We start from the raw sequence: 115,343 nt of genomic DNA, 5'->3' as shown, positions 1-115,343 counted from the left end.
TATACAGAAGACGGATAGAGAGTATGCCCTGCAGCTGATGCGCATGAATAAATATATTGATGTGATCATTCCGCGGGGCGGGGCAGGACTGATCCAGACAGTGGTTGAAAATTCCACCGTTCCAGTGATTGAGACCGGTACAGGGGTCTGTCATGCCTATGTTGATCTCGATGCTGATTATGAAAAGGCAGTATCGGTGGTCTTTAACGCCAAAACGCAGAAACCCGGCGTTTGCAATGCACTGGAAACCTTACTCGTTCATGAGGCGGTAGCGGAAGAGTACCTGCCAATGATCGGAAGAAAATTTAAAGCGTACGGCGTTGAAATCCGCGGCTGTGAAAGAGTCAGAAAGATTTTGGATTATGCTGTTCCGGCAACGGAAAAAGATTGGTCGACGGAGTACCTTGATCTGATCATCAGCGTTAAGGTTGTCAACAGTATCGATGAAGCATTGGACCATATTTATACGTATAGCACGAAGCATTCTGAGACAATCATTACTGAAAACTACACCGCCTCTCAGCGCTTTTTAAATGAAATTGATGCGGCTGCGGTTTATGTCAATGCTTCAACACGTTTTACCGATGGCGGAAGGTTTGGTTTTGGCGCTGAAATTGGTATTAGCACGCAAAAGCTGCATGCCCGCGGTCCGATGGCTTTGCCGGAACTGACGACGATTAAATATATTGTTTATGGGAACGGCCATATTGTCGAATAGCTGCCTTTAGACTTCATTATCTTGGGCCTGTCTGCATGCCACAATTCCGCTTTCGGCCTTTGTGTCATCCATGACGCAAAAGGCCGCGCTTCGCACTCCATGCTCCGCTTGACGCTGGATTTGTGGCACGCAGACCAAATTTAGGGGAATATATAGATACTCTAAGTTCTGGTATGAATGCTTATAGATTTCTCCGTGTATCTTTGTGTTGCGGTCAAATCTGGCGAGTGCTATAATTCTTCAAGAGATATTCTATATTCATTCTGGTGAATATTTAGGATTTTGAAGTAAATATTGAGGTTGTTTTTGATATATTTGGGTTATCGCTGCATACTTTTTAATGTACCGGAACGGCTTTGAGATATTTCTTTTTACCCGTTTTGATGATCCGTGCGTGAAGGTATGGGACCTTGAATGATTCCATTGGAGGGTTAGCACAGTTTGTGTTATACCATAGATAAGTTTCTATATAGGGGGCGATATTTTTTATTCCTTAGTTTGTGAACGTTAGTACTTGGAACAAATTTGTATGGATATATTAAAAGTTATACGTATTTTTTGATATATCTAGACCGCCAAAGGCTCGACGCCAACTAAGTTTTCTTTAAAATGTAGGGAGGGATTCTTTTTTTTGGACACTGGTTGTGATTTGAACACAAATAAGTACCTAAGGAGGTAAACAATGAGCAACAAAGTAAAAAATTGTCAATGTTGCTGTAGTGAAGAAACTGACCAACAAAAATTGGACATGATTGCTGAAGTGATCGAAAAATACAAGAATAGAGAAGGAAGTCTGATTCAAGTACTTCATATGGCTCAGAATATTTATGGATATTTGCCTCTGGAAATCCAGAGATTTATTGCAGAAAGCATGAACATGCCTCTGTCGGAGGTATCGGGCGTTGTTACTTTTTACTCTTTCTTTTCGACCCAGCCCAGAGGAAAGCACATTATCCGTGTTTGCCTTGGAACGGCTTGCTATGTCAGGGGTGGCAAGAAAATTATTGACCGTCTGGAACAGATTCTCGATATAGAAATTGGCGGAACAACGAAAGACAGGCTCTTCACTTTTGAGGTAGCCCGTTGTATCGGTGCCTGTGGACTGGCTCCAGCGATGATGATCGACGATGTTGTGTATAAGCAGGTTAACCCGGATAAGCTTGATAGTATCCTGAACAAATATAGAAATTAAGGTAGGGCTGGAGGTGAAATAAAGCGCATGAAAATCAATCGTGTTGCTGATTTGGATCAAATTAAAAAGGAATACAGTGAACAACTGTCCAAGTATAATTATCAAATCCTTGTATGCGGAGGCGCAGGTTGTGTATCCTCCAACTGCGGTGAAGTATCCGCTGCGCTTGTGAAATATCTGGAAGAATACGAGCTTCAGGATAAGGTTGCAGTTAGTGAGACAGGCTGTATGGGGACTTGTGCTGTCGGTCCTGTCCTTCTTATTCTACCTGATGAAACTTTTTATACGGATGTTAATCCCGAAAAAATGGCCGAGATCGTAAAATCCCACATTATCAACGGTACGGTGCTGGAAAAGTATACATTTTACGATCAAACGCTTGGCAAACACGTTCCCAATATTAAGGATATCGATTTTTTCAAAGACCAGGTCAAAATAGCGCTCAGAAACTGCGGTCAGATCGAATACGCTTCGATTGACGCTTATATTGCCAAAGACGGCTATTATTCGATTGCCAAAGCCGTGAACAGCATGAAGCAGCAGGATGTTGTCGATGAAGTTAAAAAGTCCGGCATCAGGGGCCGCGGCGGTGCCGGGTTCCCGACAGGTATCAAATGGGAAGCTGGAATGAAATCAACGAGCGATCAGAAATTCATGGTCTGCAATGCTGACGAAGGAGACCCTGGTGCGTTCATGGACAGAAGCGTCATCGAAGGTGACCCGCACAGTGTCATTGAAGGGATGATGCTCGGTGGTTATGCGATTGGTGCAAGCATGGGCTATGTCTATATCCGGGCGGAGTATCCGATTGCTGTTGAACGTCTAGGTGCCGCGATTGAAGAAGCCCGCCAGTGCGGCCTGCTCGGAACGAAACTGTTTGGTTCAGATTTCGAGTTTAACCTGGAAATCCGTATTGGCGCAGGCGCTTTTGTCTGCGGTGAAGAAACATCTCTGATGGCTTCGATCGAAGGCAAACGCGGAGAACCCAAACAAAAACCGCCGTTCCCGTTTGAACGCGGCTTGTTTGGTAAACCGACCATTATCAACAACGTAGAAACCCTTGCCTGCATTCCTCCGATCATTCTGAAGGGTTCGGACTGGTATGCGCAGTTTGGCACCGAAAAGAGCAAAGGCACCAAGGTCTTCGCGCTGGCCGGAGATATCGTCAATACCGGTATCGTCGAAGTCCCGATGGGCATGAGCCTCGGCAATATTCTGTTTAATATCGGCGGAGGCATTCCCGGAGGCAAAAACTTTAAGGCTGCCCAGGCCGGCGGCCCTTCCGGCGGCTGTATCACAAAAGAATATCTGAATACGCCGATGGATTATGAAAATATCAGCAAAATCGGTGCCATTATGGGATCCGGCGGACTGGTCGTGATGAATGAGGATACCTGTATGGTCGATACCGCCAGGTACTTCATGGATTTCATCCAGGATGAGTCCTGCGGAAAATGCGTTCCGTGCCGTGTCGGAACCAAGAGAATGCTCGAGATCCTGGAACGCATTACCAAGGGAGAAGGCCAGGAAGGCGATATCGAGCTTCTTGAAGAGCTCGGCGCTCAGATCAAAGAAACCGCCATGTGCGGCTTGGGCCAGACGGCTCCAAATCCAGTTTTGAGCACCATCCGGTATTTCCGTGACGAATACGAAGAGCATATCAAGAACAAATACTGCCGTGCCGGCGTATGTTCGGACCTGTTCCTTTCGCCGTGTGAGAATGCCTGCCCGGCAAGCGTCAATGTACCCGGATATATGGGTTTGATCTCGGCAGGAAGATATATCGATGCTTACAACCTTATCAGACAGGAAAATCCGTTTCCGGCTATTTGCGGAAGAATTTGCACGCACCCGTGCGAAAGCAAATGCCGCAGGGCGCAGCTGGACGAAGCGATCTCGATTTCCGATCTGAAACGGTTCGTGGCGGATTATGCGTTCAAGCATGAAGAAGAATCCACGAAAGACATTGTCTTCCCGAAAAACGGCAAGAGCGTCGGCATTATTGGCGCAGGTCCTTCAGGCTTGACTTGCGGCTATTACCTGGCAAGACTCGGCTATGAGGTCGATATTTATGAAGCAGCGCCTGTGGCCGGAGGCCTACTTGCATTTGGTATTCCGGAATACAGGCTGCCCAAAGACGTGCTCAAGCATGAAATCAAACTGATTGAGCAAGTCGGCGTCAAGATCCATCTGAATACCGAAGTAGGCAATGACGTCAGTTTCGCCGGGCTGCGCAAAAAACATCATTCCATTTATATTGCAACAGGAACCCAGCTGTCCAACAAGATCAATATCCCGGGCGAAGACCTCGAGGGGGTTGTTCACGGCTTGAATTTCCTGCGCAATGTGAACCTCGGACAGGATGTCAAGATCGGTGAAACCGTGGCAATTATCGGCGGCGGCAATACTGCGATTGATGCAGCCAGAACGGCTTTAAGGTTAGGCGCTAAGAAAGTCAATGTTTTGTATAGAAGAACGATTCAAGATATGCCTGCTGATGCCAGAGAAATCTGCGATATGATTGAAGAAGGCATTGAGATACTTCCGCTGGTTGCCCCGACCCGTTTTATTGGCAAAGACAAAATCGAAGCAATTGAATGCGTCAGAATGAAGGTGAGCGGCTTTGATTCTGCCGGCAGAAGAAAACCAAAAATTGAAGAAGAGTCCAATTTCACCCTGAAGGTCGATATGGTCATCCCGGCGGTCAGCCAGTCTTCGGATCTGCCGTTTGTCGGAATGGATGATGTTGAATTAACAGAGTGGGGAACTTTTATTACGGATAAAGACACCTTGATGACCACGATGGATGGCGTATTTGCCGGCGGTGACGTTGCCAGAGGCTCCGATGTCGCGATCACGGCCATTGCTGACGGTAAGAAGGCGGCATCTTCCATTGACCTCTACCTGGGCGGCAAAGGCGTACTAAACAAAGGCGAAGCAATTGCAATTCCTGCACCGGCCGATCAGGACGAACTTGTCGAGCATGCCAGATTTCCAATGGAAGTTCTTGATCCGGAAAAGAGAAAAGACTGCTTCTGCGAAGTGGTTCAAGGGTATCACAAGCTCAATGCAATTGCAGAATCTATGCGCTGTTTACGCTGTGACAGGAGGTAAGTAAGTGGTATGGTAAATTTTAAAATTAACAACAAAAGTGTTTCCGTTCCAGAGGGCGCGACCATCCTGGAAGCCGCGAAACAGAACAATATTCATATTCCCAACTTATGCTATTTGGAAGGCGTTCATAAGTTTGGTTCCTGCAGACTGTGCGTTGTTGAAGTCGAAGGCGCTAAGAGCCTTCAGCCTTCCTGTATGGTTACGGTCAGAGAAGGAATGGTTGTCAAAACCAATACCGAAAAAGTCCGTAAGGCCCGGAAAGTCCTATATGAACTGATTCTGTCGGACCATCCGAAAGACTGCCTGAACTGCGAACGCAATCAAAGCTGCGAGCTGCAGGAAATGGGTAATATGCTTGGCGTCGGCGAAGCCCGTTTCGAAGGAAAACGTTCAGCCGGCTGCATCGACAAATCCCCTTCCATTACCCGCGATATGTCTAAATGCATTCTTTGCCGCAGATGTATCACCGTCTGCAACGAAATTCAGCAAGTCGGTATTTTGAATGCACAAAACCGTGGATTTAAGACGGTCGTCGGTCCTGCTATGGATCTGCCGATTAATTCCGTAAACTGTGCTTACTGTGGACAATGTACGGTGGTCTGCCCGGTAGGTGCACTGAAGGAAACCGATGCGATCCAGGATGTCTGGCAGGCGATCAATAATCCCAATAAACGCGTGGTTGTTCAGGTTGCCCCGGCTATTCGGGCTGCAATCGGCGAAGAGTTCGGGCTGGAACCCGGGACACTCGTTACCGGCAAACTGGCTTCTGCTTTGAGAGAACTTGGCTTCGACGATGTGTTCGACACGAACTTCACTGCTGACCTGACCATTATGGAAGAAGGCACTGAATTCCTGACCAGGGTCAAAAATGCGCTGACCGGCGGCCAAGCTACCCTGCCGATGATTACAAGCTGCAGCCCGGGCTGGATCAAATATGTAGAGCATGCCTATCCGGAAGAACTTGACCATCTCTCGACCTGCAAATCCCCGCATACCATGCTCGGAGCGCTGGTGAAGTCCTATTATGCCGATAAGATCAAGGTTGATCCGAAGGATATGTATGTCGTATCGATCATGCCCTGTACGGCCAAAAAGTTCGAAATTTCCAGACCGGAAATGCAGAACAATGGCGTACCAAATGTTGATGCCGTACTGACGACCAGAGAACTTGCCAAGATGATTAAGGAAGCCGGCATTGATTTTGTAAACCTCGAAGACAGTAAATTTGACAATCCGCTCGGTCTTTCCTCCGGTGCTGCCGATATTTTCGGTGTTACCGGCGGTGTTATGGAAGCTGCCTTGCGTACGGTTTACGAAGTGGTTACTGGACGGGAACTGCCGTTTGACAAGCTCCATGTTACTCCGATCGTTGGCTTGGAACAGATTAAGACGGCGGATGTGATCATCGAGAATCCTGTTGAAGCTTATAGGTTCCTCGACGGAGTTACGGTAAAAGTTGCTGTAACCAGTGGTCTGGCAGGAGCGAAGATCCTTCTGGACCAAATTGCCAAAGGTGAATCCCCGTACCACTTTATCGAAGTGATGGGATGCCCCGGCGGCTGCATCAGCGGCGGCGGCCAGCCCAGACCGACCACACCGGAGATCCGTCAGAAACGTCTCCAGGCTATTTATAAGGAAGATGAAGGCAAGCAGCTTAGGAAATCTCATGAGAATGAGGATGTCATGAAACTGTATGCCGAGTTTCTGAAAGAACCCAATGGCCATAAATCGCATGAACTGCTGCACACGCATTATACACAGCGCGGCAAGTTTAACGAATATCTCTGCAAGTAGGGTACAATCAAGAAAGAGCCTAATGCGTAGAATGCTTAGGCTCTTTCTTTTTCTTTCCGAATGTTGTAGTATTAATTCCCAAGGAAACAGTGCAGCTTTAATTCGAGCTAAGGGTAGGTACATCACTTGATGCAAATCAATCAGGAAAAAACGGAAAAAAAGTCTGACCGGCATGGAAATCCACATAATCGGATAAAGCTTGTGAATATACTCAGAGGGGCGGTTTTCCCATTAGCCGTGATTACAGTTTGGGAATTAGCGGCACGCAGCAGTCTGGTTAATACCTACATCTTACCTCCGCCAAGTGAGATATTGAAGACATTTCTGCATATGCTTGCAACCGGGGTTTGGGAAGAACATCTGCTGGCAAGTTTGCGGAGATTGGGGTACGGGTTCTTTTTGACGGTTGTTTTTGCAGTTCCGATGGGTATTCTGGTAGGTAAAGCCAGAGGGTTCAGGCATTGGGTGAATCCTACACTGCATTTTTTGCAGCAGATTCCGCCAATCGCTTGGATCCCGATTTTTATGCTTCTGCTCGGGATTGATGAAGCTTCCAAAGTAGCCGTCATTGTGTATGCCTCATTTTTTCCGGTTTTCCTGAATACAGTGCAGGGTGTCACCAGTGTAGATCCGAAGCTGATTGAAGTTGGCCATGCCTATATGCTTTCTCCGTGGGAAATGGTCAAAAAGGTATATATTCCTTCGGCGGCTATGTCAATTTTTGTGGGTCTGAGGCTGGGGTTAAGCAATTGCTGGCGGGCATTGGTTGGAGCTGAACTGCTAGGCGCATCCTCAGGGATAGGCTATCTGATTATTGAAGGCAGGCAATTAGCCCAGTCCGATAAGATATTTGTCGCGATGTTTACCATCGGAGCTGCCGGGATGCTTATCGACTTTTTCCTCAGAAAGATTGAAAATAAACTGATGCCATGGAAAAAGATGTATCAAGCAGGTGAGCGCAAATGAATAAGGGTTTAGTCGAAGTCCGTGATGTCGGTAAGGTTTTCCACAGCAACTGGGGAAGTATTGAAGCCCTGAAAGAAGTCAATTTCCGGTGCAACCAATCAGAATTTGTCAGTATTGTCGGAGCCAGTGGGTGCGGCAAAACTACGCTGCTCCGGATTATTGCCGGCTTAGAACCGCCGAGTAATGGAGAAGTACTGATTGATGGAGAAAACATTGACGGTCCCGGTTATGGGCGTGCGGTCGTATTTCAGGAACCACGGCTCTTTCCGTGGCTGACCGTTGAAAAAAATACCGCGCTGGGTATCCAAGGAGTAGAGAAACAAGACGAAGTTAAGAAAATTGTGGCCAGCTCGCTTCAGTTAGTAGGGTTAACACAGTTCAGCAAAGCGTATCCTTACGAACTGTCCGGAGGAATGGCCCAAAGGGTCTCTTTGGCGCGAGCGCTTACTTTTAAACCGAAAGTATTCTTGATGGATGAGCCGTTTTCGGCCCTTGATGCCCAGACCAGGGCCAGAATGCAGGAAGAAATCATTGATCTTTGGCAGAAAACCGGAAAAACGGTTATCCTTGTCACCCATGATATTGAAGAAGCACTGACCGTCAGTCAGAAAATCATGATTATGTCGCCGTCTCCCGGTACGATCAAAGAGGTCTTGGAAGTACCTTTTGCTTATCCAAGAAATCCTGATGGGTTAGAATTTATCAACATGAGGAAAACTATACTAGAGGCCATTCGCTAAGCGAATCAAATGTTTTCGATAAGTATACGAGGAGGATTATTCATGAAGAAGCATCTTAAACTTTCTATCACTGTATTATTGTCATTATTGCTACTGATCCCGGTGACAGGCTGTCAGCCGAATATAGCCAAACAGCAGGAAAATCCGAAAGTTATTAACATATCGTATTCGACGAAGCCGTTGAACGCTCCGGCAATTGTAGCACTGGAGAAAAAGATGTTTGAAGACGAATTTGCGAAGGATGAAATCCAGGTGAAGTGGTACGAATTGGAAGGACCGGCAACCACCGAAGCCCTTGCTGCCAAATCGATTGATTTTGCCACATCACTGAATTATGTTTCGGCCATCATCTCGAATGCGAACGGCAACGATATTAAGATTCTTTCGAGCTATTCCAAGTTTCCGAAGGGGATTGGCCTGGTTGCAGCCAAAGGTGGCGGAATTGCATCCGTAGCGGATCTGAAGGGAAAAAAGGTCGCATTGCAGCAGGGGACGATGCTGCATGAAATGCTGATCAAAGCGCTAGCCGAGGCAGGGTTATCTGCGAATGATGTTCAAATAATTAACATGGCCTCAACCGACGCCTATAACGCGCTGCTGCAAAAACAAGTAGATGCTGCAGTCATTCCCGATCCGCTGCTGACCAAAGGGATTGCTTCCCAAAAAATCACCCTGATCCGGAATGCTGAAGGCCTTATCCTGGGTCAGGCTGTAATCGCCGCGCGAACAGAGTTTATTCAGAAGTACCCTGAAACAACAAAGCGTTTTCTGGAAATCCATCAGCAGATATTGGACTGGATACAGACAAATCAGGGTGAAGCTTTGCGAATGACGGCTGACGCCAATGGAATGGAGCTTAAAGCGGTAACTGCTTTATATCCGAAATTTGATTTTACAATGCCGATTGACAGTCAGGACATTGAAAAACTTAAAGAATCGGCTGAATTTCTGAAAGCGAATGGTTTTATCAAGTCCGATGTTGATTCCGACGAGCTGATCAATCATCTTGTCGATACCGGATATCTTCCCAAATAACCATGAGAGAAAAATTGAAAAATAAGGATGATATTCCAAACAGAAGAGTGGTAAAGACGTGATAAGAGCTGTAAAAATTCTGATCAACGGCATTGTTCAGGGTGTCGGCTTCAGGCCGTTTATTTTTAAACTTGCTCGTGAGCTGGACATTAAAGGCTGGGTAAACAATTTCAGCGGCGGAGTCGAAATTCAGGCTGAAGGGGAACGGGTGGAAGAATTTATTTGCAGAATCAGAACAGACCAGCCGGCTTTGGCTGCGATCGTCTCGCTGGAGATAACAGAGATCCCGGTTCAGCATTACCGGGAGTTCACGATCACAGAAAGCAGGGAGTCCGAAGATAAGGATGTTTTGATCTCCCCGGATGTTGCAGTATGCAGGGACTGCCTGCAGGAAATGTTTCACAGTAAGGACCGGCGCTATCTCTATCCGTTTATCAATTGTACCAATTGCGGTCCGCGCTATACAATCATCAAGGATCGGCCTTATGACCGCGAGAAAACGACCATGGCGGGTTTTCAGATGTGCCCGGAATGCCATCAGGAATATATGGATCCGCTGGATAGGCGGTTTCATGCTCAGCCGACTGCTTGTGCGGTCTGCGGGCCTGCCCTTCAACTGCTGGATCATACGGGCAATGAAGTCAGCGGCCATGGAATAGGGTTCGACTTACTGCAGGAAGGCGCTATTTTAGCTGTAAAAGGGCTGGGCGGCTTTCATCTTGTCTGTGATGCCTGCAATCATGAGGCGGTCAGCAGACTGCGCCGGGTCAAAGAGCGCGGCGCAAAACCATTTGCTGTCATGGCCAGGAATATTGAAACCGCCCTCCAAGAGGTGACCATGACGGAGCTCGAAAAATCGACGCTGGCCGGCCCCTCTGCACCGATTGTCCTGCTGCCGCGCAAGAAGAATGGGAATAGCCGGATTTCTCCGCAAACAGCGCCCGGACTCCAAACACTCGGTATCATGCTGCCGTACGCACCGGTTCATCATCTGCTCTTTCAGGGGACCTATGATTATCTGGTGATGACCAGCGCCAACCTGAGTGGCCAGCCTTTAATATACGACAATCAGGAAGCGTTGGCAGGACTAAGCGGGATTGCGGATTATTTTCTTCTAAACAACAGAGATATTTATCATCCGTGTGATGACTCAGTTATGCAGATGATCGGGGATCAAATGACCTTTATCCGTAGGGCCAGGGGCTATGTACCGCTGCCGCTGTTTTTAAAACAGGAGATCAAAACACCGATTGTCGGTCTTGGCGGAGAAATGAAAAATGCTTTCTGCCTCGCTTCCGGAAAGATGGCTTTCGTGAGCCAATATATTGGAGATATGCATGGATATGAAAATTTGGAACGTTTTGAACAGGAGTTTTACTCCTTTCAGAAGGTAACAAACATTATTCCGCAAAAAACTGCTTATGATATGCATCCGGAATATTCGACGACCCGGATTGCCCGGTCGATGGATTGCCCGAAATTTCGGGTTCAGCACCATCATGCCCATCTCGCCAGCGTGATGGCTGAACATGGGATGGATGATCCGATGCTCGGCCTGATTTGCGACGGAACAGGTTATGGCGAGGACGGCAGGATTTGGGGCTTTGAGTATCTTTTCGGAAATCAGGAAGGCTATGAACGCAAAGCGCACCTTGAATACCTGCCCTTGCCCGGCGGCGATGCCGGAGCCAAATATCCGCTCAGGATTGCCTATGCTTACCTGAAGAAACTTATGACGCAAGAAGAATGGCAGCGGACGGAACCGCTCTGGGCCAAATTATCTTCTCAGGAAAAGAATATCCTGGATGGCCAGCTTCGAAGCGGATTTCAGCTGTTTGAAACATCCAGCGCAGGACGCCTTTTTGACGCGGTTAGCGGTATACTGGGAGTTTGTACAGAAGTGACATACGAGGGGCAGGCAGCAATCGAACTGGAGAGTGCGGCCGAGAAATGGCTGGAAGACGGAAATACAGGCATTCAAAAAGAGCTGAACGAATTCCCAATAATAAGGCTGCAGGCTTCAATGCGGGTCAAGGCGTTGGCGGCTCTCTTGGATCAACATGGAATATCCGGTCAGACAAGTGCAGAAGAACGCCTAAAACTTATTGAAAAATATAACGAAATTGCCGACAGGACTGATGGCAGTCTTTGTCCGGACTTATATCCCGCTTTATATCCAGCCTGTCTGGAGATTTCAGGTGAACCGCAGTCCAGTGTCCTTCACGTAAAAGTGGGGAGCCTCTTAAAAGATATTGCCAACGATGTGCTGCTTCAGAAAAACCCCGGGGAAGCTGCGCTTAGATTTCACTATTCTTTAGCGTGTCAGATGCTCGAAACGGCTATGCTTATTGGTCTTAAAAATAAAAAACTGCCGATTGCAGGCGGTGTTTTCCAGAATAAGCTGTTGACCGAGATTCTATTGTTTTTAGCGGGAGAGATCGGGGTAGAAATCCTTTGCCCGCAGAAGCTCCCGTCCGGGGACGGCGGTCTTGCTTTCGGTCAGGTGCTGATTGCAAATGCCGCGATTGAGGAGAAGCCAGTTCTATTAGGCTGATTTAAAGCAAAAACAGGGCTGTTGCACAACAATTTAAGTAATTTGTTGTGCAACAGCTCTATTTTTTCATAAACTACGGGGAAAAAAGTGACGCCATGAATCAAAAATGTTAAAGACGTTTGACAAGTATTCGCAAAAAAGGCCCAATTCTGTTAAGGAATTAACAATTCTTGATTAATTACCGATGCCAGTATAATATTAATGACATTGCAGGTTAGAATATTCAGAAAATTTAAAAACTTGCAAAAAGTAAAATTGCTGTTTAAAAAAAGTAAAGGAGGAAAAAAATGGATTTATCAAGACGTAATTTCCTGAAACTATCAGGAGCTTCCTTGGCTTCGCTGGCGCTTGGCCTTGGTTTTGATCCCGACCTCGCTCAGGCTCAGGGATATGCACTTAAAATTGAAGGTACAAAAAAAATTCCGAGCATTTGCCATTTTTGTTCCGGAGGGTGCGGCTTGCTTCTCTATATCAAAGATGAAAAGCTGGTGTATTTAGCCGGGGATCCCGATCATCCAACCAATAACGGGGCACTTTGTTCTAAGGCAGCCAGCTTAAGAGAAGTTGCCTATTCTGAGGCTCGGATCACGAAACCGATGTATCGTGCTCCGGGGGCAAATGAATGGCAGGAAATATCCTGGGACGAGGCTATCGACAAAGTAGCCAAAAAAGTCAAAGATGTCAGGGAGAAAACCTGGAAGGCTGATGCCGATGTCATTAACGCAGCTACAGGGAAGACCGAGAAACTCGCTGTCAACAGGACTGAGGGGATTGCTGTTCTAGGATCGGCTGAAATCGACAATGAAGAATCCTACTTAGTTAAAAAACTATCAATGCTTTTAGGCACGCCCTATAACGAACATCAGGCCCGGATATGACACGCGCCCACGGTGGCAAGTTTGTCACCTTCATTTGGCCGTGGCGCCATGACCAATTCCTGGCCGGATCTGATGAATGCTGAACTGTTCCTAATTGCAGGTTCAAATTGTGCCGAAAACCATCCCGTTGCTATGCGGTGGATCAATAAGGCCAAGGAGCGCGGTGCAAAAGTAATTGTGGTTGATCCTCGTTTTACACGGACAGCTTCGCAGGCAGATATATTTGCTCAGATTCGCCCGGGTACAGATATTGCCTATCTGGGGGCAATCATCAATTATATATTGGAAAATGAGCTCTATGATCACGATTATGTCCTTAATTACACAAATGCTCTATACAAAATAAGCAAGGATTTTCAATTCAAGGATGGACTATTTTCCGGATTTGACCCCGAAAAGAAAAAATACAAAACCGATAGTTGGGGTTATCAATTAGACGAATCGAACAAACCGGTTAAAGCTCTGGTCCTTACTGATCCTGACAGCGTCTTCAGCAAATTGAAAGAGCATTATTCCCGTTATGATATGAAGACTGCCGAAAATATTACAGGGATACCTGCATCAAAAATTAAGGAGATTGCCGATGCTTTCTGCAGTGCCAAACCGGCATCCATCCTTTATGCATTGGGGATGACCCATCACACAACGGGTGTGCAAGGTATCCGGTGTTACGGCATTATCCAGCTGTTGATGGGCAATATCGGCAAAGCGGGAGGCGGTATCAACGCTTTGCGCGGCGAGCCGAATGTCCAGGGTTCCACGGATATGGCCAATCTCTATAATAATCTGCCAGGTTATCTTCCGGCCCCCTCCCATTCCGACAAGACACTCAAAGATTATTTGGTACGAAACGGCTCCAACCGGGAAAAACATCTCGTATCGTTATTGAAGGCCTGGTTCGGGGATAAAGCGACTAAGGAAAACGACTATTGTTTCAATTATCTGCCAAAGTATGATTCCAATGTTAATTCAAGTTTGGTTCGAATTTGGGATGCGGTGAATAAAGGCCAATTCAAGATGATGCTGAATATTGGCTCCAATTCATTGGTATCCGTACCAAACCTCGAAGTGGTCCGCCAGGCTTTGCCCAAACTAGAGATGTTGGTTGTCTCCGATCTATTTGAAATCGAGACTGCCCAGTTCTGGCGGGAGCCCGGTGTTGATCCGTCTAAAATTATGACGGAAGTAATCTTTTTACCGGCTGCCTTTGTCTATGAAAAAGACGGGACGCTGACGAACTCCGGCCGCTGGGTTCAGTGGAAGGATGCAGCACTCAAGCCCCTGGGCGAATGTAAACCGGATTTGGATATGCTCGATCTTTTGTATAAGCGGGTGAAAAGCTTATATGAAGGCAGTACGGATCCCAAAGACAGACCGATCCTCGATGCACGCTGGGATTACGGCCATGAGCCGAAAGCGCTTAAGGTGTTGCAGGAATTAAACGGCTATGATGAAACAAGCGGTCAGTTATTGCCGACATTAGCCGATTATCTGAAAGCACCGGTCGGGTCAGTATCTACCGGATGCTGGATTTATGCCGGTGTTACCGGGAAAGGCAATTTAGCTGCACGCCGTGGAAATGCAGATCCTTCCGGACTCGGATTGTTCCGCGAATGGAGCTTTGCTTGGCCGGGAAATATCCGTATTTTATACAATCGTGCATCATGTGATGCTCAGGGACAGCCTGTGGACCCCAAACGTAAATTAATTTGGTGGGATGCGGCCAAAAGTGTTTGGGCCGGCAATGACGGTGCTGACGTAGTCGACAAGACGAAAGGGCCTGACACTCCGGAAGGAAAGCTGGCTTTCCGTATGAATCCGGAAGGAGTAGGGCGTTTGTTTGCAGGCAAATATACAAGCGGGATACCAACAACGCCTTCAGCAGACGGCAAACCGGCCGGCGGCGTGGCTGTAGGCGGGATTTGCAATGATGGGCCGCTGCCGGAGTTTTACGAGCCGGTGGAAAGCCCTGCGGAAAATATCTTCCATCCGAATGTATCAAGCAATCCCATTGTGGCAATGCCCAAAACATTGCCCGAAGTTCAGAAGGTTGGTAACCGTAAAGACTATCCTTATGTGCTGACAACCTATGGTGTTACCGAACACTTCTGTGCCGGCGGTATCACCCGCAACATTCCGATGCTGAACGAATTGATGCCGGAACCTTTCGCAGAAATCAGCAAAAACCTTGCAGCGAAAATTGGCGTACAAGATGGTGACCGCGTTGAAATATCCTCGGCACGCGGCAAGGTTGAGATCCGTTGTCTTGTCACAGACCGCATTCAGTCGTATCAGGTACATGGACAGCCGACCGAAACGATCGGTGTACCTTGGAGTTGGGGTTTTGCATCTTTAAGTCCTGGATCAAGCATCAATGAAGTAACAATCGGCGTAATTGACCCGACAGCAGGAACACCCGAATATAAATGTTGTCTGGTCAATATAAGGAGGGCTTAGAGATGGCAAAAAAAATGATTTTGGTGGACGGATCCAAATGTACCGGCTGCAAAGCCTGTTCAGCAGCCTGCAAGGAATGGAATGATCTTCCGACTGAAAAAACCTCTCTCGTCAAAAGTTATCAAAGTATGGCCGATTTTACACCGAACACCTATACGTATGTAACATTTGAGGAAAAGTATGAAAATAATAACATGCACTGGCTGATGCGCAAGGCGCAGTGTTTCCACTGCGATGATCCCTCCTGCCTGAAAGCGTGTTCCTCAAGTGCCATATCCAAAACAGATTCCGGGTTTGTCGTTATTGATCAAGATAAATGTATTGGATGCGGGTACTGTGCCCAGTTTTGTCCGTTTAATGTGCCTAAGGTTGATAAAACCACAGAAAAGGCTAACAAATGCACCGGCTGCGTAGGCAGAGTGGAAAACGGCCTTGAGCCTGCCTGCGTAAAAATCTGCCAACCAGGAGCACTGTCATTCGGTAATTACGATACCATGATGGGGATTGCCCAAGCACGGTTGGCCGAAGTAAAAAAGAAGTTCCCCAACGCTAATCTTTATGGTCAGAATGGGCAAGCAGGTACAACTTATCGCTATATTTTGCTCGATACGCCTGCTGCCTATGGGCTGCCTGAAAATCCGTCAACTGATTTAACACTTTATCTATGGAAAGATATTATCCGGCCTATCGGCAAAATCGCGATAGGCGGTGCTGCTGCGGCAGTCGTTGTGGGAGTGGCGATTAATGCGCTAAAAGGAAACTACAAAAATGATTCTCATCAAGATCAGCATCCGATAAAGAGAGAGGAGGAGATGTAATGAGTGAAAAAAAATCAGGCTCGCGTCAAGTTCCCGGCAAAGTACTCCGTTTTACCAAAGGGGAAAGATTGAGCCATTGGGTTCATGCTGTAAGCTTTTTTGTTCTCCTCCTCACAGGGTGGGGCATACTATCCGAATTCAGTCGGCCGGTACTCATGATTTTTGGGGGAGTTGACGTTTCCCGCATCCTTCACAGGATTTTTGCCGTGATTTTTGTTGTGGTCGTTGTAGCGATGTTCTTTATCAAGGATCCAAAATATCACTGGGAATGGCTGCGTTCTGCTTTCCGATTTACGAAAGCGGATATCGCGCATATCATGGCTTTTCCCAAAGAATTTTTTGGAGGACACGGCAACTACCCGGCTCAGGGCAAGTTTAACGGCGGAGAAAAAATCAACTCTTTGATTACCATCCTGGGTTCCGTATTCATCACGTTGAGCGGATTTATCATGTGGGCCCCTAATGTTTTTCCTGATCAATTGGTCCGGATAGCTTATCCCATTCACGATATGTCGATGTTTATGATGGTTGCAGCATTGATGGGACATCTCTATTTATCTTTGCTTCATCCTGAATCAAGAGCTGCTCTGCCGGGCATGTTAAAGGGATACGTCTCGGAAAAATTTGCGAAGGCGCATCACGCTGCCTGGTATGAAGAGGTCAAGAACCAAGAAAAATAGTCGAAAGCCGGAACCGGTACGGTAAAATCATTTTGACACTGTCTTAACCTTTAGGAGGGATGTACTTGGGTACTGAAAAGATCGATGGAGGACAAGCAACAAGTTTGTCTGCTGTCAAAGAGAACTATTCAAAACTGAGAGCAGAAATAACTGCCTGGCAAAAAGAAAACAACCTGAAGGATTTGAAATTACCGCCGAGATCCGGGCAGTATCCCTTATTCACTGTCGATGATCTGCCAGAAAACGCCGTCATTGATTTATGGGACAGGTTAAACATTGTTGCCGAAGAAAAGATAGACCGCTCCAAACTTGCCGTTCTCCAAAATGAGTTCAGCGCAGGTCGTATTCAAGGAAACGAATCTCTTTTCAGCCGCCTGAGCTTAGCAGTAGCCGGGGTAGCCCAATCGGTATATCAGCAGCTGCAGGTCTCTGCAAGTGTGGAGGATCAGCCAATGTGCCCATGTCCGGTTTGTGGTGAAGACAATCTTATGACAACATTGGATGCGTTGAATGGAAAACGCTTTATACATTGTCTTGTCTGCGGAAATGAGAGGCCAATAAAAATATCGGGCTGCATACACTGTGGCAGTGAAAGTTCATTTCAACAAACGTATCTCAATTCTGCCGAGTTTCCTGGCGTGGAGGTTGTTGTCTGTTTAGATTGCGGCCAATATTTTAAAGAAATTAATTTGCGCGAACGGAGAGTCGAGGATTTAGATTGGGAAAATATACGTACACTGCCCCTAAATTACGCAGCTGAACAATGGATTTTAAAGAACAGACCGATAATGAGCTTAAACTGAATAGCCGATACAGATAAGAGGAAGACAGGGTGTCAGTAAGACACCCTGTCTTCCTTTTATCCACCTAGTGCATTCTGCGCTAGATATAGCTGCAAATGTGAAATATCAACTTCTGACAGGTTAATAAAAATAGAAATATAAATGTATTTAAAAATGTATTATCTGATACGTAAAAAAAATCAAAGCAGCTATTATAATCAACCTGGAGAGGCGAACCGTTTTTTTATGAATTTTTAAAGAATTATCAATTAGAAAGGATGAGTGAAACAATTACAATGTCGAGATCTAATGATGGGAGCAAATGGGCAGACCCTGGCGCAATAGGAAATTTGACGAACGGGTTGCTCATATTGGTACAAGCTTTTTTGATGCTAGGGCTAGCGGTCCCTCTAACGACGATTTTCTTAATTCCCTGGATTTTTATGGGGACAGTCGTGTTGGTCATCGTTGTTGTTATTCAGTTGAAAATAGGGGATTTAGTGGGGGCAACAGCGAACAGTATATTGGGTATAATCGTTTTGGGACATTTCCTTGTAAGAGGAATGATTGACCTGATGTTTTTCCTTAACGGATTTGTATATTCCACAGAAATGATCAGTGGGAGTAATCATATTGAAGGAATAGGCTTTATATGCACGGGTATTATACTTTTATTTGTAGGGTATCTAGGTGGATTTAAGAGCAAATTAATGGCCTTCTTCATCTGGTTAGCTGCCGTAGGATTCATTCTGAGTTCGATATCCTGTTTTGCCTCTATGCCATATCTTGGGATCATAGGTTCTTGTTTATTATTGCTTGTTGCGTTGTGGCTAATCTATTCAGGCATAGCCATTTTGCTGAATGATATGATGCAGAAACAAGTGCTTCCTCTGGGGAAGCCGTTGTTCACTCCTAATGATTTTTAATTACATTTTCATGGTTTCAGACTAAACGATTTTGATACAGCTCCACTACCTGCTATTTTTGCCTCTATTTCTACTTCTACGTCAGCTTGCTGGAAAATATCCCTCCAGTTCGGGGCAATCTCCTGCCAGTAAGAAGGGTCGTAACGATGTATTTTCTGCATAAGGCCGAAATAGTCCGCATCATATTTTTTGGCGCAGGCAATTGATTTTAACGGATATTCGCGGATTTTATCGGAAATGATTCTTTCTAGTGGTTTGATTTGATCTGGGGTAATGTCATATCCATCAGTTTCAGCAACGAATCCTACCGTTTGAATTTTGATCTTAAAGGAAGGTTTACCATCGATTATTTTAAAGTTAATCTTATTTTTAGAGCCCGATATATAATAAGATAAAGATTTATTATCTTTTTTAAACGGAACCACAATATGAACATTCTTTAGCTTTCTGGAAATTAGCAGGTACCCCAAGGATTCTTCTTTATCCAGCCAACCCACAAGTTTAGCTTCACGAAAAACGCCAAAACCCTGAACAATGACAGAATCAGGAACAGTTTCTCCTTCCATTGAAGAGACCGGTTCTATCTCAGGTAGTAACGCGTCCCGATCGGGACTGAGCAGCCATTCTGAAAACTCATTCATTGTAACGCCGCAGGCCACGCCTTTGTCGATGGCTATTTTCTCCGACTGATTTTTAACCTGTTGGGTGAGGGTGGTAGTTCCTGAAGGTTCCAGCTGTATAATCTGTGAAGCTAACCCTTTGGTTGCCAGCACAAAAACAGCCGGACGCGAATCAGGGTTGCTCATTGTAATTTCAATTTGAGGCAGGATTTTTTCCTGAGCACTACGTGCCCCAAAAACATAAACATAAGTATGTCCATAAAAAGGTGTCTTTGGCAATCGCACCATTAGTTTACTTATTAAATCGTTCAATGATGTACTTGAAGCGCTGATCAAGTAGTCGGAAGAAGCGCCCTCTTTTTTTTGGTTGTCTTCCATACTGGATGGGCGCATCATTCTGGACCAAATTTGATATTGGTCAACCCCATTTATATTGATATAGTCTCCAGCAAACATTGTAACGACCGCAAGCTCCTCTACTTCCTTTTTACACCCCGACATAAGAATAGTCGTCAAGAGGAGGAGCAATAGGGCAACGTGCGTAAATTTACGTTTCATCTGATTAATTTCCTCTTTTTTTTCTTATTACTGCAACAGTGAGAAGGAACAAAGGTAGTGCTATTTCAAAAAATAGTGCGAAAGGCGGCCAGTACTTTCTAAAAATGTCCTGTAACTGAATGGTATTGCTACTCACAAAAGTTGCAGCGGTTACTTGTAACGGGGCTAAATAACAGACGACGGGGTAATAAGACTTCAAACCGAAAATTTGTGCGGTTATGAGACAGGTCAAATAGTATAACAAAGTTGTTTTAATCATGATGATGGTGAGCCAAAAAAAGAAAATAAAACCTTCAATCCGTTGGACATAGTTCCCGTATTCTATTGATTTAACAAAATTCCAAAAAGGAAAGAGCAAATGACCGGAAAGATTTGGACCCACTACCGTAATCATAATTAGGGTACATAAGGTTATAAAACCCATAGACGCCAGAATCGCCCAAAGACTTTTGCTCCAGACCTCCTGGGGTTTGTTTACAATGGGCAGCAGCATAATAAGTACGACGATCTCTCCGAAAAGGGAGGCAGGAACTGCCGAATCCGATATAAGGGGCTGGATTCCTTTTTCCCAAAGAGGCAGCACTCTTTCGTAGTCTGCTTTGAACAGCGCCAGGCCAAATAAACATACGAAGCTGATAATAAAAAGGGGCAACACAAATTGGTTGGCCCGGACGATGACCTCAATTCCTTTATAGGCTCCAAACCCCGCTACTGCTACAATAACAATGATAAGGAGCAGTATCGAACTTCCGAATGATAGACTGTAACTCAGGAACTCTGAAAATTCCCTGATTGTAAGGGTATTGTTTATAAAAAAAAACAGGACATAGGCAAGGCAGAAAACCTTACCCATTACTTTTCCAAGAACAATTTCGCTGTATTTAGATAAAGTAGTCCGTGAAAAACGCTGCCCTAATTTTAAAACGATCAGCAGCGAGATTACGCCTGCCAGGCAGGAGAATGAGGTAACAAGCCAAGCTGATTGCCCGGTCCTCTGCACAATGATCCCTGGGACGAAGAGAATAGAGGTAGCAGTAATCAGCGTAAACAGCAGCATACCAGTTTGTGTACCGGAGATTTTTTCTTTATCTATGGCTCATTCACCCCTTATCCGGTTTAGTAGGGCCTCGCTTGGAGGCTTGGCGTATGGGATCTTCTGCACCGGTAAGGCGTGGTCTGGCAGACATAGCCCACCAGGGGGCACGGAAAAAAGTATCTTTCAAATCAGACACGCTTAAGGGCGCAATCGGCCATAAATAAGGCACGCCGAAGGAACGCAGACCACAGAGATGATATAAAATAACCATCAGACCCGAGACTATTCCGAATATGCCCAATATACTGGACAAAATGATTAGGACGAAGCGCAAAATTCTAATGCTGGTGCCTATAGAATAATCCGGAAAAACAAAAGAAGCGATTGCTGTTATACTGACGACAATAACCGTAATAGGGCTGACAATGCCGGCAGTAACCGCGGCTTGGCCAATGACCAGACCGCCTACGGTACTTATCGCCTGACCTACGGTCTTTGGTAATCGGACACCGGCCTCGCGTAACAATTCAAAGGTGAGCTCCATTAAGATAATTTCAATTGAAATGGGAAATGGCAAATCACTACGTGCTCCGGCAACTGAGGTGAGAAAGGTCAAAGGAATCAACTCGGCGTTATTGGAAAAGATAGCGACAGTAATGGCAGGAGCTAATAATGCAATATTGATCGCAATAAAACGGCCGATTCTGATTAAAGTGGCGAAAAGACTGTTATTATAATAATCTTCAGATGCTTGCAAAAGAGAAACAATTGTACAGGGAACGATTAATACCGATGGGGTATTATTCACAATAATAGCGATTCTTCCTTCGCATAAAGATGCCGCCGTTCGGTCTGGACGTTCAGTATTTTGGACAAGTGGGAAAAGTGTAAAGGATTCATCGGCGATTAACTCTTCTATATAACCGCTGTCTAAAATACTGTCAATGTCAATTTTGTTTAGGCGTACCTTTACTTCCTCGACAATTTTATCATTTGCAATTCCTTGAATATAACAGATTCCTACTTTGGTCTGAGTAAGTTCCCCAAGGGTTATGGATTGATATTTCAGGCGGTTGGAAGAGATCCGTCTTCGCAATAAGCTAACATTTGTGGACAGGTTTTCAACAAAACTGTCTCTCGGGCCCCTTATGCTCTGTTCCGTGGAGGGCTCATTGACGGCTCTTTGTTCGAACCCTTGGACTGCGGTAGCAATCGCTGTGGAATAACCGTCGATCACTAAAATAAGGTGACCGCTAAGCAAAAAGTTACTGAGTTGTTGAATATCTGAAACGAGCTGAGTCTGGTGATTAGGCAACAGCCTTTGAAGAATGATTTCAGGCAGATTAGCTTCGGCTGTTGATATTTCGAGTGTCCGAAAAAAGTTTTCCTGCATTAATGATTTTAGTATTGATTCGTTAACCATAACCGGATCGCAGAGACTTTCGGCGTAAATGATAAAAGCTCTTGTTGGAGTTGGAAGATCAAGCAAGAATTCCTTGCTTACAATGTCTTCACAAAGATGGAAAAACGCTTGCAATATTTTTAGATTTATATCCATTTCAGAAGTTAACTTTTTTGTTTCTTGAGAATCATTTTGAGGCATCTTAAATGTTTTCTGGGGCGATTTGCTAAGTATCTTAGTTAACAGTTCCTTAATCATTTTTTATTAGATCCTAGTCCTGATTTTTATTTAGTTTATCCTTGGCAGTGCAATTTATACTTAACAGGTTTGTCTATGCCCTTCGGATCAATCTTCTGACTTTTTCTCCACGATGATCTCTTCTCCACAATATCGGCTGCTGTTCGGCAGGTTTGTTTTTTCGCATTTCGGACAATCTTCAACCCTAAAGACTATAAATTTTCCATCTATCTTATCCAATAACCCCTCACTTATTAGATTTTTCAGAATCTGTGTAACTCTTACCCTCGTCGAGCCGACAATGTCGGCAATAAACTGGTGGGTAAGGTTTTTTTCAATTAAATAGCCATTTCCTGTTTTTATACCATATTTTTTGGCTAAATTCACCAAAAGAAAATATACCCTGTCTTCGACTTCTTCAAAGGTCTGACCAGCCAGGTAAAAAGACAATCCTTGCAGCTTCAAAATTAAGGATCGCAGCATACAGTCCAAAATACTGGGATCCTCATATCCGGCTTTTGCAAGCACGTCATGTTCACATATGGCAATTTCAACGGGTGTAAGGCAGGTTATAGTCAAAGCATAATAAATGCCATCTACGAGTACGTCATCTATAAATGCCCTTGCTTCTCGAATAGCAATCGTTCGCTTGCGTCCGCTGGCACTTGTTATACTAATTTCTACCGTTCCGGATAAAAGTAGGGAAAGTTTATTATCCAGCCCTTCCCGGTAGATAATATCTCCTTTTGCATATTTTGCGACTTTTGATAGCATTAATAATTTTTGCACCATTTCATCGGCAATCATATTTCCAGTCCAAGGAGACCATTCTTCCCACTGTCCCATATATATAACCACCTATTGTTTAACAAAATCGTAAATGAACGATATTAGTTTCGGTTAGTATAAATTTGACACACCTCAATTATACCTTATGTCATTATTATTATGCATACGTATTCGAATATAAATAACGCATGTCGTTTAGAAATACGGAATGACATGCGTTATTGTTGTTTACAGTATAGTATTCTTTAGAATATTGCCAGTGATAAGTAACAAATGAATGTCAGGAAGATAATGAACGTTGTTCAGACTTATTAAGGGAGTTCTCCCTGAGCTTGAGAATCAGAATTAAGGGAATTAAAGCCAACAGCATGACACTTACGACACTAAATGCAACGGAGAAAACACCGTGACTGGCATCAAGAACTGTTCCGAATAAGATAGCACCGAAAGAGCCACCGACATCAAACGAAATAATCAATAAACCCATTCCGATACTGAGGTTTTTCTCACTGACCATTTCAGGCATAGCAGAGTAACAAATGGGAGCAACAACTGTGAATCCTAAACCAAGCAGTGTGGCCCAAATGAAGAACGTGTTCATGAAGTGGAAGCCGATCGCACAATAGGAAGCTGCCATAAGAACAGCACCAAAGATCAGGATCGGACGCTTGTAATTTTTCAGACCTTTATCCAAGGCGGCTCCGAAGAACGGGGAAAGTACAAGCGGTATAATCATAATCAGGCTTGCAAACAGACCGATCTGTGCCGGCGGGGTGCCGTTCATGCCGAAATATGTCGGACCAAAGTTTACATAAGCGGAAACCGACAAAGTAAAGACAGCGTAGATGGCGGCAAGGAGCCACATGTTGATACTTTTGGGAGTGCCTTTAAGGCTGTGCGATGCTGCCGAAACTTCGGCATTTGCTTTAGGAAGGCGCAGGAAAAGAAGACAAAGTAAGAAGACGGCGATTTCCAGACATGCAATCATAAACATCGTATTGCGCCAGCCCACTGCAGCTCCGACACGGCCAAAAACGTTTAAACCAAAAATCATTCCGAGTGGTTGTGCTGCCGTAAACAGGGACATAGCCATGCCCATATTTTTTTCATCGAAGTAACCTGTAACAAAGAGGGGCGTGACAATAATCAATGTCGTGCTACCTAAACCGGCAATAATCCGGCCAATAACAATTGTCCAGAAATCAGTGGCAGTTCCGGTAAGTGCAACCCCGGCGCCAATTAACAAAAGTGCAATTAATACAAGTGTTTTGCGGTTAAACTTATTTGCCAGCAAGGAAATAAAATACGCAAATACAATTCCGCAAAGCGTAGCAGCGGACATCGCAAATCCGACCTGGGTATTGTTCATTGGAATATCTTTCAAAATTAATCCAACGTTGGGAGCAATACTAATTTGGGAAGAGTTGAAAGCAATCATGGTTAAGCACATCAGCAACAGTACAACCCATTTGTAAATTTGGTTGGATTCAGACATCAGAATACCTCCTGTTTTTTATTCTTGAAAATGAAAACAACGAAATTAGTTTCACCTCCTTTTTCATTTTCGATTATAAGATGGGAGGACAAAATGAGATTGTATTATGTGATACCATTTGAGAAATGTTTTGTATCTGATAATACAATTTTTTTTCTGTACGACGCAACAATTTATTTTTGATAGGAAACAACACAAAAGGATGTATCAAGTAATACAAAAAAAAATCAAGGTGTTATCTTATAATCTTAGCTGAAAAGGATTAATTATTATTTTATTAGGAGGGTAAAAAGTGTCATTCAGAAAAGTATCGGCAAACAAACAGATACAGTTCTCAACTACGTTATTGGGCCTCGAAAAACTTTTAAATTTTTCTGCAAAAAGATATCCCAGTTTTGCTGTACACCTCAAAAAGAAAAACTTTACTTTGCAAATTAAAATTAGGGATAACTCTCAGGGCAGGTTTTTTACCTTTAAAAATGGACGCGTATCATCAAAGAATGGGGTTCATCCCGGGGCTGATGTTACCATGGCTTTTGAAGATGCGGCGCTGGCATGCCATCTCATGAAATTTAACAGGAGCCAACTGGATTTTATCTCTGCCGGAAAGGACTTTTCCTTAACTGTTAACGGTCCGGACGAATTGTGTGTATATGTCGCAAATATGCTGACTGCAATCACCAATATGTCGACGATCTTTGGTGGCAATTTCGGAACGGACATGGGTAATGGTGTTAAAAGGTACACCACAGGGTCAAACGGCGGCCCGATGTTTGTTTATGTCAAGGACGGGAAAATTTTAAGGACAACACCGATCGACCTTGATAGCGAAGATCCGGAACCGTTTACAATTAACGCCAGAGGACGGAAATTTACGCCGCCAAGAAGAGTTACCTGTACGTCTCACGGGTTGACGTGGAAATCCATGGTTTATTCGCCGGACCGTCTTCTGTATCCGATGAAGCGGGTGGATTTTGATCCGAAAGGCAACAGAAACACACAAAACCGTGGGATATCGGGGTATGAAAGAATCAGCTGGGATGAAGCCCTGGATATTGTAAGTAGTGAAATTGCGCGGGTCAAGAAGACTCATGGCCCGGGATCACTCTTTTTTGCAGGGAGTTCCCACCACACTTGGGGTAATATCGGTTACCACTTAAGCGCTTCGGATCGGTTTATCAACACGCTCGGTTTTTCACGCATTTGTATGAATCCGGACAGCTGGGAGGGTTTTTACTGGGGAGGAATGCACCACTGGGGAAATACTGCCAAACTCGGTTCTCCGGACCAGTATTCCACGGTTGAAGACCAGCTGAAGAATTCTGAGATGCTGGTCATGTGGTCCAGTGACCCGGAGTCAACCTCAGGGGCCTATGGGACCTACGAAGGCGCTATCCGCCGTGAATGGCTGAAGAGCCTGGACATTAAGATTGTTCATATCGATCCCTTCTACAACCATACGGCTGCCTGGATGGGCGGAAAATGGTTCTCACCGAGACCGGGGACAGACACGGCAATGGCGCTGGCAATCGCTTATGTCTGGATTACGCAGGATCTTTATGATAAATTCTTTGTTGAAAACCGCACCAAAGGTTTTGCGCTTTGGCGCGATTATATCCTCGGTAAGGAAGACGGCATACCGAAAACCCCGGAATGGCAGGAAAAAGAAACTGGCATTCCCGCAAAGGATGTCCGGGCTTTGGCTGAGGAATGGGGAAGCAAAAAGACTTATATGTCTCCCGGCGGCATGGCCGGTGTGGGTAGCGCCTGCCGCGGAGCAAACGGAGGGGAATGGGCCAGATCCATGCTTTGCCTGATGGCGATGCAGGGTTTTGGCAAGCCCGGCGTAAACTTTGGCGCTATGCAGTTCGGGACACCGCTGAACCATCGCTTCTTCTTCCCGGGTTATGCTGAAGGCGGTTTTTCCGGTGACTATAACTTTACCGGTTCACCCGTTAACCTGTACCAGCGTATGCCGTCAACACCAAGCGTCAGCTCGATTACGCAGTTTGTTCCCCGCTTAAGAATACCAGAAGCTTTTCTTGAAGGACATGCAATGGGTTATCCGATGAACCCTTACTCACTTGAGGGACAGTTCTTCCCTGCGCCTTATCCGTCTCCCGGACATTCGCAGGTTAAGCTCTACTATAAATACGGCGGCGCTTACATGAGCACCCAACCGGAGTCCAACCGGTACGCGCTGGCTTACCAGACCGACAACATTGAGTTTGTCGTTAACCAGTCCATTTGGAATGAAGGCGAAGTAAGGTTTGCCGATATCATTCTGCCGGTCTGCACGAACTTTGAGCGTTGGGATATTGGTGAATTTGCGCACAGCGGCGGTATTATTGATAAGACGTTCCTGCAGTGTAATCACCGGACGTTCTTTGTTCAGCATAAATGTATTGAACCACTGGGTGAATCAAGATCGGATTTCCAGATCTATACGGATATCTGCTGCAGACTCGGAGTCGGTGTCCCGTACAGTGAAGGCAACACTGAGTTTGACTGGGTCAAGAGGATGTTTGACGCGACCGATTTGCCCAAGGTGATATCTTGGCGTAAATTCCTTACCAAAGGATATTATATCCTTCCGCCGATTTATGATGAAAAGGATCGTGACCCTGTCGCTTACAATTGGTTCTATGAAGGACGCCTGAAGGATGCCCCGGAACTGACGCCGCTGCCTTCAGAGTATAAAGAGGAATACCGGAGAGGACTGCAGACCCAAAGCGGCCTGTTCGAATTCGAATGCTCAAGCCTTAAGCGTTTTGATCCGAACGATCCCGAGAGACCGGTAATCAATAAGTATGTTCCGTCCTGGGAAGGCAGAAGCAGCGAACTGTATCAAAAATATCCGTTGCAGCTGATCTCGCCGCATCCGCGCTACAGTCACCATACCATGAGCGACGGCAAAGGAACGGTTATTAACGAGATATCTAACCACAGAATTTCCATCAACGGCTATCATTACTGGCCGGTCCGGATTAACCCTGAAGATGCGGAAAAACGCGGTATCAAACATCATGATTTGGTTGAAGTCTACAATGGCCGCGGTTCGGTTATCTGTGCCGCAGTGGTTACGCAGCGTCTGAATCCGGGCACGGTGCATGCCTATGAATCTGCCGCTAAGTACGATCCAACCGGGCTCCCCGGAAAATCACCCGACAGAGGTGGACTCATAAATATCCTTACGCCTTCCAGAACCCAAATCCGACAGTCGCACTCGATGGCCGCCAATTCTTGTCTTGTCGAAATTAGATTATGGAAGGGAGATCAGTCAAAATGAAGAAGTGGCATTTTGTAATTGATATTGAAAAATGTCTTGCGTGTTTTAACTGTCTTGTCGTCTGCAAAGATGAATTTGATGACAATACATTCCCGGGTTATTCGGTTCCCCAGCCCCGGTTCGGGCAAAAATGGATCGACGCGGTTCCGAAAGAGAGAGGGCAGTACCCAAATATTGATGTGGCTTATCTGCCAAAAGTTTGTATGCATTGCGCTAATGCGCCATGTGTTAAAGCCTCGGGAGGGGCGATTCAAAAGAGACAGGACGGTATTGTTCTCATTGACCCGGTGAAGGCGAAGGGCAAAAAAGATTTGGTTAAATCCTGTCCTTACGGCCTGATCTCTTGGAACGAAGAAGCCAATGTCGCTCAAAAATGCACGTTTTGTGCACATCTGATTGATCAAGGGTGGACAAAAACCCGTTGTTCTCAGGCTTGCCCGCTTGAAGCGATCAAAGTTGTTTATATGGAAGATGCGGAATTTGAAGAAATGGTTAAGGCAGAGAAGCTTGAAGCTTATAAGCCTGAGCTGAAAACGAAACCAGGCGGCCTGTACAAAAACTTGTACCGCTATACAAAGTGCTTTATCAGCGGAAGCGTAGCGTATACTCGCGACGGTATTGAAAGATGCGCCGAAGGATGTAAAGTCATCCTGTTTAAGGACAAGCAAAAGATTGCCGAACAAACGACGGATAACTTTGGAGACTTTAAGTTCGACAAACTTGATGAAAAGAGTGGAAAATACCAATTAGAATTTTATTTGGATGGTTATAATAAAATAGTCAAAGAGGTCGATCTTGCGACGAGTCTCAACATGGGAGAAATCCATTTCTAAAACTAAAGATGCCAGGTAATCAAACATTGCCTGGCATCTTCATTCTAAATTTCTATGAAAGGTTGTGATAATATGGCTCAGTGGGAAGAATGGTCTCCATGGACGGGAAATATGATTGACGATGAAATGGTACAGAAGCTGCTAAAGCTATCCAAAGTAGAAAAATATGAAAAAGGGGAGGTCATCTATTGGGAAGGATTGGACGATAGACTCTTCCTGCTGTTGTCCGGCAAGGTGGAAGTCGGTATCACAAGTGCCGGAGGACGCAAGCGTACGATTGCGATTCGTGAAGCACGCACTTTTATTGATGATGTACTCGTTGACGGACTCTATTATGCCGTGACAATTACGTGTCTTACGCCTGTTGATATCGCGGTATTTGAACAGCATGTACTGACAAAAGCCGGTTATGAGGATCCCCGCATTTTAGATTGTATGTTAAGGTCAGTCATTCTAAAGCTGCAAGGATTATCTTTTTACTTGGCGGGACAGACATTTGAAGATACGGAAGACAGAATATATTTTCTTCTAATTAATCTGGCCAAAAAATACGGCGTAAAAAGTGAAACCGCTTATTATCTTGAAAAACAGCTCACGCACCAATTTATCGCGGATATTATAGGATCGACAAGAGTGCGGGTAACACAGAGTATAAAGAGTTTAAAAAATAAAGGTTTAGTGTCAAAAAAGAATGGCAGATTTGTCCTTTTTATTGACGATAATCATAAAGTTATGCAGTAGTCTTTTCGTGCAATAAGACCGTTCGGACAAAAATTTGAACGGCTTTGTTTTTTTGAGGACATATACAGATAGTGCAAAATATTTGGCCATGCATGGTAAATAAATAGTAATGTATTATGTGATACATGGTATTTTACGAATAAAAAATTAAAATTCAAATATAGAATCGTGATATTAGCAAGATTGACAGAGGAGAAGAGTATGGGATTTAAAAATTTAAGCATTAAAAGCAAACTACTCAGCGTATTGTTGTTTGTGTCTGTTGTGTTTATCACACTGCTTTGTTTCGCTTATTATGTTTTAATCGGCAACGGGCAAGTGGCAGCCGGAATAACGAATACTGCCGAGAAAATCAAGTATGTCATGATTACTTGCGCGCTGGCATTCTCTATTACAACATTGATGATTGGGCTCCTGGTACATACGTTAATTCTCAAACCTGTGATTCGCTTGCAAGAAGGCCTTGCGGCCGCAGCCCAAAAAGGGGAAGCCTTGTCATCTGATTTTTTGGGAGAAGATGAGGTTGGGCAGCTCGCTTGTATTAACAATAAGCTTTTAGCAGATGCTCAGGAAAACCGTGGTGCGGTTTTACTTAGTGTTGAAGAAATATCGAAGTTGGCGAAGCAACTGGATATAGGCTCGGAGCAAACGGCCTCTGCATCAAATCAGATCGTCAGTTCCATTACCAGTATTGCAAGCGGGGTCGATAAACAGCTCGAATCTACGGTTGAATTATCGGCCTTTATGAAGCAAATGTCGGACGGTATGGAGCTAATCACCAGAAATACAAATGAAGTGGTCAGTCAGTCTTCCCAAGCGGTAGAAAAAGCTAAAGAAGGTCAGGACACGGTTGGGAAATCGGTCAGTCAGATGAACAGTATAGATCAATCGGTCATGAGTTTTGCCGCGATTATCAGGCAACTCGGAGAAAGGTCAAAAGAAATCGAACACTTTGTGAACAATATCTCGGGAATTGCCGATCAAACGAATATGTTGGCTTTAAATGCAGCGATTGAAGCGGCGCGTGCAGGGGCACAAGGGAAAGGGTTTGCTGTGGTCGCGGAAGAGGTCCGGATATTGGCGGACCAATCCCAAGAAGCTGCAAAACAAATTACATCTATTGTCAATGCAATACAAACAGATTCGCACATTGCTTCTTCGGCGATAGATGTTGTGAATGAGGAAGTGAAGCATGGCATTGAAACCGTCAGTAACAGTGGTGAAGCGTTTACCAAAATTGTGGAAATGATTAATCAGGTTTTTGTTCAGATTAATGAAGTATCTTCTATCTTGCAGCAGGCCCTCAGCGGCAACCGGTTGATTTTTGATTCTGTTGCTCGGATTGAAAACGCCAGCAGGAACACTTCAGAGGAAATCCAAACGGTTTCCGCAGCGACTCAGGAACAGTTGGCATTTATGGAAGAATTATTTTCATCGAGTAAAAGACTCTCCAAACTTGCGCATGATTTACTTGAATCCATGCAAGTCTAAAATTTATATTAAAGATTTATAATTTGTTATCAAAATTCGTTATCAAAATTTGAAAGCCTCAATGAAAGTTGGATGTGCAGAAGTTCGTCTGTGTTTTTCAGATCTGTTCGTCCAATTTCTTTTATTCTTTCCAGTCTGTATATCATTGTTGAACGGTGTATAAATAATTTTTTTACAGTCTGAACGGCATTTAGGTTGTTCTTGATGTAGGATTGCAGTGTTTTAAACAATTCCGTACCATTCTCCTGGTCATATTTTTCTAAGCGGGACAAAATGGGCGAATATAATAATCTTGTAGGAAGTTCATCTTTATTTAATATATAGGTAAACAGAATTTATGTATCCAGATGGTAGGATTGTATTCCATTCCGATCTCAAACGCTATCTCCGCTTCACGGAAAGATTCTTTCAAATTATTCAGACCGATAAAATAATTACTAAAACCGGCTCTGAAATTTCCTTCCCGAATAAAATAATTGATTCTGGTAAAAGAGTACGGGGACAAGCTTGTTTTCATCGCCGGCTTTGATACAAACGGTATTCCGGGTGCACCGGATACACCGATGGTTCCGGAAAAGAGTCTAATTCGATAACTGAAGAATTTGAAAGCGCTTTCAAATTCTTCAAATTCAGATATTTTGCCGCATGGAAGAGTTATAACGAAAGGCTTGAGATTAATCCTTGATTTTTTTTTGCCTGAGTTCCCGCTACATGGTAAAATATATAGGCTATAATGTATCAGGGAGGAATCATTGTGTCAGGTCATTCCAAATGGGCGAATATTAAACATAAAAAAGCTAAAACCGATGCCATCAAAGGCCGGATTTTCACAAAATTAGCCAGAGAGATTATGGTGGCCGCGCGGGCAGGCGGCGCAGACCCGAACGGAAACTTCAGGTTGAAAATTGCGATTGATAATGCCAAGGCGGCCAACCTGCCGAATGACAATATTCAGCGCGCGATCCAGAAAGGCGCCGGAGCAGGAGAAGGCGCCAATTATGAAGAACTGCGTTACGAAGGCTATGGCCCCGGCGGCGTTGCGATCATGGTAGAGCTGATGACGGACAACAGGAACCGGACGGCGTCGGAGATGCGTCACCTTTTTTCGAAAAATGGCGGCAACCTCGGCGAAACCGGCAGTGTCAGCTGGATGTTCACGGAAAAAGGACAGCTTGATGTACCGAAAGAAGATTTGAAGATGGATGAAGATGAAATCATGCTCCTGGCACTTGAGGCAGGTGCTGAGGATGTCGCATCCGAAGATGAAAGCTATGAAATTTTCACTGATCCGGCCGATATGCAGGAAGTCAGGCAAGTGCTGCTGGACAGTATGATACCGATTGAAAATGCGGCCATCAATCTGATTCCAGTCAATCGCGTCGAGATTGCCGATATCGAACAAGCGAAAAAAATCATTAAGTTAATCGATTCGCTGGAGAACCATGATGACGTTCAGAAAGTCTATACAAACTTTGATCTTGCCGAATCACTGGAAGATGCTGATCTCTAAACCGTATCTGCCGCCTGGATAGAACGAATTTAAAATTGAACATGGTACAGGTATAGGACGATAGGTACGATAAGCTTGACAAGGTACTGGAATAACGGAATGAGGATCACAGAAGGAGCAAGAAGATGTTGATTCTTGGCATTGACCCGGGAACTGCCATCATGGGGTACGGACTGATCGAAAAAAACGGCCAAAAGCTTTCTCCAGTCACTTATTCCTGCTGGCGGACACCACCTGATTTGCCGATGCCGGACAGACTCAGGATACTCTATGAATCTCTGGAGGATTTTCTAAGAGAATATTCACCTGATGTGATGGCTGTGGAAGAATTGTTTTTTAACCGCAACACCACGACGGCGATTACAGTTGGGCAGGCCAGGGGAGTCGTTTTATTGGGCGCAGCCCGCCGGAATATTGAAGTATTCGAATATACGCCCTTGCAGGTCAAACAGGCTGTGGTCGGGTACGGTAAAGCGGATAAAAAGCAGATACAGTATATGGTCAAGGCGATCCTGTCGCTGCAGGAAACACCAAAGCCTGATGACACAGCTGATGCGCTGGCCATCGCCATATGTCATGCGCACAGCATAGGACGTCGGATAAATGGAGGAATGCTCAAATGATCGGAATGCTGCGGGGGAATGTGTGGATGGCCGAAGCGGACCGCCTGGTACTGGATGTCGGCGGTGTAGGCTATTTGCTCCATGTTCCGGTAAGTTCGATGGCAAAGATCAGGCAGGGGGAAGAAACAGTCCTGCATACCCATTTAATCATGCGGGAAGATGATTTGTCTTTGTACGGCTTTTTGACCCGGGATGAAAAAGAGCTGTTTCTGCAGCTGCTCAACGTAACCGGGATTGGTCCAAAGGCAGCACTGAGTATTTTGTCGGCTTTTTCTGTCAGTAAGATCAAGACGGCGATTGTCTGTGAGGACGTTTCTCAATTAACCGAAGTCCCCGGAATCGGCGGCAAAACTGCAAAAAGAATCATCCTGGAACTGAAAGAAAAGATTAAGGATGTTGATATCAAAGCCGGAACAGAAGATCTAGGCTCCTTTATCCCGGCCAACGACACCCTGGAGACGCTGCTGGCCTTGGGCTTTTCCCGCTATGAAGCGCGTGATGCCCTGACTAGGGCGGAAAAGAGAGGACTGTCTTCCATGGAGGATCAGCTCAAAGAAGCACTTCGCTTATTGGCAGGACCGCCAGAACATATGTGATACCCTTTGATATACTCGCACATGATTCTCAAATTACTTACACAAATTATTGCTTATCTCTATATCTAAAACCATTATCAGGGCAAGTCTGTGGGCCACAATACCGCTTTTCGGCCGTTGTGCCATCCATGGCACGCCGCTCTTTGCCGTCCATGGCACCGCGGCATTAGGCCATCCGTGGCCGTCAAAAGGCCGCGCTCCGCATCGTGCTCCGCTTACAGCGGAACTGTGGCCCCCGGACTAATCTTAGGTTTTCAAGTAAGTTGGCATGTTGGAAAGTCAGAATGAAGCTCATTCCTGTTGTAAAATGACATTTGACTACGACAACGATTCAGAAGCATAAACTTTGAAATTAAGCTTTTACTAGCTCCAGACTAAGTCTCCGTAATGGAAGACCGGCGTCAAGCGGAGCATGGATTGCGTAGCGCGGCTTTTTTGACGGCCACGGATGGCCTAATGTCGCGATGCCATGGATGGCAAGGAGCGACTCGTCATGGATGGCGCAATAGCCGAAAGCGGTCTTCCATTACGGAGACTTTACCCGAGCAATTTAAAAAACATTTTAAAAAACATTGATTTAAAGGAGGAAAAAACTTGGAAAGAGTCATCACTTCCCTGGAGCGTCCTGAAGACCGGGAATTCGAAGCTTTAAGACCGGGCAGGCTGATGGAATATATCGGACAGGCAAGTATCAAAGAAAACTTAAGCGTCTTTATCCAGGCGGCCCAGAACAGGGGAGAGGCTCTCGACCATGTCCTTCTTTATGGTCCGCCGGGACTTGGCAAGACCACGCTGGCCAATATTATTGCGGCTGAGATGGGAGTTAATATCCGGACGACTTCCGGACCCGCGATTGAAAGACCGGGAGATTTGGCGGCACTTTTGACTTCGCTCGAACCGCGCGATGTGCTGTTCATTGATGAGATTCATCGTCTAAGCAGGACAGCAGAAGAAGTCCTGTATTCAGCGATGGAAGATAATTGTCTGGATATCGTCATTGGCAAAGGGCCGAGTGCCCGTTCCATCAGGCTGTCCCTGTCTCCGTTTACGCTGATTGGCGCGACGACCAGAGCCGGACAGCTCACGTCTCCTTTAAGGGACAGATTCGGGGTCATCAGCCGTCTGGAATTTTATACGACAGAGGAACTGCTGCAGATCGTCGCCAGGGCTTCCCGGATCCTGAAAGTGGATCTGTCGCCGGACGGAGCGGAGGAGATTGCCAAGCGTTCCAGAGGGACACCGCGGGTCGCTAACAGGCTGCTCAAAAGGGTAAGGGACTATGCGCAGTTCTGGGGAAGCAGGATTGTTGACTCTCAGACGGCAGCCAAAGCAATGGATAAGCTCGAAGTTGATCCGATGGGCCTGGACAGTCTGGACCAGAAAATTTTGCTGGCCATTATCCGGAATTTTGACGGAGGACCGGTTGGTCTGGAAACGCTGGCAGCTACTGTAGGTGAAGAGGCCGAGACCCTGGAAGATGTTGTGGAACCATTTTTGCTGCAGAGAGGTTTTCTGCAGCGGACACCAAGAGGTAGAATGGTAACGAACCAGGTCTACAACTATTTTGGAATGGATCTTCCGGCGAATGTACAGACGGGACTTTTTTGCGAATCAGAAAGTAAATAGCTTTCTGATTCATTTAAGGGCAACTAAGGCTTTCGCCAGCGTCAAAGGCTTGGAGTAAGTCAAGCTTTCTATAGGAAAATAATTGAATATACTGAACGATAGTTGGGCAATCTGTTTAACAGCCGGATAGTGAAGGAGTCGATCAAATGTTTTTCCATGGCTGCGGTGTTAAACAGAGCGCTTTTTTGTCTAAAGCTTTTTGCCTATTATTTGTTGTAATGCTTTTTTTGATTACCCTGACACCGAATGCAGCGCTTGCAAGGGAGGTAACTGTGAAGCTTGTCTGGCAGTTTCCTGAAACCAGCTGGTTGGAAATTGAAGTCAGACAGGGCAGTTATACCCTCGACTATAATGATTTCAGCGTCAGCCTAACAGCCGGGGACCGTTGTCAGATCGGCCAGAGCAGTATGGCAAATTTCCTGGCTGTCGGTGATCGGTTCGTGATTCTGGAGAAAAATAAAATTAAGCTTACCTCCAAGAATCAGGGCATTTTTCGGATCAGAGAACCCGAAAAGGATTGGATCAGCTACCGCGGAAATCTTTCTATTGTGAAAGAAAACGGTTGCTGGAAACTGTATAATTCACTTGAGCAGGAAGACTACTTGAAAGGAGTCGTTCCGATAGAGATGAGCAATGCCTGGGCCGCAAAAGGTTTCGAAGCCCTGAAAGCGCAGGCGGTCGCCGCAAGGACATATTTGCTGAAAAATATAAACGATGGTGTTATCACGGATTCACCCGATATCCATCAGGCTTACCTCGGCAAATCTGTGGAAGGGGCAGCCAGCCAGGCGGTGACTGCAACGACGGGAGAGGTTCTGGCTGATCAGGATACCGGCAGACCCATTTCAATTTTCTACTCTTCGCATAACGGCGGTTATATGGAGGCCCCTCAGAATGTCTGGCAAAATCAGGACGCTCATTATACGTCTACTCCGGATCCATTTTCCAACGGCATTGGGGGTTATACCGACCACTGGAGGTTTGTGATTGCCGCGGATGTTCTTGGAAAAGCTTTTGATCTGGCCCCTGTAAGACAGGTGAAACTGGCGAAATATGTATCGGGCCGCGTATACCGTGTCGTGCTTCAAGATTGGTTAGGCAACGAAAAAACGGTATCCGGCGGGGATTTTGTCCGCAAATTTTATCCTGAAGGATCTCTATCAAGTGATTCTTTCCTTGGAAGACTATTTAAGGTAGAATATATCATGCCTGTACTTCAGAAAAATACCCCGGAGATTTGTTTGACTGGGAATCCTTCGGCAGGGACCTCCGCGGAAAAAGGCACTGGTCCACTGCTCTCCAGGATCAAAAGCTCCAATGACGGTATAGCAGAAAAACCTGGAATATACGGTGTATTTGTTTTCAATGGCAGGGGCTGGGGGCACGGCGTCGGGATGTCCCAATGGGGTGCCTATGATATGGCAATGCAAGGCTATTCTTATCAGGATATCCTAAACTATTACTATAAAAATATTGATTTGGTGAAAATGGAGTAGCAGAGAATGAGGTTGGAGGATTTTGAATACGACTTGCCGGAAAGACTGATTGCTCAAACACCGGCAGAACCGCGGGATTCATCAAGGCTGATGCTGGTGGATAAAGCCAAAGGTGAAATATTTCATTACTTATTCCAGGATATTGTGCAATTCTTTAATGCGGGAGACGTGCTTGTCTTGAACAAGACTAGGGTGATTCCGGCCAGATTAATTGGGGAAAAAGAAGGTACCGGAGCAAAAATTGAGGTGCTCCTGCTAAAGAGAATAGACAGGGATCGCTGGGAAGTCCTGGTTAGACCCGGCAAAAGGCTAAAACCGGGTCAAAACGTTATTTTCGGGGGAGGACTTTTGTACGGGGAACTGATCGAAATTCTTGACGATGGAAACAGGATCATCCGTTTTACGTATTCAGGCCTGTTTGAGGAAGTCCTGGACAGTCTCGGCGAGATGCCTTTACCTCCGTATATCACAGCAAAATTAAACGATAAAGAGCGGTATCAGACTGTTTATGCCAAAGAAAATGGTTCGGCTGCGGCGCCTACGGCAGGCCTGCATTTTACGGAAGAGCTGCTGCACAGGATTAGGGACAACGGAGTAGAGGTTCTTGAAGTCCTGTTGCATGTCGGTCTGGGAACGTTTCGGCCGGTAAAGACGGAAGAAATCACCGAACACCAAATGCACACGGAATATTTCAGCATTGATTCTGAGACTGCCGCCAGAATCTCTCTGGCCAAAAAAGAAGGCCGCAGGGTGATTGCGGTTGGGACAACCGTGGTCCGGACATTGGAATCCGCTGCAGGACTTTGTCAGGATGCTTCCAGGAATGTGCTGTCCGAGACCGAAGGCTGGACGGATATTTTTATCTACCCCGGATATCAATTCAAAATTGTCGATGCCTTAATCACAAATTTCCACTTTCCGCGCTCGACACTGCTGATGCTGGTCAGTGCATTTGCAGGTCGGGAATTGATTCTGAAAGCGTATCAGACTGCAGTCCGTGAGGAATATCGTTTTTTCAGTTTCGGGGACGCTATGTTTTTAGTTTAACATGGGGAGAATACACGCATTCTAGTTCTCGTTAATACATGGAGAATGCCATGTTTCAGGGTTAATTTAACAAATAGAGAGGAAGAAATGTTTTGGCGGCCGTTAAACTGGAAATACTAAAGAAAGACACCCGTACCAAGGCCCGTCTGGGAAGACTTCATACCCCTCATGGCATGATAGAGACGCCTGTGTTTATGCCTGTAGGAACTCAGGCTACCGTAAAATCGGTTAGCCCAGAAGAACTGAAGATGCTCGGAGCCGACATAATTTTAAGCAATACCTATCATCTGTTTTTGCGTCCGGGTCACGAACTGATTAAACACGCAGGCGGCCTGCATAGATTTATGAACTGGGATGGCGCGATTTTGACCGACAGCGGAGGGTTCCAGGTTTTCAGTCTCGGGGATTTACGGAAAATCACCGAAGAGGGCGTGGAATTTCGTTCTCATCTTGATGGCTCCAAACAGTTCTTAAGTCCGGAGAAAGCGACGGAAATTCAAATTGCTCTTGGTTCGGATATTGTGATGGCTTTTGATGAGTGCACGCCTTACCCGGCAACCCGGGAGTACACGGAAAAATCCGCTGAACGGACCTTCCGCTGGCTGCAGCGCTGCAAAAACACGCTGACTTCCACCGATCGTCAGGCCCTTTTTGGCATTGTCCAGGGAGGAATGTATGAGGATCTCCGCAAACAAAGCGCTCAGGAAATTACCGGACTTGATCTGCCTGGGTATGCACTGGGGGGCTTGAGTGTCGGGGAACCTAAAGAACTGATGTACGAAGTGCTGGATTATACCGTTCCGCTGCTACCCGAAGCCAAACCAAGATATCTGATGGGTGTGGGCTCACCTGATGACTTAATCGAGGGCGTCATGCATGGCATTGATATGTTTGACTGTGTACTGCCGACGCGTATTGCCCGAAATGGGACAGCAATGACGAGGTTTGGTAAGGTTGTGGTCCGTAATGCCACCTATGCTGACGATTTTACGCCGATTGATTCGACCTGCAGCTGTTATACCTGTCGGAATTATTCCCGGGCGTATATCCGGCACCTGATCAAAGCGGATGAGATTTTCGGACACAGGCTGATGACGATCCATAACCTGCACTTTCTGACTCATTTAATGGAAGGAATCCGTCAGGCGATTGCCGAAGATCGGCTTCCGGAATACCGGAAACAATTTTTTGCGGACTACGGTTATGAAAAATAATCTAAATACATGCTGAATTTACGGAATAAAGATGATATAATCAGGTATAGTATGCATATTTAGGTAATTTACAATTTAAGGGGGATTCTTTACTTATGGATCAAAGTACGACAACGATGATGTATTTTGCAGTATTTGTTATTATGATTATCTTTATGTTTGTTTTGCCGAGCAGAAAGCAGAAACAAGAGCGGCAGAGACTGATGGAGTCCATTAAAATCAAGGCTAAAGTCATAACGATTGGCGGAATATTAGGTACCATTACCAAAATAAAAGAAGATACGGTTGTCATCAAGATTGCCAGCAATGTTGAAATTGAAATACTTAAGTCTGCGATCAAAAGTGCCGAGGGCGGCAAAGAAACGCCTGTCAAGACTCATAAGAAAAATAAGCCTGAACCCGAAGAAGAGGCTGAAGAAACCGAAGAAATCGATGAAGATAACGATACCAAGGTTAAAGACGATAAATAAGCTGCGTTAAAAAACAGTTTCGTTTACGGAAATTTGATTCCAAATATAAGCAAGTGCCGAAACACTTGCTTATTGCTTTGAAATTGACACCTCAAATGCAAAAAGGATATAATAATGCTTGTATGGGAGAGTCCCTTTATTCTATTAGGAGGAAAAAGGATGAAACGGGGAAATACTTTAAAACTTGCAATAGCCGTAATTCTAGTTGCTGTTGTGGTATTCTTTTCGATCCAGCCGCTGACAGATTCTAAAAGCGGGATTCCGCTGGGACTTGATTTACGCGGTGGCGTTCATCTGGTTTTACAGGCGGAGATGGGTAAAGACGGTGCAGAGATTACCAACGACGATATGGATAAAGCGCGGGCTGTCATTGAAGAACGTGTCAACGGGCTCGGAGTAGCCGAACCTTATATTCAGACGAACTATGACAAAAAGAGAATTATTGTTGAGCTGGCCGGAGTCGCTGATCCCGATGAGGCTGTTAAAGTCCTGCAAACAACCGCTAAGCTGACTTTCCGGGATCCCCAGGGAAATATCCTGATGGACGGTTCCCTATTGAAGGATGCTAAGGCAGCAGTCGATACCTCGAACGGCGGCACGGATTATGTTGTGCAAATATCATTTGCTTCTGAGGGTACCACGAAGTTTGCTGATATTACAACGAAATATCTTAATCAGAAAATTGGTATCTATCTGGATGAGCGAAAGATCCAGGATCCGGTAGTTTCTGTGCCGATTGTAGACGGACAAGGCCAGATCCAAGGCTATTCCTCCCTGGAAGAAGCAGCTCAGTATGCCGTCATGTTCCGTTCCGGTGCGTTGCCAGTCAGTATGAGCATTGTTGAAAAAAACCAGGTAGGCGCACTTTTGGGTGCTGATTCCCTGAATAAGAGCCTAAATGCGTGCGTCATTGCACTGATCTTTATTTTCTTATTCATGCTGCTGCTCTATCGTTTACCAGGGCTGGTCGCTGATTTTTCTCTTGTGGTCTTTTCAGTGATTGTACTCTGGGTTTTATACGGGATTGGGACGGTTCTTACCTTGCCAGGCATTGCAGGGTTTGTCTTATCCATTGGAATGGCCGTCGATTTGAATATTATTGTCTACGAAAGAATCAAGGAAGAACTAAAGCTTGGCAAATCGCTGCGGGCTGCCGTGGATGCCGGATTCAGCCGGGCCTTCATTACGGTGTTTGACTCTAATATTACGACCATTTTTGCTGCTCTGGCATTATTCCTGCTCGGTTCTGCTTCGATCAAAGGTTTTGCAATTACGCTGATTGTCGGTATCGTTGCGAGCCTGTTTACGGCTATTACGTTTACCCGCTGGATTATGCGCTGGATTGTTGGAATCAACCCGCGGATGAGCAAATGGCTGTTTGGCGTAAAGGAGGTAAAATAAGTGGCTGACAAGTATAAAGACAAAAAAACACCTAAAAATGCGGCCCCGGTCGTTACCCCTGCCGCCAGCGAAGCCAGTTACGATGATGTCAAACATGAACATAGACTGTATTTTAATATTGTAAAAAAACGCTATATCTGGTTTGTCTTATCTTTGATTCTTCTGATTCCTGGTATTACTTCGCTTTGTACGCAGGGACTGAATCTCAGCATCGACTATAAAGGCGGTTCGATGTTCAATATTCAGTTTAACGAAAAAGTAACCCAGGCGGATATCAACCAGGCCGTGGATTCTGTTGGGCTGACCGGTAGCGTACAGCTGACAAATGGTGACATTTCGGCTATCGTCAGAACGGAAGCTTTGGATCAGACCAAGAGGGACGAGCTTCTGGCGGCAATTCAGAAACAGGCTGGAACGTTCGATATAAAAAATGTTGAAGAACAGCTTGTTCAGCCTGCTATCGGCAACGAACTGAAATCGGGAGCGATGAAGTCGCTGGCGGTTGCGTCTGTTTTGATTCTGATTTATGTTTCGTTCCGTTTCCGTTTTGTGTATGCTGCTTCGAGCGTCATTGCGCTTCTGCATGATATACTTATTACTTTGGGCTTGTTCTCAATATTCCAGTGGGAAATTGATGCAGCGTTCATCGCGGCAATTCTCACCATCTTTGGTTATTCGATTAATGATACCGTCGTCATCTATGACCGTATCAGAGAGAATGAAAGACGCATGAAAAAGAAAGACAGCTTCGAGGATATGGTGGACAAATCTGTCTGGCAGACGATGGGCCGTTCCGTAAAGACTGTCTGCACCGTGCTGATTGCTCTGCTCGCAATATTCTTCCTGGGCGGAGAATCGACCAGAACCTTCTCCCTGGCAATGATTATCGGCGTATTTTTCGGGGCCTATTCATCCATTTGCATTGCCAGCCAGCTTGTCGTTGAGATTAAAAAGAGAACCAGCGAAGACAATAAAAAAGATAATCCGGCTGAAAGCTAAATTCATGCTATCATTCAAGGATCCCGGATTTTCCGGGGTCCTTTTTGACATTCATGGAGAAGTTAATGCTGCCGGAGCAGTGCCAAGGACAGCAAAGAGAAGCGTTATTGCTGATATAATTCATACATAATTACATAATACTAGTCTCCATAATGTATAGACAGCGTAAGCGGAGCATGGATTGCGCAGCGCGGCTATTTGCGCCACGGAGGGTGCAACTTGCCGAAAGCGGCTATACATTATGGAGACCAGCCCAAGTAATATATGACACTTAGAAAGGGCGAGAATTAATGAAGCTAACAGTTCTAGGCTGCTGGGGAGCATATCCCGAAGCAGGAGAGGCAACATCCGGGTATCTTTTACAGACAGGCAGGCATACAGTCCTGTTGGACTGCGGCAGCGGGGTATTGGCAAATTTATGGAAGCATGTTTCCCACGAGCAGATCGACGCGGTTTTTATTTCCCATTTTCACCATGACCATACGGCAGATCTCGGATGCCTTCTATATGCGAGCAAATTTGCGTTTGCGTTTAAGAAAAGAACACAGCCGCTTCCTGTTTATGCGAGTAATCAGCCGGGATGCTTTAAGGAATTGACCTTTGGTGAATATAGCAGCGGTATCGAAATAAAGTCGGATACGGTTCTCGATCTTGACGGTTTGAAAGTTTCCTTTGCTCCAACCGTCCATGATGCCTATAACCTGGCAATGAAGCTTGAATATGCCGGTAAAGTCCTGATCTATACCGGTGATCTTGGGCCTGCATCTGATTTAAGCCAGTTTGAAGGCGGAGCAGATCTATTGATTACTGAATCAAGCCTATATGCCCATGAAACCGGCTTATTCCAGGGGCATCTGACCTCTACCGAAGCTGCGGCCCTGGCCAGACGTATCGACGCAAAAGCACTTCTTCTGACCCATTTCCCGCATATTGGTGAAACAGCAAAGTTGGCAGATGAAGCTTCCCAGTATTATGCCGGCAAAATCTATTTGGCAAAAACCAATCTTACAGTAGAATTCTAATTGGAGACAGTGTGCGTCTTTCATTTAAGTTAATAAACAACAAGTAAGTTAATAAACAACATGAACAATGAATAGACTGAACTGATATAGTTCGTGCATTTATTTGCGTTCTGTACTATAATACAGACAAGAGAGAGGAGAGATAGCAGAATGAAAATGACCGGAGCACAAGCAATCATCGAATGTCTTAAAAAGGAAGATGTACAAGTCGTTTTTGGCTATCCCGGCGGATCGGTCTTAACTTTGTATGATGCGCTGTATATGTCCGAATTTCCTCATGTTCTGCCAAGACATGAACAGGGCGCAATCCATGCTGCCGACGGTTACGCCAGGGCAACAGGCAAGGTCGGCGTGTGTATGGCGACTTCCGGCCCTGGGGCCACGAATCTTATCACTGGAATTGCCACAGCCTATATGGATTCTGTTCCGCTGGTGCTGATTACCGGTCAGGTTGCCGTACCTTTTTTAGGGCGGGATTCCTTTCAAGAAGCGGATATACGCGGGATTACAACCCCGATTACCAAACATAATTACCTGGTTAGGGATGTCAGGGATTTGCCGAAGACCGTGAAAGAAGCTTTTCATATTGCACGTACGGGCCGTCCGGGTCCTGTTTTAATTGATATTCCGAAAAATATCTTTGCTGAAGAAATAGATTTTGCGTATCCCGCAGAGGTTAATTTAAGAGGTTATACCCCGATCTCCGAGGGAGATAGCCGGACGATGGATGCCGTATTTGACGAGCTTAAATTTGCCCAAAAGCCTTTGTTTTTTGTTGGGGGCGGCCTGAATCTGTCGGATACTTCTGAGATCATGCGAAAAATAGTAGCCTATACCGGGGTACCAACAGTCTCGAGCCTGATGGGGCTGGGCTGTATCTTGAGCAATGATCCTCGCTTTTTTGGCATGATCGGGATGCACGGCACATATGCCGGAAATATGTCCACCACCGAGACGGACCTGCTGATTGGAATCGGCGTGCGTTTCGATGACCGGGTCACAGGACGGTTAGATCAGTTTGCTTCTAACGCTAAAATTGTGCATTTTGATATTGATCCGGCTGAAATCAATAAAAATGTCCGGGCAAATATCCGGGTGATTGGCGATCTGCGTTGGACACTCGAGAAGTTCTATCAAAAACTGCAGGAAAAACCTGCTCAAGAATGGCAAGATCAGTTTAAGCCGTGGCTAGAAAAGCTGTCTGGCTGGAAAAAAGAAAAGCCGCTCATGTATAAAAAAGATACGGATGAAATATTGCCACAGCCTGTCATTGAAAAGATCTGTGAAATCACAGAAGGTAACGCTGTTATTGTTACGGACGTAGGCCAAAATCAAATGTGGACCGCCCAGTTCTACGGTTTTAAACACCCAAGGTCACTGTTGACTTCCGGAGGACTTGGAACGATGGGTTACGGCCTTCCGGCTTCCATGGGAGCCCAGGTCGGGAAGCCAAATAAGAAGGTCATTTGCATATGCGGCGACGGAGGCTTCATGATGAATTGCCAGGAGCTGATGACGATTGCTGACTTAAATTTGTCTGTCAAAGTCATGATCTTAAATAACCGGTCTTTGGGAATGGTTGCCCAATGGCAGCGGGAATTCTACAACAGCCATTATGCACATTCCTGTATGAGAACGAAAGCAGATTTCGTCCAGATCGCCAAGGCGATGGGCGTTCCTGCCGTCCGTCTTGATAAGAAAGAAGAAATTGAAGCTGTACTGAAAAAAGCAATCTTCTCGGAAGGCCCGTTCCTGGTAGATATCCGTATTCCTGAAGAAGAGGATGTTTTGCCGATGGTTCCGACCGGGGCCGGTTTAAACCAAATGATATTGGGGGGCTGAAAATGAAACATACCTTAGTCGTATTGGTGGAAAATAAACCGGGTGTTTTGACCCATGTTTCCGGGTTGATCAGTCGGAGGAATTTTAATATCGAAAGCATTAACGCCGGCTATACCGAGGAAGCCGACATGTCCAGAATCACCATTGAGGTTGATGCTGATGATGAATATGAATTGGAACAGGTTGTTAATCAGCTCTCCAAGCTAATTGATGTAATCAAAATCATTGATCTTACAGGAAAGGACAGGGTACACAGAGACCTGGCCTTAATCAAGGTGAAGGCTTCACCGGAAAACAGGGCAGAAATTATAAACCTCGCCGAAATTTTCCGGGCCCATATTGTCGATGTCAATAAAGAGACCATGATCATCGAGCTGACCGGTGAAGATGTCAAAATTGATGCGATTTGCGAACTGCTGGATGACTACGGAATCATTGAAATTGTCAGAACCGGCAAGATAGCGATCTGCCGGGGACCCAAGGCTGCCAAAGATGTCTAACATAATATTTGAGTGTAACTGTGGGTCCCGGATGCCCCGCAGTTCCTGTTATATTCGTAATAAATAAGGCCCCAGTGATGAAGGGATAAGCGTATGAATGTCGAAAATTTATTAAGACTAAGTCAAAATTGATTCGTTACTTTGGAATAGAACTTTCCAGCAAGGAGGTATACGGATGAATGCTTTTACCCGGTCGATTGTCCAGGTTATTCGTGGGTCAGCGAAGGCCTTTCAAACTTTTCCAGCTGCAATTGCCTGTGCTTTCGGTTTTGCCGTCGTAACGATGATTAGGATTCAGCTTGACTGGCCGCAACAAGAACCTTATAACTTTCTGTTCAACTGTCTGCATTGGGCTTTTGCAATGGGTGCGGTATTCAGTCTGACCGCAATTACTGCTGCCCAAAGCCGGATTAATCAGAAAAAAGCTTTCTTGGGTGCCAATCTGCTTGGTGTCGTGGCCGCAGCTGTAACCTTCCTGGCACTTTACCTGTTTGGAGGAACGATCCCGGATGAATCTCGCTATGCTATAGTTACAACTTTGGCTGGCGCCCGTGTGAGTATGGCGATGCTGGTCAGTTTTCTGGTCTTTATCATCCTGGCCGGATATCCCAAAGACCAATCTGATTTCTCCAGGTCCTTATTAATGACGCAAAAGGCCTTCTTTATTGCTATCATTTACGGAGCAGTGATTATGGGCGGGGTTTCTGGGGTTGCAGGTGCTGTCCAGGCCTTGCTGTATCACGGCATGAGCAGCAAGGTTTATATGGTTATTGGGACCCTGACCGGCTTTTTAGTCTTTACAATCTTTGTGGGCTATTTTCCCGATTTCCGCAAAGGAGAAGTTGACGAACACCGTGAAGTTGCCCAGAAACAGCCGCGGTTTATTGAAATCCTGTTTGGCAGCATCATGATTCCGATTATCCTGGCGTTGACCGCAGTTCTGCTTCTTTGGGCGGGCAAAACGATGATGAGCGGCATAGGTACATCGTCTTTCGTACAGCTTTCCGGCATTGCCTCAGCCTATACCATCGGCGGGATTTGGCTCCATATGATGGTCACGAATTACGAATCTGCACTGGCAAAATTTTATCGCCGAATTTATCCGGTTGCCGCCCTGGTAATTCTGGCCTTCGAAGCCTGGGCAGTCGTAATCCAGCTGGGCAAGTCAGGACTTAAAACGATTGAATATTCCTTCATACTGATCTGGATTGTGGCCTTAGCAGCGGCTGTCCTGCTGATGATACGAAAGGCAAGATCACATGCTGTAATCGCTGTCCTGACTTGTGTACTTGCGGTATTCTCCGTATTGCCAGTCGTTGGCTATCAGGCACTGCCGGTCACTGCGCAGGTAAACCGACTGGAAAAGATATTGGTCAACCAGGGAATACTGCAGGATAACCAGCTGACTCCCTCAGCTGTCCAACCGGAACGTGCTGTACGCGAATCCATTACCGATGCAGTCGACTATCTCGCCAATGCCAGTGATGCGAAGCTGCCGTCCTGGTTCGATAAGCGTCTTGCCCAGAGCGATGTCTTCAAAGACAAACTAGGTTTTGATAAAACCTGGCCGGAACCTGAGGATATGCCGGGAAAAGACAAGTATATCGCTACATCCCTGATGTTGCCGCCTGAGCCTGTTGACATCAGCGGTTATCGCTGGGCCTTAAATATGCAGATGGAATATGTAAAACAGATGGAAAATGCAAATGGGAAGGAATATATCACGATTGACGGTGACAAAGGCACCTATAGCATCTATTGGACGTACCCTGCCAATAACAATATCCCGTCTTTGAAGATTCTTCAAGATGGCCGTGTGATTCTTGAACAGGATATGAACGGTTATATCGACCAGATTTCTGCGAAGTTCCCGCCGGGTAAGGCCGAAACCTATCAGGCAGCTTTGGGTGATATGTGCGTGAAGCTGGAAACACCGGAAGTGAGCGTACTGCTGGTCTTCAGCAATATTGATATTAGCATGGACCCCCGCGAAGATAGGATCAATTATTGGCTTAACCTCGACCAGCTGTATCTGAAAGAGAATTAAGGCTGTACAATATATAATTTAAGAACATTGTATTATTACTAATGTAGTTCGTGCCAAAGATGATTGGCAGGGACTATTTTCTTTTAGCAACGATCTATAAAATTTGGCCGCAAAGTATAATTATTCCAGTGCGAACGGGGCAATACTATACAGGATTAAATATTAATGATAAGCAGGGTGACGGATTGTTGTTTTGGAATCTGCTGGGCTTGGAATTAATCCTGGTTTGTGCGGCGGGTATAACGCTTCTTGGTAACTACTCCGGTCTCGTCATTGCGGGCCTAATTATATCTGCAGTCAATTTTGCGGTGAATGAACAGGGCAGTATTCTGTTCTGGGAAATTATCATTCTTGCCTATATGTGTTTTGGACTCATTGTGACTTATCTGCTGAATCAGAAAACACACAATTTTCGCGTCCTGAAAGTAGTTGGCGGAAGTGTTTCTTCGCTGTTCCTGTTTGGAATGCTGCTGCCGTTTATACCGGTAATTTTGATTTGGATTGCTATTATAGGCATCCCGCTCGTTTTCAACTATCGGAGTATTTCCAGAGCGATTGTGTTTCAAGCAATTTTTAAGTTTATTTTTTGCACAGGTTGGCTTATTATAGGAAATATACTATATTAATGATACGAATTAATGATACAAAGGAGGGAAAAGTATGGTCATTTTGTTAGTTTCAATTATTATTGCGCTCATTGTGGTGATTTTTGCGGTTCAAAATGCAGCAGTTGTTCCAATCCATTTCTTATTCTGGACAGCAGATTTGCCGCTGGTTCTCGTTATTTTCTGTTCGGTCTTCGCAGGTGCCCTGCTAATGTTCTGCCTTGCACTCCGCCGGGAATTAAAGTCCAGGAAAGAAACGAAAGTCAATAAAAAATTTACCAGCAAAAGAACTGCAGTTTCGGATGCTGATCCGATCGATATACCGCAGAGGGATAGTCAGAACAAAGATAATCAGACTGTTGCCAAAGAAAATACTGTCGGCGCTTCTGAAAATCAGAAATAGGGACTGATTAATGGAAAACAACTTGTGGATTTTATCACACAAAACGTATTTGGGTGAAGCATTTTTGAAAAAAGCGGGACTCTCCCGCAGTACCTTGAGTATTCTTCATAATCGCGGTTATTCTTCGAGAGACAGTGTTTTGGAATTTTTGAAGCCATCGCTTCTGGACCTGCATTCTCCGTTCTTGTTTAAAGATATGGAGGTCATCATGCAAAGGCTTGCCGAGGCCAGGGCGGATCAGGAAAAGATTTTGATCTACGGGGATTACGATGCCGATGGTGTAACCGGAACAGCCTTACTGTATAAGGGACTGACCAGTCTTGGGTATCAGGTCGTTGTCCATATCCCGAGCCGGGAAGAAGGTTACGGCCTGCATTCGGAAACGATCGAAAAAGCAAGCCACAACAATATCTCGCTGATTATCACTGTTGACTGCGGAATCTCGGCTGTCCAGGAGGTAGCCTTTGCTAAAACCTGCGGTATCGACATCATTGTTACGGACCACCATGAACCGCAGGACGAACTGCCTTGCGCAGTTGGAATATTAAATTCCAAAATAGCAGATTCAGGTTATCCGTTTCCGCATTTGGCTGGTGTCGGGGTAGCCTTTAAACTCCTGCAAGCCCTATACGCCCGTTTAGGTTATTCTGAGGCGGCATTTGGGGCGGAGAACGATTATCTTGATTTGGTCGCGCTTGGAACGATTGCGGATATTGTCCCACTCGTCGGGGAAAACAGAATCCTCGTCAAAAATGGGCTGACTGTGATGGAAAATACCAGGCACTCCGGGATCAGGGCGCTGCTGGAGGAATGCGGCCTTCTTGGCAAGAAGCTTAAGGCAGGTCAGATTTCGTTTATTGTTGCTCCGAGAATCAATGCCGCCGGGAGGATGGATACGGCGAGGCTGGCACTGAACTTACTGCTTGAAGAGACCTATGATGATGCGTTGGAGATGGCCAGGGAACTTAGCAAGGAAAATAATCAGAGACAGCTTACTGAAAAGGAGCTGCTTTGTGATGCTGAACGTATATTAGCTGAAGGCCCAATACCCAATGTCATTGTCTTGTCCTCACCGAACTGGCATCACGGGGTGATTGGCATTGTCGCTTCGCGACTCGTGGAGCGCTACAAGCGGCCGGTCTTCCTTATTGCCGAGGAAGGGGATACTGGGAAAGGCTCAGCCAGAGGAATCTCGGACTATCATGTTCTCGACGAATTAAAAAAACAGGCGAATACTTTAAGCAAATTTGGCGGTCATAAACAAGCGGCCGGATTTACGCTTCCTGTAGACCAGATCCCGCAGCTCCGGGAAGGACTTAATAATAGTTTTCTTGAACTTGGGATCATCTTTAAGGAACGTTTTCAGATCGATTCTATGATATCGTGGGATGAACTGAATGCTCAGTTATTGGAAGAGCTGGAACAGATGGCTCCGTTTGGGGCAGGAAATCCAGCACCTGTCTTAAGAACGGATGGCCTTGCCGTCCAAAACGTTTCTGTTGTCGGTAAAGGCCGGGAACATTTGAAAATGACGCTCGCAGCAGCAAAGCTTAAACGGGAAGCTATGGCGTTTAAAAAGGGACAAGAATTTGATCTGGTCAAAAACATCGATATGATCGATATTATTTATAATCTTGAGCTGAACAGCTACGGTAATGTCGAAACCATCCAGGCCGTCGTCAAGGATTTTCGTCCTTCCGGTGTCGGAGCCGAGCAGGAAATCGCCTGTACGGCTGAGGGATATTCCGAACCGGAGCCAGCCATTAGCGGGAGCCTGTCGGATTTCGAGACTGCCGCCTTCAAAGAAAAGACTTCGGCACCGCGTCTTTCCAGAAAGATGCTGGCGGATTTCTATCGAAACCTTAAGCACATAACGGATGAACGCGGTTTTATTTGGTGGGGACCGTCTGCGGAAAAACCTGGAATGCAGCTCAGCATCATGAAAATATTCGAGGAACTTGGCATCATCAGCTGGTATGGCGGAACAGGCCCGTATTTATTTAAATTAAACAATATCGAGAAAACCTACTTGCAGACTTCTTTGCGTTTCAGAGTCTGGAGCGAATAGGAACCCAGAGGTGGCTTAATGAATTTTCAACAACTGAAGGAAACATTGATTTCCAATAATGCGCAATACAACCTGGAGAAAATTGAAGAGGCCTATGAATATGCGGAACTTGCCCATCGCGGCCAACTCCGCAATTCCGGCGAAAAGTATATCTATCATCCGCTGGAAGTCGCTTCGATTCTTGCGGAATTGGAGATGGACGATTCGACGATCATTGCTGCGCTGCTGCATGATGTTGCTGAAGATACGAACAGGACACTTGAAGATATCCGTAAGAATTTTGGCGATGAAGTTGCGGGGCTCGTCGATGGGGTAACCAAGCTCGGCAAAATTTCGTACAAGAGCAAGGTTGAAGTCCAGGTTGAGAACTTAAGGAAAATGTTTCTGGCGATGGCCAAGGATATTCGGGTTATTTTAATCAAGCTGGCCGACCGCCTGCACAATATGCGGACCCTGAAATATCAGTCTGAATCTAAACAAAAGGAAATTGCGCAGGAGACGATCGAGATCTACGCGCCCTTAGCCAATAGGCTCGGGATATTCCGGATCAAGTGGGAGCTGGAAGATCTCGCTTTTCGCTATTTGCATTCGCAGGAATATTACGATTTAGTTGAAGGTATTTCTTTAAAGAGAAAAGAAAGACAGGAACAGATCGATGAGGTGATCGAACAGCTTAAAGTCAGGCTCGATGAAGTCGGAATTGAAGCCGATATTGCCGGCCGTCCGAAGCATTTCTTTAGTATCTATAAAAAGATGCTCGATCAGAACAAAGATCTGAGTGAAATATTTGATTTGACGGCAGTCCGGGTCATTGTCAAAACCGTCAATGACTGTTACGGAGCACTGGGGGTTATTCACACCCTATGGAAGCCTATTCCCGGAAGGTTTAAAGATTATATTGCGATGCCGAAACCGAATATGTACCAGTCCCTGCATACCACATTAATCGGAAACCACGGGGACCCGTTTGAAATCCAGATCCGAACCTGGGAGATGCACCGGACGGCTGAATACGGGATTGCTGCCCACTGGAAATACAAAGAAGGCAAAAAAATTGAGAGTAATTTTGAACAGAAACTATCCTGGATCCGCCAGCTCCTGGAAGTACAGCATGACTCCAAGGACGATGCCGGCGAATTTATGGAATCGCTGAAAATAGACTTGTTTGCGGATACTGTATTTGTGTTTACGCCTAAAGGTGATGTCGTTGAATTGCCGGCCGATTCCTGTCCGATCGATTTTGCGTACCGGGTTCATACGGATGTCGGCCATAGCTGTATCGGTGCCAAAATCAACGGAAGGATTGTTCCACTTGACACCAAATTGAAAAACGGGGATATTGTCGAGATTCTGACAACCAGGACGCCCACCGGCCCAAGCAGGGACTGGGTCTGTCTCGTAAAGACCTCTCAGGCTAAAAACAGGATCCGTCAATGGTTTAAGAAAGAAAAAAGAGAAGAGAATATTATCAGAGGACGTGAAGGCCTCGAGCGTGAAGCTAGGAAACTTGGTCTTGAACCGTCAATAGCCTTAAAATTAGAAAACATGATCAAATTAGCCAAGAGCTTCAGCTTCAACAACATTGATGATTTATATGCAGCAATGGGTGATGGCGCGATTACTTTTAAAAAAGCCCTGGGTCGTTTAAAGGAAGAAATTCTGAAAGAAGAGTTGAAAACACCGCTTTTTCCGATTCAGACAGAACACAAGCACCCGGTGAAGCATTCTCAGGGAGTATCGGTCAAAGGGGTAAACAATATCCTGATCCGGTTTTCCCGGTGCTGCAACCCGCTTCCCGGAGATCCGATCATCGGCTATATAACGAGAGGCCGCGGTGTATCAATTCACAGGGCAGACTGCTCAGAGCTCATCGGACTTACGGCAGAAGAGCAGGAGCGGATCGTTGAGGTTGAATGGGAAGCCGCTGTCGAGTCAATTTATCCTGTAGATATCGAGGCTATCGGTCTGGACCGCGTGGGTTTGGTCAGCGACATTATGAACGTAATCACCGAAACACGGACCCACATGCTCGGAATGAGTGCCCGGGTAGGCAAAGACCGCGTCTCGCATATCCGTCTGAGAATCGAAGTGAAAAGCCTCGACCATTTAAATTATGTTCTTAACAAGTTCCGTAAAGTCAAAGATATTACCGTAGTCGAGAGAATTCAGGGCGGAGGAAACACTTGATGCGGGGTGTTGTTCAGAGGGTTAAAAGCGCAGCTGTACGGGTTGAGAATCAGACTGTAGGCCAGATTGGGGCAGGACTCATGGTTTTAATCGGGATCGGACAGGAAGACGACACGGATGATGTCAAGTGGCTTGCTGATAAAATACTAAATTTAAGAGTATTTGAAGACGATCAGGCCAAAATGAATCTGTCGGTAGCCGATATCGGCGGAGAACTACTGCTCGTGTCCCAGTTTACTTTGTTAGGTGACTGCCGGAAGGGCAGGAGGCCTAGCTTTTCTGAGGCAGCTCCTCCGGAAACAGCCAAAGCAATGTTTGAAAGCCTGACAGAATATCTTCAAAAAACTGGAATTAAGGTTGAAACGGGCCTTTTTCAGGCCGACATGGACGTCGAACTGGTTAACAACGGACCAGTTACGCTGTTGCTGGACAGCAAGAAACAGTTTTAAACTAGCTGATTGATTCGTAAACACGGTATCAAATTAGCTTTGCTCGGGTTAGTCAGTATATTGATGGAAGTATATATTATATAGAGGTGGCGATATCACGTGATTGAAAGAATTGTGACGCCTGTCTTGGGTGTGAACTGCTACGTACTGGCTTGCGACCAGACTAAAAAGGCTGTAATCATCGACCCAGGATCGGGAAGTATGATAATCAAGGATTTGCTGAAAAGGCATAACCTGAAGGTCGAGCGGATCATCTTGACGCACGGACATTATGACCATATCGGGGCAGCTGAAGAATTGAGGAAAACCCTGCATGCTGACGTCGCCATCCACAGGGAGGATGCAGGGATGTTGACGGATCCCCAGAAAAACCTTTCCAGAATGTTCAGCAGGGACTACGTGATGTCTCCAGCTGAAATACTGTTGGAAGACGATCAGGAATTCTTTATTGGTAAAGTCCAAATGAAAGTTATCCATACGCCGGGGCATACACCGGGCGGCATCTGTCTGCTGTCGGATGGTGTGCTATTCAGCGGGGACACGCTCTTTGACTGTTCAATCGGCAGAGCGGATCTTCCCGGGGGGGACTTTCATAAACTTCTTAACAGTATCAATGATAAGCTAATGGTTTTGGACGATCAAATCCTGGTTTATCCCGGACATGAATCCTTTACATCCATTGGCCGGGAAAGGGCTAGAAATCCATATATTAGCGGAGACCTGGCCTGATGGAGGAAAGTATTCTCATTTACAGTTCCACAATTGATCCTAAAATGTTAACCAGCTGCTCACAAATCATAGCAGCTTTTTTTCCAGGTAAAAAGCTTAGAACAGGCAAAAACTATATGGCAGGCGAGTTATTGTCCGACGTACTGCCGAATGACATGCAATCAGCAGCCGTTCGATCTGATGCTGGAATTATACAGTCTGCCGTTGATCATAAACGGTCTGATGCTGAAGCTTTTTGCATCGTTATAGATTCCAGCGATACTTCCCTGGGAAAGGCTTTTGAAATCTGCCTGACAGACAGAACGACTGGAGAAAAGTATACGAGGACAGTACATTCGGGATCAGCGAATGATTTCAACGGACTGCAGCTTCCCGGAAAAGAACCGCTGCCTCAGATCATTTTAAAAAGAGGTTTATGTCTGTTTTTATCCGAATATACCGGGAGCACGCTTCCCTGGGGAATCCTGACCGGTATACGGCCCGGAAAAATCATTGGTAAGATGACCGATCTCGGATATGACGAAGAACAAAAGAATAAAGTCCTGCGAGAACTTTACCTTGTTGACCAGGAAAAGGTGAGCCTGCTTCACCAGATCGAACAGGTTCAGCAGCCTTTCCGTCAAACGATGAAAGAAGCCGAGCATTTTGCCGGCGTTTATCTTGCGATACCCTTTTGTCCGTCCCGCTGTTTCTACTGCTCATTTCCGTCCAATTCCCTGGCTGGGAAGCAGAGCGGACAGCTTTGCCGCTATCTGAAAGCTCTGAAGAAGGAAGTCAAACTAACCGGGAAAATGATGCAGGGGCTGGGTATGAAGGCCGATAGCCTTTATATCGGTGGTGGGACACCGACGGTACTAAGCGCCGCCGACCTGCAAATGCTGCTGGAAACCATCCGTGACGAGATTCCACAGGCTGAGCGGTGTGAATATTCTGTTGAGGCCGGTAGACCGGATACGATTGACCATACTAAACTGACAGTCATGAAGAATTTTGGGGTGAGCCGAATAAGCGTTAACCCTCAGACCATGCAGGAGGCAACGCTGCCCGTGATTGGACGCAGGCATACGGCCGCCGATATCCGGGAGTGTTTTCTTCTAGCCAGAGAAGTTTCCGACTGGGTGATCAATATGGATTTGATCCTTGGACTGCCGGGTGAAGGATCCGAGGAAGTCCTGGACAGTGTGGAAAAAGTACTGGCTTTGCAACCGGATAACATTACCGTCCATGCCCTGGCGCTGAAACGAGGTTCTGCAGCCTGGGAGAACCATTCGGCTTCAAACCGCGAAGATTCTAAAGATTGGCAGGATATTCAGCGCGAAGTCCACCGCAGGATTCAAAAGCACGGATATATTCCGTATTATCTGTACCGACAAAAGTATATTGCCGGTAACCTTGAGAATATTGGCTATGCCCTTCGGGGTAAAGAATGCCGCTATAATATTGCGATGATTGAAGAGCAGCAAAACATCATTGGTCTTGGTGCAGGCAGCGTCAGCAAAATACGGAAGAGGGGTTCCGGCCACGAGAATATGTATCATCCGCTGGACCTGCAGTGTTATGAGGACCAACTGATGCAGGTCCACCAAAAAATAAAGCAATCATTGACAGATTTTTTGCCTGTTTTATGAAAAAATACAGGAATCCTGATGAGACTGAAGGATAATTGTGTTATAATAGATAAGCTTATTTTTTAGATTGGACACGCCGGATGATCTGGTGATCTACCGTTGTGCAGGAGGAAATGATCATGTCGATTCAACGGCCGAAAGGTACACAGGATATCATTCCGGGTACCATAGAAAAGTGGCAGTTTCTCGAAGAACAAATCCGGAAGATTTGTTCCGAGTATGGATATAAAGAAATCAGAACACCGGTCTTTGAGGCGACCGAACTTTTTCAGCGCGGCGTCGGAGAGACAACGGATATTGTCAATAAAGAAATGTATACCTTTATGGATAAAGGGCAGAGATCCATCACACTGCGTCCGGAAGGGACGGCTTCCGTCTGCAGGGCGTATACCGAGAACAAGCTTTATGCGCTGCAGCAGCCAGTCAAAATGTATTACCTCGGCCCGATGTTCCGCTATGAGAAGTCCCAGGCCGGACGCTTCCGGCAATTCCACCAGTTCGGAGCAGAGGTGCTCGGTGGAGAGGATCCACTTGTCGATGCTGAAATCATCTGTCTGATCTGGGATTTTTTTGGCAGGATCGGCCTTAAGGGACTCGTTGTTGAGATCAATTCCGTGGGTTGTCCGACGTGCCGGGCTGAGCACAGGATTAGGCTGCAGGAATTCCTGCAGGAACGCAAAGATGATCTTTGTCCGGATTGCCAGAACCGCTTTATCAAAAATCCAATGCGAATTTTAGACTGTAAGAACAGTTCCTGTCAAAAGCTGACGGAGAATGCGCCGACGACCCTGGATACACTCTGCGTAGACTGTGCGGACCATTTCGCGAAGATTCAGGAATATTTAAAAATCGCTGGGGTTGCGTACCGGATTAATCCCAGAATGGTTCGCGGGCTGGATTATTATCAAAAAACAGCCTTTGAAGTCACGGCTGAAGGTATCGGCGCCCAGAATGCGATTTGCGGTGGCGGGCGTTATGACGGTCTTGTCCAGGAAATCGGCGGGCCGGCCACACCGGGAATTGGTTTTGCCATGGGACTGGAACGTATCCTGAGTGTCATGGAAAAGCAGAATGTTGAAATGATGCCTGAGGTTGAAGCGCCGGTCGTGATTGCAGCTCTGGGTGAGGCGGCCAGACAGGAAGGGTTCAGGCTTTTAGGTGATCTGCGGCAGGCTGGGCTGCCGGCAGTTATGGACCTTCTGGGAAAAGGACTTAAAGGTCAGCTTAAATATGCAGACCGGGAACAGGCCCGCTATGTATTAATACTGGGTGACGATGAGCTGTCCCGAAAAATGGTGATTGTCCGCGATATGCGGCTGGGAGATCAACAGGAAATCCCGATGGATCAAATCAAAGCTTTTTTGTTGAAGCATACGAAATGTGAAATGTAGGAGGATATCAATGTTAGCAGAAAGAATCGGAGCGGGTACGCTGAACAGGAAAAACGCAGGCGAAAAAGTAAAGTTGTTGGGTTGGGTTCAAACCAGAAGGGACCATGGAGGCGTCATTTTTGTTGATTTGCGCGACAGGTCTGGCATTGTCCAGATTGTCTTCAACCCGGATATGCCTGCAAACGCTTTTAATCAGGCTGAAAAGCTCCGCTCGGAGTATGTGATAAAGGCCGAAGGTCTCGTTCGGGTGAGACCTGAAGGTTCAGAAAATCCGAATATGGTTACCGGAGAAATTGAAGTTGTGATCGAAAACCTCGAAATACTCAATAAAGCGAAAACTCCGCCTTTCTACATCCAGGACAATGTGGATGTCGATGAAAGTGTCAGGCTGAAACACCGCTATCTTGACCTCCGCCGAACCGAAATGCAGAACATCTTTAAGATCAGACACAAGGTCATGAAAATCATGCGTGATTTTCTGGACATTGAGGGGTTCCTGGAAATTGAAACGCCGATTCTGGCTAAGTCGACACCAGAAGGGGCCAGAGACTATCTTGTTCCAAGCCGTGTGAATCAGGGAACATTTTATGGTCTACCCCAATCGCCGCAGATCTTTAAACAGCTGTTGATGGTCGCCGGTATGGAAAAATATTATCAGATTGCTCGCTGCTTCCGTGATGAAGATTTGCGCGCGGACCGCCAGCCGGAATTTACCCAGCTCGACTTGGAGATGTCCTTTATTGAGATTGAAGACCTTCTGCCGATGATGGAGAATCTGATTGCCAAGATCTTCAGGGAGATTAAAGGTATTGATATCCCGCTCCCCATTCCGCGGCTGACCTATCAGGAGGCGATGGAACGCTATGGTTCGGACAAACCGGATACCCGCTTTGCCATGGAATTGATCGATGTGGCTCCGGTCGTTAAAGATTCCGGATTTAAAGTATTTGCCGACGTTATCGCGAAGGGCGGCAGGGTTAAAGGGATCTGCGCCAAAGGATGTGCCGGCATGCCGCGAAGAGAAATTGACGCGCTCACTAAGTTTGTCAGCATTTACGGAGCCAAAGGACTTGCCTACATCGTGATGGATCCCGAAGGAATGAAATCACCGATTCTGAAGTTCTTCACCGAAAAGGAAATTAACGCACTGCTGGCTGCGATGGGAGCAGAAACCGGAGACATCCTATTCTTCGTTGCCGATAAGGAATCCGTCGTTCATAATGCGCTTGGGAACTTAAGACTAGAGCTGGCCAAACGGATGGAGCTTATCCGGGAAGATAGGATTAACTGTCTTTGGGTTACGGAATTCCCGCTCATGGAATATGATGAGGAAGAAAAACGCTATGTGGCGATTCACCATATGTTTACCAGTCCGATGAATGAAGATATTCCTCTCCTGGATTCTGATCCGCTGAAGGTAAGAGCAAAGGCTTATGACATGGTCCTGAACGGAATGGAACTTGGCGGAGGAAGCATCCGGATTCACCAAAGGGATGTTCAGGAAAAGATCTTTGACCTGATTGGTTTGAGCAGTGAAGAGGCCAAAGAAAAATTTGGCTATCTGCTTGAGGCGTTCGAATATGGCACACCACCCCATGGGGGAATTGCGTTTGGGCTAGATAGACTTACGATGATTCTTTCCGGACGGGACAATATCCGCGATGTCATCGCATTCCCGAAGACCCAGAGTGCTTCATGCCTGTTGACCCAGACGCCTTCACCGGTTGTGGACAGCCAACTCAAAGAGCTTCATATTAAATTGGACCTAAAAGCAAAACAGACTTCTAATTAGTCTTTTAATTATTTATCAATAATTCCCCATCAATTCAATTTAATTTAATTCATCTTATCTCATTAATAGAACTTTCGATAAGGGCTTTGCTGGTTTATTATTCATAAAAACAGGCATAATATATTTCATACCCGGCAAAGCCTATGCAATATCTTTGAATATCCTGAAATGTCCAGAAATATTCTGCAAAGCCTCTTGACAGAATAGCCAGACGGATCATATAATAACCTTAGAAAATACCCGGGTAGGGTATAGGGGTAAGGGGTAAGATGGAACCAAAGAAAAAAAAGGAACCGAGAAACGATATCATGATCCGATTGAAACGGATTGAGGGACAGGTCAAGGGGTTGCAGCGTATGCTTGATGAAGAAAAATGCTGTTCTGATGTTTTGGTTCAGGTTGCCGCAGTCAAGGCAGCAATCAATAAGGTTGGCATTATGATTTTTGAAGAGCACTCCAGAACCTGCTTGAAAGATGCGCTCGAAACGGAAAATGATAAAGCCCTGGATGATCTGATTGTTTTGTTGAACCGGTTTGTCCATTAATCTTTTGGACAAACAAAAGTCTTTTTCTATGGTGACGTTAAGAACGGAGGGATTTAAGATGGCAGGTGTTAATGTCAAAACATTTACTGCTGAGAATTGGCAGAGTGATGTACTCAGTTCAAGCCAGCTGGTATTGGTCGATTTTTGGGCTGCCTGGTGCGGACCTTGCAGAATGATAGCTCCTGTAGTGGAAGAACTGGCAGATGAATATGCAGGTAAAGTAACCATCGGCAAATTAAATGTCGATGAGCAGGGGGAAATCGCCCAGAAATACGGCGTAATGAGTATTCCGACACTGCTGCTGATTAAAAACGGTAAAATTGCTGATACGATCGTCGGTTTCAGAGGAAAATCGGATCTTGTAAAGGCTATTGAAGCGAAATTGTAATTAGAAAGATATACGGCCAGGCCTATCCCAAACTCGCCACCGGTGGCGAATTTGGGATAGGCCTTTTATGTAAGACATAAAGGAATCCTCGCGTTAAGACATGTCAACGGTTTCAGGCCACGGATGGCCACTGTCGCGGTGCCGGATGGCAAGGTGCGATGACTTATTGTAAAGCCCAGAGGTTTTGACATGTTAGCGAGGGTCTTGTTTGCGAGATGGTGAGTTGTTAAATATTCCACTGGATTGTTTGACAACTCATGTGTGAGCGGCGCATTCTGCGCTGTACGAGGCTACAACACCCAGAAAAAAGATATGACGCCCCTGATAATTGAAGCGCCTCATTGAGTTAAACTTAATTTTTAGCATAGCACCGAATGATTTCACCAACGTAAACACGGTGATAATCATTCTGCTTATAGTTACTTTCAATTGCCGGATCAAGAAAATGGCTCGGGTCCAAATCCTGATAATAGAGTTTTTTACATTCCATAACCAGTCTAGCTTCCTTAAAATAGACGGATCCAAACGGGCTTTCAACGGGTGTAATCCCTGTAGCGGCTGTTTTGTCCACATCTCTTCCGGAATTTGCTCCGCAGAAAGATAAAGCCTTTCGATAGTTTTCTTCAAAAAAAGAAAGCGTGAAAGTATCATTTTCTTCCATAAACTGATAAGTATAACGCGAAGGACGGACAAAACAAAAGCATACTTTTTTATTCCACAGTACCCCGAATCCGCCCCAGCTGGCCGTCATCATATTATACTTTTCCATATTTCCCGCCGTAATCAGCATCCAGTCCTTTCCGACCAGATTAAAGGGGTTATCCGTTAACTGCTCAGGTTTCACTAGCTTAAATTCATTATTCATCACAATATCTCCTATTGATATTTATTTTTGTCTTATTATCCAAATAAGACGTTGGTAACCTACAATTAAGACATTCAATATTCTACTACATAAATGAACGGGATATTACATAACAAACGTGCTTTAAGCGAGATCAGTCTGTGTGCCACAGTTCCGCTGCGAGCGGAGCACGATGCGAAGCGCGGACTTTTTAAGGATTGAGCCATCCATGGCACGCGGGTATTGTGGCATGCAGACTTCCCCCGTATTATTCAAAATTCCTTAATGCATCCAACCGTTTATTCCTAAAATAAAGCCCTGTATCAACTGCGATCAGGCAAAAATTCAGGATATATAGTATAATGACATAATCGAACGAATAAATCATCTTGTGCAGGATGCCGGATAAATAGCCGATAAGCAATACAACCAGGAAAAAAAGGCTTTTTCCTTTCGCAGTTCTGGCTTTGTAGGACGAGTAGATCGAAAAAGGCCAGGCAGAACCAAAACATAACAGCATAATCGTTTCAAAGATACTCAACACAATCATTCCTTTAATTCTATTATGATAATTTTTGTTATCATTATTACAGCAGATTTTTCTGCGAGGGAGTCTCTAATGATCATAAACAATATCCAGAGTATTGGCAAGATTTCTTCTTCAATAGATTTTACACAATTGAAAACCGGCCAGCTTCTTCCAGTGGAAATTATCAGTAGAAATGGAAATCAGGAAGGACTCATCTCCATTGCCGGGCAAAAAATTAAAGCCCAGCTGGAACCGCAGTTTATGGAAGGTGAAAGATTTCTGGCGGTCGTCAAAGAGGTCAATACGGAAGGCGTTGTTTTGAGCCGGGTTAGCCAGAGTACCGGCCAGCTGAGCAGTTTGTCTGCGGAGCAGCTGTCTTCAATGATCAGCAAAGGATTTGGTCTTTCAGCCGAAGAAGCGGACTTTCTAGTCAACAACATGGTCAATCAGAACACGGCAACAGGCAGCAAGAGTGCTCCACCTGAAATATTATACCAGGCTGCTGATAAGCTATGGATGATTTTGAGGGAAGGAAAAAACCAGAGTAAACTATTGAGCAAGATAGCTTCCAGGACAGCGCCGCAGGAGACAAATACCGGCGCAGGACAGGCATCCAGCCAGGTAGCCGGACAGGCGCTTCGATTAACCCTGGAGCAGATCACAACGATTCTAAACAGGGGGATCAACCTGACCCCTGAGATCTCTGTGGTTCTGGCAAAATATCTGAATCAGCAAAACAGCAGTGTTCTTAAAACGATGCTATCGGATCAGAATTCTGCAAACCAGAGCTCAACAAATCAAAGTTCAACGAGTCAAAGTTCAATAGACCAGAAATCCCCACTCAACACGCTTGCAGACCAGCTTTGGAAAATCATCCCGAAGTGGGAGGACACCAACGGTGAGCAGTTTGAAAACATCCTGCATTATTTCAAAAGCCTCGGGCTCGAGCACGAGAATCAGCTGCTGCTCAAATTAAAGAATAACGCCGGTTGGGAAGCAGAACAAACTGAAAATGTAAAAACAATGCTCTTAAACGCGCTGGCAGAAGATTCTGTCTCTCCAGAAAAAAGCGCACTGAAGAGTTTTCTGGATGAGATTAGCGGACAGCAAATCTGGATCCAGACCGGGAATAAAGAAAATACCGCCTATTTGCTTATGCATATCCCGCTGCAGAATAACAATGAGCTATATAATTGTTCGCTTGCAGTGGAGAGTTCTCGTAAAGGCCATAAAATGGATATTGAACACTGCCATCTCGCGCTGCAGGTCGAGACGGAACACCTTGACCTGCTCGGAGCCGACCTTACGCTTTACGACAACAAACTCCATATCTGCCTCTTAAACGATCATCCCGAGGAGCTGAATTCGCTGATTGAAGATCTCTATGATCAAATCAAGCAGAACTTCGCGGATATTGGCTTATCTTTAGAAAAGCTATCGTTAAAGACCTACGATGAATTTCCCCAGTTTGTGCATTTTCTAACTGGAAAAAACTTTTCAGGGGTGGATATCAAAGGATGAAAAGGGAAAGTCCAAATAATAAAAAAAATATTAAAAAAGCCGCTGCCCTGGCCTATGATCATGTTGGTGCTCCGAGGATTGTCGCCAAAGGGGAAGGGCATATGGCCAAAAAAATAATTGAATTGGCCGAAGAGCAGGGCATTCCGGTCCAAAATGACGACACCCTTGTAGAAGCCTTAATGCAGGTAGAGCTGTCCAAAGAAATACCGCCCGAACTCTATCAGGCGGTTGCCGAAGTACTAGCTTTTATTTATCGCTTGGATAAAATGAAGGGGACGAAGAAGGATACGCCTTAAACTGATTTTGGCTTAGTCCTCTTATTTAAATTCTTTTGGGCAAATATTTCGGCTACTCGTTCATTGCTGCCCAGGACGAGTCCATGCAAACGCCACTCGCGGAAAGTATGCCAGAATTTTTCTTCAGAGATACTGACCGTATACTCTTCGGATTCCTCGTCATGCGGCCAAAAAACATCAATCCAGAGCTTCCCTTTATTCGTCAAAAATAAAATATAATGATGCAGTTCCGTATTAGCTGAGGCGAGATCCCTGATCAAGATGTGAGAGCGGCCGCCGGGGAAATCCGTTTGCAAATAGATTGGCTTCATCCTTTTCCTCCTGTAATTCGTATGATTTGATTGATTTGGCACTATACAGTTTTCTTCATGATCTTCTCAGTATTTAGTTTATTAGGAATGTTACGATTTATGGTTAAGTAAATTATTTTTTTTGAAGGGAGCTCGGCTGATTGAATCAGGCTTGTGTCATCCTATCTCTAATACGTCCTGGTACTCCCTCAGAACGTGGGTACCTGGTGGCTCTGCGCTTGGGAAAAGGGGCACTCCCCAAATATCTGATGTTTTCGTTCCAGGGCGAAGGTGAAGACCCAAGCAGGATGGAGCGGTATAAAAAAAGTCTTGAAGATTTTACCCATGATACCCTTATATTTGTTTATGAGCAGAAGAAAATCCTGCCTGATTTAATAAAATATTTTGATATTAATCTAAACCAGAACGTGATTGAGGTTCAGGAACTTGCCGCAGTTTTTTTCCCAATAGTCAGCCAGCAAAGTTTAGAGGAGATAACCGATAAACTTAAGATAAAGAAACACCGCAGGTTTTTTTCACCGGTCCAAAAAGAGGTTCGACTGACCCGAGACCTGCTTCTGCAGTGCTGGAAAAAAGGATTGAAGACGGATCTGGGTTTCTTGAGCAAGTTGGAAGAATATACAAAAGGTCTTTCCTGTCAGCCTGTGCTAACCCAATTAAAAAAGGAAATCGTACGGACGTATCCGGACAGGCCCATCCGTATTGCACCCTATCAGGGAGAGTCGGTACAAAATCTTTTTAGCCCCGGTCCGGACGATTTCGCTGAAATTCCTGATTCGCCGGCTTGGGCTGTGGAGTGTTTCGGTCAGGACGGCTTACTCGCCAGCATGATTCCAGGGTTTGAAAACAGAGAGATTCAAACCGTGATGGCCGCTGAGATCCTAAAAGGGTTTACCGAAGCGACAGATGTTGTGATTGAAGCTGGTACAGGAACAGGGAAAACGCTTGCCTATCTGATTCCGGCACTCTGGTGGTCCAAAAGGCATCAGCAGAAGGTGATTGTTGCAACCCACACCATCACTTTGCAGGAGCAGCTCTTCAGCAAAGACCTTCCGCTGTTGCAGAGATTCCTGCCTTTTCCATTTAAAACAGCGCTGCTTAAGGGTAAGAGCAATTATTTGTGTCTGAAATGCCTATATCAGGAATCGCTGTTTACTGATTATCTAACCCAGGATGAACAACTCCGGCAGGCCGCATTTTTTTCTTGGGCTTCTGAAACGAAAACTGGGGATTTTGGAGAACTGCCGAATAATCAAAGTTTCGTTCCAATTTACCGAAAATTTGCTGCGGATAATCCGGCCTGTCAACCCGGAGAGTGTTCTTTTACTTCGCGTTGTTACCTTTATAACGCCAGGAAGAGAGCAGAGGCTGCTGATGTTCTTGTGATTAATCACTCCTTGCTTCTTGCCGACATCAAAACGAATCATAAGATTTTACCGGAATATAGTAATCTTATCATCGATGAGGCGCATAATATTTACCAGACTGCGCTCAAACAACTTGGATTTGAGATTTGCCTAGAACAGATGATCAGGTTGACGGATAGTATCTATGGCGGGAAAGGAAATCTATTCGCTTATCTGAAAAAGAATTATATTGTTTGGGCAGAGGTCTTTCCTGCCTTCAACTGGACCTATTTCAAAAGCAATCTTGAAGAGATTCCGGATCGCTGCGGGGCGGCTGCGGATCAGGCCCGGGAACTTTTCAGCATGCTGCAAAGCGTTCTTGGCCGGCAGTTCAGTCTTCGCTTAGATCCTGAAAAGGTCAGCGAAGATATCTTACAGATGATCCTGTTGGCCTCGGAAAATCTGATCATCAGGTTTAAAGGCTTAGTGGAGGTGCTGGATCGAATTAATTCCTTTTTGGCTCTTGAAAGTGAACAGCTGGAAGAAACCAGATATGAGATTAGCAGAATAAAAAATGAACTTGCCCTAATCGTTGACGGATTAGGTAAAATCATCAGCAAAAGTGAAGTGGATCGCGTAACCTATCTCGAGAAAAGCAATACAGTCTATTTAAAAAACACGCTAATCAATGTAGCTCCGCTTTTAAATAAAAAAATATTCAGTAAGAATAATTGTACGGTTTTAACTTCTGCCACCTTAAGTGTCGGTGAGGATTTTACGTATTTGACCAGGGATATCGGCGTAGAGGACTATATCAGCCTGAAGCTGGATTCACCGTTTGATTATGAAAAACAAATGGTTTTCTGTGTTGTCAATAACTTATCTGTAAATCTACCTGAGGATAGCCTTGCAGAAAAGACAGCTTCATTTATTGGGAAAATTGCCGAAGAGCTGGAGGGAGGTACACTGGTATTATTTACTTCCCACCGATATTTGCAGCGGGTATACCACTTGTTAGAGAATGAAGAATGCTGCCGGCACCTGAATGTGCTGGCCCAGGGGATTGACGGCACCAGGGAAGAACTTTTACAGAAGTTTATGCAGAACAGCAGTAGTGTCCTGCTTGGAACGAATAGCTTTTGGGAAGGCATCGATCTTCCCGGGGACATGCTGCGTTGTGTAATCATGGTCAGACTTCCGTTTTGGCCGCCGGATACGCCTATTCTGGAAGCAAAGGCCCGCCTATTGGAAAGTCAGGGATTTGATCCGTTTTATGCGTTAAATTTGCCTGAAGCAATTATTCGCTTCAAGCAGGGTTTTGGACGTTTAATCCGAACGAGAGAGGATAAAGGCGTTGTGATTGTTTTAGATGACCGGATTATCAAAAAAAGGTATGGTCGATATTTTCTGCAGGCGCTGCCGATTACTTCTTTTTATCAGGGAAGTTCGGAGCATGTCCTCCAAAAGATTTATCGGTCCAGATACCCCAAAACGGGCAAATGAAAGGGGTAAGGCCCTTAATATTCAAGAACTGATTTCACCCCTCATCTAACCTGTGCATATAGTAAGGCACAGGTTATTTTTTTGAGGAGGAATGGAAATGGTTCAGCCGGTAGATTGGTCCAATGTTGGCGTTAGGATCGTCCAGGGATTTTATACGACTATTGATGCTGTACGGCAGCTCGATACACAGGAAGCTGCACTCGTCATGAAGCTGTTGGGAAAATCCTGTACGAAGATGATGAAAGACGGTGTCGGACATCAATTTGGGATTGCCATGATTGAAACAAGTGAAAAATTAGCGCTCACAGATAAACTGACCTTTGAAGATGTTTTAAAAATGCTGACGGCAATCGTAGGAAAACTTTATTTCACGGCAAAAACTGCGGAGGAAATCGAACTAGTCAAACAGCTTGAAGATGCTGTTAAAAATTACCATGTTGTATAAAATCAAGCTGCTGCATAAATTATTCTCAAGATAGCAGTGCTGGAAGGAGGAATAATTCCATGAAAATGTACTACATCAAACTGCCTCAGTCCGTACTTAATCTTCTGAAAAAAATCTTCAATAAATAATTGCCCTGGTGTCATGAATTTCCAATTTCCCTCCTATATTATAGTAAAAGGTCTAGGAGGGAAATTATGTTATTGAACCGGCATTTTTTCATACTTGTCTGCAGTATTTTTTTTATTGGCATCATAGTCTGGTGGCAGAATCCGGATACTGCAGTTTCTGCAATGGCCAATGGGCAAAGTTATGCAAATCCAAATGCAGTGATTGAAGAATATTGGGAAAAGCTTGATTACAGGCAATTTGATCTTGCTTCGGCCCTGGCATCCGGACAGGCCGAAGCTACAAATAGCATACTGCAGCAGATGTTTCGGGATAATCCATTTTTAAGTGTTCAAAATGTGGAGATTCAAAACACTTCTGCGCAAAATAGTTATTTTGTCGAAATTACGACGGGGTCATCCATTGATCAAAGAAAAGTACTGGCTTACCAGATTACAGTGGAGCAACAGGACAATGGTCTGAAAATCGTAGAGATGAGTCTCAAATAGAAAATCTGCATAGCTTTAGTCATCTCGGGAACAATACAATCGACGATTGACAAAAATAGTTTGGGGTGAACTTCATGATTGCCTATGTAGAAAAAGAAGCCTGTATCGGATGCGGAGCATGTCCTGCAATCTGCCCGGACATATTTGAAATGGATGATGACGGATTGGCTGTAACGCGTCAGGAACAGGTTCCGGAGACGCTTGAAGAATCAGCGCAGGAAGCAGCCGACGGTTGTCCGACGGAAGCAATTATCATCAGCTGATACATACAGATACAGTAACTCGTCAGAACAAGACAAAACTTTGATATTTACACAGAAATTCTCTTGAAGTTCGGGACAATATGTAGGACAAAAAATAAATTGGCTTATTTTAACGAAAAAAAAATAACCCTTAAACAGCGTTTCCTACAGATGGGACAAGGGCTTTACAATGAATGCCAAAATTAGAAAGTGTTCCTTATTTTTTAAGAATTCGACATCTCCGCTGATTTATAATGATACTACCGGAAAAAGGAACCGGGAAAAATATGATAAAGCGGGGAAATGTAGAGATGTCAAAAAAGGTAAAGATTATTGTAGCCGAGGATAATCGAAATCTATGTCAGATCCTTCAGGATTATATTTCAAAGGATGATAGCTTTGAGCTCGCTGGCGTAGCCTACAATGGACTTGAAGCTTGGGATTTGATTCAAAAGCATGACCCGGATCTCGTCATTATGGATCTTGTGATGCCCAATCTCGATGGTTTGGAAGTCCTGGAAAGAATCAATGCCAGAACATCTGTCAGGAAACCCAAAGTCATATTATTAACGGCCTTCGGGCATGAAACATTGACGCATCAGGCCATGGTCATGGGAGTTGATTATTTTATCCTGAAACCATTTGACCTAGAAATTTTGGGGAAACGCATCAGGACGCTGACGCAGGACCTTGAAGTAACGAATCCCCCGATGCTTCAGACGTGTTCTTCGGTGGCGTCAGTCGGAAGAGGGGTCAATATCAACGTAGAAGTAACGACAATGATGCACCAGCTGGGCATTCCGGCTCATGTCAAAGGATATCAGTACATCAGAGATGCAATACTCATGGTAATCGAAGATGTTTCTTTACTCGGGGCTGTAACCAAAGAACTGTACCCGGCAATTGCTAAGAAATACAATACTGCTCCCAGCAGGGTGGAAAGAGGTATCAGACATGCTATTGAGCTAGCCTGGGAACGCGGACATATGGAAACACTGAAGAGGATCTTCGGATATTCGATGAACATAGAACGTCAGAAGCCTACCAATTCTGAATTTATTGCACTGCTCGCCGATAAGCTTCGGGTGATGAGTAAGGTTGGATAAATGAACGAACAGTTAGTGTATAAAGATGTCTCAGAGAGGAGGCATCTTTTTATTTGCGCTAAAATCGATTACAATAAATCCTGAAGGAGTTGAAGATCATGCAGGCAAAGGGAAAGTTCATTGTGCTCGAAGGCATCGATGGATCAGGTAAAGGAACGCAGATTGAGCGTCTTAAGGTATATCTTGAAACCGTGTGCGGAGTAAAAACCATTCTGACCAGAGAACCAAGCCAGGGTCCGCTCGGAACAACGATCCGTCAGGTACTTTCAGGCCGGATCAATGGTGTGGGTGACAACTGTCTGGCGTTGCTGTTTGCTGCCGACCGGCTTGATCATAACAACAATCTGGTCATTCCTGCTCTGGAGCAGGGAAATTATGTGATCTGTGACAGATATCTATGGTCTTCGTTTGCGTATCAGGGGATGAAAAATGATGAGTCCTGGATTGGGGAAATTAATCAATATGCGGTGAAACCAGACCTTACACTATTTATAAAAGTAAGCCCGGAAACATCGCTCAAGAGAATAGCGGCAGGAAGATTCCAGACTGAAATATTTGAAAACAGCGAGACGCTGCGGCACGTTGCAGATAATTACCAAAAGCTGTACAAACAGTGGCAAAAAAATGGGGAACCGGTTGTGGAAATCAATGGGGAAAAGGAGCCGGAGCTGGTTCAGAAAGACATCATTGCGGCTTTCCAATTATATTTCCCGGAGTAAGTGTTATTAATTTTTGAAAAGGACACAAAATATAAGGAATGCCAGTCTGTTTGAGGCTGGCATATTAAATGTATATAGAATACTGAAAAATGAATTTTACGTTGCGTGTTAATGAACGATTTTTGCAATTTTGGGAAGCCAGTTTCTTTGGAGCATCAGCTGCTCCAACTGGTAAGCCCAATCAAATCCAATGTTTAGTTCCTTGCGGAGACGATTCCCAATTTCCAGGTGATAGCTTTGATTGATGGCTGTCAATAAGGCCATTTGGCTGGAAGCGCTCATTTCCAGCAGCAGCAGCGCAATTTCCATATCACTGAAGTGTAAGCGGTCTGGTATGTCCTGGTATTCTTCCAGGGACCGTTCGGGAAACTGTATGGTTGGCAGCGTGACATCCTCGGATTGTAAAAAATCCTCACTCATTTTGACAGTTCTTTCTACCAATGCATCCAGTGCATCTTTAAGCAGTATTCTGAGTTCAGGATCTTTAGCATGATTATACAGAATAGTAATAACTGAGGCTTGAAAACGCCCCATCAAAACAATCTGATACTGCAAACCTGCCTCAATATAATTAGCAGGTTCGTGATCCATCATATTTTGAACAATGGAATGGCTCTTGGCGGTCGCTTTTTCCAGAATATTCATCGTTAAATCCTCCTTTTTATATAGTAGGTTTAACGATTTATCTGTTTTTATGCTTGAAAACAATAAATGCCGGGAAAAGTATATGATACTAAACAAACACTGCAACACTTGCAATGTTTGTTTTCTAATGGTGCGCCCGGCAGGATTTGAACCTGCGACCTCCGGCCTCGGAAACCGTCACTCTATCCCCTGAGCTACGAGCGCAATAAAACCGCTACATTACTTTACTAAATAGAATTCTTTTTGTCAAGAATAATGTTAAAGAAAGCTTGGTACAAATTGTCGGAGAGAGCTTGGATGACTAGCTTAATTTGAGGTAAAACATGAACCTAAAAAAAATACCATGGCATTTTTTCAAAAGATTTTTTGGAATCATTATAGGTACAGTGATTGTAGCTGTCAGCATTAATACATTGATCCTGCCTAACCAAATTGCTGACGGCGGAGTAACCGGAATCGCGATTCTGTTGCATTACCTGTTTCAATGGAATATTAGTATTCTGGTGGCACTTCTGAATATTCCATTATTCATTCTCGGTTACAAGTCAGTCGGCAGACAATTGTTTTATTGGAGTATACTTGGTGTGGGGACATTATCTGCTGCGCTGAAGTTTACAGATGTTTTGTCTCCGATAACAACAGATACGCTGTTGGCCTCTATTTTCGGGGGCGTCGTATCCGGTATCGGAATGGGCATCATCTTTCGCTGTCGCGGTTCATTAGGCGGTACCGATATCCTGGCGATCGTGTTGAATAAAAGAATCCAATTTAGTGTCGGACAGATCATCTTAATTCTCGACGCGGTTGTCTTTATCGGAGCTGCACTGATCTTTAGCCCGGAAATGGCCATGTATGCGATGATTTATATGTTTATCGCTACCAAAGTGATAGATCTCGTCCAGGTTGGGTTGGATTATTCCAAAAGTGTTATGGTCGTCACAGAAAAGCCGGACAAGATTGCTGAGGATATTATCCATCTCGTCGGCAGAGGCGTAACGTATCTTCAAGCTGAAGGGGCTTATTCGCGCTTTCAAAAGAGAGTGGTCTACAGTATCGTAAATAGAGCACAGTTGACCCAGGTCAAAGAAATCGTCCACAAATATGACCCGGATGCTTTTGTGGCCATCGGCGATGTTTCCGAAGTCGTTGGCGAAGGGTTCCAAAGTTGGAAAGGGCATTAATAGATCGATTCGTACATCCCGTTTTCGAATAAAGGTAGATATTAGTTTACTCGGGTTAGTCTCCATAATGGATGGCCGCTTTCGGCTGTTGTGCCATCCGTGGCACGTCGCTCCTTGCCATCCATGGCATCGCGACATTAGGCCATCCGTGGCCGTCAAAAAGTCGCGCTGCGCAATCCATGCTCCGCTTGGCGCCGGCCATCCATTACGGAGACCTAGTCTGGAGTCATGGAAGTGTCTTTTGGAGCTAGCATCAATTTCGGATCGTTATTCTAGTAAAACGTTCTTAAAATAGCCCGCTCAAATAATGGGCTACATTATTGCACGCAGACTAGCCCTGGCATAATAGCCTTTTAATATAAAGGGGGTTATGTCGACAGAATTAGTGAGTAAATTGAGAACGCGATACAAGTGCTCATTACAGGCTCGAACCAGGCGGCCAGCTCTCCTGGGCATTGCTAAGCAGCTTGCCGACCGTCACAATTTCATAGTTCTTCTCTTTGAGCATTTTCAAAACAGTGGGGAGTGCCTCGGGCGTATCCGGCGCGGAATCAGAAGCGTGGAAGAGGATAATGTCGCCGGGGGAGGCTCCTTTATTTTTGGAGCGTCCGTTCATCACATAATTGATGATTGCGTCGGCTCCGGGCCTTTTCCAGTCCAGGGAGTCTACACTCCATTGGATGACTTTGTAGCCTCTCTTGTTTGCAACCGAGATGACCTGGTTGTCATAAGCCCCGTTCGGAGCGCGCAGCAGAGTAATTTTTTGGCCGCTTAAACGTTCCAGGACTTCTTTGGAAGTATCGAGCTCTTTCATGAGAATATCAGCTGTCATGGTGTTTAAATCAACATGACGCCGCCCGTGGGAGCCAATTTCGTGGCCGTCTGCGGCAATTTGCTTGACTAACTCTGATTTTATTTCAGCCCATGGAGATGAAAGAAAGAAAGTGGCCTTGATATTTTCTTTTTTTAGGATATCCAAAATCGGCTGCACATTTTCTTCGCCCCAGCTGATATCAAAAGTAAGCGCAACCTGCTTCGTTTCGGTCTTGACGGAGTAAATCGGCTTTAAATTTCCGGTAATAACGGATATAGCTTGCTCTTTGTTTACGGCCAAAACCGCAATTAGCATCAGCATCACGATCCCCACCGCCAACTTTTTCCTGTTCACCACAAAGACGTTCATTGTTTATCCCCCCTTAGAACCATGCTTATTCCGGGGGGGCGTAAATCATGATAAATATAAAAATGGAAGCGTCGATAAAGATGCCTCCATTCAGCATTTAAAGTTCAGATAGCCAATATTGTCCGCCATGCATCGCGGTGGTATTACTTGGGCCAGCGGACCCCAAAAATGATTTCCAACAGATCAATCTTAAAAATGATTCTGAGGAGAAGGTGCAATACCAATAAAGAAATAAAAATGACTACAGCAACCTTGATGATCCAAAAGCCGATACTCAAGATGATGGCGAGCAGCGGTTTTAAAATCAGGTAGGCTAGATAAATGCAGAGTATAAAAATCAGAATTTTAGCTATGATCCATAGAATATTTTGTGAAGATGGGTCTTTGGTGCTCATTACAATCCCTCCTGCAGGATAATTTACTTCATTGTTTTCAATGATAAGAGCAAAAACATTCATTGCACTGGTTTGCTCCGTTAGATTTAGTATAGCATATTATAGACCAAATGAAGTTGCTCGAACTCATATATTATGAAGAAAATTCAGATATTGTAAAGAAAATTCGTATATTATAAAGAAAATTCGGGAGGGATACCATGGATACCACACTGGAAATATGGAGGAAGTATCTTGAGAATGGAATCAAATGCTTGGGTGACGGAAAAACTGAAGAAGCTGAAAAAAATCTGCAGATAAGCCTTCTTAAGGCTGAAGCGCTGGAACTGCCGATAATCGTTGCTTTTTCTCAGCGTTTGCTCGCAACGGTTCAGGTGAAAAATAACAAATTAGATGAAGCCGAGGCTGGATTTCGAAGGGCACTGGCCTGCTGCAAACAGCTGAATAACAATAAAGGGATTGCTGAAGCCAGGGCCGGACTAGCCAGCGTTTATTTCAACCAGGGGAAGAATGCCAAAGCCATTTATTTATATAAGCAGGCTATCAGGGACTATCCGAGAGAAGCATCACCCCTGCGTTTGGCGGCCTTGTACTCTGATCTGGGCCAGGTTTATACAAAAATAAAAGAGTGGCAGGCTGCAGGAGAGTCTTTTCTGCATGCCGAAAATCTCTGCCGGGAACACGGTTATCTAAATGGGGAGGCAGATATCAGCCTCTGTTTGGGAGAAATCTATTACAGTCAGGCGCAGAAAATTGCTGCGCAGGGGAAATTTTACTATGCCGCCAAGATCTACGCCATGTTAGGCGAACAGGTTTCACTGGCTAATGCGCTGCAATATATCGCCTTCTTGTACTTTGAAAAAAATAGGCTGCCGGAAGCCCTGCTTTTACAACAGAGAGTTGTCGCGCTGTATTTGAAAAACGGCCGTGATCCTGAAATCAGTGAAAGTTATTTCATGTTAAGTAATCTTCTCCAATGTTCGAAACTACTGGATGAAGCAATCAGCAGTCTTGAGTTGTCCCTTCAATACCATCAAGGAAGCGAATTCGGCTTTGCTGTGCGCTATTACAGTCTGGCCATCCTGTTGATTAAGAAACAGGATTATTCGGAGGCAAAAAAACAATATCTAGAAGCCCTAAAGTACTTTCAGTTCTTTGGTGACAGCTCCAAGATCGGCGAAATCAGTGAGGAATTAACATATCTTGTCCGCTACGAGGATACTTTGTTTCAGGAGAATCTGTACAAACTGCTCGGCAAAAGGTTTTATGATGAGCCGGAACTGCCAAAAGGAGAAGCGATGTTAAAGCTTGCTAATCTTTTGATGAAAAAAGGCAAAAATATGGAAGCGCTGCGCTGCGGTTGGATCGCACTGGTGTGCGCCAGGTCCCTGCAGGATGAAACTAAAGAAATTGAGCTGCTGATTCAAGATTTGTCCCAAACCATCAGATATGAGAAAAAAACCTCTCGGCCTTATCGGTAAAACAAAAATTATACTTTCAAAAGGACTGTGAAAAAAATTGGGAATAGGTTAGAATAGGTTATAAGCCAAAATAAGGTGGAGATGTTCCTTGAATCATAATGATCAGGTTCTGCTTGAAAGCTTTGAACGGATTTATTTTCTTTTAGAAAAAGAAGCCCAAAATTTAACGGAGATCAAATCAGCTTATGCCGAAAAAATTCGCCAGTGGGAGGATGAGATCAAAGCGTATGCGATGATGATAGAGGAAATCTCCGTTCCGGCCAGGTTTATTCTTGAGCATATCCTGTCCCTGAAATTTAAGTCCGGTCAGATGGCAGTTGAAGCTGAGAATATTACCCAGGGCTTTTCAGGAATAGGGGACATCCATGTGGAAAAGTTCGGAATTATCAAAATCTCCACTGGAAATTTACAGCTTAGCTGGCGCGATGAACTGTATAATTACTTATTTTATCCTGATAAGGTGGAATTGCGGACAAACGACGAAAGGACGACGATTAAACTGTTCTTTTCCCAGCAATTTGACGCGAAGGATATTCAAAGGTTTTCTGCGGTTACGGAAAGCCGTCAGCTGTTATATATTCACCCAGCATTGGAAAAGTATTTAGTACTAGAATAAAAAATTTAAAGAATTGGAGAGTGCTAAGGTTTGAATTATACGAAAGAAGATGTCTTACGAGAGGCGTATGAAAAAGGCGTAAAATTCATGAGACTCCAGTTTACCGATATTTTCGGAGTATTAAAGAATGTCTCTATTCCGGTAGAACAACTTGAGAAAGCCCTGGACGGAGAAATGATGTTTGACGGTTCTTCTATTGAAGGCTTTGTGCGTATTGAGGAGTCGGACATGTACCTGAGGCCCGACCCCGACACATTTGTCGTCTTCCCGTGGAGGCCTGCTGAAGGCGGGGTAGCGAGACTCATCTGTGATGTTTATAATCCTGACGGGACGCCATTCAACGGTTGTCCGCGCAATACACTAAAAAAAGTACTGGCAGAAGCCTCAGAAATGGGTTTCAAATGCTACATAGGACCAGAGCTGGAATTTTTCCTGTTCCATGTCGACACGGAGGGCAGACCGACCCTGATTACCCATGATAAAGCAGGTTATTTTGACATGACACCGGTTGATCTAGGGGAGAGTGCCAGAAGAGATATGGTTCTGGCGCTGGAGCAGATGAATTTTGAAATTGAAGCCTCCCATCATGAAGTTGCTCCCGGACAGCATGAGATTGACTTCAAATATGCCGATGCCTTGGAAATGGCTGATAAAATGGTCACCTTCAGATTTGTCGTCCGGACGATTGCCCAACGGCACGGACTGCATGCGACATTTATGCCGAAACCGATCTTTGGAATCAATGGTTCCGGAATGCATGTCAACCAGTCTTTATTCAAAAATGGCAAAAACCTTTTCTATGATCTGGAAGGACCAATGAACCTTTCGAGCGAAGCGTATCATTATATTGCCGGTATTATGGAACATGCCAAGGCTTTTACGGCGATCACCAATCCTACGGTCAATTCGTACAAAAGGCTCGTTCCGGGCTATGAAGCACCTTGCTATATTGCCTGGTCGGGCCGCAACCGGAGTCCGCTGATACGTATTCCGGCCAAGAGGGGTTCTTCAACCCGTATTGAGTTAAGAAGCCCGGATCCTTCCTGCAATCCTTATCTGGCTTTAGCGGTCCAGATTAAGGCCGGACTGGATGGGATCAAACGGAAACTTAACCCGCCCGAAGCCGTTGATTTGAATATTTTTGCCATGGATGACAGGCAAAGAAAAGAGATGGGGATTGACTCACTTCCCGGAGACCTCAAAGAGGCTTTAACGCTATTAAGCAATGATGAAGTCATCAAAGATGCCCTCGGTGAGCACATCTATTCCCGATTTGTTGCAGCAAAGACCGAAGAATATGACAGCTTCCGCATCGCCGTGCATAAATGGGAAATTGAGAGATATCTGGAAATATATTAGGCCAAAGCACGCGTAATGATAGATGGCTGAAATTGTCAATCTAGACAAGGGTTAGGGGTATATTCCTTAACCCTTGTTCTTCCCTAGGACCGTGTTCTCGAATTATGTTAGGACAAACATTAACATGAAAAATACAGTGAGTAAGTTATCTGCGCAGGGGGTATTCTAAACAGTGTTTATCAGCCAATTCAATCAATTAGCTTTTCAATATATAGAGAATTATGAAGTACAAAAGGCGCCCCCGGTTACGATAATTGCCGGTCAGGAAGGATTGGGCAAGACTCAGCTATTGAATTGTATCCTGCAAAAAATGGAACCACAAAAGGTGAAGACTGTCCTGATTGATGCGGATAAATTCTCGAAGAAATTTGCATTTGCGGCCCAAAGCGGCAGTCTTAACGGCTTTCGCGGTTCTATGCGTTCCAATGACCTTTTCCTGTTGGATAATATTAATGTGCTGCAAGGAAAAAAGAAAACACTTGAAGAACTGTTCCATACCGTAGATACCATTCTGGCGCAAGGTGGAAAGACGGTCATTACATATCAAGGCAGTACACTCAACTTTGACTTTTTAAATCAGCGGTTTGCATCAAGGCTTAAAAGCGGGTTTTTCCTTTATTTAAAGGATCCGGCAGCTGAAGAGCTCGAGCATTTCATCGCGTATCGTCTGACCGGGGACTTGTTTCAGGAGATCCGGCCCTGCCTGCCGGCACTTCTTTCCGAAATTAAAAATATGAAGCAGGCTATAAAAATTGCTGAACAGTTGAAAAAAGACATTCAGCCGGCAAACTTTGCAGATGAGAAAATCCGCGTGCCTCAGTCCGAAAAATTATTTCACCTTCCCGGCATCGGAGAACAGGCTGATCTCGTCGTTTCTATCGTTTGTGAATGCTGCGGTCTGGAAAAAAACAAAGTCCTGGGTAGCACGAAAAAAGGGGAGATTGTGGAAGCAAGGCAGATGGTGTATCTCCTGCTGCATGAGATATTTCAGTATTCCTATCGCGATATTGCGTCCTACTTTCGAAAAAACACCGGAAGTCTGACAAACCAGTCCGAAAAGATACGGGAGAGTAAAAAGGTGTTGTTTGAAACTTTATGTAAAAAACTGTATAATGCTGAAAAGGAGAGATCTTATGGGCACGGATAGCAAGGTTGCAGTTTTAACCAGCGGAGGAGATGCTCCCGGAATGAACACCGCCATACGGGCGGTTGTTCGCAAGGGCATTTACCATGATCTTCGGGTATACGGGGTTTTTCATGGTTATGATGGGCTTCTGCGCGGTGAAATAAAAGAAATGGAGCTTGGCTCGGTTGCAGATATTGTGCATCGTGGCGGAACGGTCCTGAAAACTGCCAGATGTGAAGAAATGTTTACGGCTGAAGGCCAGCGTCTGGCGGCAGACCAGCTGAAGGCCAAAGGAATCGAAGCGCTCGTGGTCATCGGCGGAGACGGTTCTTACCGCGGAGCAAAAAAACTTGCCGAATTGGGTATTAAAGTCATTGGCGTGCCGGGTACGATCGATAATGACATTGCCGGTACAGATTCAACGATTGGCTTTGACACGGCGGTTAACACTGTTGTTGAGGCCGTAAGCAAATTAAGAGATACCGCTTCGTCCCATGAACGAACTTTTCTAGTCGAAGTCATGGGCAGAAATTGCGGGGACATTGCCCTCCACTCAGGACTCGCGATCGGAGCGGAATCAATCCTGACGCCCGAAATCCCTTTTGATCTTCAGGAAATCAGTGAGAAACTGCTGCGGGGATATCGGAGAGGAAAAAATCATAGTATTATTATTTGTGCTGAAGGAGCAGGCGATATTCGTGAAATTGCTTCAGCGCTGAAGCAATATTCTGGATTGGAAAACCGAGTGACGATTCTTGGTCACATTCAACGAGGAGGAGCGCCCTCGGCATCTGATTCTTTACTCGGAGCAATGATGGGTGGCAAAGCCATTGAGGCACTGATAGAGGGAAAATCTGAGGTTATGATTTCTCATTTTCAAAATGAAATTGTGGACAGGCCGTTGGAGCTTGCTTTTAACGAAAAGAAAATGTTTAACCGTAAACTCTATGAGCTAGCTAACGAGCTGGCTATTTAACAACATACAAATATATAACTTTGCGAGGTGGGAAGAGAAGTGAAGACTGTTTTTGCCCTTGATATCGGCACTAGGGTCGTTATTGGACTTGTAGCGCAAAAGAGTGAATTGGGATATGAAGTCATAGCCAGTGCGCGGACCGAACATACGCAAAGAGCGATGTATGACGGACAGGTTCACGATGTGAACGAAGTTGCTAAAGCCGTGTCATTTGTAAAGAATGAACTTGAGCATAAATTAAACCGCAAATTGACAAAAGTGGCTGTGGCAGCAGCAGGCAGGGCGCTTTGCACCGAAATGGCGACGGTCTCGAGAGAGGAAGTTCTGCCGATACACTGGGAACAGGAAGAAGTCTTGGCCATGGAAATGGAAGCTGTCCAGAAGGCCATGAAGAAAATCTCAGCTGAAGAGACAGACAATATCCTATTCTACTGTGTCGGATACAGTACGGTGAAGCAGCTGCTCGAAGATCAGCAGATTACTACTTTGGTCGGGCAAAGAGGGAAAAAAGCAGAAATCACAGTTATTTCTTCATTTTTACCGAGGACGGTTGTCGATGGTCTTATTGCAGTTTTAGCAAGGGCGGGGCTTGAGATGGCCAGTTTGACGCTAGAACCAATTGCCGCTGGACTGGCTGCAATTCCCGGAGATATGAGAAGACTGAATCTGGCCCTCGTGGATATGGGGGCAGGGACTGCAGATATAGCATTAACCAAGGAAGGTACCTTCTTTGCCTATGGTATGGTGCCAATGGCCGGTGATGAGGTCACAGAAGCAATCTGTTCCAATTATTTGGTCGATTTTCAGGAAGGCGAAAGGATTAAAAAGCAGCTGAACGGGAACGATCCAAATCCAAACAGCCTGATTAACATCGTCAATTTCTTCGGAGTCAGGTCCTCTGTCACACGTCAGGAAGTTCTGGATGTCATTAAACCGACCGTTCAGGTGATTGCCGAAAGGATCGGCGGAGAAATCCTGCTGCTGAATAACAGCTGTTCACCCCAGGCCGTGATCATGGTTGGGGGAGGTAGTCTTACCCCATTGATGGGAGATATTCTGTCCAAGGTGATTAATCTTTCCCGAGGCAGAATCGGCATTCAGGTTCGGGAAAGACTGTCCGAGGTCTCCGGTCAGGAAGAAAATTTATTTGGTTCGGATGTCATTACGCCGATTGGAATTGCGATCTCGGCGCTGGATAATAAAGGTCTCCATTATTATGCAGTTAATGTGAACAATACGAATATTCCGTTGTTTGAACTACAGCTTGCTACGGTAGCGGAAGGACTTCTGGCGGCAGGTGTTCAGCCAAAAACGTTTTTCGGGCGTCCTGGATCGGCGCTGATCTATAAGCTAAACGGAGAGATTCAGGTCATCAAAGGAGAGTTGGGAAGTCCCGCGATGATTACAGTCAATGACCAGCCAGCCAAGCTAGACCAGAGGCTTAATCAAGGTGACGTGGTTACCTTTATGCCGGGTCATTCAGGAGAAGGTGCCAAAGCGCAGGTCAAAGATATCATTTTCCGGTCTGCAGCAAAGAGGATTGTCTGGAATGGCAAGGAAGAGGAATTCAAGCCGTTCATCTATCTGAACAATAAACCGGCTGACGAAGAAGACTGGCTTGAGGATGGCTGCAGCCTGCTCGTAAAAAAGAATGAAACGCTCTATGATTTACTAGCCATAAAAGGCATTAATATCAATAAAATTAACAAAAAGAGAATTAGAGTCAACAACCAGCTCCGAGAACTGGTGTCGGATCTGGAGATTATCGTTAATGATTACCCTGTAACCAAAGACTGTATTATTAATAATAGCGATCGTGTCGATATTCTTGAGAAAAAAATATTAATCAAGGATCTGGCGCTAGAAGCCGAACCAATGATTTTTACGGTTAACGGAGAAGCGTTCAGTTTACCGCCGTTTGAAGCAAAGATCTACTTCAAAGGAAGGGTCATACAAGAAGATGAGCCTATCGAAGACGGTATGGAAATTAGAGTGGAAGGTTTTTCGCGCAAGCCCATTTTGTCGGAACTATTTCCGTATATAAATCTTGCTGAAAACTCAATTTCGGGCGGAAAACTAGAAATGCAGGTCAATGGCAGTGAAGCTCATTTTACGACCGAACTGAATCAGGGAGACCGAATTGTCGTCAACTGGATCAATAAATTTGCGCTCGCCAAATAAAATAAAAAAGAAAAACCCCCAGCTGGGGGCAATAGGCCAAGGGCCTAGGTGGAAAGGGTTAAGGAGTATACACCAAATAGTATAGTGGGAAACAGCCGTACTTGTCCCATTTTTTCACTCAATAGCGTGTTCTGGAGGGTGAACAGTTTAGGAGAGCGGTTTAACGTACCATAGATCACATCATTTCCTCGTCAAGACTCCGATACTGCCACCGATCGCACCCGATATGGGACTAATCAGGACTTTCTCGAGCAGTATTTTCCAAGAAGGATTACCTGTATAGAAAATGTAATAGATCAATATGGTAACCACAAAAAAACCGATTCCGATAGCCAGCCCGTACAGAAGTCCTCTTGCTCCGGATTGATACGCAATGTAAAAACTGGCGATGAATACGCCAATTCCGGCAGTGAGCAGCGAGTAAAGAACAGATTCCTGCACCGAAGTAAAGAAGTAGACCAGACTCAAAACAACGGTGAGCAGAAATGAGATGATGATGGACAGCGCTATACCTTTGGTGACTAATGACAGCTGAAACGGTTTTGACATACGGCAGCCTCCTTTTTCTCCAATTTCTGTACACCATATGCTTGGCCCATATAACTTATGACTTAAAAGTTAAGACAAAGATTGAAATAAAAAAGGTTTAGGGAGAAGGCGATCACAATGAAAAAAATGATTCCAGATTTTAAAAAGATGAGCGAACAGGAGAACAAGATTACAATGCTGACGGCCTATGATTTTCCGACGGCACAAATCATGGAAAAAGCCGGTGTCGATGTGATTCTTGTGGGTGATTCGCTTGGGATGGTCGTATTAGGATACGACTCAACAGTTCCGGTAACGATGGAGGATATGCTGCATCATGCCAAAGCTGTCCGGCGGGGTGCTCCGAATACTTTTATGATTGTGGATATGCCTTATCTGACTTATGCGAGGCCTAAAGATGCGTTGCGCAATGCCGGAAGGCTGATGCAGGAGGGTGGAGCCGACGCTGTTAAACTCGAGGGCGGGGAGGAATACCGCGAAATTATCAGTTTTTTGACCAAAGCCGGGATTCCTGTTGTTGGCCACATTGGTTTAACGCCTCAAACGGCCGGCCTATTGGGTGGATATAAAGTCCAAGGAACAGAAATACACAGCGCTTCCAAACTTTTGCGTGATGCCGGAATTCTGGCTCAAGCCGGTGTTTTTATGCTGGTCCTGGAAGCAATACCGGCGCAGCTCGCAGCAAAGATCACACAGTCAATATCCGTGCCGACCATTGGCATAGGTGCCGGGAATCAATGTGATGGCCAGGTCCTGGTTATTCATGATATGATTGGCGTTTCAGATAAGACTGTGCCGACCTTTGTCAAACGATACGAAATGATCGAGCCTCTGATCGTTGACGCTGTGCAAAAATATTGCGCGGAGGTCAAAGATGCGGCTTTTCCTTCCGACATATATTCTTTTTCCATGAAAGAAGACGTCTTAAACAAGCTGACGTAACGGAAGAAGAATTATTAAATTTTTGAAATAGTTTATGCGGTCTTTATATTATACTTAAAAAATATATAATTTTTTACAATTTAAGTGAAATTAATCATTAATTTATGATATAATACAATAAACTATTTCGTTGTTTTATTTTGCTTGGAAGGATGAATAACATTGAAACTGAAGGATAAGACGTACAATAAGTTTTTGGAATTCTTTGAGAAAGTGTCCAAGAAACATGATGAAGACCAGTTTGAAATTGCTTATTCCGAAATACAGCGTGAAACAGGCGTAGCAAGCATTACCCTAAAGAAAGCACTAAAAGTGCTGGAAGACGATAAGGTTATTGAAATCAGCCAAGGAAGAAACACCCGATACGGTAAGATTAGGTATTTAAATAAATCGGATTCTAATTCCAAAGATCCCTCCCGTAAAACAAAAATACTTACTTTAGTGGATGATGGAACGGCTAATCCTGGGACACTCCATCAAATTAAGAATATGTCCAGTCTCATCGAACAGCTGCGGCAGAGGGTACGTACCCAGGAAATGACTATCTCTGTGATTTTGGACAGACTTGCTGATTTGGAAGATAGAGTGCATCGCTAAAACATATTGGTTTTCCAGTTGTTTCTAGAGGATTTTTCTTCACCCTGGTGATATAATATCTATGATGCTGCTCTGTTTGTATGGACTATCATGGTTTTGATCCTATTTTTTTTCCGGGAACTGAGTAGTGGCAGGTTGTGTACATCATACTTTACAAAAAAGAAGATGGAAAGATCTGTCTAGGTACCCACCTGCATGTGCAGGGTCAGAAAACCAGATGTCTAACGGCAAAGCGGGAAGAGGATGTCCAACGGATATCCTCTTTAAAATTTATGAGGAATTTTATGGAGGAAAAAGTGTCTAATTCTAAGTTTCTGGCTATGATTCCGTTAATGGTTTTAATATTGTTTGAGACGGTCTCCCGCGGGAGTTTTGTCCATACATTAATCTGGGCAGTATGCGAACCGAATCAATTTGTTGCCACGTATGCTATGCTGTTTGGACTGATTAATGCTTTTTATCTTTTGCCCCGGCGTTTATACCTGTCCATGGCAGCAGTCATTCTAACCGGCCTTTCCTTTATCGCACTGGTCAGTAGGGAAAAACTACTCCTACGAGGAGAGCCTTTGCTGCCCTGGGATTTAAACCTTGGAAAGGAAGCTGCGAACATTTCCCAGAGCTTTCAGGATCTGCCAATCGCTTTTATGTTGGGACTCGTGATCTTACTTATCGTTTCGATCATCCTGATCATTCGTTACATACCAACGGAAAAGTACCTTTCGGCTCAAAAAGTCCCTATTGCGGTACTGTCTTTTCTCTTGCTATTTAATCTAGTTGCCCATACTTCTATGCAAAAGACTTTCAACTGCCGGCTTGTAAACTGGAGCCAGCAGTCCAATTACGAAGAAAATGGCTTGATTATCGGCTTTATGCTGAATTATAAAGCCTATTCGGATGATGCTCCGGCTTCTTATCAAAAAGAAGAAATTGAAAAGATCATTGCTCAGACCAAAACTGATTACACGGTTGATCCGGATTTTACCCCAAATGTTATTTTTGTACAAAGTGAGGCTTTCTGGGATCCGATGCTGATGAAAGAAGTAAGCTTCAGCGAAGATCCAATTCCGTATTTTCATTATCTGCAAAAAAATTATTCAGGCGGAACGATGCTCGCACCTGTCTTTGCTGGAGGAACGGTAAATACGGAGTTTGAAGTCTTGACAGGATATTCCTGCCAGTTTCTCCCCGCAGGGATCATTCCATATGTCCAATACGCAACCAGGGAAATGGATGCGCTGCCCGCGATCTATAAAAGGCAAGGTTATGAGGCTACGGCGATTCATACCTACCATAACTGGTTCTACCGTCGCAATATTGTTTTCGAAGAGATGGGATTTGACAAATTTATCAGCAAGGAATTTTTTGCTGATCCGGAGAAGAAAGGGACTTACATCCGCGATACCGAGCTCACGAAGAAGATTCTGCAGCAGCTCGGACAGAATGATAAACCCGATTTTATCTATGCGATTTCTATGGAGGCTCATGGACCTTATGCGGAAAAACCTAATGCCGGAAATACGATTCAGGTTCAGGGCAACTTTTCAGCCAAAAGTAAAATACTACTGGAGAATTACGTCAATACGATCTCTGACGTTGATCAGTCCCTGAAAGCATTGATTGAAGGCCTAAAGAAGATTGATGAACCAACGATTGTTGTTTTTTATGGAGACCATTTACCTTTGCTCGGCAATAGTTCTGAAGTGTACCAAGAAGCTGACTTTTTTCAGGACGGAGGAAGTTACAGCGATTATTTAAACAAATATACGGTGCCATTTGTTATCTGGGACAATTTCTCTACCCAGAAAGATAAAAATATCCGCATTTCTTCGAGCTTCTTGGGGCCTTATATTCTGGAAAAAAGCAAAAAAGAAGGAAATACCCTGATGGATTTCCTTTATTCCTTATATGAAAAAGGGTCGAATGTGATGGCCGCCGCGCATTATCAGAAGAATGAAAAAATCACCGAAGCAGAATCCGCGGACTATGAAATGTTGCAATATGATTCCCTGATTGGCAATGCGTATGTCTATGAGCTTAAACCACAGGATAAACCGGTTCAGAATGCTTTGTACCTGCTTGGAGAGCGTTTTCCCAAGATCAAAAAGGTTCTTCGTCTGAGTGAAAATGTGATTCAGGTTCAAGGGGAAAACTTCCTGCCGGATTATCAAATTTATATTGATGATAACCTGGTTAAAACGAAGTATGTAAGTAATACTGTCTTAACAGCCACCATGCCGAAATCAATCCAGAATGAGACTGAGCCTGTCAACCTTCTTCTAAAGATGATCGACAGCCTCGGTAATGTTATTTCGGAATCAAATACGTATTCATTCTCGTGTACGGAAGGTGCCTCCATCGATGCCAAATAAGTATAAGTACAGCGTATTTTAAATAAGTTAATAGTCAGACTAAAGTATTTGCGGCCTGTCTGCATACCACAATTCCGCTTTCGGCCGTTGTGTCATCCTTGACACGCCGCTCCTTGCCATCCTTGGCATCGCGACATTAGGCCATCGGTGGCCGTCAAAAGGCCGCACTTCCCCTCCTTGCTCCGCTTGACGCTGGAACTGTGGCACGCAGACTTGCCCTACATATGGTTTTATAGAAGGATAGGGAACGAGAAATACTGATTAAGGTGTACTATTAGCCCATTCTTCATCAAATAGCGCTGTAACTTTTTTTGCAACAGCAGGAGAAGGAACCGTTAAAGAACCTTCGTGATTGATGACAAAAGAATAATACGTCCAGGCAGAATTGGAAACAAACAACGTTGTCTGGTCAAAAATACCGAAATTTGCTCCCATTGTTTTTTTGTCAGGTTGATTATAATAGCGCAATTCAATCTGGGCATCCTTTAATTCCTGGATGGCATCGGGCGAGGTAATCGCACTGGAAAGGCTGACGATCACTTTAACGTTACAGCCTCTTTTTTTTGCCTCTACCAGAGCATCGATCGTATCACTTTCGCTCAATTGTTCAGTTTCAATCCGGATCTCAGATGTAGCAGCGTTGATTAAATTAAGAAGCTGCTGTTTGACGTTGACCGTAATAGCAAAGGTAACATTGTCTTCCGGCAAATCATAAGTATCCGGTAAATCAAGAGACATTGTCGTCGTATAGGTCCAGTCTTTGCCGAAGGATTTGTCCATGACACCAACAGAGTCTCCGGATAGTTTAACAGCCATGCTGTGCGCATCGAAACCTTTGGTGGTCCAGTCACTTCCGTAAAAAACAGCTGTTTTATGATCAATAACCATATAGCGTACTCTCTGGAACTGTCCTTTTTCAGCAGGATAGTACTGGACCGATATGTTTTCATTTTTGAGTGTTTTAATGGTTGAGGTATTATCTCTCTGCCATTGGTCGAGCAGCAGTCTAACTTCGATGCCCGAACGCGCTTTGGTAATCAGCAAATGAATGATTTCCTGATCATTCAGACTGGACAGCTCAATATAAATGGATTGTTTAGCCTGATTGATTACATTCAAAGTCAGCGGACGGATCGCAGCTCCGTTTATATAAATCGCACCAGCTGGCAAGTTTGATACTGGATTGGATTCTTCATCAGCGGAAAACGAGAATATTTTACTGCATCCGGACATCGTCGGTATTGCTATCAGGACGATCATGAGGATGATTAGGAAGGGTACTTTTGTTTTGGACAAAATATCAGCCTCTTTACCAATAAATTGAGCTTTGGCAACTCTTATCTTATTATACATATTTTTAGAAATAAATAACGAAAAAAATAATTCCAATTGGAAAAATATCTAATTGAAAGGCTATTTGATGAGCGGTTTTCCAACTAACCAAAAGGTAAATTATGGGAGAGAGAAGAATAACTATTTAGTACCTCGTCAACCGCAGGGAGCCGCAAGACAACGCTGAATTACAAGAAATCTGCCGACAGGAGATTTAGGGTTGATCTGGCACGAGTCTGATTTTATGTTTAGGGGTGTTGATATGGAAAATAGCTTGCGTCTCAAGACAAAACTGCAGATTAATTGGCTGCTTTTTATGGGGGAAGAACAGCAGGCTCTAGAAATCCTGTTTAGAGTCTTAAACACAGAAAATATCTCCGGTGCCCTGTATCTGACAGAGGTGAAAACACTGATTGATCATAAGGTTTTCAAGGAAGCTCAGGCCTATTTGGAAGCAGCAATCATCTATTGCGAAGAGCCCGGACAGCTTGCCGAAGTGCATTTTTTACTGGCCCGCTGCTGCCATGGACAGGGATTCGTTAATGATGCTTTGATCCATCTCGAAAATGCGCTTCAGATGGAAGTAAACAGTACATACTGGAATCTGCAGACGGATTGTTATCTCGAACTTGGGGAATGGCAGGAAGCTATTAATTGTCTGGATAAGTCTCTTCGTTCCTCACCTGGAGATGCTAATATCCTTTTTCGACTTGGCAGCATCTATCAGTTCCAGGGCCAGTACAGGGAAGCCTTAAACTGTTTCAGCGGCTGTTGTAAAGTGAAGCCGTATCAGCCGGAATTCTGGGAAATGAAAGCGGAAATGCAGCTGAAAATGAATCAGACCGAGGATGCGGTTGAATCTTTCTATAAAGCGATTAAATATGGGGGGCATTTCAGCCTGATGTCCAGGCTGGCCTACTGCTATGCGCGGACAGGCCAACAGAGCAAAGCCCGGAAGTTGTTCCAGAAAGTATTAAAACATGACCCGGATGATCTTGATGCTCTATGCAATCTGGCTGGCATTTACCACGAGCTTCAGCAGGATGACCAGGCTTACCGATTACTCAGAAAAGCCTATACACTGAAGAATAATGACATCTTGCTGCTGAATAATTTAGGCTTTATCTGTTTTCAGCTCGGAAGAACGCGCAAAGCAATTGATTATTACCAGAATGCCCTGAAAATTGATCCGGAAGATAAAACGGTGCTCTATAATTTAAGTGTCTGCATGACCGAAAAAGGGCTGTGGGACGACGCCAAAATTATCCTGGAACGGCTGGTTTCCATGGACAGCAAAAATAGCGCGGCCTGGATCCTGCTTGGGAATACGTATGAAGAAATGTCCAACACGAAGGTGGCAGTCGACTGTTACAATAAATCTTTTGGTTTAACGGTTAAAAAAGCCATTTAGGTTGGCTGAGTACTAGACTTCCCAAAGAGGTTTAATTATCATCTGTTTTCTGGTACAATCAAAGAAACGTTTTTGGGAGGCATTACCATGGCAGACTGGAATCCAGAGGCCTATTTAAAATTTGAGAAAGAAAGATCCAAACCGTCACGTGATTTAGTCAGCCGTATTAAGCTTGAAAAGCCTGAAAACATCCTGGATGTGGGCTGCGGTCCGGGTAATAGCACCCGTGTTTTAGCAGAAAGATGGAAGAATGCGGCGATCACAGCCATTGATAATTCACATGCCATGCTTGAAATTGCCAAAACCACAAACCCGTTAGTGCGTTGGTTATTACGGGATGCTGGACAGGACATTTCCGATTTGGGCCAGTTCGATCTCATATTTTCCAATGCGGTCTTCCAATGGATTCCTGATAATGACCTTCTTATCTCCAGACTGTTTGCAATGCTGGAACCCCGCGGCATATTAGCCGTCCAAGTTCCGTTTGTCAATGAAATGCTGATTCATCAGTTGCTTTTAGACCTGGTAGGCTCTGCGAAGTGGTCCGGTTATTTTGATCACATTGCGATTCCTTATAAGGTCCATACTCCTGAATATTATTATGATGTCCTCTGTGAATTAACACCGGAAATCGAATTATGGGAAACCAGGTATTATCATTTGATGAACAGTTATGATGATATCCTGGATTTGTATCGAAGTACCGGGTTGAGACCCTACCTGGATTGTCTTCATGAAGACAAAATGCAAAAAGAATTTGAGAGTGATCTGATGTTGGAAATCATGAAGTATTATTCCGGCTCCAAAGACGGTAAAATTTTATTTACCTTTGACCGCGTATTTTTTACAGCAACACGGTAATCGATTAGCATTGACATTAATTTGGAGAAATAAGCAGAAAAAGTCGCATAGTCAAAATATGCGGATGATAGCGGGACGTATCGAGACTTAAGCTACGTCTCTTATTTTTTGTGCCGTAATTAGCTGAGTAGGCATAGTCTGATTAGGGAATATCAATTTTGTTCCGTTCTGTCGTTTTCTTTACTTATATCCGTAGATTTGTTAAAGTTAATTTAAAGTAAAAGGGGGCTTTTTAGCATGAAATTAGTCAAGGAAAAAGACTTGCCGGGGATTGGTAAAAAGTATCAGCTGGACACCCGGTCTGGAGATAAGCTGGTTGTGATCGTTCATGATGACGGGCGCCGGGAAATGTATCACTATTACCTCGAGGATCCGAACGAATCGATCTCAATGGTAACACTTGACGATGAAGAATCACGTTGCATTGCCTCTATTCTGGGCGGAATGGCCTATCGCCCCAAAGATCTGGATACCGTTGAGGTAGCCATCGGGGATATGGTACTTGAATGGTACAGGATTGAAACGGGGGCTTATGCGATTGGTAAATCAATCGGTGAGATGCAGGTCCGGAAGCGGACTGGCGGGACGATTATTGCGATGGTGAAAAAAGACCAAAATAAAACGATTAATCCCAATCCCGACATCGTTCTTCAGGAAGGTGCAACGATTGTCATCCTAGGAGAAAAAGAACAGGTGAAAGCTGCAAAAGCGCTTCTGTTTCACGGGAGTGTTCATTAATGGAGCATTTGGTACTGGAAGTTGGTCTCGCTCTGGCCTTGTCGGCCTTAGCAGGGATGATAGCCGGTAAATTGCGGATCTCCATTGTGCCTATTCTGATTATTGCGGGGATGGTTGTTGGACCCCAAGCTCCTCATATCGGAGTATTTGATTTCAGGTTCATTCAGTCAGCCGCACTAATTGACTTTATGGGAAAGATGGGTGTTTTATTTTTACTTTTCTCTCTCGGATTAGAATTTTCGATCAAACAGCTGATGGCATCGGGATCGTCGATTCTACGCAGCGGCCTCATCTACATGCTCATCAACTTTTCTGTTGCGCTGTTGTACCCATTGCTTTTAGGCTGGCCCGTTAAAGAGATCCTGGTCGTAGCAGGGATGATGACAATTTCGTCAAGCGCTATTGTGGCCAAAGTCATTGTTGAGTTAAAACGAGCTGCGAACGATGAGACAGAAATTATCCTAGGGCTGATGATGTTTCAGGATGTGTTTGTAGCAATCTATTTATCTGTTGTCTCTGGTTTGGTTCTTTCCGGTTCAACTTCGACTGTTACAGTCCTGCTTACAGCAGCTGTTGCACTTGGATTTATCGGGGCATTTTTGTTTTTGGGCCATAAGCTCGTTCCATGGCTGAACCGCCGGCTAAATATTCCTTCGGATGAGACATTTTTACTGGTGACTTTTGCGGCGGTGACGTTGATTGCGGGGATTTCCGAAACCCTGAATATTGCCGAGGCCATCGGAGCAATGCTGCTCGGACTGGTACTGGCGGAGACGGAGCATCGCGAGCGGATTGAACATATTATTGTTCCTTTTCGTGATTTTTTTGGTGCATTATTCTTTTTCAGTTTTGGTCTGAGCATCGATCCTTTCGCGCTGGGGGGCGCTGTTTGGCCGGTTCTTGGTGCAGTGCTGCTGACGCTTCTTGGCAATACGGTTGCTGGGTTTATAGCCGGAAGAAGAGCCCGGTTGTCGCATCGCGCTTCGCTCAGGATTGGCTTAACGATCCTGTCACGTGGTGAATTTTCAATTATACTTGCCACACTGGCCCTATCAGGAGGCTTACTAGGAGTCCTGCAACCGTTTTCTGCCTTGTATGTGCTCATTCTCGCTATATTGGGCCCCATACTGACCAAGGAATCCAGTCTGGTATATAAATTAATTGGACCGATCCTTAAATGGCCGGAGCTGCCTGAAAAACGCAGGTTGAAACTTTAGAAAAGTAAAATTTGATAATAATGTCGGTTAAAATTGCGTATCTGAAAAAATAGTACAAAAATAATTTGGTCAAATCGAAAATAAATGATACAATTCAAGTTGACCTATTTATAAAATATTCCGCTAATTTACACCATTATAGGAGGCGATCATGATGGCTATAGATCATGCAAAAATAGAACGAGCTGTAAGGGATATTTTGGAAGCAATTGGAGAGAATCCGGAAAGAGAAGGACTTAAGGATACTCCTAAAAGAGTTGCCAGATTTTATGAGGAAGCTTTTGCCGGACTTCATGAAGATCCGAGCAAGAACCTGTCTGTATTGTTTTCAGAAAAACATGAGGAAATGGTACTGGTTAGAGATATTCCGATTTATTCAATGTGCGAGCACCACCTGCTTCCTTTTGTTGGACAGGCCCACATTGCGTATATACCGAGACACGGCAAGGTGACAGGATTGTCGAAGCTGGCCAGAGTTGCCGAAGACTACGCCAGAAGGCCACAGTTACAGGAAAGGTTGACGAGCCAGATTGCGGGTACTGTGAATGATATGCTTAATCCGCGGGGTGTTATTGTTGTCATTGAAGCTGAGCATATGTGTATGACCGTACGCGGAATTAAAAAACCAGGCGCGCAGACCGTTACATCAGCAGTTAGAGGAATGTTTGAAACCAGTGCTGCTACTAGGGCAGAGGCCTTTTCATTAATTATGGGCAGACGCTAGTCCCAATCTAAGAATAATTTTTAGAATAATTTAATACCTATTTTGGGTTGGTCGGTATGTTACAATGCCGCTATTCGGCAGATTGTGCCCCTCGGGTACAAACAACTGCGCTACTGTGCTTGATGCGGTATTTGTAGCAAATTGGCCTTCTAATGGGTATAATGCTTATATAATTTTTTAATGTTTTGTACTAGTCTGATTAATTAGCTGGTCTGGAAATAAGCGACAAAATGACGGAGGCTAGTTTGCATGAAAATCCTGCTGACAAATGATGATGGTTATTTTGCTGCCGGTCTCAGGACCATGTATGATGTTTTGGCGGCGAACCATCAGCATGAGATCTATGTTGTGGCTCCGGAAGGGCAACGATCAGCTGTTGGACGATCTATCACCTTGTTTCAGCCAATCTTCGTAACCCATCATTCCTTGCCGGACAATCATATTGGGATATCGGTCAACGGCACACCGACAGACTGTGTCAAACTGGCGATACAGGGGGATATTCTTCCTGCTAAGCCGGATTTAATCATATCCGGAATTAATCACGGACCGAATCTCGGTTCGGATGTATTCTACTCTGGTACTGTGGCAGCTGCAATGGAGGGCGCCCTGTTAGGGATACGTTCCATAGCGGTATCGCTTGCGAATTATGATTACGAAGATTATATGCCAAGCGCTTTGCTCATCAAACGCTTGATTGATACGAACAGCCCCTTACTTCAGTATCAGAGCGGCCTGCTCAATATTAATGTGCCGCCCTGCGACAGAGAGGAATGGAAGGGGAAAAAAGTCACGAAACTAGGCAGGTCTGTTTATGACAATGCGTTCGAAAACAGAAAATCTCCTTATGGCAGAGAGTATTATTGGATCACTGGAACGCTCGTTTTTGAAGAAGAACAGGATACTGACCTTAGGGCAATTCAGGAAGGGTATGTTTCGGTTACGCCTTTACACTGTGACCTGACCGATTATGAACGGTTAAAGACCATGGAAAATTTACTATAGGGAGGAGAAATGTATGGGCTTTTGGATTTTCTTCTTTTATTTTGCTGTGTTTATTATTATTTTCTGGCTGAGTCGAGAAAAAGGTGGGAAGAATAATCTTAAAAAATTATTTATCATTCCGATTGTTCTTGCTGTCATTATTACACTGCTGTCCGTGGTGAAAATTTATTTTATTTATAAGATCTTGCTTATTGTGATTGTTTTGGTGGTAGCCCTGCTGACGTATTGGCAGTGGGGAAGCAAGATCCGAAATTTTTGGCGGTGAAAGCATAACGCTGGGTACGCTGTAAGTGGGGCACTATTTGTTTTTAGGCCAAAATCTCAAAGCCTGCCAGGTTTTCTTTATTTCTTTTATTGAAATACCTCCCTGAGAAATCAGGATCCCAAAATAAACCACAATTGCGGCAAGAAGGACGGTAAGACTCGGAAGCAGCGTTGTTTGGCCCGGGACCAGCCATAAGGTGCTTTTGAGCACAGCTGTCATACCAAGTCCGGCCATAACCGGCTGCAGGATCATGGATTTCAGATCAGCTTGTAGTCCGATGTGCTTGTTTATGGCATAAAGGTTTAAGAAAGCCATCATGACAAAACCAAATACATAAGTTAAAGCGGTACCCACGAGACCAAATTTTGGAATCCCAGTCAGGTAGAAAAGAAGCGGAATCCGGAATACTGCTGTGATGACCGAATGGGCCAGCGGTAAAAAGGTTTTGCCGAGCCCTTGTAAAATTCCTGTAGTCGTCTGCTGAATATAGGCAAATATCCCACCCAAGGCTAATACCTTCAACACTGCAGACACATGATCACTTTTAAATAGGTGCGTAAGTGGTTCAGCAAAAAAATAAAGTGCAATGACACACGGCAATCCGAGCATAATGGTATAGCGGACCGCGTCTATGCTTTTACTCCTGGCAGCCCGGACGTCATTTCGGACCATTGCTTCGGAAATAGCTGGGACAAGCGATGTAGCCAGCGCAAATGTAAAGACGCTTGGAAATGAGAGCAGCGTAAGTGCAGTCCCGCTGAACTCTCCAAAAAGAGAGGTTGCATTCCTGGCCGAATAACCGGCAAGCTGAAGCTGTTTGGGAATAATGACAGTATCCAAAGAAGACAGCCCTGTAGCCATTAGCCTGCTTCCGGTTACGGGCAGGGACAAACTGATCAGCTCTGCCATGACGGGTTTGGATTGTCCGCCATTTTCATTTCCATAAGGAAGGTGCTTGTGCTGCACCAGATATTGAATCAGGATCACAAGCAAACCAACGATCTCCCCACAGAGCATTCCTGCGGCAAGACCGGCTGCGGCCCATTCAATGCCTTTCTTTAGCAAATATACGGAAAGAGAAAAACCGATCCCGATCCGGAAGATTTGTTCACAAACCTGGCTGACCGCTGAAGGAACCATGTTCTGCAGCCCCTGGAAATATCCACGGAATGCAGAGGCCACAGATACGATAAAAATTGACGGGATACAGATCTGAAAAACAATTCCAACGCGCTCATCCGCAAAGAAACTGTGAACGATCAGTGATCTGTTTATGTACAGCGTGATGGTAACCAGCAGACCGGAAATAAATAAAGTCAGGAAAGCCGTCCGGAATACTCTCCGGGCTTCAGCATAGCGGCCAATAGAGACTCTTTCTGCGACCATTTTGGAGACAGCCAGTGGTATTCCTGCTGTGGTTAAGACCAGTGCAGTCATATAGACCGGAAATACCATATAGAACAATCCGTACGCTTCACTACCGATATAATGCATAATCAGGTATTGGTAGACAAACCCGAGCAGACGATTGACCAGATTCGCCCCAAAAAGAATGACTGCACCAAAAATGAGGTTGTTTCTGGGCATTTTTTCCTCCCTGGCCGGTACTCTGTCAGAGTACATATAGTTGATTTCTATTCAACTTATGCGCTGGGAAAGGAGGTCATGCTCCAAGTTTTTTCAGGGATGCAGTTTTTTTTAGAGGATTTGTGGAAACAGCAGAGAATTAAAGAGAATTAAACATGTTATAATTTAATATTGAGTGATGTTCGAGTGCAATAGTCTTGTTTAAGTCAAGTTATTAAAAAGAATAGACAAAGGGGAGATTATTCTTGAAAAGCTATGACACCAAGAGTATTCGTAATATCTGTCTTGTTGGGCACGGAGGTTCAGGTAAAACGTCACTGGTAGAGACCATGCTTTTTAATGCCGGAGTAACGAACCGCATCGGGAAAGTAAACGATGGAAACACCGTCTCAGATTACCTTCAAGAGGAAGTACAACGTCACATTTCAATTAGCACTTCATTAATTCCGATCGAGCATAAGGATGTTAAAGTTAATGTTCTCGATACACCCGGTTATTCCGATTTTATCGGTGAAGTCATCAGCGCTTTGCGCGTCGTGGAAACAAGTGTTTTTGTGATCAGCGGGGTTGATGGTTTAGAAGTTCAGGCCGAGATCATCTGGGATCTGGTCGAAGAAAAACAAATTCCTAAAATTATTTTTATCAATAAACTGGACAGAGAAAATGCCAATGCAGAAAAGGTACTGGATCAGCTGAAATCAACTTATTCAAATACCCGTTTTGTTCAAATGCAGATTCCAATTGGCAAAGAGGCAGGATTCGAAGGTGTAGTTGGTCTGTTCCAAACCGACATACCTGATCAATATACAGATGATATTGCCGTATTGAAAGAAGCACTGGCTGAAGCTGCAGCTGAAGCCGATGATGACATCCTGATGAAATATCTAGATGGAGAGTCCCTGAATGATGAAGAATTAAAGACGATCACAGCCAAAGGGCTTGCTCAGAATATGATCGTTCCGGTTTTATTCGGTTCGGTAGAAAAAAATCTGGGCGTGAAGGAATTCATTCAATTCCTGGCAGACAATGTGCCTGCGCCTACACCTATAGACAAAAAAGCCGCGTTGGTCTTTAAGACACTTGCCGACCCCTATCTCGGCAAAATGACTTTCTTCAAAGCTTATGGCGGAATGTTTACCAGTGAGACAGTTGTCTACAATGCGAACCGGGAAGTCGAGGAAAAACTCGGCCAGCTGTTTTATCTGAGAGGGAAGAACCAGGATAATACGGCCAGCGTCCAAGCCGGCGATATTGCTGTCGTTGCGAAACTTCAGGAGACAAAAACAGGAGATACTTTTACAACGAAAGAGAAAGGTATCCAGCTGAACGGAATCGAATTTCCAAAACCAGCGCTATCGCTTTCTGTCAAACCGAAGAGCAAGGGTGATGAAGATAAGCTCGGATCCGCGCTGGCTAGGTTAGTCGATGAAGATCCGACCATCAGCGTCGGCAAAAACACAGAAACTAAACAGACGATTTTAAGCGGGCTCGGTGAAATGCAGCTCGATATTGTTGGTGAAAAACTGGCCAGAAAATTTGGTGTTGCCGTCGAGACCGAAGTACCGAAAGTTCCTTACAGAGAAACGATCAAAAAATTGGTGCAAGTTGAAGGCAAACACAAGAAACAAAGCGGCGGCCATGGCCAATACGGACACGTTTGGATTAAGATGCAGCCAAACCCGGAAAAAGACTTTGAATTTAAAGAAGAAGTTTTCGGTGGAGCGGTTCCGAGAAACTATTTCCCTGCTGTTGAAAAAGGTCTGCGAGAGGCCGTGGCGGAAGGTTTCCTGGCCGGCTATCCGATGACCAATGTTAAATTTACGCTGTATGACGGATCGTATCACAGCGTGGACTCGTCAGAAATGGCGTTTAAGCTTGCGGCTCATCTTGCTTTCAAGAAAGGTGCTGAAATGGCCAACGCGGTATTAATGGAACCAGTCGTTGAGGCTGAGGTCAAGGTTCCTGAAGCATTCATGGGTGATGTCATCGGAGATTTGAACGCTAAACGCGGCAAGGTCCTAGGTATGGAACCGGACGGCAAATTTCAGGTGATTAAAGCCCATGTACCCCAATCCGAAATGATGCGTTATTCCATTGACCTCAAGGCTATGACGCAGGGAAGAGGAACGTTCACGACTCATTTCATCGGGTACGAAGAAGTTCCGGCAAGATTATCCGACGCGCTGGTCGCTCAACTCAAGAAAGAACACCAACATCACGAATAAAGCTCAATGATTGTAGGTAGGATAAAGCCGCTAACGAATTTTGTTAGCGGCTTTTTGTCAATTGCCAACATTTCAGCAGACAGTAAGACTTGTATTAAGTTAACTAATAGTTAACTTTTTTTACAATAGTTAACGACGATTCCGTTGAGCGTTACAAAAAAGAAGACTATAATGGACTTGAAAGGAGGTGGGATCCATGACGAAAATCAACATCGGAAAAATGATTGCAGCCCGAAGAAAAGAAAAAGATCTTACTCAGGAAGAACTAGCCGAATATCTTGGGGTATCCAAGCCGGCAGTTTCCAAATGGGAGTCAGGACAAAGCTATCCAGATATTATGCTTTTGCCTGTGTTAGCAGCCTTCTTCAACGTAAGTGTCGATGAGCTTCTGGGGTATGAAGCCCAAATGACAAGGGAAGATATAAGAAAACTGTACCGCAGACTGGCAACTGCTTTTGCATCGGAGTCTTTTGACCAAACCTACTCCGAGTGCCTAACGTATATCAAAAAGTACCATTCGTGCTGGAATCTGGTGCATTCCATCGCGCAGCTGCTGGTTAATCATGCACCGCTTGCCGGCGGACCAGACCGGATGAACGACGTTTTGCGGGAAGCCTCGGGATATTTTGAGTGTGTGGAAAAGAACAGCGGTGACGCGGCACTGGCTAGGGAGGCGCTTTCCTTGAGAGCATACTGTTGCCTGGCCCTGCAGGAGCCTGCCCAAGCTATTGATCTGCTCGAAGGGATCGAGGAAGGACCGGTATCAACGGGAATACTGCTGGCCAAAGCCTATGCGATGAAAGGTGACAGCGACCGCGCCAAGCGTTATCTCCAGCAATCTATTTACACGAATGTAGCCAGTCTTTTCGGAGCTTTTCCCGACCTGATGGCACTTTATGCAGATGCTCCGGAAAAAACGGATACCTGTCTACAAAAGGCGCTGAGTCTTGGGGAGGTGTTTCAGCTCAAAGAGATGCAGCCGGCCCATTATTTCACGGTGTATCTCACAGCAGCCGCGCTTTACACAGCGCAAAACCGAAACGAGAAAGCGCTGGATATGTTGGAAGCATACGCGGATATTATTTTTCAAAAGAATACTTTTCCGCTAAAACTAAAAGGGAATTCATTTTTTGACATGCTGCAGCCGTATTTTGAATCTCTCAATTTGGGAGGTGATGCTCCGCGCAGCGATAAACTCATCCGTAAAGATTTAAAGAGCGTTGTTGTAGATAATCCTGCGTTTCAAAGTCTTAAATCGGAGGAGCGTTATCAGAAACTTTGGCGACGACTTGAATCGATGGAGGAGGAAGCCTAATGGAAGATTTAATGTCCTATTTACCTTTTCTAATTCCGGTCATGGTGATTGAACTTGCCCTGGCAGCAGCTGCGCTCGTTCATATTTTTCGGCACAGGACTTACCGCATCGGCAATCAGGTGCTTTGGGTGATTGTCGTCGTCCTGTTCCAGATAATCGGCCCTATCTTGTATTTTACCTTAGGCAAAGGTGACGACTAATGGAAATTCTGAAGCTGGAACATGTCAAGAAAAACTTCGGGGAACTTCCGGTCATACAAGATTTGAGCTTCTCGGTCTCCGAAAGCTCCGTTTTTGGTCTGATCGGAAAAAACGGAGCGGGGAAGACAACTACCATGAAAATGCTTCTGGGCTTTTTAAAGACTGACGCTGGAGAAATCAAAGTATGCGGGGAAAAAGTTGCTTTCGGAGACACAAAAACCAACAGGCATGTGGGTTATCTTCCGGATGTCCCGGAATTCTACAGTTACATGACACCTGTCGAATATTTAAGGCTGTGCGGGGAAATCTCCGGTCAAAAGCTTGGTCCAATCCGGAAAAAGACGGAAGAACTGCTGGCTCTGGTAGGACTGGAGAACAGTAATCGAAAAATAAGCGGCTATTCCAGAGGAATGAAACAACGGCTGGGGATTGCCCAGGCTTTGATGAACGAGCCGAGGCTCCTGATCTGCGATGAGCCGACGTCGGCGCTTGACCCCGTTGGCAGAAAAGAAATATTGGACATTTTATCCGTTGCCGGGAAGCAGACTGCCATTTTAATTTCTACCCACATTTTAGCCGATGTGGAACGGCTCTGTGACCATATTGGGATTCTGGATGAAGGGAAGCTTGTTTTACAAGGGAAACTCTCCGATATCAAGAATAGCTACCGCCATAGTTCCGTTCGGATCACGTTGGCGGATCAAGACAGTGTTGCCGTTCTTGCCGGGAAGCTTGCTGATCTCCCCTTTGTATCGGCGGTGGAGGCCAAAGATAATTCCCTGACTGTCCGCATTGCGGACATTGCAGCGGAAGGACGACTAATTCAGGAACTGCTGCTCAGGGAACAGGTTTTTGTTCTGAAGTATGAAGTGCTTGAACCTTCGCTGGAAGATGTGTTTTTGGAGGTTATTCAATGAATGGTTTCATCGCTTTTACTAAAAAAGAATTTCTGGAGCAAATCCGCAGCTATAAAGCCGTTATTATGGTTTCTGTACTCTTTTTGTTCGGTATGACGAGTCCCTTGCTGGCCAAGATGATGCCCGATATTTTCGCCCAGCTGACTGTTCAGGGAATAACCATCAGCATGCCTGAGCCGACAGTTCTGGATGCCTATGGCCAATTTTTCAAGAACATGAGCCAAATGGGTTTGATCATCCTGCTGCTTGTCTTTAACGTTATACTCTCCCAGGAAGTGACACGCGGTACACTGGTCATTTTTCTCGCCAAGGGATTGTCCCGGTCTGCGGTCATCATGTCAAAATACTTGGCGTCTTTGATTTTGTGGACGGTCAGCTATGTCCTTGCCGCGATCACCGATTACGGCTACACCGTTTATCTGTTCGGAAATTTTTCCTTGCCGCATCTGTTTTTTTCGTTGTTTTGCCTATGGCTGTTCGGCGCTTTTCTCTTGGCGGTTCTCCTGCTGGCAAGCACAATTACATCCGGAAATTACGGAGGATTGCTTCTAACAGCTGCAGTCATGATGGTCCTGCTGATCGCCAATGTGTTCCCGCCGCTTCAAAAATGGAATCCGGTCGCGCTTGCCTCGGATAACATCACACTGCTTACCAATGCGAAAACAATCGGCGACATGTCCGCAACAGTTTGGACGACACTGCTGCTGATTGTGTTAGGTCTGATTCTTTCACTCCTGGTGTTCAGAAAAAAGAAACTATAAGGTGAAACACGATGAATGAAAACATCACTGGTTACAAAGCGAAAGAAGTAAAGGGTCAAGTGTTTGGGTTAGTCGTAAGGAGTAGGGGCCTAGGAGGTAACATTATTGCTAGCTTAAGAAGTCTCGTTGGCGGAGAAATCTGTGAATACACATTTATGCTTGAAGATGCTCGTAAACAAACGATCGACCGCCTCGTAATGAATGCAACTGCAATGGGAAATAACGATAGACCCGAGTAATGGAAAAAGGTTTAGGGTTTACTACAGGACGCGGTTAGGACGCAGCGGGAACCTGTGAGGCGTTCTACGACAGCCCAAAGAGTAGTTTTACTTTATGGTAAAATAAGGTATTGATATAATTGAATACTCATAATGTCAAGTTGCCTTAAGTAATGGCATTATCCTTGCTCTGAAAAATGAACTTTACGCCTTTGTACAGGCACATAATATTGCTGCCGCCAAGAAACAGCTGAGAAGTAATGCCTTTGGTGTGATGATTCTTTGGTATTGTATGCCATGACGGACAAGCAAAGTATCGTGGAACGACTGCGGGAGGCAGAATAGGTTTGTATTTGTGAGCAGACTTTTTTAGGTTGATTTCATCTTGCTTTTTCAGGTAAAATATAATGAAATGATCAACTTGAGGATGGAGATATAGGATTATGAGTATGATATTTGCAGATCGGATGAACAGACTGGGCAGTGAAACAGCTTTTGAAATGCTGGCGAAGGCTAAGGTTTTGGAAGCGCAGGGAAGGGAAATCGTTCATCTTGAGATTGGCGAGCCGGATTTTCCGACGTTGCCCAATATTATAGAAAAAGGAATGGAATGCATGCGGGCGGGCATGACAAAATACACGCCTTCTTCGGGCTTGCTGGAGGCAAGACGGGCGGTTGCGGATTATGCGGGCGGTAAAAGAGGCTATAAAATTGACCCTGAAGAAGTGGTCATGACGGCAGGCGGCAAGCCGATCATGTTTTACGCGATTTTAGCCACGGTTAACCCCGGAGATGAGGTTATTTATCCGAACCCTGGTTTTCCTATCTATGAATCTGTCATTAAGTTTGTCGGGGGAGTCCCGGTACCGATTCCGCTGCGCGAAGAAAATGAGTTCAGGATGGATATCCAGGAATTTAAAACCCTTGTGACAGACAAAACAAGAATGGTAATTATCAACTCACCGCAAAACCCGACCGGCGGAATGCTGACCAAAGAAGACTACCAGGAAATCGCCGATTTTCTGGCTGACCGGAATATTGTGATTCTCTCGGATGAAATTTATGAGAATGTCGTCTATGAGGAGTCGTCTTTTTCGATCTCTTCGCTTCCGCATATGAGAGAAAAAACCATTATACTTAACGGATTTTCGAAGACCTATGCAATGACCGGCTGGCGTGCCGGGTACGGTATCATGCCGAAAGAAGCCGCTCAACAAATTGGCAAACTCGTTGTCAACAGTACATCCTGTCTGGCAGGTTTTACACAAATGGCTTGTATTGAAGCTTTGACCGGATCGCAGGACGAAGTCTTAAAAAGGGCAGAGCAGTTCAGAATCAGAAGGGACCGGATTGTTGACGGACTGAATGCCATCAGTGGTGTTACCTGTCTGAAACCGCGCGGTGCTTTTTACGTGTTCCCAAATATTAAAGCTTTTGGGAAAACCAGTAAGGAGATGGCTGAATACCTGTTAAACGAAGCGGGCGTTGCGACGCTTTGGGGCAGTTCATTCGGTGAATACGGCGAGGGATATCTGAGGATTTCCTATGCAAATTCCTTGGAGAATATTGAGAAAGCTGTAAGCCAAATTGATGCTGCCCTGAAGAAGTTATAAATGATTTTGAGACAATAAACGGTGCAGTGTGAGACTGCACCGATAAATTTATGGACGATTTTCAGTAACCAAAGAGAAGAACACGCTAACATTAATAATACCAATGAAGAAATCCAGAGGAACAGAGAAATTCTTTTGGGTATACTGAGCAAAAGAAGCAGAAAATTTTGAATAGTTTGAACTTTCTCAAAAAAAGTTTAGAAAATTGTTGCAATATTGTTGAAATTATCGAAGTTAGTCCTTATACTAAATACTAAACCTTGGTTTGAAACAATTCTGAAACCATATTTTACATTATTGGAAAGGGGGACATAATAATTACAGAAGGTAGAATAAGAACTGGGCACCTTATTCTGCTAGCGAGTCCATAATGAGGTTAATGAATGAATAATAATTAAGGGGAAAGAGGACACTATGAACACTGTGCTATTTCTTATTTCATTTCCAATTGTTGTTGCACTGCTTTTGCTTATCCTGCCGCAGCCGGCCGTACGAAAAGGCATTGTGGTGCTGTCGACAATCATTCTGACTGTAGCATCAGTATATTTGGTTGTTCAGTATTTTAACACAGGGGCAGTATTTTTTAATCTGGATAATCAATATATTGATCTTGGAATATTCGCTGTTGAGATCATTCTAGCAGTCATTGTCATTGGTATTTCGCTGAAATACAAACAGTATCTGGCTGGGCTTTTGATGCTTACCAGTGCTGCAATTATGATATGGTTTGAAGGTTCTTATGGGGAAGAGATTCAGACATCGTATAATTTATTTGTTGATAATCTCTCTTTGATCATGACACTGATCATTGGCGTCATCAGCAGTATGATAGCGATATTTGCTGTTGGCTATATGAAGGATTATCATCATCATCACAAGGACGTTAAAGACAGAACCCCGTTTTTCTTTTTCGTTATCTTCGTTTTTCTGGGAGCGATGTATGGGGTTGTTTTTGCCAACAATCTGATGTGGCTTTATTTCTTTTGGGAAATTACCACATTCAGTTCATTCTTCCTGATCGGTTACAGCCGCGAAGAAATTGCGATTAAGAATGCATTCAGGGCTTTAAACATGAACCTACTTGGCGGACTTGGTTTTTCCATTGCCATTGTCTACTTATTTATCAATGCACATACGATTGAGTTGAACCAGCTGCCGGAGCTTGCGTCTACCGTAGTGCTTCTGCCGACAGCTTTACTTGCGTTTGCCGGGTTAACGAAGGCTGCCCAGATGCCGTTTTCTTCTTGGCTGCTTGGAGCGATGGTTGCGCCGACTCCTGTTTCCGCACTGCTCCATTCCAGTACCATGATTAAAGCTGGTGTGTACTTAATCATCAGACTTTCACCGGTTTTTGCTTTTGTTGACGGCGGTTCAATGGTCGGACTATTTGTCGCGATGGTTGGGGCGGTGACATTTGTCCTGACATCCTTTATGGCAATTTCCCAGTCGGATGCCAAACGTGTACTTGCGTATTCCACGATCGCCAATCTTGGCCTGATTATTGTCTGTGCGGGTATTGGGACCTATCAATTGATGTGGGCTGCGCTCATGCTTGTAATCTTCCATGCGATTGCCAAGTCTTTGCTGTTCCTGTCCGTGGGTACAGTTGAGCATAACATTGGTGACCGTGTCATCGAGTCCATGGACGGACTGATAACCAAAATGCCGAAGATTGCAATTGGTATGGTCGTCGGGATTGCGGGAATGTTTCTTGCTCCGTTCGGAATGCTAATAAGTAAATGGGCGGCTCTTGAAGGATTGGTTACAGCAAATCCGATGCTTACGGTATTTGTGGCCTTTGGCAGTGCAGCAACTTTATTCTTCTGGACTAAATGGCTCGGTAAGCTTCTGATGGTTAAAGAAAAACCACCGGAATTCCAACCGAAGGTCCCGGCGACAGAACGCTTCGCGTTAACTACTCTTGCTGTTTTAACAATTGGGGTTTGCCTGCTGTTCCCGCTTATCTCGAAATATTCTCTGGAGCCGTTTATTGCATCGATCTATAATCAGACCTACCTGCTCGATCAGGGTAATGTCATCATCCTTCTGATTATGGTCGGACTGATGGTTATTCTGCCAGTTAGTCTATCGTTCACGCACAAGAATGTTCAGTATAAGCCGCAGTACCTGGCAGGACTCAATACTTCCGAAAAAGAGAGATTTTATGGCTCTCTCGGACTTACAAGAGAAATAACGGTGAGGAGTTTCTATCTGGAAAGTATTTTTGGCGAGAGCAAACTGTTTAAACTTGGCGTTGTGAGCAGTATTGTTCTAATTATCATAATGTTTGGGGTGGGGATCATATGAGTGGAAGTTATGCTTGGTTAATCGTCATTCTCTATATCATTCTGGCCCCGTTTATCGGCGGTTTGATTGCTGGGGTGGATCGCAGGATATCAGCCAGGATGCAGAGCAGATACGGCCCGCCGATTCTGCAGCCTTTCTACGATGTTTTTAAATTGATGAATAAAAGCAGCATTGCGGTAAATTCACAGCAGAGGCTGTACATCATCTGTTTCATCGTATTTGTGATAATCTCGGGAGCCATTTTCTTTGGCGGCGGAGACTTGCTGCTGGCAATTTTCGCTTTAACGCTCGCCAGCGTCTTTCTGATCATCGCGGCCTACTCTACTTTTTCACCGTACGCCTATATCGGTGCAGAAAGAGAAATGCTGCAAATCATGGCCTATGAGCCGATGGTGATCTTAACGACTGTAGGAATGTATATGGTGACAAAAAGTTTTAATGTTTGGGATATCGCAATGTATGACCAACCACTGATTTACAGTCTGCCAGGTATTTTTCTTGGATTCCTGTTTATCCTAACCATTAAATTTCGTAAATCACCTTTTGATATATCGATGTCTCATCATGCGCATCAGGAGATTGTCCGCGGGATTATCACAGAGTTTTCCGGGACGGATTTGGCGCTGATTGAGATTGCCCACTGGTATGAAAATGTGTTGCTGTTGGGCATTGTTTGTCTGTTTTTTGCGTCAAGCCCGATCATTGCCTTAATTCTGGCGGTCGTCGTCTATTTCCTGGAAATCTGGATTGACAACAACTATTCCCGTCTGAAATGGCAGTCTGCGCTTGGAAGCGCCTGGATCGTTGCACTTGTACTTGGCGTAGGCAACATCGCCTATCTGGCGCTTAGATAACGGGATACAATGTGCCAAGGGCGGCGATTCTAAATTAACATTTAACGATCATGCTGCAGACTATGTCACTGTAATGGATGACACAACGACCGAAAGCGGCTTCCACTACGGGGACTAACCCGAGCAAAACTAAATACATTTTTATACTGATTGGAGTGAAATGATTTGTCATACTTGCCGAAGTCTCCTTGGCTGGTTCATTACGACGCCTCCAGCTGCAACGGCTGTGATATCGAAGTACTGGCTTGTCTGACGCCTTTATATGATGTCGAACGTTTTGGCGTTTTGAATATTGGCAATCCTAAGCATGCTGATATTTTTGTCGTGACTGGATCTGTCAATGAACAAAATAAAGCGGTAATTAAAAATATTTATGACCAGATGGCTGATCCGAAAGTTGTAGTGGCAATCGGAGCTTGCGCCACTTCCGGAGGAATCTTCCGCGAATGCTATAATGTCCAGGGCGGAATCGATAACGTCATTCCAGTAGACGTCTATGTCCCTGGATGCGCTGCCAGACCTGAAGCGATCATTGACGGTGTCGTTCAGGCTTTGGGAGTCCTTGAGGAAAAATATAAGAACTTAGGGAAGGTGGCGAAATAGATGACGGAATGTATCATTAATCCGGTCGCGACTGAAGAGCTTGTTGACCGTTCAAAGCAGTATTTGCAAAATGGGTATCGACTGGTTCAAATCTGCGGCACCAAAACGCTATCGGAAATGTATTTACTTTATTCGTTTGAAAAACTCGACTTGACTTTGGAAACTTTGAGATTAGATGTCCAGGTTGGCGATACCGTTCCGAGTATCAGCGGTGTATATTTTGCAGCGTTTCTTTATGAAAACGAGATCCATGACCTTTATGGCGTTAATGTCAGCGGAATGGCAGTCGATTTTCAGGGGACATTTTACGAGACAGCAGTTAAACAGCCTTTCAGCGTAACTGCCGCGGATATGAAAGAATAGGAGAGGAATGGTAATATGGGTGAGCGAACAATAATTCCATTTGGGCCTCAGCATCCGGTACTGCCTGAACCGCTCCATCTAGATCTTATTATGGAAGATGAGAAAGTAGTTGGCGCTGTTCCTTCGATCGGGTTTGTGCACAGAGGCTTGGAAAAGCTGGTTGAAAAAAGAGATTTTAATGAAATGATCTATGTCATTGAGCGTATTTGCGGGATCTGCAGTTTTATTCACGGACAGGCCTATGCTCAGACGCTGGAAGGCATGATGGGCGTGGACATTCCACCCCGCGCCAAATACCTGCGTACCATCTGGGCGGAACTTTCCAGGGTACACAGCCACTTGCTCTGGCTCGGTCTCATGGCCGATGGTTATGGATTTGAAAGCCTGTTTATGCATTGCTGGCGAATCAGGGAAAAAGTGCTTGATATTTTTGAAGAGACCACCGGCGGTAGAGTTATATTTAGTGTATGTAAAATTGGCGGGGTCTGGAAAGATATTGATAACGACACATTGAATAGAATAAAGCGTATTATCAAAGACATCGGTGAAGAAGCTAAAGCAGTGACAGACGTATTTGTACGGGACTATTCCGTTCAGAAGAGAACCAGGGGCATAGGAGTCCTGACCTATCAGGAAGCGATCGATCTGGGCGCCGTTGGTCCGACCTTGAGGGGCAGCGGTGTTGTGGAGGATATGCGTACCTTAGGCTATGCCGCTTACGGCGATCTGAATTTTGAGCCAATCGTCGAGAAAGACGGTGATTGCTACGCCCGTACCGTGGTTCGGGTGCGTGAATTATACCAGTCGCTGGACCTGATTCGTCAGTGTATTGAAAAGATACCTGACGGTGAAGTTGATATGAAGGTGAAGGGCAATCCAAACGGAGAATATATCGCCCGTCTGGAGCAGCCGCGGGGCCAGGCTTTCTACTACGCCAAAGGCAACGGTACAAAATATTTGGACAGGTTCAGAGTCAGGACACCGACGTTTGCGAATATCCCTGCGTTGCTGAAAATATTGCCGGGCGCAGACCTTGCAGATGTTCCGGTACTGGCATTGACCATTGATCCTTGTATCAGCTGTACGGAAAGGTAGGGAGAGACGCATGGCTTTTAATGTAATCAATAAAACAATTATGAAAAGTTTATTCAGCAAGCCTGCTACAGCGATGTATCCGGTCATCAAAAATGAATTTTATCCGAATACGCGCGGCAGCATTGAAATGGCTAAGATAGATGATTGTTCGTTCTGCGGCATTTGTTCCCGGAGATGTCCGGCTACAGCCATTGAAGTCGCTAAACCCGATAAAAAATGGGAAATCGACCGTACGCGTTGTATTGTTTGCAATTTCTGCGTTCAGGTATGCCCGAAGAATTGCCTGAATACCCAAAGAAGTTACACTGCGCCAATGAGAGATAAATCGAGTAAGTTGTTTACCGCATATGGGCCTGTCGTCCAGGAAGTTACTTCCGGGACAGAAGCTCAGAATAATCTTACACAGGTGGAAACAGTAGAAGAAGATGCATGAATATCCGATTACTGAACAAATTATAAAAATTGCTTCCGGAAAAGCCAAGGAGAATAATGCGCGTAGTGTTACGCGCATTACCTTGGTTGTCGGGGAGCAGTCCGGCTTCATTGGCGAATCCATTCAAATGTATTTTGATATTATTTCGAAAGGCACGCTCTGTGAGGGGGCTGTTCTTGAGATGGAAAATATTAAAGCCAAGTGGTACTGCCCTGACTGTAATATTCATTATACGCGTCAGCCGTTTTCTTTTGCCTGCCCTGACTGCGGCAATGATGGCATGCCAACAAACATTGGAAAAGAATTCTATGTTAAAGATATTGAAATAGAAACAGAATAAAAAGGGGGGCTTTAAGTGGCAGAAAAAGAAATTCAGGTTGTTCAGAACATTTTTGATGAAAATGACAGGATAGCCTTTGCGACGCAGGAAAAACTGGGCAAGATGGGTGTATTTGTTGTGAATATCATGGGGGCTCCCGGAGCAGGAAAGACATCGAGCATTATTAATCTCATCCGGCAGCTTTCCGAAAACAAAGTATATGTGATTGAAGGAGACATCGAATCGGATATTGACACGGTCAAGCTCAAAGAGTTAGGTATTGAAGCGATCCAGATTAACACGAATGGAGCATGTCATCTGGATGCGCCTACAATCCAGAGTTCCCTGGACGGATTGTCTTTTGATAAGCCCGGATTGTTGTTCATCGAAAATATCGGTAATTTGGTCTGCCCGGCAGAATTCCAAATTGGTGAGCATATCAAAATGCTGATTTGCTCAGCGGCTGAGGGCAGTGATAAACCGTATAAATATCCGCTGGCTTTTGAAAAAGCCGACGTGATTCTGCTTACGAAATGTGACTTGAAAACGTATGTTGATTTCAACGATGAATTTTTCCTTAAGGGAGTAAGAGCATTGAACAAAACTGCACCGGTGTTTGAAGTTAACGCTAAAACCGGACAAGGTTTTGAAGACGTTGCAGGATGGCTACTGCAAAAAAAAGGTTAAAAGGCTATTCTTTGCTTTTTTAGGTGAACCGTAATAAAATGATTTCAGTATGAGGTCAACCTTAAATCCTATATATCACAATTTTGAGCTGATAGGGTACGAAAGAGACTAGCGGCATTTGAACAGGGTGGTGAACGAAATGTGTGTGGCTGTTCCCGGGAAAGTGGTGGAAGTGAATGACTTTACCGGCAAGGTTGATTTCCAGGGGAATATTATTGATGTTAATATGGCCCTGGTAGATGCCCAAGCAGGTGATTACGTACTGGTTCATGCAGGATGCGCCATTGAAGTTATTCAGAAGGACACTGCCGATGAAATATTGGAGTTATTTGTAGAATTGGAGTCACTGAAATATGAATCTTGATCATATACGGAAAGAGCTTGCGGGCGATCATCAAGAGCTTAAAATCATGGAAGTATGCGGAACTCATACTTCCTCAATCTTTAAAAACGGCATACGCAGTCTGCTTTCACCAAAGATCAGGCTTATATCCGGTCCGGGCTGTCCGGTGTGCGTAACTCCGGCTTCCTATATTGATAAAGCCATCGAATGGGCCATGACACCGAACTGCGTGCTGCTGACCTTTGGCGATATGATGAAAGTGCCGGGCTCGGAGAAATCTTTAAGTGAGGCCAAGGCGGACGGGGCAAAGGTCGAGATCATGTACTCACCGCAGGAAGCGCTTAAAAAGGCCGCAGCTAACCCGGAACTTACGTATGTGATCGCCTGCGTCGGTTTTGAAACCACGATTCCGTCTTATGCGCTGGTTATCCAACAAATGGAGCGTTCCGGTCTGACCAATATCAGGTTCTTGACGGCGCTGCGCAGGGTTATGCCGGCTCTGGACTTCATCTGCGCCACGGATAATGAAATATCAGCGTTTATTGCGCCGGGGCATGTCAGCACGATTCTTGGTTCGCAGGCTTATGCCGGTTTGGCGGAGCAGTATATGAAGCCTTTTGCCGTAGCCGGCTTTGAAGGAGAACATATCCTGATCGCCATTTATGATTTGGTCAAACAAGTCGAAAATCATAAACACGAAGTGCATAATCTTTATCCTTCTGTGGTTAAGCCGGAAGGGAACGCGATTGCTTTAACATATATCAGCGACTATTTTGAAGCCGGACCTGCCTTTTGGCGCGGAATCGGCGTTATTGAGGACTCTGGTTTATATCTGAATCAAAAATACCGGCAATATGATGCCGGTTCGACCGATCTTGTCGGCGATGCTCAAAAATCGACGAACTGTCGTTGCGGCGAGGTTATCCTTGGCAAGATTAACCCTGATGAGTGTCCGATGTTCGGTAAGGCCTGTACACCGGCCAAAGCGCAAGGGCCCTGTATGGTATCGTCTGAAGGTACCTGCGGCATCTGGTTCCGGTTTACCAGAAAGTAATCCATTCATAAATTTGTAATCAACGTTTAAATGTTGCGTATGAAAAAATAAGTCGGGAAAATATACTAAGAAGATAAATAAGATAGATAAGGTAGATACAGTAAGATAGTTTACAGATGGACTCAGGCTAAGCAGCCTGTAATGAAAAATGAGTGGGTGAGTAAGTGAAGATTGTAATGGCGCATGGAAGCGGTGGCAATGCTACCAGGGAGCTTATTAAGGATCTTTTCCATAAATATCTGGCCAACGATTACCTTGATAAAATGGAAGATTCGGCCATCCTGCCGGTTTCCAAATATCCGCTGGCGATGACAACTGATTCTTTTGTGGTGACGCCTCTGGAATTTCCGGGAGGGAATATTGGCAAGCTTGCTGTCTGCGGAACGGTAAATGATCTCTGGATGGCCGGAGCCGAACCTCAGTATCTGACAGCGGGATTTATTCTGGAAGAAGGTCTCGAGATAGATTTACTTGACCGCGTCGTCGCATCTCTGAGTAAAACGGCCAAAGAGGCAGGCATTAAAATTGTCGCCGGAGATACCAAGGTCGTTCAGGGAAACGGCGGTTTGTATATCAATACAGCTGGTCTTGGTTTCAGAAAAAGCGGTAAACAGATTGGTACGGATGCTATCCGTAAGGGAGATGCCCTCATTGTCAGCGGTGACTTAGGTAACCATCACGCCTGCATCATGTCCCAACGCATGGAAATCGCCAATTCGATCCAAAGTGACTGTGAGAATCTTGGACCGATGGTCGATGCTTTGCTTCAGGCAGGCGTTGAAGTCCGTGCGATGAGGGATATTACCCGGGGAGGCTTAGGTACGGTCCTAAATGAGATTGCCGAAGCTTCGAACCATGCCATAGAGATTGAAGAGAAAAGCATCCCTGTGGATCCGGAAGTCAAATCTTTCTGTGACATTTTAGGCCTGGATCCACTCTATATGGCCAATGAAGGGAAGTTTCTCTGTATCACCGCTCAAGAGCATTCAGACCAGGCTTTGGAAATTCTTAAGCAAAATCGGCTTGGCACTAACGCGAGGCTGATTGGTAGCGTCGCGGAGACCGGAAGACCTCTCGTGACCGTGAAAACAAGACTGGGAGGAAAAAGAATTATCGATGTCTTATATGGGGAAGGCCTTCCAAGGATTTGTTAGAAACCGTTTGAGAACCAGGAAATTGTCAGCCAAGGGCTTTCTGATCTGGATTGCAGCCACAGCGTTCATCCAGGTCATTGCTGTCGAAATGATTCAACGGGGAGATTTTAAATTAGCTTTTGGGTGGATAACTTCCGATTTTCTGGTATTTCTGATCAACGATTTCCTGGCAATTGTCATTCTGTGTTTTTTTCTTTTTCTTACCGGAAATCTGCGCCTTACGATCATTTCTTCATCTGTCCTGCTGATTTTACTTGCGGTAACGAATACGGTAAAGAAACAGTTTTTAGGCGATCCTTTGTTCCCTTGGGATTTTGGAAGATTTAACCAGGTTTATAATTTACTGCCGAAGATTTCCGGAGAAGTGGTGCCGGTCCTTGTTCTTCTTGGTGTGGTGATCATACTTTTTATTTTGGCTGGAACATTCCTGATTCCGAAGGACCATCTTCGCTTAAGGACCAGAATCTGTGTACTCGTAGGTGTCGGGATTCTGATTCCTGTTCTTGTTTTTTACCGGCATACGCCGATTCAGACGTTGTTTAAAATGGCAGAAATCGAACATATCTACTGGGTTCAAACCCAAAATAGCTTACAGAACGGTTTTCTCCTAGGTTTTATGATGAACACGGAATATGTCATGGTTTTTGAGCCGACTGGCTACAGTGAAGAAACCATCGACAAGATCATTGCTGGTGACAAAGCCAGTTCGTCTGCCATGGTTGCCAGTGTTCAAGACAGCGGAATGAAGCCGGATATTGTTGTCATATTAGATGAATCTTTTTGGGACCCTACAAGACTTCCGAATGTTGTTTTTTCTGAAGATCCGCTGCCCAATTTTAGAGAATTAAGCAATGAGGGCACTTCGGGTGAAATATTGTCCCCTGTGTTTGGAGGAAGTACGGCAAATGTGGAATTTGAGTTTTTGACAGGGTTATCGACAAATTTCCTGCCTCAGGGAGCAATAGCTTACCAGCAGTATGTCACAAAATCACTGCCGGCTCTGCCCAGCCTGCTTCAGCGTTACGGCTATGAAACGACGGCCATCCATCCCTATCACAGCTGGTTTTATGACAGGGACAAGATTTACCCGCTGCTGGGTTTTCAGCACTTTTACAGTCTGGAAGATTTCAGTGGGGCAGAAATTGACGGCGAATATATCGGAGATATGGAAGTAAGTAAAAGAATTATTCAAGAGCTTCAAACTGCCGATCAGCCGGAGTTCATTTTTGCTGTAACCATGCAAAATCACGGTCCTTATCCGGCTGACCGCTATAATGACCATGCGGTGAGTACCTCAGGCAGTCTGACGTCCGAAGGAAAAGGAATTTTAGACACTTATGCGGAAGGCGTACAAGATGCAGATACGTCGCTGGCTTTTTTGACTGACTATCTGCGGGAATCGAATAGGCCGACAATCGTCGTTTACTTCGGGGATCACCTGCCTTTTTTAGGCAAGGATTATCAGGTTTATAAAGAAACTAGTTATATTACCCGGAATGAAAACGAATGGTCCACTGGAGATACCTTAAAAATGAAGTCGGTTCCGCTGATCATTTGGTCAAACGATCAGCCGGACACTGCTGAAATCACTGCGGATAAAAGTTTGGCAGGCGCAGTCAAAAAAATACAAAGGACCTCGAATTTAGGACTTATCAGCTCGTCGTTTCTGGGAGCCTATTTGTTGGAACAGCTGAATTATCCGAAAAATGCTATTTTTGATTATACCGGGCGAATGGCTGATGTACTGCCCGTTTACGGAAAAACAGTCTTTGTTGACCAGTACGGGCAGGTGTACAACGAGTTGCCATCATCATTCCAGGAAACAAAAGAAGATTACTGGCTGCTGGAATATGACCTATTATTTGGGAAGCAGTATACAAATAAATAAAGAGAGTAGAAACAAAGCTAAAAAGAAATTAAAATAAAGCAAAGCTTTAACCGAACAGAACTAATGGTTATCTGTCCAAACAGGGAGTGGAAAAATAAACTGAATGACAGGTATAAGGAAAGGTAGGGATAAATATGCTTGATTTGTTATATGAAAGAAGAAGTATCCGCAAATACAGCCCATCTGCAATAGAAAAAGATAGAATCCAAAACCTGGTCAAAGCTGCCTTATTGGCTCCTTCCGGCAGAGGGATTCAGCCGCAGCGTTTCATCGTTGTGGAAGATCGTGACCTCCTTCAGAAACTTTCCGTAGCAAGGGAGCACGGATCAGCTTTCTTAAGCGGAGCCCCTTTGGCCATTGTGGTCCTGGCGGACAGCAGTCTGACAGATGTTTGGACCGAAGATGCATCTATAGCTGCGATCATTATTCAATTGGCCGCAAAATCGATGGGACTAGGTTCCTGCTGGGTTCAGGTCAGAAACAGAAATCAGTCCGAGGGGAAGACCACGGAAGAATATATCCAGGAAGTACTTAACATACCCCGGGGCTTAAAAGTGGAATGTATGATCGGGCTTGGATATCCTGCGGAACAAAAATTACGCAGGACGGAACAGGATTTGCACTATCAAAATGTATTTGTCAATCAGTATAGAACAGAATTTTTAAACGAATATTAAGCATATAAGCTTATCCTGTAAATAAAATTCTTGTGGAGGTGTCGTTCATGGATTGTCCGGTGTGTCATGTGAAATTGCAGATGGCGGAACGCAAAGGAGTAGAAATTGATTACTGCCCGCAGTGCCGCGGAATCTGGCTCGATCGCGGTGAATTGGACAAAATCATCGAAAAATCCCAGTCTGAGAACAGTACTCAGGAACGCAGACCTGGATATGTAAATGAATACGGGAATTATGAGCATGAATACAAGCAGCATGGTCAAGACCATGACCATGACCATGAACATGGTCAACATGGAAAATATGGCAGAAACAATAAAAGATCATTCCTCGGTGATCTGTTCGATTTTGGCGACTGATCTATCCTAACGAAAAGTCAGGAATTTATTGCCTGGATAAAAAACAGTAAAAATGCAAATTCTAAGACCGTAAAAGGGTACGTAATGGTTGAGCCAAGATTCTGTTATGCTCTTTTGGGGGTGTAACCGGGTTGGCCAAAGATTGTCTGAAGGTCGAAGGCTTTCAGGCAGTCGGAGGGAAGATTTTTAACGGTTGGGAAAAGCTTTAAGGCAGTCGATTAATTTTATTGTTTTAGGGTTCCAACCTATCGTTAAGGGTCGAGCTAAGATCATGCCGGGTGTCGTATATTCTATGTGTTTGTAAGTTCGTTACAAAGTCATAGAATTAATGGTTGGCTGCAGCCGTGAGGTTGCTGTCAGCTGTAAAGATATCTTGTATGGTCGAACAAACCATGACTATAGGTGGCGACCTGCTTGGTTATGGTCGAAAGATCATGGCTGGGTAATCAATCATCTATGGTGGTGCAAGGTAGATTATTGCGTGCTCTTTTCCGACCAAGATACATAACAAAAACAAGAATGTAAGAATACGAGCTGGAAAATGACCATTTAATATTTAGGTAGTCTTATTAAGCGAAAAGTGGGCCGTTGCTAGCGAAATGAATTAAGACCGATCGCATGCATCGGCCTTTTTTTGCTACAAATCATCACTACCCGTTTGGCGGGTAGTGATGATTTGTAGCGTGAGGGTGTTTCAATTAGGAAAGGTTGGAGAATCCTTTAAGCCCCAAATTAATAAGCTGTCCAGCCTGCATCCGTAGTAATAATCGTACCATTTACAAAGGAAGCTTCATCTGAAGCAAGGAACAAGGCAACTTTAGCAATATCATTAGGTTCACCGGATCTTGGATTTAGATTAATTCCAGCCATTGCTCTTTCCATACCAAATTCATGGGGGTCACAGATTGTTTTACCGATATTTGTATTTACAGCACCTGGAGCAATTGCATTGCAGCGAATGCCGAGCGTGGCATATTGAAAACCGACATTTTTTGTTAAACCTACAATCGCATGTTTTGAGGCAGTGTATGCTGCCCCAGCTCTCGAGCCAAATAACCCTCCGACTGAAGCAATGTTAACTATTGTGCCACTTTTTTTGGTGATAAATATCGGAAGAACTTTTCTGATTGTACGCATAGGCCCAGTAGAATTAACTGCAAAAACACGATCCCATAGTTCGTCAGTTACTGCTCCAGCTGGTACGAAATTATCCATAATACCAGCGTTATTCACTAAAATATCTATCGTACCAAATTTATTCACAGTACTGTCGACTAAATTTTGAACATCAACTTCATTGGTAATGTTCGCTTTTATGGGAAAAGCAACCCCGCCAGCCGACTCGATTTCATAAACAACGTTTTCTACATCCTTAAGAATTAGGTCCGAGACAGCAACTTTAGCACCTTCTTTCGCGTAAAGGATCGCAATTGCTTTACCCATTCCGCTGGCAGCACCTGTTACGATAGCCACTCTATTTTCTAATTTACCCATTTTTTTATCTCCTTATTAAAGTGAGTATGGTATAAACGAAGCAACGCAGTAATTAATTACATCTCCTTTCCTGTTAATTTAATTGAAATAAGCTCTTTGTTTGGATAAGTATAAAATGGCTATAAAAGAGAAATCAAGAATAGTTATTTTTTTGACAAGCTTACCAATAAGCTGTTTAAAGATCTGAATGAAGTTGGCAAGAAACAATGAGATTTTTTTTAATTATGTTAAATCATTAACATAAAAATAACAGTAAGCGCCTAACAAATATATTCTGGTGCATAGCTTACGCACGCCGATCATGAGAAAATACCTCCAATAGATTAAATAATGGAGGTATGCCGGATGATTTAGACGCAGCAATTGACTATGACGTGATGTGAATGAAATAAACTAATTTATTCAAAAGCAAGCGATAGAAAAATTAGTAGTTGACATTCCTACACGAAACTGCTAAAATCATCAACTGTGGCTAGAGAATAAATGAGAATAAAAATGTCTCCAGCAGCGCAAAGGTCATTGAAA

The 115,343-nt window shown here is 44.8% G+C and carries 102 protein-coding genes, 1 tRNA gene, 1 other RNA gene and 1 pseudogene (1 of these 105 running past the window's edge); 89 read left to right on the top strand and 16 right to left on the bottom strand.

Features of this window, described 5'->3' with window-relative positions; genetic code table 11:
- From A7K50_RS12980 to A7K50_RS12920, 13 genes are all read left to right on the top strand, one after another.
- Positions 1–718, top strand: the 3' portion of a protein-coding gene (locus A7K50_RS12980; RefSeq protein ID WP_119776717.1) for a glutamate-5-semialdehyde dehydrogenase. It extends 536 nt beyond the left edge of the window; only the last 718 of its 1,254 coding nucleotides appear in the window; its start codon lies off the left edge, out of view; the stop codon is at positions 716–718.
- A 682-nt stretch (positions 719–1,400) separates the two neighbouring features.
- On the top strand, positions 1,401–1,910 hold the full coding sequence (gene nuoE, locus A7K50_RS12975; RefSeq protein ID WP_119776715.1) for an NADH-quinone oxidoreductase subunit NuoE: 510 nt from the start codon (positions 1,401–1,403) through the stop codon (positions 1,908–1,910).
- Between the two features lie 27 nt (positions 1,911–1,937).
- Positions 1,938–5,024, top strand: a complete 3,087-nt coding sequence (nuoF, locus tag A7K50_RS12970; protein ID WP_119776714.1) for an NADH-quinone oxidoreductase subunit NuoF — start codon at positions 1,938–1,940, stop codon at positions 5,022–5,024.
- A 9-nt stretch (positions 5,025–5,033) separates the two neighbouring features.
- Positions 5,034–6,818 carry an NADH-dependent [FeFe] hydrogenase, group A6 gene (locus A7K50_RS12965; RefSeq protein WP_119776712.1) on the top strand — a complete coding sequence of 595 codons (1,785 nt, stop codon included), beginning with the start codon at positions 5,034–5,036 and terminating at the stop codon, positions 6,816–6,818.
- A 129-nt stretch (positions 6,819–6,947) separates the two neighbouring features.
- Positions 6,948–7,784 carry an ABC transporter permease gene (locus tag A7K50_RS12960; protein WP_119776710.1) on the top strand — a complete coding sequence of 279 codons (837 nt, stop codon included), beginning with the start codon at positions 6,948–6,950 and terminating at the stop codon, positions 7,782–7,784.
- Positions 7,781–8,524: an ABC transporter ATP-binding protein gene (locus A7K50_RS12955; protein WP_119776708.1), complete on the top strand. Its 744-nt coding sequence runs from the start codon at positions 7,781–7,783 to the stop codon at positions 8,522–8,524. Before A7K50_RS12960 ends, A7K50_RS12955 begins: the two co-directional genes overlap by 4 nt.
- 42 nt (positions 8,525–8,566) lie before the next feature.
- On the top strand, positions 8,567–9,559 hold the full coding sequence (locus A7K50_RS12950; RefSeq protein WP_119776706.1) for an aliphatic sulfonate ABC transporter substrate-binding protein: 993 nt from the start codon (positions 8,567–8,569) through the stop codon (positions 9,557–9,559).
- 58 nt (positions 9,560–9,617) lie between these two features.
- Complete coding sequence (gene hypF, locus A7K50_RS12945) at positions 9,618–12,113, top strand: carbamoyltransferase HypF (protein ID WP_119776704.1); 2,496 nt, start codon at positions 9,618–9,620, stop codon at positions 12,111–12,113.
- Between the two features lie 287 nt (positions 12,114–12,400).
- Positions 12,401–15,448, top strand: coding sequence for a formate dehydrogenase-N subunit alpha (gene fdnG, locus A7K50_RS12940; RefSeq protein WP_119776703.1), 3,048 nt, complete (start codon positions 12,401–12,403; stop codon positions 15,446–15,448).
- A gap of 2 nt (positions 15,449–15,450) precedes the next feature.
- Complete coding sequence (locus tag A7K50_RS12935; protein ID WP_119776701.1) at positions 15,451–16,266, top strand: 4Fe-4S dicluster domain-containing protein; 816 nt, start codon at positions 15,451–15,453, stop codon at positions 16,264–16,266.
- Positions 16,266–16,946, top strand: a complete 681-nt coding sequence (locus tag A7K50_RS12930; protein ID WP_020490872.1) for a formate dehydrogenase subunit gamma — start codon at positions 16,266–16,268, stop codon at positions 16,944–16,946. Before A7K50_RS12935 ends, A7K50_RS12930 begins: the two co-directional genes overlap by 1 nt.
- Before the next feature lie 59 nt (positions 16,947–17,005).
- Complete coding sequence (fdhE, locus tag A7K50_RS12925) at positions 17,006–17,749, top strand: formate dehydrogenase accessory protein FdhE (protein ID WP_243103752.1); 744 nt, start codon at positions 17,006–17,008, stop codon at positions 17,747–17,749.
- A 257-nt stretch (positions 17,750–18,006) separates the two neighbouring features.
- Entirely contained in the window at positions 18,007–18,654 is a 648-nt protein-coding gene (locus A7K50_RS12920) for a hypothetical protein (RefSeq protein ID WP_243103751.1), read from the top strand.
- An 8-nt stretch (positions 18,655–18,662) separates the two neighbouring features.
- On the opposite strand, the gene A7K50_RS12915 is transcribed toward A7K50_RS12920, so the two are convergent.
- The 5 genes from A7K50_RS12915 to A7K50_RS12895 form a co-directional block, all read right to left on the bottom strand.
- Positions 18,663–19,832, bottom strand: coding sequence for a Ger(x)C family spore germination protein (locus tag A7K50_RS12915; protein ID WP_119776697.1), 1,170 nt, complete (start codon positions 19,830–19,832; stop codon positions 18,663–18,665).
- A gap of 4 nt (positions 19,833–19,836) precedes the next feature.
- Complete coding sequence (locus A7K50_RS12910; protein WP_282432375.1) at positions 19,837–20,910, bottom strand: endospore germination permease; 1,074 nt, start codon at positions 20,908–20,910, stop codon at positions 19,837–19,839.
- A gap of 22 nt (positions 20,911–20,932) precedes the next feature.
- On the bottom strand, positions 20,933–22,528 hold the full coding sequence (locus A7K50_RS12905; RefSeq protein WP_119776693.1) for a spore germination protein: 1,596 nt from the start codon (positions 22,526–22,528) through the stop codon (positions 20,933–20,935).
- A gap of 87 nt (positions 22,529–22,615) precedes the next feature.
- Positions 22,616–23,353: a Crp/Fnr family transcriptional regulator gene (locus tag A7K50_RS12900; protein WP_119776692.1), complete on the bottom strand. Its 738-nt coding sequence runs from the start codon at positions 23,351–23,353 to the stop codon at positions 22,616–22,618.
- Between the two features lie 223 nt (positions 23,354–23,576).
- Entirely contained in the window at positions 23,577–24,791 is a 1,215-nt protein-coding gene (locus A7K50_RS12895; RefSeq protein ID WP_119776690.1) for an MFS transporter, read from the bottom strand.
- Positions 24,792–25,083: 292 nt separating this feature from the next.
- Between A7K50_RS12895 and A7K50_RS12890 the strand changes: the two genes are divergently transcribed.
- The 29 genes from A7K50_RS12890 to trxA all read left to right on the top strand — a co-directional run bounded on the left by A7K50_RS12890 (position 25,084) and on the right by trxA (position 59,723).
- Complete coding sequence (locus A7K50_RS12890) at positions 25,084–28,080, top strand: molybdopterin-dependent oxidoreductase (RefSeq protein WP_199698300.1); 2,997 nt, start codon at positions 25,084–25,086, stop codon at positions 28,078–28,080.
- Positions 28,077–28,913 (top strand): 4Fe-4S dicluster domain-containing protein, encoded by an 837-nt coding sequence (locus A7K50_RS12885; RefSeq protein WP_119776688.1) that lies wholly within the window; start codon positions 28,077–28,079, stop codon positions 28,911–28,913. Before A7K50_RS12890 ends, A7K50_RS12885 begins: the two co-directional genes overlap by 4 nt.
- A 54-nt stretch (positions 28,914–28,967) precedes the next feature.
- Positions 28,968–29,654, top strand: a complete 687-nt coding sequence (locus A7K50_RS12880) for a Crp/Fnr family transcriptional regulator (RefSeq protein WP_119776687.1) — start codon at positions 28,968–28,970, stop codon at positions 29,652–29,654.
- A gap of 201 nt (positions 29,655–29,855) precedes the next feature.
- Positions 29,856–31,145 (top strand): methyl-accepting chemotaxis protein, encoded by a 1,290-nt coding sequence (locus A7K50_RS14380; protein ID WP_119776684.1) that lies wholly within the window; start codon positions 29,856–29,858, stop codon positions 31,143–31,145.
- Between the two features lie 754 nt (positions 31,146–31,899).
- Positions 31,900–32,655, top strand: a complete 756-nt coding sequence (locus A7K50_RS12860; RefSeq protein WP_119776678.1) for a YebC/PmpR family DNA-binding transcriptional regulator — start codon at positions 31,900–31,902, stop codon at positions 32,653–32,655.
- Positions 32,656–32,780: 125 nt separating this feature from the next.
- The gene (gene ruvC, locus A7K50_RS12855) at positions 32,781–33,278 is read left to right on the top strand and encodes a crossover junction endodeoxyribonuclease RuvC (RefSeq protein ID WP_020490869.1); all 498 of its coding nucleotides are present in this window, start codon (positions 32,781–32,783) and stop codon (positions 33,276–33,278) included.
- Complete coding sequence (ruvA, locus tag A7K50_RS12850; RefSeq protein ID WP_119776676.1) at positions 33,275–33,874, top strand: Holliday junction branch migration protein RuvA; 600 nt, start codon at positions 33,275–33,277, stop codon at positions 33,872–33,874. Before ruvC ends, ruvA begins: the two co-directional genes overlap by 4 nt.
- A gap of 594 nt (positions 33,875–34,468) precedes the next feature.
- Positions 34,469–35,500, top strand: coding sequence for a Holliday junction branch migration DNA helicase RuvB (gene ruvB, locus A7K50_RS12845; RefSeq protein WP_119776675.1), 1,032 nt, complete (start codon positions 34,469–34,471; stop codon positions 35,498–35,500).
- A 146-nt stretch (positions 35,501–35,646) separates the two neighbouring features.
- Positions 35,647–36,996, top strand: coding sequence for a SpoIID/LytB domain-containing protein (locus tag A7K50_RS12840; protein WP_119776673.1), 1,350 nt, complete (start codon positions 35,647–35,649; stop codon positions 36,994–36,996).
- A 6-nt stretch (positions 36,997–37,002) separates the two neighbouring features.
- Positions 37,003–38,043 carry a tRNA preQ1(34) S-adenosylmethionine ribosyltransferase-isomerase QueA gene (queA, locus tag A7K50_RS12835; protein WP_119776672.1) on the top strand — a complete coding sequence of 347 codons (1,041 nt, stop codon included), beginning with the start codon at positions 37,003–37,005 and terminating at the stop codon, positions 38,041–38,043.
- Positions 38,044–38,135: 92 nt separating this feature from the next.
- Positions 38,136–39,257, top strand: coding sequence for a tRNA guanosine(34) transglycosylase Tgt (tgt, locus tag A7K50_RS12830; protein ID WP_119776670.1), 1,122 nt, complete (start codon positions 38,136–38,138; stop codon positions 39,255–39,257).
- A gap of 95 nt (positions 39,258–39,352) precedes the next feature.
- Entirely contained in the window at positions 39,353–39,727 is a 375-nt protein-coding gene (yajC, locus tag A7K50_RS12825; RefSeq protein WP_119776669.1) for a preprotein translocase subunit YajC, read from the top strand.
- Between the two features lie 159 nt (positions 39,728–39,886).
- On the top strand, positions 39,887–41,128 hold the full coding sequence (gene secD, locus A7K50_RS12820) for a protein translocase subunit SecD (RefSeq protein WP_119776667.1): 1,242 nt from the start codon (positions 39,887–39,889) through the stop codon (positions 41,126–41,128).
- Positions 41,129–42,127 (top strand): protein translocase subunit SecF, encoded by a 999-nt coding sequence (gene secF, locus A7K50_RS12815; RefSeq protein ID WP_119776665.1) that lies wholly within the window; start codon positions 41,129–41,131, stop codon positions 42,125–42,127. It abuts the gene before it with no gap.
- A 290-nt stretch (positions 42,128–42,417) separates the two neighbouring features.
- A complete protein-coding gene (locus A7K50_RS12810; RefSeq protein ID WP_119776664.1) occupies positions 42,418–43,149 on the top strand; it encodes an MBL fold metallo-hydrolase in 732 nt (243 codons plus the stop codon).
- A 150-nt stretch (positions 43,150–43,299) separates the two neighbouring features.
- The gene (ilvB, locus tag A7K50_RS12805; RefSeq protein ID WP_119776662.1) at positions 43,300–44,991 is read left to right on the top strand and encodes a biosynthetic-type acetolactate synthase large subunit; all 1,692 of its coding nucleotides are present in this window, start codon (positions 43,300–43,302) and stop codon (positions 44,989–44,991) included.
- Between the two features lie 2 nt (positions 44,992–44,993).
- Entirely contained in the window at positions 44,994–45,491 is a 498-nt protein-coding gene (gene ilvN / locus A7K50_RS12800) for an acetolactate synthase small subunit (RefSeq protein WP_119776660.1), read from the top strand.
- A gap of 175 nt (positions 45,492–45,666) precedes the next feature.
- Positions 45,667–47,538 carry a DUF4153 domain-containing protein gene (locus tag A7K50_RS12795; protein WP_119776659.1) on the top strand — a complete coding sequence of 624 codons (1,872 nt, stop codon included), beginning with the start codon at positions 45,667–45,669 and terminating at the stop codon, positions 47,536–47,538.
- 59 nt (positions 47,539–47,597) lie between these two features.
- On the top strand, positions 47,598–48,164 hold the full coding sequence (locus A7K50_RS12790) for a hypothetical protein (RefSeq protein ID WP_243103753.1): 567 nt from the start codon (positions 47,598–47,600) through the stop codon (positions 48,162–48,164).
- Positions 48,165–48,198: 34 nt separating this feature from the next.
- A complete protein-coding gene (locus A7K50_RS12785; RefSeq protein ID WP_119776657.1) occupies positions 48,199–48,546 on the top strand; it encodes a lipopolysaccharide assembly protein LapA domain-containing protein in 348 nt (115 codons plus the stop codon).
- Between the two features lie 49 nt (positions 48,547–48,595).
- Entirely contained in the window at positions 48,596–50,614 is a 2,019-nt protein-coding gene (recJ, locus tag A7K50_RS12780; RefSeq protein WP_243103750.1) for a single-stranded-DNA-specific exonuclease RecJ, read from the top strand.
- An 18-nt stretch (positions 50,615–50,632) separates the two neighbouring features.
- Positions 50,633–52,801, top strand: a complete 2,169-nt coding sequence (locus A7K50_RS12775; protein ID WP_119776654.1) for a bifunctional (p)ppGpp synthetase/guanosine-3',5'-bis(diphosphate) 3'-pyrophosphohydrolase — start codon at positions 50,633–50,635, stop codon at positions 52,799–52,801.
- Positions 52,801–53,250, top strand: a complete 450-nt coding sequence (gene dtd, locus A7K50_RS12770; protein ID WP_119776652.1) for a D-aminoacyl-tRNA deacylase — start codon at positions 52,801–52,803, stop codon at positions 53,248–53,250. Before A7K50_RS12775 ends, dtd begins: the two co-directional genes overlap by 1 nt.
- A 99-nt stretch (positions 53,251–53,349) precedes the next feature.
- Positions 53,350–53,979, top strand: coding sequence for an MBL fold metallo-hydrolase (locus A7K50_RS12765; RefSeq protein WP_119776650.1), 630 nt, complete (start codon positions 53,350–53,352; stop codon positions 53,977–53,979).
- The gene (gene hemZ, locus A7K50_RS12760) at positions 53,979–55,607 is read left to right on the top strand and encodes a coproporphyrinogen dehydrogenase HemZ (protein ID WP_119776649.1); all 1,629 of its coding nucleotides are present in this window, start codon (positions 53,979–53,981) and stop codon (positions 55,605–55,607) included. The genes A7K50_RS12765 and hemZ overlap by 1 nt, the downstream gene beginning before the upstream one ends.
- Before the next feature lie 119 nt (positions 55,608–55,726).
- Entirely contained in the window at positions 55,727–56,998 is a 1,272-nt protein-coding gene (gene hisS / locus A7K50_RS12755) for a histidine--tRNA ligase (protein ID WP_119776647.1), read from the top strand.
- A 10-nt stretch (positions 56,999–57,008) separates the two neighbouring features.
- Positions 57,009–58,790 (top strand): aspartate--tRNA ligase, encoded by a 1,782-nt coding sequence (gene aspS / locus A7K50_RS12750; RefSeq protein WP_119776645.1) that lies wholly within the window; start codon positions 57,009–57,011, stop codon positions 58,788–58,790.
- Positions 58,791–59,059: 269 nt separating this feature from the next.
- Complete coding sequence (locus A7K50_RS12745; RefSeq protein ID WP_119776644.1) at positions 59,060–59,335, top strand: metal-sensitive transcriptional regulator; 276 nt, start codon at positions 59,060–59,062, stop codon at positions 59,333–59,335.
- A 58-nt stretch (positions 59,336–59,393) separates the two neighbouring features.
- Positions 59,394–59,723: a thioredoxin gene (gene trxA / locus A7K50_RS12740; protein WP_119776642.1), complete on the top strand. Its 330-nt coding sequence runs from the start codon at positions 59,394–59,396 to the stop codon at positions 59,721–59,723.
- Positions 59,724–60,075: 352 nt separating this feature from the next.
- Here trxA and A7K50_RS12735 read toward each other — a convergent pair whose 3' ends face one another.
- Together A7K50_RS12735 and A7K50_RS12730 are read right to left on the bottom strand one after the other, a co-directional pair.
- A complete protein-coding gene (locus A7K50_RS12735) occupies positions 60,076–60,588 on the bottom strand; it encodes a flavin reductase family protein (RefSeq protein ID WP_119776640.1) in 513 nt (170 codons plus the stop codon).
- A 247-nt stretch (positions 60,589–60,835) separates the two neighbouring features.
- Positions 60,836–61,117 carry a hypothetical protein gene (locus A7K50_RS12730; RefSeq protein WP_119776638.1) on the bottom strand — a complete coding sequence of 94 codons (282 nt, stop codon included), beginning with the start codon at positions 61,115–61,117 and terminating at the stop codon, positions 60,836–60,838.
- Positions 61,118–61,186: 69 nt separating this feature from the next.
- Between A7K50_RS12730 and A7K50_RS12725 the strand changes: the two genes are divergently transcribed.
- Both A7K50_RS12725 and A7K50_RS12720 read left to right on the top strand, forming a co-directional pair.
- Complete coding sequence (locus A7K50_RS12725; RefSeq protein WP_119776636.1) at positions 61,187–62,617, top strand: hypothetical protein; 1,431 nt, start codon at positions 61,187–61,189, stop codon at positions 62,615–62,617.
- Positions 62,614–62,913: an EscU/YscU/HrcU family type III secretion system export apparatus switch protein gene (locus A7K50_RS12720; protein WP_119776635.1), complete on the top strand. Its 300-nt coding sequence runs from the start codon at positions 62,614–62,616 to the stop codon at positions 62,911–62,913. The genes A7K50_RS12725 and A7K50_RS12720 overlap by 4 nt, the downstream gene beginning before the upstream one ends.
- Here A7K50_RS12720 and A7K50_RS12715 read toward each other — a convergent pair.
- Positions 62,910–63,224 (bottom strand): hypothetical protein, encoded by a 315-nt coding sequence (locus tag A7K50_RS12715; RefSeq protein ID WP_119776633.1) that lies wholly within the window; start codon positions 63,222–63,224, stop codon positions 62,910–62,912. The two genes, A7K50_RS12720 and A7K50_RS12715, sit on opposite strands and share 4 nt — an antisense overlap.
- Positions 63,225–63,442: 218 nt before the next feature.
- Between A7K50_RS12715 and A7K50_RS12710 the strand changes: the two genes are divergently transcribed.
- The 6 genes from A7K50_RS12710 (at position 63,443) to tmk (ending at position 69,199) form a co-directional block, all read left to right on the top strand.
- Positions 63,443–66,073 (top strand): helicase C-terminal domain-containing protein, encoded by a 2,631-nt coding sequence (locus tag A7K50_RS12710; RefSeq protein ID WP_119776632.1) that lies wholly within the window; start codon positions 63,443–63,445, stop codon positions 66,071–66,073.
- A 91-nt stretch (positions 66,074–66,164) separates the two neighbouring features.
- Entirely contained in the window at positions 66,165–66,518 is a 354-nt protein-coding gene (locus A7K50_RS12705) for a recombinase (protein WP_119776630.1), read from the top strand.
- A 194-nt stretch (positions 66,519–66,712) separates the two neighbouring features.
- The gene (locus A7K50_RS12700; protein WP_119776629.1) at positions 66,713–67,132 is read left to right on the top strand and encodes a hypothetical protein; all 420 of its coding nucleotides are present in this window, start codon (positions 66,713–66,715) and stop codon (positions 67,130–67,132) included.
- A gap of 74 nt (positions 67,133–67,206) precedes the next feature.
- Positions 67,207–67,395, top strand: coding sequence for a ferredoxin (locus tag A7K50_RS12695; protein ID WP_015042893.1), 189 nt, complete (start codon positions 67,207–67,209; stop codon positions 67,393–67,395).
- 290 nt (positions 67,396–67,685) lie between these two features.
- Positions 67,686–68,480 (top strand): sporulation transcription factor Spo0A, encoded by a 795-nt coding sequence (gene spo0A, locus A7K50_RS12690; protein ID WP_026156144.1) that lies wholly within the window; start codon positions 67,686–67,688, stop codon positions 68,478–68,480.
- Positions 68,481–68,578: 98 nt separating this feature from the next.
- A complete protein-coding gene (gene tmk, locus A7K50_RS12685) occupies positions 68,579–69,199 on the top strand; it encodes a dTMP kinase (RefSeq protein ID WP_119776627.1) in 621 nt (206 codons plus the stop codon).
- 108 nt (positions 69,200–69,307) lie between these two features.
- On the opposite strand, the gene A7K50_RS12680 is transcribed toward tmk, so the two are convergent.
- Together A7K50_RS12680 and A7K50_RS12675 are read right to left on the bottom strand one after the other, a co-directional pair.
- The gene (locus A7K50_RS12680) at positions 69,308–69,844 is read right to left on the bottom strand and encodes a spore coat protein (RefSeq protein ID WP_119776626.1); all 537 of its coding nucleotides are present in this window, start codon (positions 69,842–69,844) and stop codon (positions 69,308–69,310) included.
- Positions 69,845–69,972: 128 nt separating this feature from the next.
- Positions 69,973–70,048: transfer RNA gene (locus tag A7K50_RS12675), tRNA-Arg, on the bottom strand.
- Between the two features lie 119 nt (positions 70,049–70,167).
- On the opposite strand from A7K50_RS12675, the gene A7K50_RS12670 reads away from it, so the two are divergent.
- Entirely contained in the window at positions 70,168–71,025 is an 858-nt protein-coding gene (locus A7K50_RS12670; protein WP_119776624.1) for a YitT family protein, read from the top strand.
- A 418-nt stretch (positions 71,026–71,443) separates the two neighbouring features.
- Here A7K50_RS12670 and pdaB read toward each other — a convergent pair whose 3' ends face one another.
- Both pdaB and A7K50_RS12660 read right to left on the bottom strand, forming a co-directional pair.
- Positions 71,444–72,208, bottom strand: a complete 765-nt coding sequence (pdaB, locus tag A7K50_RS12665; protein WP_119776622.1) for a polysaccharide deacetylase family sporulation protein PdaB — start codon at positions 72,206–72,208, stop codon at positions 71,444–71,446.
- Positions 72,209–72,351: 143 nt separating this feature from the next.
- Positions 72,352–72,603 (bottom strand): hypothetical protein, encoded by a 252-nt coding sequence (locus tag A7K50_RS12660; protein ID WP_020490833.1) that lies wholly within the window; start codon positions 72,601–72,603, stop codon positions 72,352–72,354.
- Between the two features lie 200 nt (positions 72,604–72,803).
- Between A7K50_RS12660 and A7K50_RS12655 the strand changes: the two genes are divergently transcribed.
- The 6 genes from A7K50_RS12655 (at position 72,804) to A7K50_RS12630 (ending at position 80,342) form a co-directional block, all read left to right on the top strand.
- On the top strand, positions 72,804–74,084 hold the full coding sequence (locus A7K50_RS12655) for a tetratricopeptide repeat protein (RefSeq protein WP_119776621.1): 1,281 nt from the start codon (positions 72,804–72,806) through the stop codon (positions 74,082–74,084).
- Between the two features lie 88 nt (positions 74,085–74,172).
- The gene (locus A7K50_RS12650; RefSeq protein WP_119776619.1) at positions 74,173–74,700 is read left to right on the top strand and encodes a hypothetical protein; all 528 of its coding nucleotides are present in this window, start codon (positions 74,173–74,175) and stop codon (positions 74,698–74,700) included.
- Positions 74,701–74,730: 30 nt separating this feature from the next.
- Positions 74,731–76,059 (top strand): type I glutamate--ammonia ligase, encoded by a 1,329-nt coding sequence (glnA, locus tag A7K50_RS12645; protein ID WP_119776617.1) that lies wholly within the window; start codon positions 74,731–74,733, stop codon positions 76,057–76,059.
- A 172-nt stretch (positions 76,060–76,231) separates the two neighbouring features.
- On the top strand, positions 76,232–77,206 hold the full coding sequence (locus tag A7K50_RS12640; RefSeq protein ID WP_119776616.1) for a DnaA/Hda family protein: 975 nt from the start codon (positions 76,232–76,234) through the stop codon (positions 77,204–77,206).
- Positions 77,193–78,161, top strand: coding sequence for a 6-phosphofructokinase (pfkA, locus tag A7K50_RS12635; protein WP_119776614.1), 969 nt, complete (start codon positions 77,193–77,195; stop codon positions 78,159–78,161). Before A7K50_RS12640 ends, pfkA begins: the two co-directional genes overlap by 14 nt.
- A 39-nt stretch (positions 78,162–78,200) precedes the next feature.
- Positions 78,201–80,342, top strand: coding sequence for a cell division FtsA domain-containing protein (locus A7K50_RS12630; protein ID WP_119776612.1), 2,142 nt, complete (start codon positions 78,201–78,203; stop codon positions 80,340–80,342).
- Between the two features lie 180 nt (positions 80,343–80,522).
- On the opposite strand, the gene A7K50_RS12625 is transcribed toward A7K50_RS12630, so the two are convergent.
- On the bottom strand, positions 80,523–80,891 hold the full coding sequence (locus tag A7K50_RS12625) for a TIGR04086 family membrane protein (RefSeq protein ID WP_119776611.1): 369 nt from the start codon (positions 80,889–80,891) through the stop codon (positions 80,523–80,525).
- A 117-nt stretch (positions 80,892–81,008) separates the two neighbouring features.
- On the opposite strand from A7K50_RS12625, the gene panB reads away from it, so the two are divergent.
- The 4 genes from panB to A7K50_RS12605 all read left to right on the top strand — a co-directional run bounded on the left by panB (position 81,009) and on the right by A7K50_RS12605 (position 84,799).
- Positions 81,009–81,833, top strand: coding sequence for a 3-methyl-2-oxobutanoate hydroxymethyltransferase (gene panB, locus A7K50_RS12620; protein WP_119776609.1), 825 nt, complete (start codon positions 81,009–81,011; stop codon positions 81,831–81,833).
- A gap of 162 nt (positions 81,834–81,995) precedes the next feature.
- On the top strand, positions 81,996–82,430 hold the full coding sequence (locus tag A7K50_RS12615; protein WP_119776607.1) for a hypothetical protein: 435 nt from the start codon (positions 81,996–81,998) through the stop codon (positions 82,428–82,430).
- A 61-nt stretch (positions 82,431–82,491) separates the two neighbouring features.
- A non-coding RNA gene (gene ssrS / locus A7K50_RS12610) (6S RNA) lies at positions 82,492–82,673 on the top strand.
- 53 nt (positions 82,674–82,726) lie between these two features.
- Positions 82,727–84,799, top strand: coding sequence for an LTA synthase family protein (locus A7K50_RS12605; RefSeq protein ID WP_243103749.1), 2,073 nt, complete (start codon positions 82,727–82,729; stop codon positions 84,797–84,799).
- A 261-nt stretch (positions 84,800–85,060) separates the two neighbouring features.
- On the opposite strand, the gene A7K50_RS12600 is transcribed toward A7K50_RS12605, so the two are convergent.
- Positions 85,061–86,095 (bottom strand): phosphatidylserine/phosphatidylglycerophosphate/cardiolipin synthase family protein, encoded by a 1,035-nt coding sequence (locus A7K50_RS12600; RefSeq protein ID WP_243103748.1) that lies wholly within the window; start codon positions 86,093–86,095, stop codon positions 85,061–85,063.
- Positions 86,096–86,393: 298 nt separating this feature from the next.
- On the opposite strand from A7K50_RS12600, the gene A7K50_RS12595 reads away from it, so the two are divergent.
- The 7 genes from A7K50_RS12595 (at position 86,394) to A7K50_RS12565 (ending at position 92,352) form a co-directional block, all read left to right on the top strand.
- On the top strand, positions 86,394–87,542 hold the full coding sequence (locus A7K50_RS12595) for a tetratricopeptide repeat protein (protein ID WP_119776726.1): 1,149 nt from the start codon (positions 86,394–86,396) through the stop codon (positions 87,540–87,542).
- Between the two features lie 87 nt (positions 87,543–87,629).
- Entirely contained in the window at positions 87,630–88,403 is a 774-nt protein-coding gene (locus tag A7K50_RS12590) for a methyltransferase domain-containing protein (RefSeq protein ID WP_119776604.1), read from the top strand.
- 237 nt (positions 88,404–88,640) lie between these two features.
- Positions 88,641–89,141: a cation:proton antiporter regulatory subunit gene (locus tag A7K50_RS12585; RefSeq protein ID WP_020490819.1), complete on the top strand. Its 501-nt coding sequence runs from the start codon at positions 88,641–88,643 to the stop codon at positions 89,139–89,141.
- A complete protein-coding gene (locus A7K50_RS12580; RefSeq protein ID WP_020490818.1) occupies positions 89,141–90,358 on the top strand; it encodes a cation:proton antiporter in 1,218 nt (405 codons plus the stop codon). Before A7K50_RS12585 ends, A7K50_RS12580 begins: the two co-directional genes overlap by 1 nt.
- Positions 90,359–90,509: 151 nt before the next feature.
- Positions 90,510–91,082, top strand: a complete 573-nt coding sequence (gene folE, locus A7K50_RS12575; protein ID WP_020490817.1) for a GTP cyclohydrolase I FolE — start codon at positions 90,510–90,512, stop codon at positions 91,080–91,082.
- Between the two features lie 249 nt (positions 91,083–91,331).
- Entirely contained in the window at positions 91,332–92,087 is a 756-nt protein-coding gene (gene surE, locus A7K50_RS12570; RefSeq protein WP_020490816.1) for a 5'/3'-nucleotidase SurE, read from the top strand.
- Positions 92,088–92,100: 13 nt separating this feature from the next.
- A complete protein-coding gene (locus A7K50_RS12565; RefSeq protein ID WP_015042869.1) occupies positions 92,101–92,352 on the top strand; it encodes a hypothetical protein in 252 nt (83 codons plus the stop codon).
- A gap of 33 nt (positions 92,353–92,385) precedes the next feature.
- Here A7K50_RS12565 and spoVB read toward each other — a convergent pair whose 3' ends face one another.
- Positions 92,386–93,939 carry a stage V sporulation protein B gene (spoVB, locus tag A7K50_RS12560; RefSeq protein WP_119776602.1) on the bottom strand — a complete coding sequence of 518 codons (1,554 nt, stop codon included), beginning with the start codon at positions 93,937–93,939 and terminating at the stop codon, positions 92,386–92,388.
- Positions 93,940–94,184: 245 nt separating this feature from the next.
- On the opposite strand from spoVB, the gene A7K50_RS12555 reads away from it, so the two are divergent.
- The 21 genes and pseudogenes from A7K50_RS12555 (at position 94,185) to A7K50_RS12450 (ending at position 113,324) form a co-directional block, all read left to right on the top strand.
- A complete protein-coding gene (locus tag A7K50_RS12555; protein ID WP_119776600.1) occupies positions 94,185–96,164 on the top strand; it encodes an elongation factor G in 1,980 nt (659 codons plus the stop codon).
- Between the two features lie 196 nt (positions 96,165–96,360).
- Positions 96,361–97,479 (top strand): helix-turn-helix transcriptional regulator, encoded by a 1,119-nt coding sequence (locus A7K50_RS12550; RefSeq protein ID WP_119776598.1) that lies wholly within the window; start codon positions 96,361–96,363, stop codon positions 97,477–97,479.
- Complete coding sequence (locus tag A7K50_RS12545; protein ID WP_119776596.1) at positions 97,479–97,679, top strand: PLDc N-terminal domain-containing protein; 201 nt, start codon at positions 97,479–97,481, stop codon at positions 97,677–97,679. The genes A7K50_RS12550 and A7K50_RS12545 overlap by 1 nt, the downstream gene beginning before the upstream one ends.
- A complete protein-coding gene (locus A7K50_RS12540) occupies positions 97,679–98,596 on the top strand; it encodes an ABC transporter ATP-binding protein (RefSeq protein ID WP_119776595.1) in 918 nt (305 codons plus the stop codon). The genes A7K50_RS12545 and A7K50_RS12540 overlap by 1 nt, the downstream gene beginning before the upstream one ends.
- Complete coding sequence (locus tag A7K50_RS12535; protein ID WP_119776593.1) at positions 98,593–99,357, top strand: ABC transporter permease subunit; 765 nt, start codon at positions 98,593–98,595, stop codon at positions 99,355–99,357. Before A7K50_RS12540 ends, A7K50_RS12535 begins: the two co-directional genes overlap by 4 nt.
- An 11-nt stretch (positions 99,358–99,368) precedes the next feature.
- Positions 99,369–99,581, top strand: a pseudogene (locus tag A7K50_RS12530) (heavy metal-binding domain-containing protein); the annotation flags it as partial.
- Positions 99,582–100,018: 437 nt separating this feature from the next.
- Positions 100,019–101,188 (top strand): pyridoxal phosphate-dependent aminotransferase, encoded by a 1,170-nt coding sequence (locus A7K50_RS12520; protein WP_119776592.1) that lies wholly within the window; start codon positions 100,019–100,021, stop codon positions 101,186–101,188.
- Positions 101,189–101,602: 414 nt separating this feature from the next.
- Positions 101,603–103,495, top strand: a complete 1,893-nt coding sequence (locus tag A7K50_RS12515) for a proton-conducting transporter membrane subunit (protein ID WP_119776590.1) — start codon at positions 101,603–101,605, stop codon at positions 103,493–103,495.
- Positions 103,492–104,349, top strand: a complete 858-nt coding sequence (locus A7K50_RS12510) for a complex I subunit 1 family protein (protein ID WP_020490802.1) — start codon at positions 103,492–103,494, stop codon at positions 104,347–104,349. The genes A7K50_RS12515 and A7K50_RS12510 overlap by 4 nt, the downstream gene beginning before the upstream one ends.
- Before the next feature lie 165 nt (positions 104,350–104,514).
- Entirely contained in the window at positions 104,515–104,952 is a 438-nt protein-coding gene (gene nuoB, locus A7K50_RS12505) for an NADH-quinone oxidoreductase subunit NuoB (protein WP_020490801.1), read from the top strand.
- A complete protein-coding gene (locus A7K50_RS12500; protein WP_119776589.1) occupies positions 104,953–105,315 on the top strand; it encodes an NADH-quinone oxidoreductase subunit C in 363 nt (120 codons plus the stop codon).
- Between the two features lie 15 nt (positions 105,316–105,330).
- Positions 105,331–106,410, top strand: a complete 1,080-nt coding sequence (locus A7K50_RS12495; RefSeq protein WP_020490799.1) for a nickel-dependent hydrogenase large subunit — start codon at positions 105,331–105,333, stop codon at positions 106,408–106,410.
- A gap of 10 nt (positions 106,411–106,420) precedes the next feature.
- On the top strand, positions 106,421–106,843 hold the full coding sequence (locus A7K50_RS12490; RefSeq protein WP_119776587.1) for a 4Fe-4S binding protein: 423 nt from the start codon (positions 106,421–106,423) through the stop codon (positions 106,841–106,843).
- Positions 106,836–107,183 carry a hydrogenase maturation nickel metallochaperone HypA gene (hypA, locus tag A7K50_RS12485; protein ID WP_119776585.1) on the top strand — a complete coding sequence of 116 codons (348 nt, stop codon included), beginning with the start codon at positions 106,836–106,838 and terminating at the stop codon, positions 107,181–107,183. The genes A7K50_RS12490 and hypA overlap by 8 nt, the downstream gene beginning before the upstream one ends.
- Before the next feature lie 15 nt (positions 107,184–107,198).
- Complete coding sequence (gene hypB / locus A7K50_RS12480) at positions 107,199–107,849, top strand: hydrogenase nickel incorporation protein HypB (protein WP_020490797.1); 651 nt, start codon at positions 107,199–107,201, stop codon at positions 107,847–107,849.
- Between the two features lie 139 nt (positions 107,850–107,988).
- The gene (locus A7K50_RS12475; RefSeq protein ID WP_026156136.1) at positions 107,989–108,213 is read left to right on the top strand and encodes a HypC/HybG/HupF family hydrogenase formation chaperone; all 225 of its coding nucleotides are present in this window, start codon (positions 107,989–107,991) and stop codon (positions 108,211–108,213) included.
- Positions 108,203–109,246, top strand: coding sequence for a hydrogenase formation protein HypD (gene hypD, locus A7K50_RS12470; RefSeq protein WP_020490795.1), 1,044 nt, complete (start codon positions 108,203–108,205; stop codon positions 109,244–109,246). Before A7K50_RS12475 ends, hypD begins: the two co-directional genes overlap by 11 nt.
- A gap of 164 nt (positions 109,247–109,410) precedes the next feature.
- Positions 109,411–110,400, top strand: coding sequence for a hydrogenase expression/formation protein HypE (gene hypE / locus A7K50_RS12465; protein ID WP_020490794.1), 990 nt, complete (start codon positions 109,411–109,413; stop codon positions 110,398–110,400).
- Positions 110,372–112,288, top strand: coding sequence for an LTA synthase family protein (locus A7K50_RS12460; protein WP_020490793.1), 1,917 nt, complete (start codon positions 110,372–110,374; stop codon positions 112,286–112,288). The genes hypE and A7K50_RS12460 overlap by 29 nt, the downstream gene beginning before the upstream one ends.
- Positions 112,289–112,422: 134 nt before the next feature.
- A complete protein-coding gene (locus A7K50_RS12455) occupies positions 112,423–112,965 on the top strand; it encodes a nitroreductase family protein (protein ID WP_020490792.1) in 543 nt (180 codons plus the stop codon).
- Between the two features lie 47 nt (positions 112,966–113,012).
- Positions 113,013–113,324, top strand: coding sequence for a zf-TFIIB domain-containing protein (locus A7K50_RS12450; RefSeq protein ID WP_083916677.1), 312 nt, complete (start codon positions 113,013–113,015; stop codon positions 113,322–113,324).
- Positions 113,325–114,056: 732 nt separating this feature from the next.
- Here the strand turns inward: A7K50_RS12450 and A7K50_RS12445 are convergent.
- Positions 114,057–114,818 carry an SDR family oxidoreductase gene (locus A7K50_RS12445; protein ID WP_026156134.1) on the bottom strand — a complete coding sequence of 254 codons (762 nt, stop codon included), beginning with the start codon at positions 114,816–114,818 and terminating at the stop codon, positions 114,057–114,059.
- Positions 114,819–115,343 lie beyond the last annotated feature (525 nt).

The organism is Dehalobacter sp. MCB1 (assembly GCF_003590275.1).
In the GTDB taxonomy this organism is placed as follows: Bacteria; Bacillota; Desulfitobacteriia; order Desulfitobacteriales; family Syntrophobotulaceae; genus Dehalobacter.
This window is presented reverse-complemented; position numbering and strand designations above follow the sequence as displayed.

What these genes read in the sequence shown, in the direction of transcription:
- A7K50_RS12660 (WP_020490833.1), bottom strand. Translation starts at nt 72,603, where the DNA reads ATGAGCACCAAAGACCCATCTTCACAAAATATTCTATGGATCATAGCT.
- A7K50_RS12450 (WP_083916677.1), top strand. Translation starts at nt 113,013, where the DNA reads ATGGATTGTCCGGTGTGTCATGTGAAATTGCAGATGGCGGAACGCAAA.
- A7K50_RS12460 (WP_020490793.1), top strand. Translation starts at nt 110,372, where the DNA reads ATGGGGAAGGCCTTCCAAGGATTTGTTAGAAACCGTTTGAGAACCAGG.
- A7K50_RS12795 (WP_119776659.1), top strand. Translation starts at nt 45,667, where the DNA reads ATGAATGCTTTTACCCGGTCGATTGTCCAGGTTATTCGTGGGTCAGCG.
- dtd (WP_119776652.1), top strand. Translation starts at nt 52,801, where the DNA reads ATGCGGGGTGTTGTTCAGAGGGTTAAAAGCGCAGCTGTACGGGTTGAG.
- pfkA (WP_119776614.1), top strand. Translation starts at nt 77,193, where the DNA reads ATGGGCACGGATAGCAAGGTTGCAGTTTTAACCAGCGGAGGAGATGCT.
- A7K50_RS12455 (WP_020490792.1), top strand. Translation starts at nt 112,423, where the DNA reads ATGCTTGATTTGTTATATGAAAGAAGAAGTATCCGCAAATACAGCCCA.
- A7K50_RS12565 (WP_015042869.1), top strand. Translation starts at nt 92,101, where the DNA reads ATGGGCTTTTGGATTTTCTTCTTTTATTTTGCTGTGTTTATTATTATT.
- yajC (WP_119776669.1), top strand. Translation starts at nt 39,353, where the DNA reads ATGGATCAAAGTACGACAACGATGATGTATTTTGCAGTATTTGTTATT.
- A7K50_RS12895 (WP_119776690.1), bottom strand. Translation starts at nt 24,791, where the DNA reads ATGTCTGAATCCAACCAAATTTACAAATGGGTTGTACTGTTGCTGATG.
- hisS (WP_119776647.1), top strand. Translation starts at nt 55,727, where the DNA reads ATGTCGATTCAACGGCCGAAAGGTACACAGGATATCATTCCGGGTACC.
- tmk (WP_119776627.1), top strand. Translation starts at nt 68,579, where the DNA reads ATGCAGGCAAAGGGAAAGTTCATTGTGCTCGAAGGCATCGATGGATCA.
- A7K50_RS12920 (WP_243103751.1), top strand. Translation starts at nt 18,007, where the DNA reads ATGAGTGAAACAATTACAATGTCGAGATCTAATGATGGGAGCAAATGG.
- A7K50_RS12905 (WP_119776693.1), bottom strand. Translation starts at nt 22,528, where the DNA reads ATGATTAAGGAACTGTTAACTAAGATACTTAGCAAATCGCCCCAGAAA.
- A7K50_RS12730 (WP_119776638.1), bottom strand. Translation starts at nt 61,117, where the DNA reads ATGATTGTGTTGAGTATCTTTGAAACGATTATGCTGTTATGTTTTGGT.
- A7K50_RS12720 (WP_119776635.1), top strand. Translation starts at nt 62,614, where the DNA reads ATGAAAAGGGAAAGTCCAAATAATAAAAAAAATATTAAAAAAGCCGCT.
- spoVB (WP_119776602.1), bottom strand. Translation starts at nt 93,939, where the DNA reads ATGCCCAGAAACAACCTCATTTTTGGTGCAGTCATTCTTTTTGGGGCG.
- A7K50_RS12955 (WP_119776708.1), top strand. Translation starts at nt 7,781, where the DNA reads ATGAATAAGGGTTTAGTCGAAGTCCGTGATGTCGGTAAGGTTTTCCAC.
- A7K50_RS12900 (WP_119776692.1), bottom strand. Translation starts at nt 23,353, where the DNA reads ATGGGACAGTGGGAAGAATGGTCTCCTTGGACTGGAAATATGATTGCC.
- A7K50_RS12550 (WP_119776598.1), top strand. Translation starts at nt 96,361, where the DNA reads ATGACGAAAATCAACATCGGAAAAATGATTGCAGCCCGAAGAAAAGAA.
- A7K50_RS12585 (WP_020490819.1), top strand. Translation starts at nt 88,641, where the DNA reads ATGAAATTAGTCAAGGAAAAAGACTTGCCGGGGATTGGTAAAAAGTAT.
- hemZ (WP_119776649.1), top strand. Translation starts at nt 53,979, where the DNA reads ATGGAGGAAAGTATTCTCATTTACAGTTCCACAATTGATCCTAAAATG.
- A7K50_RS12785 (WP_119776657.1), top strand. Translation starts at nt 48,199, where the DNA reads ATGGTCATTTTGTTAGTTTCAATTATTATTGCGCTCATTGTGGTGATT.
- A7K50_RS12915 (WP_119776697.1), bottom strand. Translation starts at nt 19,832, where the DNA reads ATGAAACGTAAATTTACGCACGTTGCCCTATTGCTCCTCCTCTTGACG.
- ilvN (WP_119776660.1), top strand. Translation starts at nt 44,994, where the DNA reads ATGAAACATACCTTAGTCGTATTGGTGGAAAATAAACCGGGTGTTTTG.
- hypA (WP_119776585.1), top strand. Translation starts at nt 106,836, where the DNA reads ATGCATGAATATCCGATTACTGAACAAATTATAAAAATTGCTTCCGGA.
- A7K50_RS12935 (WP_119776701.1), top strand. Translation starts at nt 15,451, where the DNA reads ATGGCAAAAAAAATGATTTTGGTGGACGGATCCAAATGTACCGGCTGC.
- A7K50_RS12495 (WP_020490799.1), top strand. Translation starts at nt 105,331, where the DNA reads ATGGGTGAGCGAACAATAATTCCATTTGGGCCTCAGCATCCGGTACTG.
- nuoF (WP_119776714.1), top strand. Translation starts at nt 1,938, where the DNA reads ATGAAAATCAATCGTGTTGCTGATTTGGATCAAATTAAAAAGGAATAC.
- A7K50_RS12590 (WP_119776604.1), top strand. Translation starts at nt 87,630, where the DNA reads ATGGCAGACTGGAATCCAGAGGCCTATTTAAAATTTGAGAAAGAAAGA.
- A7K50_RS12580 (WP_020490818.1), top strand. Translation starts at nt 89,141, where the DNA reads ATGGAGCATTTGGTACTGGAAGTTGGTCTCGCTCTGGCCTTGTCGGCC.
- A7K50_RS14380 (WP_119776684.1), top strand. Translation starts at nt 29,856, where the DNA reads ATGGGATTTAAAAATTTAAGCATTAAAAGCAAACTACTCAGCGTATTG.
- A7K50_RS12510 (WP_020490802.1), top strand. Translation starts at nt 103,492, where the DNA reads ATGAGTGGAAGTTATGCTTGGTTAATCGTCATTCTCTATATCATTCTG.
- aspS (WP_119776645.1), top strand. Translation starts at nt 57,009, where the DNA reads ATGTTAGCAGAAAGAATCGGAGCGGGTACGCTGAACAGGAAAAACGCA.
- A7K50_RS12655 (WP_119776621.1), top strand. Translation starts at nt 72,804, where the DNA reads ATGGATACCACACTGGAAATATGGAGGAAGTATCTTGAGAATGGAATC.
- A7K50_RS12695 (WP_015042893.1), top strand. Translation starts at nt 67,207, where the DNA reads ATGATTGCCTATGTAGAAAAAGAAGCCTGTATCGGATGCGGAGCATGT.
- A7K50_RS12700 (WP_119776629.1), top strand. Translation starts at nt 66,713, where the DNA reads ATGTTATTGAACCGGCATTTTTTCATACTTGTCTGCAGTATTTTTTTT.
- A7K50_RS12520 (WP_119776592.1), top strand. Translation starts at nt 100,019, where the DNA reads ATGAGTATGATATTTGCAGATCGGATGAACAGACTGGGCAGTGAAACA.
- pdaB (WP_119776622.1), bottom strand. Translation starts at nt 72,208, where the DNA reads ATGAACGTCTTTGTGGTGAACAGGAAAAAGTTGGCGGTGGGGATCGTG.
- A7K50_RS12950 (WP_119776706.1), top strand. Translation starts at nt 8,567, where the DNA reads ATGAAGAAGCATCTTAAACTTTCTATCACTGTATTATTGTCATTATTG.
- A7K50_RS12885 (WP_119776688.1), top strand. Translation starts at nt 28,077, where the DNA reads ATGAAGAAGTGGCATTTTGTAATTGATATTGAAAAATGTCTTGCGTGT.
- A7K50_RS12810 (WP_119776664.1), top strand. Translation starts at nt 42,418, where the DNA reads ATGAAGCTAACAGTTCTAGGCTGCTGGGGAGCATATCCCGAAGCAGGA.
- A7K50_RS12490 (WP_119776587.1), top strand. Translation starts at nt 106,421, where the DNA reads ATGGCTTTTAATGTAATCAATAAAACAATTATGAAAAGTTTATTCAGC.
- A7K50_RS12670 (WP_119776624.1), top strand. Translation starts at nt 70,168, where the DNA reads ATGAACCTAAAAAAAATACCATGGCATTTTTTCAAAAGATTTTTTGGA.
- queA (WP_119776672.1), top strand. Translation starts at nt 37,003, where the DNA reads ATGAGGTTGGAGGATTTTGAATACGACTTGCCGGAAAGACTGATTGCT.
- A7K50_RS12880 (WP_119776687.1), top strand. Translation starts at nt 28,968, where the DNA reads ATGAAAGGTTGTGATAATATGGCTCAGTGGGAAGAATGGTCTCCATGG.
- A7K50_RS12500 (WP_119776589.1), top strand. Translation starts at nt 104,953, where the DNA reads ATGACGGAATGTATCATTAATCCGGTCGCGACTGAAGAGCTTGTTGAC.
- A7K50_RS12930 (WP_020490872.1), top strand. Translation starts at nt 16,266, where the DNA reads ATGAGTGAAAAAAAATCAGGCTCGCGTCAAGTTCCCGGCAAAGTACTC.
- secD (WP_119776667.1), top strand. Translation starts at nt 39,887, where the DNA reads ATGAAACGGGGAAATACTTTAAAACTTGCAATAGCCGTAATTCTAGTT.
- surE (WP_020490816.1), top strand. Translation starts at nt 91,332, where the DNA reads ATGAAAATCCTGCTGACAAATGATGATGGTTATTTTGCTGCCGGTCTC.
- ruvA (WP_119776676.1), top strand. Translation starts at nt 33,275, where the DNA reads ATGATCGGAATGCTGCGGGGGAATGTGTGGATGGCCGAAGCGGACCGC.
- A7K50_RS12775 (WP_119776654.1), top strand. Translation starts at nt 50,633, where the DNA reads ATGAATTTTCAACAACTGAAGGAAACATTGATTTCCAATAATGCGCAA.
- ilvB (WP_119776662.1), top strand. Translation starts at nt 43,300, where the DNA reads ATGAAAATGACCGGAGCACAAGCAATCATCGAATGTCTTAAAAAGGAA.
- A7K50_RS12715 (WP_119776633.1), bottom strand. Translation starts at nt 63,224, where the DNA reads ATGAAGCCAATCTATTTGCAAACGGATTTCCCCGGCGGCCGCTCTCAC.
- fdhE (WP_243103752.1), top strand. Translation starts at nt 17,006, where the DNA reads ATGTACTTGGGTACTGAAAAGATCGATGGAGGACAAGCAACAAGTTTG.
- A7K50_RS12545 (WP_119776596.1), top strand. Translation starts at nt 97,479, where the DNA reads ATGGAAGATTTAATGTCCTATTTACCTTTTCTAATTCCGGTCATGGTG.
- A7K50_RS12535 (WP_119776593.1), top strand. Translation starts at nt 98,593, where the DNA reads ATGAATGGTTTCATCGCTTTTACTAAAAAAGAATTTCTGGAGCAAATC.
- A7K50_RS12595 (WP_119776726.1), top strand. Translation starts at nt 86,394, where the DNA reads ATGGAAAATAGCTTGCGTCTCAAGACAAAACTGCAGATTAATTGGCTG.
- ruvC (WP_020490869.1), top strand. Translation starts at nt 32,781, where the DNA reads ATGTTGATTCTTGGCATTGACCCGGGAACTGCCATCATGGGGTACGGA.
- A7K50_RS12445 (WP_026156134.1), bottom strand. Translation starts at nt 114,818, where the DNA reads ATGGGTAAATTAGAAAATAGAGTGGCTATCGTAACAGGTGCTGCCAGC.
- panB (WP_119776609.1), top strand. Translation starts at nt 81,009, where the DNA reads ATGAAAAAAATGATTCCAGATTTTAAAAAGATGAGCGAACAGGAGAAC.
- spo0A (WP_026156144.1), top strand. Translation starts at nt 67,686, where the DNA reads ATGTCAAAAAAGGTAAAGATTATTGTAGCCGAGGATAATCGAAATCTA.
- A7K50_RS12965 (WP_119776712.1), top strand. Translation starts at nt 5,034, where the DNA reads ATGGTAAATTTTAAAATTAACAACAAAAGTGTTTCCGTTCCAGAGGGC.
- A7K50_RS12840 (WP_119776673.1), top strand. Translation starts at nt 35,647, where the DNA reads ATGTTTTTCCATGGCTGCGGTGTTAAACAGAGCGCTTTTTTGTCTAAA.
- A7K50_RS12680 (WP_119776626.1), bottom strand. Translation starts at nt 69,844, where the DNA reads ATGAATATTCTGGAAAAAGCGACCGCCAAGAGCCATTCCATTGTTCAA.
- A7K50_RS12745 (WP_119776644.1), top strand. Translation starts at nt 59,060, where the DNA reads ATGGAACCAAAGAAAAAAAAGGAACCGAGAAACGATATCATGATCCGA.
- hypD (WP_020490795.1), top strand. Translation starts at nt 108,203, where the DNA reads ATGAATCTTGATCATATACGGAAAGAGCTTGCGGGCGATCATCAAGAG.
- trxA (WP_119776642.1), top strand. Translation starts at nt 59,394, where the DNA reads ATGGCAGGTGTTAATGTCAAAACATTTACTGCTGAGAATTGGCAGAGT.
- A7K50_RS12540 (WP_119776595.1), top strand. Translation starts at nt 97,679, where the DNA reads ATGGAAATTCTGAAGCTGGAACATGTCAAGAAAAACTTCGGGGAACTT.
- A7K50_RS12725 (WP_119776636.1), top strand. Translation starts at nt 61,187, where the DNA reads ATGATCATAAACAATATCCAGAGTATTGGCAAGATTTCTTCTTCAATA.
- A7K50_RS12735 (WP_119776640.1), bottom strand. Translation starts at nt 60,588, where the DNA reads ATGAATAATGAATTTAAGCTAGTGAAACCTGAGCAGTTAACGGATAAC.
- A7K50_RS12625 (WP_119776611.1), bottom strand. Translation starts at nt 80,891, where the DNA reads ATGTCAAAACCGTTTCAGCTGTCATTAGTCACCAAAGGTATAGCGCTG.
- A7K50_RS12790 (WP_243103753.1), top strand. Translation starts at nt 47,598, where the DNA reads ATGATTGGCAGGGACTATTTTCTTTTAGCAACGATCTATAAAATTTGG.
- A7K50_RS12705 (WP_119776630.1), top strand. Translation starts at nt 66,165, where the DNA reads ATGGAAATGGTTCAGCCGGTAGATTGGTCCAATGTTGGCGTTAGGATC.
- A7K50_RS12475 (WP_026156136.1), top strand. Translation starts at nt 107,989, where the DNA reads ATGTGTGTGGCTGTTCCCGGGAAAGTGGTGGAAGTGAATGACTTTACC.
- nuoE (WP_119776715.1), top strand. Translation starts at nt 1,401, where the DNA reads ATGAGCAACAAAGTAAAAAATTGTCAATGTTGCTGTAGTGAAGAAACT.
- A7K50_RS12515 (WP_119776590.1), top strand. Translation starts at nt 101,603, where the DNA reads ATGAACACTGTGCTATTTCTTATTTCATTTCCAATTGTTGTTGCACTG.
- A7K50_RS12960 (WP_119776710.1), top strand. Translation starts at nt 6,948, where the DNA reads ATGCAAATCAATCAGGAAAAAACGGAAAAAAAGTCTGACCGGCATGGA.
- folE (WP_020490817.1), top strand. Translation starts at nt 90,510, where the DNA reads ATGATGGCTATAGATCATGCAAAAATAGAACGAGCTGTAAGGGATATT.